Source organism: Streptomyces sp. NPDC004838 (assembly GCF_053600955.1).
In genome coordinates this window covers 1-115,343 of record NZ_JBSGAW010000004.1, presented here as the reverse complement: position 1 = coordinate 115,343, position 115,343 = coordinate 1, and the positions used below count along the sequence as shown (strand labels likewise).

At 71.3% G+C, this 115,343-nt stretch carries 90 protein-coding genes, 3 tRNA genes and 2 pseudogenes (1 of these 95 running past the window's edge); 61 read left to right on the top strand and 34 right to left on the bottom strand.

Going from position 1 to position 115,343, the window contains the following annotated elements; translation table 11 throughout:
* The 16 genes from dnaJ to era form a co-directional block, all read left to right on the top strand.
* Positions 1–789 carry the 3' portion of a molecular chaperone DnaJ gene (gene dnaJ / locus ACWEFL_RS06615; RefSeq protein WP_451708348.1) on the top strand. 348 nt of this gene lie to the left of the window's left edge, so 789 of the gene's 1,137 nt are visible here — the last part of the coding sequence; the start codon falls outside the window, past its left edge; its stop codon occupies positions 787–789.
* A 503-nt stretch (positions 790–1,292) separates the two neighbouring features.
* The gene (locus ACWEFL_RS06610; RefSeq protein ID WP_451708346.1) at positions 1,293–2,519 is read left to right on the top strand and encodes a nitronate monooxygenase; all 1,227 of its coding nucleotides are present in this window, start codon (positions 1,293–1,295) and stop codon (positions 2,517–2,519) included.
* Entirely contained in the window at positions 2,516–3,259 is a 744-nt protein-coding gene (locus ACWEFL_RS06605; RefSeq protein WP_451708343.1) for a 16S rRNA (uracil(1498)-N(3))-methyltransferase, read from the top strand. The genes ACWEFL_RS06610 and ACWEFL_RS06605 overlap by 4 nt, the downstream gene beginning before the upstream one ends.
* Positions 3,260–3,678: 419 nt before the next feature.
* On the top strand, positions 3,679–4,131 hold the full coding sequence (locus ACWEFL_RS06600; protein WP_451708341.1) for a hypothetical protein: 453 nt from the start codon (positions 3,679–3,681) through the stop codon (positions 4,129–4,131).
* Positions 4,132–4,265: 134 nt separating this feature from the next.
* The gene (locus ACWEFL_RS06595; RefSeq protein ID WP_451708338.1) at positions 4,266–7,562 is read left to right on the top strand and encodes a S41 family peptidase; all 3,297 of its coding nucleotides are present in this window, start codon (positions 4,266–4,268) and stop codon (positions 7,560–7,562) included.
* Between the two features lie 235 nt (positions 7,563–7,797).
* On the top strand, positions 7,798–8,157 hold the full coding sequence (locus ACWEFL_RS06590; RefSeq protein WP_451708336.1) for a histidine triad nucleotide-binding protein: 360 nt from the start codon (positions 7,798–7,800) through the stop codon (positions 8,155–8,157).
* A 12-nt stretch (positions 8,158–8,169) separates the two neighbouring features.
* Complete coding sequence (locus ACWEFL_RS06585; protein WP_451708334.1) at positions 8,170–9,078, top strand: ribonuclease Z; 909 nt, start codon at positions 8,170–8,172, stop codon at positions 9,076–9,078.
* A 17-nt stretch (positions 9,079–9,095) separates the two neighbouring features.
* Entirely contained in the window at positions 9,096–10,103 is a 1,008-nt protein-coding gene (locus tag ACWEFL_RS06580) for an adenosine deaminase (protein ID WP_451708332.1), read from the top strand.
* A 347-nt stretch (positions 10,104–10,450) separates the two neighbouring features.
* Positions 10,451–11,563 (top strand): carbohydrate kinase family protein, encoded by a 1,113-nt coding sequence (locus ACWEFL_RS06575; RefSeq protein WP_451708827.1) that lies wholly within the window; start codon positions 10,451–10,453, stop codon positions 11,561–11,563.
* Between the two features lie 291 nt (positions 11,564–11,854).
* Positions 11,855–12,916, top strand: a complete 1,062-nt coding sequence (locus ACWEFL_RS06570; protein WP_451708329.1) for a PhoH family protein — start codon at positions 11,855–11,857, stop codon at positions 12,914–12,916.
* Positions 12,917–12,929: 13 nt separating this feature from the next.
* Complete coding sequence (gene ybeY / locus ACWEFL_RS06565; protein ID WP_451708326.1) at positions 12,930–13,427, top strand: rRNA maturation RNase YbeY; 498 nt, start codon at positions 12,930–12,932, stop codon at positions 13,425–13,427.
* Positions 13,424–14,722 (top strand): hemolysin family protein, encoded by a 1,299-nt coding sequence (locus ACWEFL_RS06560; protein ID WP_451708323.1) that lies wholly within the window; start codon positions 13,424–13,426, stop codon positions 14,720–14,722. Before ybeY ends, ACWEFL_RS06560 begins: the two co-directional genes overlap by 4 nt.
* Positions 14,719–15,072: an MmcQ/YjbR family DNA-binding protein gene (locus ACWEFL_RS06555; protein ID WP_451708320.1), complete on the top strand. Its 354-nt coding sequence runs from the start codon at positions 14,719–14,721 to the stop codon at positions 15,070–15,072. The genes ACWEFL_RS06560 and ACWEFL_RS06555 overlap by 4 nt, the downstream gene beginning before the upstream one ends.
* A gap of 105 nt (positions 15,073–15,177) precedes the next feature.
* Complete coding sequence (locus ACWEFL_RS06550; protein ID WP_451708317.1) at positions 15,178–15,945, top strand: hypothetical protein; 768 nt, start codon at positions 15,178–15,180, stop codon at positions 15,943–15,945.
* Between the two features lie 85 nt (positions 15,946–16,030).
* Complete coding sequence (locus ACWEFL_RS06545) at positions 16,031–16,420, top strand: cytidine deaminase (RefSeq protein ID WP_451708314.1); 390 nt, start codon at positions 16,031–16,033, stop codon at positions 16,418–16,420.
* 184 nt (positions 16,421–16,604) lie between these two features.
* Complete coding sequence (era, locus tag ACWEFL_RS06540; protein ID WP_451708312.1) at positions 16,605–17,558, top strand: GTPase Era; 954 nt, start codon at positions 16,605–16,607, stop codon at positions 17,556–17,558.
* A 76-nt stretch (positions 17,559–17,634) separates the two neighbouring features.
* Here the strand turns inward: era and ACWEFL_RS06535 are convergent, their stop codons facing one another.
* A complete protein-coding gene (locus tag ACWEFL_RS06535; RefSeq protein WP_451708309.1) occupies positions 17,635–17,901 on the bottom strand; it encodes a protealysin inhibitor emfourin in 267 nt (88 codons plus the stop codon).
* An 87-nt stretch (positions 17,902–17,988) separates the two neighbouring features.
* Complete coding sequence (locus ACWEFL_RS06530; protein WP_451708306.1) at positions 17,989–19,041, bottom strand: M4 family metallopeptidase; 1,053 nt, start codon at positions 19,039–19,041, stop codon at positions 17,989–17,991.
* A 291-nt stretch (positions 19,042–19,332) separates the two neighbouring features.
* Between ACWEFL_RS06530 and leuA the strand changes: the two genes are divergently transcribed.
* Together leuA and ACWEFL_RS06520 are read left to right on the top strand one after the other, a co-directional pair.
* Positions 19,333–21,099, top strand: a complete 1,767-nt coding sequence (leuA, locus tag ACWEFL_RS06525) for a 2-isopropylmalate synthase (RefSeq protein ID WP_451708304.1) — start codon at positions 19,333–19,335, stop codon at positions 21,097–21,099.
* Positions 21,100–21,450: 351 nt separating this feature from the next.
* Positions 21,451–22,110, top strand: coding sequence for a tellurite resistance TerB family protein (locus ACWEFL_RS06520; RefSeq protein WP_451708825.1), 660 nt, complete (start codon positions 21,451–21,453; stop codon positions 22,108–22,110).
* Between the two features lie 116 nt (positions 22,111–22,226).
* Here ACWEFL_RS06520 and ACWEFL_RS06515 read toward each other — a convergent pair whose 3' ends face one another.
* Complete coding sequence (locus ACWEFL_RS06515) at positions 22,227–23,714, bottom strand: MFS transporter (RefSeq protein WP_451708302.1); 1,488 nt, start codon at positions 23,712–23,714, stop codon at positions 22,227–22,229.
* A 225-nt stretch (positions 23,715–23,939) separates the two neighbouring features.
* Between ACWEFL_RS06515 and ACWEFL_RS06510 the strand changes: the two genes are divergently transcribed.
* From ACWEFL_RS06510 to ACWEFL_RS06480, 7 genes are all read left to right on the top strand, one after another.
* Positions 23,940–24,719, top strand: coding sequence for an AraC family transcriptional regulator (locus tag ACWEFL_RS06510; RefSeq protein ID WP_451708298.1), 780 nt, complete (start codon positions 23,940–23,942; stop codon positions 24,717–24,719).
* Positions 24,720–25,193: 474 nt separating this feature from the next.
* The gene (locus ACWEFL_RS06505) at positions 25,194–27,293 is read left to right on the top strand and encodes an MMPL family transporter (RefSeq protein ID WP_451708822.1); all 2,100 of its coding nucleotides are present in this window, start codon (positions 25,194–25,196) and stop codon (positions 27,291–27,293) included.
* Positions 27,294–27,484: 191 nt separating this feature from the next.
* The gene (locus ACWEFL_RS06500) at positions 27,485–28,726 is read left to right on the top strand and encodes a sensor histidine kinase (protein WP_451708295.1); all 1,242 of its coding nucleotides are present in this window, start codon (positions 27,485–27,487) and stop codon (positions 28,724–28,726) included.
* Positions 28,723–29,433 (top strand): response regulator, encoded by a 711-nt coding sequence (locus ACWEFL_RS06495; RefSeq protein ID WP_451708292.1) that lies wholly within the window; start codon positions 28,723–28,725, stop codon positions 29,431–29,433. Before ACWEFL_RS06500 ends, ACWEFL_RS06495 begins: the two co-directional genes overlap by 4 nt.
* A gap of 157 nt (positions 29,434–29,590) precedes the next feature.
* Positions 29,591–30,337 (top strand): DNA repair protein RecO, encoded by a 747-nt coding sequence (gene recO / locus ACWEFL_RS06490; protein ID WP_451708289.1) that lies wholly within the window; start codon positions 29,591–29,593, stop codon positions 30,335–30,337.
* Between the two features lie 41 nt (positions 30,338–30,378).
* Positions 30,379–31,203: an isoprenyl transferase gene (locus ACWEFL_RS06485; protein WP_451708287.1), complete on the top strand. Its 825-nt coding sequence runs from the start codon at positions 30,379–30,381 to the stop codon at positions 31,201–31,203.
* A 22-nt stretch (positions 31,204–31,225) separates the two neighbouring features.
* The gene (locus ACWEFL_RS06480; protein ID WP_451708284.1) at positions 31,226–31,765 is read left to right on the top strand and encodes a YcxB family protein; all 540 of its coding nucleotides are present in this window, start codon (positions 31,226–31,228) and stop codon (positions 31,763–31,765) included.
* 86 nt (positions 31,766–31,851) lie between these two features.
* Here the strand turns inward: ACWEFL_RS06480 and ACWEFL_RS06475 are convergent, their stop codons facing one another.
* The 4 genes from ACWEFL_RS06475 to ACWEFL_RS06460 all read right to left on the bottom strand — a co-directional run bounded on the left by ACWEFL_RS06475 (position 31,852) and on the right by ACWEFL_RS06460 (position 35,269).
* Complete coding sequence (locus ACWEFL_RS06475; RefSeq protein WP_451708282.1) at positions 31,852–32,304, bottom strand: Fur family transcriptional regulator; 453 nt, start codon at positions 32,302–32,304, stop codon at positions 31,852–31,854.
* 252 nt (positions 32,305–32,556) lie between these two features.
* Positions 32,557–33,453 (bottom strand): metal ABC transporter permease, encoded by an 897-nt coding sequence (locus ACWEFL_RS06470; RefSeq protein WP_451708279.1) that lies wholly within the window; start codon positions 33,451–33,453, stop codon positions 32,557–32,559.
* Between the two features lie 2 nt (positions 33,454–33,455).
* A complete protein-coding gene (locus ACWEFL_RS06465) occupies positions 33,456–34,196 on the bottom strand; it encodes a metal ABC transporter ATP-binding protein (RefSeq protein ID WP_451708819.1) in 741 nt (246 codons plus the stop codon).
* Between the two features lie 98 nt (positions 34,197–34,294).
* Positions 34,295–35,269, bottom strand: coding sequence for a metal ABC transporter substrate-binding protein (locus ACWEFL_RS06460; protein ID WP_451708277.1), 975 nt, complete (start codon positions 35,267–35,269; stop codon positions 34,295–34,297).
* Positions 35,270–35,436: 167 nt separating this feature from the next.
* Here ACWEFL_RS06460 and ACWEFL_RS06455 point away from each other — a divergent pair, with 167 nt between their 5' ends.
* On the top strand, positions 35,437–36,822 hold the full coding sequence (locus tag ACWEFL_RS06455; protein WP_451708274.1) for a glycine--tRNA ligase: 1,386 nt from the start codon (positions 35,437–35,439) through the stop codon (positions 36,820–36,822).
* A gap of 414 nt (positions 36,823–37,236) precedes the next feature.
* Positions 37,237–37,431, top strand: a complete 195-nt coding sequence (locus ACWEFL_RS06450; RefSeq protein WP_451708271.1) for a DUF6243 family protein — start codon at positions 37,237–37,239, stop codon at positions 37,429–37,431.
* A 180-nt stretch (positions 37,432–37,611) separates the two neighbouring features.
* Here the strand turns inward: ACWEFL_RS06450 and ACWEFL_RS06445 are convergent, their stop codons facing one another.
* A complete protein-coding gene (locus ACWEFL_RS06445) occupies positions 37,612–39,048 on the bottom strand; it encodes an MFS transporter (protein ID WP_451708268.1) in 1,437 nt (478 codons plus the stop codon).
* A gap of 76 nt (positions 39,049–39,124) precedes the next feature.
* Between ACWEFL_RS06445 and dusB the strand changes: the two genes are divergently transcribed.
* On the top strand, positions 39,125–40,378 hold the full coding sequence (gene dusB / locus ACWEFL_RS06440) for a tRNA dihydrouridine synthase DusB (RefSeq protein ID WP_451708265.1): 1,254 nt from the start codon (positions 39,125–39,127) through the stop codon (positions 40,376–40,378).
* Between the two features lie 92 nt (positions 40,379–40,470).
* On the opposite strand, the gene ACWEFL_RS06435 is transcribed toward dusB, so the two are convergent.
* Both ACWEFL_RS06435 and ACWEFL_RS06430 read right to left on the bottom strand, forming a co-directional pair.
* Positions 40,471–41,310 (bottom strand): DUF2637 domain-containing protein, encoded by an 840-nt coding sequence (locus tag ACWEFL_RS06435; protein ID WP_451708263.1) that lies wholly within the window; start codon positions 41,308–41,310, stop codon positions 40,471–40,473.
* Positions 41,303–41,611, bottom strand: coding sequence for a hypothetical protein (locus tag ACWEFL_RS06430; protein WP_451708260.1), 309 nt, complete (start codon positions 41,609–41,611; stop codon positions 41,303–41,305). The genes ACWEFL_RS06435 and ACWEFL_RS06430 overlap by 8 nt, the downstream gene beginning before the upstream one ends.
* Before the next feature lie 709 nt (positions 41,612–42,320).
* On the opposite strand from ACWEFL_RS06430, the gene ACWEFL_RS06425 reads away from it, so the two are divergent.
* The 7 genes from ACWEFL_RS06425 to ACWEFL_RS06395 all read left to right on the top strand — a co-directional run bounded on the left by ACWEFL_RS06425 (position 42,321) and on the right by ACWEFL_RS06395 (position 51,887).
* Complete coding sequence (locus ACWEFL_RS06425) at positions 42,321–43,469, top strand: ABC transporter substrate-binding protein (protein WP_451708257.1); 1,149 nt, start codon at positions 42,321–42,323, stop codon at positions 43,467–43,469.
* Positions 43,469–44,329, top strand: coding sequence for an ABC transporter permease (locus ACWEFL_RS06420; protein WP_451708255.1), 861 nt, complete (start codon positions 43,469–43,471; stop codon positions 44,327–44,329). Before ACWEFL_RS06425 ends, ACWEFL_RS06420 begins: the two co-directional genes overlap by 1 nt.
* A complete protein-coding gene (locus ACWEFL_RS06415; RefSeq protein WP_451708252.1) occupies positions 44,317–45,246 on the top strand; it encodes an ABC transporter permease in 930 nt (309 codons plus the stop codon). Before ACWEFL_RS06420 ends, ACWEFL_RS06415 begins: the two co-directional genes overlap by 13 nt.
* A complete protein-coding gene (locus ACWEFL_RS06410; RefSeq protein WP_451708249.1) occupies positions 45,246–46,373 on the top strand; it encodes an ABC transporter ATP-binding protein in 1,128 nt (375 codons plus the stop codon). Before ACWEFL_RS06415 ends, ACWEFL_RS06410 begins: the two co-directional genes overlap by 1 nt.
* A 23-nt stretch (positions 46,374–46,396) precedes the next feature.
* Entirely contained in the window at positions 46,397–47,080 is a 684-nt protein-coding gene (locus ACWEFL_RS06405) for an HAD family hydrolase (RefSeq protein WP_451708816.1), read from the top strand.
* Positions 47,081–47,419: 339 nt separating this feature from the next.
* Positions 47,420–50,137 (top strand): pyruvate, phosphate dikinase, encoded by a 2,718-nt coding sequence (gene ppdK / locus ACWEFL_RS06400; RefSeq protein WP_451708247.1) that lies wholly within the window; start codon positions 47,420–47,422, stop codon positions 50,135–50,137.
* A gap of 706 nt (positions 50,138–50,843) precedes the next feature.
* Positions 50,844–51,887 (top strand): ArsR/SmtB family transcription factor, encoded by a 1,044-nt coding sequence (locus ACWEFL_RS06395; protein ID WP_451708245.1) that lies wholly within the window; start codon positions 50,844–50,846, stop codon positions 51,885–51,887.
* Between the two features lie 171 nt (positions 51,888–52,058).
* On the opposite strand, the gene ACWEFL_RS06390 is transcribed toward ACWEFL_RS06395, so the two are convergent.
* Positions 52,059–53,990, bottom strand: a complete 1,932-nt coding sequence (locus tag ACWEFL_RS06390) for an APC family permease (protein ID WP_451708242.1) — start codon at positions 53,988–53,990, stop codon at positions 52,059–52,061.
* A gap of 473 nt (positions 53,991–54,463) precedes the next feature.
* Here ACWEFL_RS06390 and ACWEFL_RS06385 point away from each other — a divergent pair, with 473 nt between their 5' ends.
* Both ACWEFL_RS06385 and ACWEFL_RS06380 read left to right on the top strand, forming a co-directional pair.
* The gene (locus ACWEFL_RS06385; RefSeq protein ID WP_451708239.1) at positions 54,464–55,114 is read left to right on the top strand and encodes a hypothetical protein; all 651 of its coding nucleotides are present in this window, start codon (positions 54,464–54,466) and stop codon (positions 55,112–55,114) included.
* Positions 55,115–55,634: 520 nt separating this feature from the next.
* Positions 55,635–56,483 (top strand): putative protein N(5)-glutamine methyltransferase, encoded by an 849-nt coding sequence (locus ACWEFL_RS06380; RefSeq protein WP_451708236.1) that lies wholly within the window; start codon positions 55,635–55,637, stop codon positions 56,481–56,483.
* Positions 56,484–56,523: 40 nt separating this feature from the next.
* On the opposite strand, the gene ACWEFL_RS06375 is transcribed toward ACWEFL_RS06380, so the two are convergent.
* Together ACWEFL_RS06375 and ACWEFL_RS06370 are read right to left on the bottom strand one after the other, a co-directional pair.
* Positions 56,524–57,213 (bottom strand): class F sortase, encoded by a 690-nt coding sequence (locus ACWEFL_RS06375; protein WP_451708233.1) that lies wholly within the window; start codon positions 57,211–57,213, stop codon positions 56,524–56,526.
* A gap of 176 nt (positions 57,214–57,389) precedes the next feature.
* Complete coding sequence (locus ACWEFL_RS06370) at positions 57,390–58,145, bottom strand: hypothetical protein (protein ID WP_451708231.1); 756 nt, start codon at positions 58,143–58,145, stop codon at positions 57,390–57,392.
* A 613-nt stretch (positions 58,146–58,758) separates the two neighbouring features.
* Between ACWEFL_RS06370 and ACWEFL_RS06365 the strand changes: the two genes are divergently transcribed.
* Complete coding sequence (locus ACWEFL_RS06365) at positions 58,759–59,484, top strand: Crp/Fnr family transcriptional regulator (protein WP_451708229.1); 726 nt, start codon at positions 58,759–58,761, stop codon at positions 59,482–59,484.
* Between the two features lie 223 nt (positions 59,485–59,707).
* Here the strand turns inward: ACWEFL_RS06365 and ACWEFL_RS06360 are convergent, their stop codons facing one another.
* Positions 59,708–60,316, bottom strand: a complete 609-nt coding sequence (locus ACWEFL_RS06360; RefSeq protein WP_451708226.1) for a flavin reductase family protein — start codon at positions 60,314–60,316, stop codon at positions 59,708–59,710.
* A 194-nt stretch (positions 60,317–60,510) separates the two neighbouring features.
* Here ACWEFL_RS06360 and ACWEFL_RS06355 point away from each other — a divergent pair, with 194 nt between their 5' ends.
* From ACWEFL_RS06355 to ACWEFL_RS06335, 5 genes are all read left to right on the top strand, one after another.
* A complete protein-coding gene (locus ACWEFL_RS06355) occupies positions 60,511–61,593 on the top strand; it encodes an LLM class flavin-dependent oxidoreductase (RefSeq protein ID WP_451708224.1) in 1,083 nt (360 codons plus the stop codon).
* 97 nt (positions 61,594–61,690) lie between these two features.
* The gene (locus ACWEFL_RS06350) at positions 61,691–62,287 is read left to right on the top strand and encodes a YceI family protein (RefSeq protein ID WP_451708222.1); all 597 of its coding nucleotides are present in this window, start codon (positions 61,691–61,693) and stop codon (positions 62,285–62,287) included.
* A complete protein-coding gene (locus ACWEFL_RS06345) occupies positions 62,284–62,805 on the top strand; it encodes an ester cyclase (RefSeq protein WP_451708219.1) in 522 nt (173 codons plus the stop codon). The genes ACWEFL_RS06350 and ACWEFL_RS06345 overlap by 4 nt, the downstream gene beginning before the upstream one ends.
* A gap of 1 nt (position 62,806) precedes the next feature.
* Entirely contained in the window at positions 62,807–64,054 is a 1,248-nt protein-coding gene (locus ACWEFL_RS06340) for an amino acid ABC transporter substrate-binding protein (RefSeq protein WP_451708216.1), read from the top strand.
* Between the two features lie 170 nt (positions 64,055–64,224).
* Complete coding sequence (locus ACWEFL_RS06335; protein WP_451708214.1) at positions 64,225–64,848, top strand: NADPH-dependent FMN reductase; 624 nt, start codon at positions 64,225–64,227, stop codon at positions 64,846–64,848.
* Positions 64,849–64,932: 84 nt separating this feature from the next.
* Here ACWEFL_RS06335 and ACWEFL_RS06330 read toward each other — a convergent pair whose 3' ends face one another.
* The 7 genes from ACWEFL_RS06330 to ACWEFL_RS06300 form a co-directional block, all read right to left on the bottom strand.
* Positions 64,933–65,514, bottom strand: a complete 582-nt coding sequence (locus ACWEFL_RS06330; protein ID WP_451708814.1) for a TIGR03086 family metal-binding protein — start codon at positions 65,512–65,514, stop codon at positions 64,933–64,935.
* 346 nt (positions 65,515–65,860) lie between these two features.
* Positions 65,861–66,592: a SanA/YdcF family protein gene (locus tag ACWEFL_RS06325; RefSeq protein ID WP_451708212.1), complete on the bottom strand. Its 732-nt coding sequence runs from the start codon at positions 66,590–66,592 to the stop codon at positions 65,861–65,863.
* Between the two features lie 32 nt (positions 66,593–66,624).
* Positions 66,625–68,553 carry a hypothetical protein gene (locus tag ACWEFL_RS06320; protein ID WP_451708210.1) on the bottom strand — a complete coding sequence of 643 codons (1,929 nt, stop codon included), beginning with the start codon at positions 68,551–68,553 and terminating at the stop codon, positions 66,625–66,627.
* Positions 68,550–72,932, bottom strand: a complete 4,383-nt coding sequence (locus ACWEFL_RS06315; RefSeq protein WP_451708207.1) for a DUF5682 family protein — start codon at positions 72,930–72,932, stop codon at positions 68,550–68,552. Before ACWEFL_RS06315 ends, ACWEFL_RS06320 begins: the two co-directional genes overlap by 4 nt.
* Complete coding sequence (locus ACWEFL_RS06310) at positions 72,919–74,079, bottom strand: AAA family ATPase (RefSeq protein WP_451708205.1); 1,161 nt, start codon at positions 74,077–74,079, stop codon at positions 72,919–72,921. Before ACWEFL_RS06310 ends, ACWEFL_RS06315 begins: the two co-directional genes overlap by 14 nt.
* Complete coding sequence (locus tag ACWEFL_RS06305) at positions 74,076–79,157, bottom strand: hypothetical protein (protein ID WP_451708202.1); 5,082 nt, start codon at positions 79,155–79,157, stop codon at positions 74,076–74,078. Before ACWEFL_RS06305 ends, ACWEFL_RS06310 begins: the two co-directional genes overlap by 4 nt.
* The gene (locus tag ACWEFL_RS06300) at positions 79,154–80,029 is read right to left on the bottom strand and encodes a DUF4132 domain-containing protein (RefSeq protein ID WP_451708200.1); all 876 of its coding nucleotides are present in this window, start codon (positions 80,027–80,029) and stop codon (positions 79,154–79,156) included. Before ACWEFL_RS06300 ends, ACWEFL_RS06305 begins: the two co-directional genes overlap by 4 nt.
* Positions 80,030–80,179: 150 nt before the next feature.
* On the opposite strand from ACWEFL_RS06300, the gene ACWEFL_RS06295 reads away from it, so the two are divergent.
* The 5 genes from ACWEFL_RS06295 (at position 80,180) to ACWEFL_RS06275 (ending at position 87,250) form a co-directional block, all read left to right on the top strand.
* Complete coding sequence (locus ACWEFL_RS06295; RefSeq protein ID WP_451708198.1) at positions 80,180–80,362, top strand: hypothetical protein; 183 nt, start codon at positions 80,180–80,182, stop codon at positions 80,360–80,362.
* Between the two features lie 307 nt (positions 80,363–80,669).
* Entirely contained in the window at positions 80,670–82,055 is a 1,386-nt protein-coding gene (locus ACWEFL_RS06290) for a deoxyguanosinetriphosphate triphosphohydrolase (RefSeq protein WP_451708196.1), read from the top strand.
* Positions 82,056–82,165: 110 nt separating this feature from the next.
* The gene (locus ACWEFL_RS06285; RefSeq protein WP_451708195.1) at positions 82,166–83,428 is read left to right on the top strand and encodes an NAD(P)/FAD-dependent oxidoreductase; all 1,263 of its coding nucleotides are present in this window, start codon (positions 82,166–82,168) and stop codon (positions 83,426–83,428) included.
* Between the two features lie 269 nt (positions 83,429–83,697).
* A complete protein-coding gene (gene dnaG, locus ACWEFL_RS06280) occupies positions 83,698–85,611 on the top strand; it encodes a DNA primase (RefSeq protein WP_451708192.1) in 1,914 nt (637 codons plus the stop codon).
* A 277-nt stretch (positions 85,612–85,888) separates the two neighbouring features.
* Positions 85,889–87,250 (top strand): sigma-70 family RNA polymerase sigma factor, encoded by a 1,362-nt coding sequence (locus ACWEFL_RS06275; RefSeq protein WP_451708190.1) that lies wholly within the window; start codon positions 85,889–85,891, stop codon positions 87,248–87,250.
* 273 nt (positions 87,251–87,523) lie between these two features.
* Here ACWEFL_RS06275 and ACWEFL_RS06270 read toward each other — a convergent pair whose 3' ends face one another.
* The 4 genes from ACWEFL_RS06270 to ACWEFL_RS06255 all read right to left on the bottom strand — a co-directional run bounded on the left by ACWEFL_RS06270 (position 87,524) and on the right by ACWEFL_RS06255 (position 93,448).
* Positions 87,524–89,455 carry an ABC transporter ATP-binding protein gene (locus tag ACWEFL_RS06270; protein WP_451708187.1) on the bottom strand — a complete coding sequence of 644 codons (1,932 nt, stop codon included), beginning with the start codon at positions 89,453–89,455 and terminating at the stop codon, positions 87,524–87,526.
* The gene (locus tag ACWEFL_RS06265; RefSeq protein WP_451708184.1) at positions 89,452–91,185 is read right to left on the bottom strand and encodes an ABC transporter ATP-binding protein; all 1,734 of its coding nucleotides are present in this window, start codon (positions 91,183–91,185) and stop codon (positions 89,452–89,454) included. The genes ACWEFL_RS06270 and ACWEFL_RS06265 overlap by 4 nt, the downstream gene beginning before the upstream one ends.
* Before the next feature lie 463 nt (positions 91,186–91,648).
* Positions 91,649–93,112: an FGGY family carbohydrate kinase gene (locus tag ACWEFL_RS06260; RefSeq protein ID WP_451708181.1), complete on the bottom strand. Its 1,464-nt coding sequence runs from the start codon at positions 93,110–93,112 to the stop codon at positions 91,649–91,651.
* A gap of 36 nt (positions 93,113–93,148) precedes the next feature.
* Positions 93,149–93,448 (bottom strand): YtxH domain-containing protein, encoded by a 300-nt coding sequence (locus ACWEFL_RS06255; RefSeq protein ID WP_451708180.1) that lies wholly within the window; start codon positions 93,446–93,448, stop codon positions 93,149–93,151.
* Positions 93,449–93,629: 181 nt separating this feature from the next.
* Here ACWEFL_RS06255 and ACWEFL_RS06250 point away from each other — a divergent pair.
* The 3 genes from ACWEFL_RS06250 to ACWEFL_RS06240 all read left to right on the top strand — a co-directional run bounded on the left by ACWEFL_RS06250 (position 93,630) and on the right by ACWEFL_RS06240 (position 94,035).
* Positions 93,630–93,702: transfer RNA gene (locus tag ACWEFL_RS06250), tRNA-Asn, on the top strand.
* A 5-nt stretch (positions 93,703–93,707) separates the two neighbouring features.
* Positions 93,708–93,780, top strand: a tRNA-Asn gene (locus tag ACWEFL_RS06245).
* 181 nt (positions 93,781–93,961) lie between these two features.
* Positions 93,962–94,035, top strand: a tRNA-Ile gene (locus tag ACWEFL_RS06240).
* Between the two features lie 277 nt (positions 94,036–94,312).
* Here ACWEFL_RS06240 and ACWEFL_RS06235 read toward each other — a convergent pair.
* Complete coding sequence (locus tag ACWEFL_RS06235; protein WP_451708177.1) at positions 94,313–94,888, bottom strand: DUF4352 domain-containing protein; 576 nt, start codon at positions 94,886–94,888, stop codon at positions 94,313–94,315.
* A 363-nt stretch (positions 94,889–95,251) separates the two neighbouring features.
* Between ACWEFL_RS06235 and ACWEFL_RS06230 the strand changes: the two genes are divergently transcribed.
* The 5 genes from ACWEFL_RS06230 (at position 95,252) to ACWEFL_RS06210 (ending at position 101,672) form a co-directional block, all read left to right on the top strand.
* Positions 95,252–95,473, top strand: a complete 222-nt coding sequence (locus ACWEFL_RS06230; protein ID WP_451708174.1) for a hypothetical protein — start codon at positions 95,252–95,254, stop codon at positions 95,471–95,473.
* A gap of 316 nt (positions 95,474–95,789) precedes the next feature.
* Positions 95,790–96,185 (top strand): TOBE domain-containing protein, encoded by a 396-nt coding sequence (locus tag ACWEFL_RS06225; RefSeq protein WP_451708172.1) that lies wholly within the window; start codon positions 95,790–95,792, stop codon positions 96,183–96,185.
* Between the two features lie 225 nt (positions 96,186–96,410).
* The gene (gene modA, locus ACWEFL_RS06220; RefSeq protein ID WP_451708169.1) at positions 96,411–97,226 is read left to right on the top strand and encodes a molybdate ABC transporter substrate-binding protein; all 816 of its coding nucleotides are present in this window, start codon (positions 96,411–96,413) and stop codon (positions 97,224–97,226) included.
* On the top strand, positions 97,223–99,373 hold the full coding sequence (locus tag ACWEFL_RS06215; RefSeq protein ID WP_451708166.1) for an ABC transporter permease: 2,151 nt from the start codon (positions 97,223–97,225) through the stop codon (positions 99,371–99,373). The genes modA and ACWEFL_RS06215 overlap by 4 nt, the downstream gene beginning before the upstream one ends.
* A gap of 511 nt (positions 99,374–99,884) precedes the next feature.
* Positions 99,885–101,672 (top strand): RICIN domain-containing protein, encoded by a 1,788-nt coding sequence (locus tag ACWEFL_RS06210; protein ID WP_451708164.1) that lies wholly within the window; start codon positions 99,885–99,887, stop codon positions 101,670–101,672.
* Positions 101,673–101,838: 166 nt separating this feature from the next.
* Here ACWEFL_RS06210 and ACWEFL_RS06205 read toward each other — a convergent pair whose 3' ends face one another.
* Positions 101,839–102,633 (bottom strand): VOC family protein, encoded by a 795-nt coding sequence (locus ACWEFL_RS06205; RefSeq protein ID WP_451708161.1) that lies wholly within the window; start codon positions 102,631–102,633, stop codon positions 101,839–101,841.
* 257 nt (positions 102,634–102,890) lie between these two features.
* Here ACWEFL_RS06205 and ACWEFL_RS06200 point away from each other — a divergent pair, with 257 nt between their 5' ends.
* Positions 102,891–104,147, top strand: coding sequence for an MFS transporter (locus ACWEFL_RS06200; protein ID WP_451708158.1), 1,257 nt, complete (start codon positions 102,891–102,893; stop codon positions 104,145–104,147).
* A gap of 312 nt (positions 104,148–104,459) precedes the next feature.
* Here ACWEFL_RS06200 and ACWEFL_RS06195 read toward each other — a convergent pair whose 3' ends face one another.
* The 5 genes and pseudogenes from ACWEFL_RS06195 to ACWEFL_RS06175 all read right to left on the bottom strand — a co-directional run.
* Entirely contained in the window at positions 104,460–105,899 is a 1,440-nt protein-coding gene (locus ACWEFL_RS06195; RefSeq protein ID WP_451708156.1) for an acyl-CoA synthetase, read from the bottom strand.
* 352 nt (positions 105,900–106,251) lie between these two features.
* Entirely contained in the window at positions 106,252–107,808 is a 1,557-nt protein-coding gene (locus tag ACWEFL_RS06190) for a GAF domain-containing sensor histidine kinase (RefSeq protein WP_451708153.1), read from the bottom strand.
* A 222-nt stretch (positions 107,809–108,030) separates the two neighbouring features.
* Positions 108,031–109,074 (bottom strand): rod shape-determining protein MreB, encoded by a 1,044-nt coding sequence (gene mreB, locus ACWEFL_RS06185; protein WP_451708150.1) that lies wholly within the window; start codon positions 109,072–109,074, stop codon positions 108,031–108,033.
* A 376-nt stretch (positions 109,075–109,450) separates the two neighbouring features.
* Positions 109,451–110,011 carry a hypothetical protein gene (locus ACWEFL_RS06180; protein ID WP_451708147.1) on the bottom strand — a complete coding sequence of 187 codons (561 nt, stop codon included), beginning with the start codon at positions 110,009–110,011 and terminating at the stop codon, positions 109,451–109,453.
* Between the two features lie 70 nt (positions 110,012–110,081).
* Positions 110,082–110,432: pseudogene (locus ACWEFL_RS06175) on the bottom strand (VOC family protein); the annotation flags it as partial.
* A 31-nt stretch (positions 110,433–110,463) separates the two neighbouring features.
* Here ACWEFL_RS06175 and ACWEFL_RS06170 point away from each other — a divergent pair.
* The gene (locus ACWEFL_RS06170) at positions 110,464–110,844 is read left to right on the top strand and encodes a recombinase family protein (protein WP_451708144.1); all 381 of its coding nucleotides are present in this window, start codon (positions 110,464–110,466) and stop codon (positions 110,842–110,844) included.
* A gap of 109 nt (positions 110,845–110,953) precedes the next feature.
* Here the strand turns inward: ACWEFL_RS06170 and ACWEFL_RS06165 are convergent, their stop codons facing one another.
* Positions 110,954–112,174 (bottom strand): helix-turn-helix transcriptional regulator, encoded by a 1,221-nt coding sequence (locus ACWEFL_RS06165; RefSeq protein ID WP_451708141.1) that lies wholly within the window; start codon positions 112,172–112,174, stop codon positions 110,954–110,956.
* Positions 112,175–112,929: 755 nt separating this feature from the next.
* Here ACWEFL_RS06165 and ACWEFL_RS06160 point away from each other — a divergent pair.
* From ACWEFL_RS06160 to ACWEFL_RS06150, 3 genes are all read left to right on the top strand, one after another.
* Positions 112,930–113,829, top strand: a complete 900-nt coding sequence (locus ACWEFL_RS06160) for a radical SAM protein (protein ID WP_451708139.1) — start codon at positions 112,930–112,932, stop codon at positions 113,827–113,829.
* Between the two features lie 26 nt (positions 113,830–113,855).
* Positions 113,856–114,194, top strand: coding sequence for a hypothetical protein (locus ACWEFL_RS06155; RefSeq protein WP_451708136.1), 339 nt, complete (start codon positions 113,856–113,858; stop codon positions 114,192–114,194).
* A gap of 278 nt (positions 114,195–114,472) precedes the next feature.
* Positions 114,473–115,243: an SCO2400 family protein gene (locus ACWEFL_RS06150; RefSeq protein ID WP_451708133.1), complete on the top strand. Its 771-nt coding sequence runs from the start codon at positions 114,473–114,475 to the stop codon at positions 115,241–115,243.
* Positions 115,244–115,261: 18 nt separating this feature from the next.
* Here the strand turns inward: ACWEFL_RS06150 and ACWEFL_RS06145 are convergent.
* Positions 115,262–115,343, bottom strand: a pseudogene (locus tag ACWEFL_RS06145) (DUF5955 family protein); the annotation flags it as partial.

The following is a 115,343-nucleotide window of genomic DNA, read 5'->3' as shown; positions in this document are numbered from 1 at the left end:
ATGATCCGGCTGGAGATCGAGCTCAACGAGGCCGCCTTCGGCACGACGAAGGACATCCAGGTCGACACGGCCGTCGTCTGTACGACGTGCAGCGGCGAGGGCGCGGCTCCCGGAACCTCGGCGCAGACGTGTGACATGTGCCGTGGCCGTGGCGAGGTCTCGCAGGTGACGCGGTCCTTCCTGGGCCAGGTCATGACCTCCCGCCCCTGCCCGCAGTGCCAGGGCTTCGGAACCGTCGTCCCCACGCCGTGTCCGGAGTGCGCCGGTGACGGCCGGGTCCGCTCGCGCCGGACGCTGACCGTGAAGATCCCGGCCGGTGTCGACAACGGGACGCGGATCCAGCTCGGTGGCGAGGGCGAGGTCGGCCCCGGCGGCGGGCCCGCCGGTGATCTGTACGTGGAGATCCACGAGCTGCCGCACCCGACGTTCCAGCGCCGTGGCGACGATCTGCACTGCACGGTGACGATCCCGATGACGGCCGCCGCACTCGGCACCAAGGTGCCGCTGGAGACGCTCGACGGCGTGGAGGAGATCGACATCCGGCCGGGCACCCAGTCCGGCCAGTCGATCCCGCTGCACGGGCTCGGCATCACCCACCTTCGGGGCGGCGGACGCGGTGACCTGATCGTCCACGTCGAGGTGGTGACGCCCGCGAAGCTGGACGCGGAGCAGGAGCGGCTGCTGCGGGAGCTGGCGAAGCTGAGGGGCGAGGAACGGCCCATGGGTCAGTTCCAGCCGGGACAGCAGGGGTTGTTCTCCCGGCTGAAGGACGCGTTCAACGGCCGCTAGCCCGGACGCGGGCGCTGTCGGGCAGGCGAGGCCCTGCCGCACGGTGGCCCTGCCGGGCACGGCAGTGGGTCTCTCCCGGAGGCGGCCGTCCCGGCCGTCGGCGCGTCTTGCTGACTGCCGTGTCCCGTACGTGGGCCCTGCCGGGCAGGCGAGCCCTGTTGGCACGGTGGTCGCCGCGCCCGGCAGTGGGTCCGCCCCGGAGGCGGCCGCGCCCGGCAGTGGATCAGTCCCGGAGGTTGCCGCGTCCCGGAGGTGGCCGCGTCTGGCAGTGGACCAGTCCCGGAGGCTGCCGCGTCCCGGTGACCGCCGTATCGCGGCGGTCGGCGCGTCCGCCGTCTGGCCCCGACAGTCGTCGCGTCCGGCGATCCACGCGTTCCGGCAGGCCCCCGATTCCGGGGAGCCGACGACCCCGCGGGCCCGCCGCGCCGAGCGGGTCGACGTGCCGCCGTACACCCGCTCCGCCCGATTCGGCGGTAGCGGGTGGACGGTGGGACGATGCCTGCATGTCCTCCGCGCCCCCCGCGTCCTCTGCACTGTCCGACCTCTGCCGGTATCCGATCGTGCAGGCCCCCATGGCGGGCGGCACCTCGTGTCCGCAGCTCGCCGCGGCCGTCTCCGAGGCCGGTGGGCTCGGTTTCCTCGCTGCCGGGTACAAGACGGCGGACGGGATGTACCAGGAGATCAAACAGATTCGCGGGCTCACGGGACGGCCCTTCGGCGTGAATCTCTTCATGCCCCAGCTCCAGCCCGCCGACCCCGCGGCCGTGGAGGTCTACCGGCAGCAGCTCGGAGGCGAGGTGTCCTGGTACGGGACCCCCCTCGGCGACCCGGAGTGCGGGCGCGACGACGGGTACGAGGCCAAACTGGCCATCCTGCGGGACGATCCCGTTCCGGTCGTCTCGTTCACCTTCGGCTGCCCGAGCCGCGACGTACTCGAATCGTTCACCAAGGCGGGCACCCTGACCGTCGTCACCGTCACCACGCCCGAGGAGGCGCAGACCGCGGAGTGGTCCGGCGCGGACCTGGTGTGCGTGCAGGGCATCGAGGCCGGGGGACACCAGGGCACCCATCGGGACGACCCCGCCGCCGACGGCACGGGCATCGGCCTGCTCACCCTCATCGCCCTGGTGCGCGAGACCGTCCGGCTGCCGGTCATCGCGACCGGCGGGCTGATGCGCGGCGCTCAGATCGCCGCCGTGCTCGCCGCCGGAGCGGCGGCGGCGCAACTCGGCACCGCGTTCCTGGTCTGCCCCGAGTCCGGTGCCAACGCGCTGCACAAGCAGGCGATGACCAACCCTCTCTTCGTACGGACGGAACTCACCCGCGCCTTCTCCGGCCGGCCCGCCCGCGGGCTCGTCAACCGTTTCATGCGCGAGCACGGCCCGTACGCACCCCCCGCCTACCCCCAGGTGCACCATCTGACGAGCGGTCTGCGCAAGGCCGCGGCGAAGGCCGGTGATGCCCAGGGCATGTCCCTCTGGGCGGGGCAGGGGCACCGGCTGGCACGAGCGCTGCCCGCGGGGCGGCTGGTCGAGACACTGGCCGAGGAACTGGACGCCGCATGGCACGCGTCAGCGGATGCCGCATGGGACACGGGTCCGGAGGCCGGGTCCGGCCCCTCGTCCGGCTCCGGGACGGACGCCGCTTCGAACGCGGCCCCGGCAGAAGCCGGAACCGAGCGGTGCGTGGGCGTCGCCGACGACGATCCGTCCGAGGAGGACGCCCGGTGACCGCGCCCGTGTTCGTCATCGACTCCCTGGAGGGCGTGGGGCCCGGCTCCACCGTGGTCCTGGACGGGCCCGAGGGCCGGCACGCCGTCTCCGTACGGCGGCTCCAGCCCGGTGAGGACATCGTTCTGACCGACGGTCTCGGCCGGGGGGCGGCCGGAGTCGTACGGAGTACGGAGGGCAAGGACCGGCTGCTCGTGGAGCTGCTGGGCCTTCCGGCCGAGCCCGCGCCCGACCCCCGTATCACCGTCGTCCAGGCCCTTCCCAAGGGCGATCGCGGTGAAGTCGCCGTCGAGACCATGACCGAGACCGGAGTCGACGGGATCGTGCCCTGGTCCGCCGCCCGCTGCATCACCCAGTGGAAGGGCGAGAGGGGCGCCAAGTCCCTCGCCAAGTGGCGTTCCACCGCCCGCGAGGCGGGCAAGCAGTCGCGCAGGCTCCGCTTCCCCGAGGTCGCCGACCCGGCAACGACCAAGCAGGTCGCGGCACTTCTGGCCGGAGCCGACTTCGCCGCCGTACTCCACGAGGAGGGCGCGGAGCCGCTGGCGGCGGCGGAGCTTCCCGCCACCGGGTCGATCGTGCTGGTCGTGGGGCCGGAGGGGGGCGTCTCACCGGAGGAATTGGCGGTGTTCGCGGACGCGGGGGCGAAACCGTACCGGCTGGGCCGGAGCGTGCTGCGGACCTCCACGGCGGGGACGGCGGCGGTCGCGCTGCTGCTGGCCCGTACCGGCCGCTGGTCGTGACCGGCCCGCGCCGGGGCGGATCCGTGTTCCCCGCGCTTCTGCACGGCCGGGTCCGGGCACTCCTGTACGGCCGGGCCCGGTCCGGACGGGAGCCGAGTGCGTGACGGTGACGCTCGTTCGTGTACGGCCGGGTCCGCTCCCGCACCGGTACATGTCCGCGACGCCCGAGCACGGCCGACCCGTTCCACGGCGGCCGCGTCCATGACCAGCCCGCGCGACCGGGGCGGTTCTCCGCTCATCTCCTCAGCCGTACGGCGGATTTGTGTCCGCAACCACACTTTTGCTCCCCGCCGCGCGGTGTCACGCTTCCTCCCATGCGTGGCTTGAGGCGGTGCGTGAGACGGCGAACGGCAACTCCTGTGGCGTACGGGCGCCTTCGGCGGTTACGGACCGCTGTCGCCTTGGCAGGGGCGGCGGTTGTGGGGCTGACGGCCTGTGAGCCGGCGGCCGACGGGCTCAGCACCGTCAGCGTCGCGTTCACCACCGACCGGACGGCGACCCACACCATGGAACGGCTCGGCTTCTCCGTCAGCTGGTTCAGCTGTACGGCGACCCTGGGCGACGGCGACGGGAGCGCTTCGCCGTCCGCCACCCCCGCCACCGCCGAGGTCGACTGCCGGGGAGAGACCGCGTCCGGCCAGAAACTCACCCTCAACGGCACGGTGACAGACGAACGTTCGGGCAGCTGCGTGCGCGGCCGGATGACCGCCCGGGTCGACGGCGAGTTCGCCTTCGAGGCGAGCGTCCTCGGAACATGCGCCACGAAGACGCCCTCCGCGACGGTGAAGACACCCCGGCCCGGCGGCGCGCGCCCCACCGTCACGGTCACCGTGACCGAGACGGAGACCGTGAGGGTCACGCCCCGGAAGTGATCACCCGCCCGGCGACAGCTCCCCCCTCCTGGAACCCGGAGCGGCGCTCTGGACCCCGAAAGGAGGCGGGCGACCGCCGGGCAAGTGATTCCAAAACCGTGACCGCGTGGCCCTGACCTCCATAAGGTGACGGTGTGACGCACTCCGCCTACCTTCGGTATCCGCATGTCCATGGCGATTTGGTCGCCTTCGCCGCCGAGGACGACGTCTGGATCGCCCCGCTCGACGGAGGCCGCGCATGGCGCGTCAGCGCCGACGGTGTGCCGCCCGACCATCCCCGCTTCTCACCCGACGGCACCCGCATAGCCTGGTCCTCGCGCCGGGGCGGCGCGCCCGAGGTGCATGTCGCGCCCGTCGACGGAGGACCCGCCGAGCGGCTCACCCACTGGGGCAGCGTCAAGACCTCCGTACGTGGCTGGACCCCGGACGGCGAGGTCCTCGCCCTCAGCACCCAGGGCCAGGCGTCGCTCCGCCGCACCTGGGCGCGGGCCGTCCCGCTCGACGGCGGACCGGCGGCCGTCCTGCCGTACGGGCCGGTGGGAGGCGTCGCGTACGGGAGTGAGAGCGGGGTCCTGCTGCTCTCCGCCACCATGGGGCGGGAGGCCGCCGCCTGGAAGCGCTACCGAGGCGGCACGGCCGGGAAGCTGTGGATCGACCGGACGGGCGGGGGCGAGTTCGAACGCCTTCACGCGGATCTCGACGGAAACATCGAGTACCCGCTCTGGGTGGGGGACAGGGTCGCCTTCCTCAGCGACCACGAGGGCGTGGGAGCCCTGTACTCCTCACTGCCCGACGGCTCGGATCTGCGGCGGCACACGGCGGTCGACGGTTTCTACGCCCGCCACGCGGCCACCGACGGCACCCGGATCGTCTACGCCGCCGCCGGTGAACTCCGGGTGCTGGACAGCCTCGCCGACGGGTCCGGACCCCGTCCGCTGGACATCCGGCTCGGCGGCCAGCGCGCCGGACTGCGGCCCCGGCCCGTCGACGCCGACCGAAATCTGGGCGCCGCCGCCCCCGACCACACCGGACGCGGCAGCGCCGTCGAGATCCGCGGCGGAATCCACTGGATCACCCACCGCGAAGGGCCCGCGCGCGCTCTCGCGGCGGAGCCCGGTGTACGCGCCAGACTGCCGCGCGTCTTCCGGGCCGACGGCGAGGAGCAGGTCGTCTGGGTCACGGACGCCGAGGGCGAGGACGCTCTCGAATTCGCACCCGCGACCGGCTCGGCCGGCTCCGGCGGGACGCCTCACCGGATCGGCGCGGGCCGGCTCGGCCGCGTACTGAGTCTGGCCGTCGCGCCCAACGGCCGCCTGGCGGCCGTCGCCTCGCACGACGGACGCGTGCTGCTCGTCGAACGCGAGTCGGGAGAGGTGCGGGAGATCGACCGGAGCGAGGACGGCGAGGCAAGCGGGCTGGTCTTCTCACCGGACTCGGGCTGGCTCGCCTGGTCGCACCCCGGTCCGCGGCCGCTGCGGCAGCTCAGAATCGCCGACACCGCGGATCTGTCGGTCAGCGAGGCGACCCCGCTGCGGTTCCGCGACTATCAGCCCGCCTTCACCTTGGACGGGAAGCATCTGGCGTTCCTGTCCGAGCGGGCCTTCGACCCGGTCTACGACACACATGTCTTCGACCTCGCCTTCGTCGGCGGCTGCCGCCCGCATCTGATCACGCTGGCCGAGACCACGCCTTCGCCGTTCGGCCCACAGCGCCACGGCCGTCCCTTCACAGCGGAGAACGGCCGGCCGTCCAACGGCAAGGACGGCAACGGCAACGGCAACGGCAAGGACGGCAAGGACAAGAGCGGCAAGGGCAAGAGCGGGAAGAACGGCGGCGGCAACGGCGACGACACCGCCGGATCGACGCCCGTCACCGTGATCGATCTGCACGGACTCGCCGACCGCATCGTCCCGTTCCCCGTCGAAGCGGCGAACTACTCCACCCTCCGCGCCGCCAAGGACGGCCTCCTCTGGCTGCGCCACCCGGTGCAGGGCACACTCGGCGCGACCCGCGCCACACCCGACGACCCCGGACCGACGAGCGCGCTGGAGCGGTACGACCTCGTCCAGCCGCGCTGCGAGGAACTCGCTCCGGACGCGGACGGGTTCGCCGTCAGCGGCGACGGCAAGCGCGTGCTGCTCTCCACCGACGGCAAGCTGAAGGTCGTCCCCAGCGACCGCCGGGCCTCGCGCGACGAGGACAGCGACACGAACATCACGGTCGATCTGACGCGGGTACGCCGGGTCCTCGACCCGGCCGCCGAGTGGCGGCAGATGTACGACGAGGCCGGACGGCTGATGCGCGACAACTTCTGGCGCGCTGACCTCGGGGGCGTCGACTGGGACGGCGTACTGGACCGATACCGCCCGCTCCTCTCCCGTATCGCCACGCACAACGACCTGATGGACGTGCTGTGGGAGGTACAGGGCGAACTGGGCACCTCGCACGCCTATGTCACCCCGCGCGGCGGCTACGGGGTCCGGTCCGCGCGGCAGGGGCTGCTCGGCGCGGACATCTCCCGCGCGGCGGACGGAGTCTGGCGCGTCGACCGGGTGCTGCCCTCCGAGACCTCCGACCCCCAGGCCCACTCGCCGCTCGCCGCGCCCGGCGTCGCCGTCCGGCCCGGCGACGCGATCCTCGCCGTGGACGGCACTCCGGTGGACCCGGTCACGGGTCCCGCGCCCCTCCTCGTCGGCGCGGCGGGCAAACCCGTCGAACTGACCCTCCGGTCCGCCGGAGGCGGCGACCTCCGTCACGCGGTCGTCGTCCCGCTCGCCGACGAGGAGCCCCTCCGCTACCACGCCTGGGTGGCGGACCGCCGCGCCTACGTCCACGAGCACTCCGGCGGACGGCTCGGCTACCTCCACGTCCCCGACATGCAGGCCCCCGGCTGGGCGCAGATCCACCGCGATCTGCGGATCGAGGTGGCGCGGGAGGGCCTCGTCGTCGACATTCGGGAGAACCGCGGTGGCCACACCTCGCAGCTCGTGGTCGAGAAACTCGCCCGCCGTATCGCCGGCTGGGTCCTGCCGCGCGGCAATCGCCCCTACAGCTACCCCCGTGACGCGCCTCGCGGCCCGGTGGTGGCCGTCGCGAACGAGTTCTCCGGCTCCGACGGCGACATCGTCAACGCGGCGATCAAGTCCCTGGGCATCGGCCCGGTCATCGGCACCCGTACGTGGGGAGGTGTGATCGGCATCGACAGCCAGTACACCCTGGTCGACGGCACCCTGGTCACCCAGCCGAAGTACGCGGTGTGGCTGGACGGCCCCGGCTGGGGCGTCGAGAACCACGGAGTCGACCCGGACGTGGAGGTGGTGACGACCCCCCAGGATCACGCGGCGGCCCGCGACCCCCAACTCGACGCGGCGATCCGGTCCGCCCTCGCCTCCCTGACCCACACCCACCCCAAGTCCCCACCGTCCCACTGACCCTGTCCTTCCGGGGCTGGGGGGACCCGTGCCCACCGGTGCACGGGTCCCCCCAGCCCCGGAAATCACCGTGGCCGACGTGGCGAGTGAGACGAGGGGCCGAGCACGGTCGATCGTCGACAGACGCTGGAGCGCCCCGGTGGGGGTCCCCCCGGACGGAGTCCGGGGGAGAACCGAGCCCTGAAAACACATAGCATGCAGGCATATCCGGACGTACCCGAGGAGGATCCCCGGCATGGCGGGAGAACCGCAGGCTGACTGCCTGTTCTGCAAGATCGCCGCAGGTGATGTGCCCGCGACCATCGTGCGGGAGACCGAGACCGTCGTCGCCTTCCGCGACATAAACCCCCAGGCCCCCACGCACATCCTCGTCATCCCCAAGGCCCACTACCCGGACGCCGCCTCGCTCGCCGCCGCGGCTCCCGCCCTCGCCGCCGATGTGCTGCGGGAGGCCGGGAACGTCGCCGAGGACGAGAAGGCCCACGGGACGGGATACCGGATCGTGTTCAACACCGGATCCGGCGCGGGACAGACCGTGTTCCACGCCCACGCCCATCTCCTCGGCGGCCGCGGCTTCGCCTGGCCTCCGGGATAACGGGCGCCCGACTTGTCCGTACGAGAACTCGTGGTCCTCGGCACCGCCAGCCAGGTGCCCACCCGGCACCGCAACCACAACGGCTATCTGCTGCGCTGGGACGCCGACGGCATCCTCTTCGACCCCGGCGAGGGCACCCAGCGCCAGATGCTGCGCGCCGGGGTCGCCGCACACGACATCAACCGGATCTGCGTCACCCACTTCCACGGCGACCACTCCCTCGGACTCGCGGGAGTCATCCAGCGGATCAATCTGGACCGGGTCCCGCACGAGATCACCGCGCACTATCCGGCCGGCGGTCAGCGCTTCTTCGAGCGGCTGCGGTACGCGACGGCCTACCGCGAGACCGTGTCGCTGACCGAGGCGTCCGTCTCCGCGGACGGGGTCCTCGCCCGGACCCCGTCGTACGCCGTCGAAGCGCGCAGACTGTCCCATCCGGTCGAGTCGTACGGCTACCGGATCGTCGAACCCGACGGCCGCCGGATGCTGCCGGACCGCCTCGCCGCGCGCGGCATCAGGGGCCCGGAGGTGGGCCGGCTCCAGCGCGAGGGAGAGATCGGCGGCGTCACCCTCGAAGAGGTCAGCGAGTTCCGGCGCGGTCAGCGGTTCGCGTTCGTCATGGACACCCGGCTCTGTGACGGCGTACACGCCCTCGCGGAGGGCTGCGACATGCTCGTCATCGAGTCCACCTTCCTCGACGAGGACGAACGGCTCGCGTCCGACCACGGCCATCTGACCGCCGGGCAGGCCGCCCGCGTGGCGCGCGACGCGGGCGTGCGGCACCTCGTGCTCACCCACTTCTCCCAGCGTTACCCCGACGCCGGGGAGTTCGAGCGGCAGGCCCGCGCGGCGGGATTCGACGCGGAGTTGACCGTCGCGACGGACCTGCTCCGCGTCCCGCTCCCCCCACGCCATCCATGAACGACGAGGTCAGACCCGTGTCCCTGCCCAAAGCCGAACTCCATGTGCATATCGAGGGAACCCTGGAGCCCGAACTCGCCTTCGCGCTCGCCGCGCGCAATCTCGTGACGCTGCCGTACAAGGACGCCGACGAACTGCGCCGCGCCTATCTCTTCGAGGACCTTCAGTCGTTCCTGGATCTGTACTACGGGCTGATGGCGGTCCTCAACACCGAGGACGACTTCGCCGAACTGACCGACGCGTATCTCGCGCGCGCCGCCGCCCAGGGCGTACGCCATGCCGAGATCTTCTTCGACCCGCAGGCGCACACGGCGCGGGGCGTCCCGATCGGCACGGTCATCGAGGGCATCTGGCGGGCACTGGCCGCGAGCGAGGAACGGCACGGCGTCTCCACCCGGCTGATCATGTGCTTCCTGCGGGACGAGTCCGCCGAGTCGGCGATGGAGACGCTGGAGGCGGCGAAGCCCTATCTGCACCGGATCACGGCGGTCGGTCTGGACTCGGCCGAGGCCGGGAACCCGCCGTCGAAGTTCCGCGAGGTGTACGCGGCGGCGGAGGCCCTCGGACTCCGCAAGGTCGCGCACGCGGGCGAGGAGGGCCCGCCGGCGTACATCCGCGAGGCCCTGGACGATCTCGGCGTGGAGCGCGTCGACCACGGTCTGCGCTGCATGGAGGACCGGGACCTGGTCGAACGGCTGGCGCGGGAGCGGATTCCGCTGACGCTCTGCCCGCTGTCGAACGTACGCCTGCGTGCCGTCGACGTACTGGAGGAGCACCCGCTGCGGGAGATGATGGACGCGGGCCTGCTGTGCACGGTCAACTCCGACGACCCCGCGTACTTCGGGGGCTATGTCGGCGACGCTTTCCACGCCGTGCGCGAAGCGCTGGGGCTCGGCGACGAGCGGCTGCGGGAACTGGCACGCAACTCGTTCCTGGCGTCGTTCTTGGAGGACGACGAGGAGCGGAGGGCGCGGCTGATCGCGGAGGTGGAGGCGTACGACTTCGAGGTCCGCAGGCCGGAGTAGGCGGTCCGCGCGCTGAGCCGGAGCCGGAGCGGCTCCGGAGGCGGCACCCGGCCGGGAGCGGCGGTCGGCGCGCGGGCGAACGGTCCCCCACCCCGCCCCTCTCCATGGACGCCTGCCGTTCTCCCCACAGGGCCCGCACAGGGCGGCCCGCACGGGGGACCGCGCCGGGCACAGCGCCCGGCTGTCCCACGGCCGGGCCGGACGCCCCGCCGGAACCGCCCCCCGCGCCACCCCCACGCTCCGGCGCGTCCCGCCTCTGACATCCCTCCGCGCGGATTTGGCAGACTGGCTTGATCTGCACCACGTACAGGAGTGGCACAGTGATCATTCGACACGGAGCGCAACCCATCCCGCACAGTCCGCATGTCACGGGATCCTGCCACCACCACCAGTGGCTCGACCCGCTCGCCGCCCTCCGCACCCCCGCCGACCCCGACTGGGACGTCTATCTGACCGGGACCGTGTTCCTGGACATCATCTTCACCGGGCTCGACTCCGCGCCCGTACGCGGCACCGAGTCCTGGGCCAGGGGCATGGGCTCCAGCCCCGGCGGCGTCGCGAACATGGCCACGGCCCTCGCCCGCCTGGGGCTGCGGACGTCGCTCGCGGCGGCGTTCGGGGACGACCACTACGGCGAGTACTGCTGGGACGCCCTCGAACAGGGCGAGGGCATCGATCTCTCCCTGTCGCGCACCGTGCCCGGCTGGCACTCGCCCGTCACCGTGTCGATGGCGTACGAGGGCGAACGCACGATGGTGTCCCACGGCCACGAGGCGCCGCCGCCCGAGCCCGCCCCCGACCGTCCCCCGCCCGCCCGCGCGGCCGTCGCCTCGCTCATGCCGGGCGGTGCGGAGTGGATCGCCCAGGCCCGCCGGGAAGGCGCGAGGATCTTCGCCGACGTCGGCTGGGACGAGTCGGGCCGCTGGAACCCCGCCGACCTCGCCGATCTGGAGCACTGCGAGGCGTTCCTGCCCAACGCCGAGGAGGCGATGCGGTACACCCGGACCGACTGCCCGCGCGCGGCGGCGCACGCGCTGACCCGGCATGTGCCGGTGGCCGTCGTCACGCTCGGTGCGGAGGGGGCGTACGCGGTGGACGGCGCGACCGGTGAGAGCGCCCAGGTTCCGGCGATCGCGGTGGAGGCCCTCGACCCGACAGGGGCCGGCGATGTGTTCGTGGCCGGATACGTCACGGGGACCCTCGCGGGCTGGCCGCTCGCCGACCGGCTCGCCTTCGCCGGGCTGACCGCCGCGCTGTCCGTGCAGGAGTTCGGCGGATCGCTCTCCGCGCCCGGCTGGTGGGAGATCGCGGCCTGGTGGCAGTACGTCCAGGGCGTGCCGGACCAGGATCCGGCCGCCCTGCGCCGGTACGCCTTCCTGGACGAACTGCTGCCCGAGCCGGTGCGGCCCTGGCCGCTGCGCCGCGCGGTCCCGACGATCGGCTTCCGCAGCGTGATCTGAGGCCGCCGGAAGACGGCGGGCAGCCCCCACCCAGCCCACCGGACGGACGCCGTCCGGGAACCTCGCCGGGAGGCCGCCGGCAACCCCGCCAGAAGCCCGCCGAGAGGCCACTGCGAGGCCACTGTGAGTCTGTCGGCGGGTAACCGCCCGGCCGCCCGGCCGGGAAGCGTGTGAAAAGCCCTCGGCCGTTGTCAGTGCGGCGTCGTACGCTGGTGTTCCAGAGGTTGTCGAACAGCGACGATCTCTGGAACAGCAGCGACAGGAGGTATGTGCAGGCCACAGTGCCGGCCCATGACTCAGACACCTACAGTTCAGAGCCCCGAGGGGCAGGCCCGAGCCTTTTTCACCGTTCCCGCCAAGCATCCGATGGTGACGGTCCTCGGTTCGGGTGACGCCCTTCTCCGTGTGATCGAGGCGGCCTTCCCGGCTGCCGACATCCATGTCCGGGGCAATCGGATCAGCGCGGTCGGAGACGCGGCGGAAGTAGCCCTGATCCAGCGACTGTTCGACGAGATGATGCTCGTGCTCCGCACGGGACAGCCGATGACGGAGGACGCGGTGGAACGCTCGATCGCCATGCTCAGAGCGGAGGCGACCGGCAACGGGGACGGCACGGCGGAGACGCCCGCCGAGGTTCTCACCCAGAACATCCTCTCCAGCCGGGGCCGCACCATCCGACCCAAGACCCTCAACCAGAAGCGCTATGTCGACTCCATCGACAAGCACACGGTCGTCTTCGGCATCGGCCCCGCGGGCACGGGCAAGACCTATCTCGCCATGGCCAAGGCGGTCCAGGCCCTGCAGTCCAAGCAGGTCACCCGGATCATCCTGACCCGGCCCGCCGTCGAGGCGGGCGAGCGGCTCGGCTTCCTGCCCGGCACGCTCTACGAGAAGATCGACCCGTATCTGCGCCCGCTGTACGACGCACTGCACGACATGCTCGACCCGGACTCGATCCCCCGTCTGATGGCCGCGGGGACGATCGAGGTCGCGCCGCTCGCGTATATGCGTGGCCGCACCCTGAACGACGCGTTCATCATCCTGGACGAGGCGCAGAACACGAGCCCCGAGCAGATGAAGATGTTCCTGACGAGGCTCGGCTTCGACTCGAAGATCGTCATCACCGGCGATGTCACCCAGGTCGACCTTCCGAACGGCACGCAGAGCGGTCTGCGGCAGGTCCAGGACATCCTGGAAGGCGTCGAGGACGTCCACTTCTCACGTCTCACATCGAACGACGTCGTACGGCACAAGCTCGTCGGCCGTATCGTCGACGCGTACGAGAAGTACGACGGCCGTAACGGCGCGCAGCACGAACACGGGCGCGGCGGCCGAGGCGCGAACGGGAAGTAGCTCGAACCACACCATGTCGATCGACGTCAACAACGAGTCCGGAACCGAGGTCGACGAGCAGGCGGTCCTCGATGTGGCCCGTTACGCGCTCGCCAGGATGCGCATCCACCCGCTCTCCGAACTGTCGGTGATCGTCGTGGACGCGGAGGCCATGGAGCAGCTGCACATGCAGTGGATGGACCTCCCCGGCCCCACGGACGTCATGTCCTTCCCGATGGACGAGCTGCGTCCGCCGGCCAAGGACGACGAGGAGCCCCCGCAGGGGCTCCTCGGTGACATCGTGCTCTGTCCCGAAGTGGCCAGAGCGCAGGGCGAGCAGGCCCCGACGCAGCACTCCATGGACGAGGAGCTCCAGCTTCTGACCGTCCACGGGGTGCTGCATCTGCTGGGGTACGACCACGAGGAGCCGGACGAGAAGGCGGAGATGTTCGGCCTTCAGGCGGCGATCGTCGACGGCTGGCGGGCTGAGAAGGGCCTCACGGGCCCCTCCCCGGCGCCGACCGTCTCATGAGCGGCCCCCTGATCGCGGGCGCTGTCCTGCTGGTGGTCGTGGCCTGGCTGGCCGCGTGCGCGGAGGCCGGCATCGCGCGGGTCTCCAGCTTCCGGGCCGCCGAGGCGGTCCGCTCGGGCCGGCGCGGAGCCGCCAGGCTGGAGCAGGTCGCGGCCGATCCCACCCGGTACCTCAACGTCGCCCTGCTGGTGCGGGTGGCGTGCGAGATGGCGGCGGGAGTGCTCGTCACCTACGTCTGTCTCCAGGAGTTCTCCGAGACCTGGGAGGCACTGGCCGTCGCCATCGGCGTGATGGTCCTCGTCTCGTACGTCGCCGTCGGCGTCTCCCCGCGCACCATCGGCCGCCAGCACCCGCTGAACACGGCGACGGCCTCCGCGTACGTCCTGCTGCCGCTCGCCCGGATCATGGGCCCGATTCCCCAGCTGCTGATCCTGATCGGCAACGCGCTCACCCCCGGAAAGGGATTCCGCAAGGGCCCCTTCGCGAGCGAGGCCGAACTGCGGGCGATGGTGGACCTCGCCGAGCAGGAGTCCCTGATCGAGGACGACGAACGCCGGATGGTGCATTCCGTCTTCGAGCTGGGCGACACCCTCGTCCGCGAGGTGATGGTGCCGCGCACCGACCTGATCTGCATCGAGCGGTACAAGACCGTCCGCCAGGCACTCACCCTCGCCCTGCGCTCCGGGTTCTCCCGGATTCCGGTCACCGGGGAGAACGAGGACGACATCGTGGGCGTCGTCTACCTCAAGGACCTGGTCCGCAAGACGCACGTCAACCGCGAGGCCGAGACCGATCTGGTCTCCACGGCGATGCGGCCCGCGGTCTTCGTGCCCGACACCAAGAACGCCGGCGATCTGCTCCGCGAGATGCAGCAGAAGCGCAACCACGTCGCCGTCGTCATCGACGAGTACGGCGGCACGGCGGGCATCGTCACCATCGAGGACATCCTGGAGGAGATCGTCGGCGAGATCACGGACGAGTACGACCGTGAGCTGCCGCCGGTCCAGGAACTGGGCGACGGCCGCTTCCGCGTCACCGCCCGCCTCGACATCGGCGATCTGGGCGAGCTGTACGGCCTGGACGAATTGGACGACGAGGACGTGGAGACCGTCGGCGGACTGCTGGCGAAAGCCCTCGGGCGGGTCCCGATCGCGGGCGCGACCGCGACGGTCGACCTCCCGGACGGACGGTTCCTGCGGCTGACCGCCGAGTCCCCGGCGGGCCGCCGGAACAAGATCGTGACGGTGCTCGCCGAGCCCGTCGAGGACACTCCGGAAGGCGAGAGCGCGGCATGAGACCACAGGAACTGAAGGCGTTCTGTCTGGGATTCAACGACGCGTCCGAGGAGTTCCCGTTCGGGGAGGACATCTCGGTCTTCAAGGTGTCCGGGAAGATGTTCGCCCTCAGCTGGCTCGACAGCGAGCCGCTGGCGGTCAATCTGAAGTGCGACCCGGACATCGCGACCCGGCTCCGCGCCGACCATCCGGCGATCACCCCCGGCTATCACATGAACAAACGCCACTGGAACACGGTGGCGGTCGCCGAACTCCCGGAGAAGCTGGTCAAGGAGCTGATCGAGGACTCCTACGACTTGGTGGTGGCGGGTCTCCCCAGAGCCGTACGGCTGCGGCTGGACCGCGCCTGAGACGGTAGTCACTGGTGTAGCGACCACCCGGGGGGATACTCTCTGCCGCGTCGAACCGGGGAGGGGGTAACTTCCCGCTAATTCTCTCCACGGGGGGATCACCTCATGCGTGCCCGTACGCGCCACTCCGCTGCCGCCGTCATCGCCGCCGCCGCGCTCTGCTTCACCGCGGTGGCCTGCTCCGGCTCCGACGACGACAAGAAGTCCAGCCCGTCCGGTGAGCCGACCGGGACGGTGCGGGCCGCCACCGCCGACGATTCCGACAACGCCGGCGGATCCCAGAAGCCGGCCGACGCCCGGGCCGAGCCGCTGACCGCCGCCCAGATGAAGGCCGCGACCCTTCAGGTGAAGGACCTGCCGCCCGGATACACGGCCGGCCAGTCCGTGCCGGACAGGACGAAGTACACGGCGGACCAGCCGCAGTGCCAGCCGATCGCGGAGTTCCTGGACGGCGAGGTCACCGGTGCGACCACGGGCGGGAGCGTGGACTTCGAGGGACCCGGCGGCAAGTCCATGCTCACCCAGCAGGTCTTCACCTTCCCCGGCAAGGGCGCAGAGGACCTGGTGAAGGGGGTGGGGACGGCGCTGGAGAGCTGCACGAAGTTCACGTACAAGGACGCCGACGGCGAGAAGAGCGAGATCGGGGTCCGGAAGATCGACGGTCCCGAGGCCGGCGAGGAGTCCCACGCCTTCCGGATGACGATGGCGACCGCCGGATCACCCATCAAGATCGAGGTGGACATGCTGGTGGCCCGGCAGGGCACCGGAGGCACCCGTATCGGCTTCCTGGCCCCCGACGCCGAGGGCAGAAAGGCGTTCCCCGACCTCGCCAAGCGCGCGGGCGACAAGCTGGTCAAGGCGGTCCGGGGCTGAGGCGCTGAGCGCGACGGATCCGCGCGGACGGGAGCCCGGCAGGGGCCCTCCCGCCGGGCCGGGGTGCGCGATCTATGCTCGGGGCATGACGCAGAGCACCGAACCCCAGGGCTCCGGCACCGGCTCCGTTCCCGGCGCTCTCGGACCCGAGGACCGTAAGATCATCACGCTGGCGCGCAGTGCCCGTGCCCGAAACCAGGTGGCCGAGGGCGCCGCCGTCCGGGACGAGACCGGGCGTACGTACGTGGCGGGGACCGTGGCCCTGGAGTCGCTCAGGCTCAGCGCGCTGCAGACCGCCGTCGCGATGGCCGTCGCCAGCGGGGCGCGGTCCCTGGAGGCCGCAGCCGTCGTCTCCGAGGCGAGTGCCGCGTCCGACGCGGACCGTGCGGCGGTACGGGACCTGGGCGGGCCCGGAACGCCGGTGCTCCTGGCCGGGCCGGACGGACAGCTCAAGGCGTCGGTGACGGCGGGCTGACGGACCGCACCGAGGCCCCCGACCGACGGCCCGCAACCCCCGACCCGCCTCCAGGCGGCCTGACAACGCTCCCTCGGCACGCTCTCTCGGCACGCGCCCGACAGGCCCGCCCGACCGGCTCGCGCGGCCGGGGTTCATGGGGCTCCGGGCCTCGCGGCCATATGGGCGTTCCGCATCAGCGACAATGAACGGCATGAGCGTTCGCACCCAGCCCACCGAGCCCGCCCCCCACCGGGCGGGTTTCGCCTGTTTCGTCGGCCGCCCCAACGCGGGCAAGTCCACCCTCACGAACGCTCTCGTCGGCCAGAAGGTGGCCATCACCTCAAGCCGGCCGCAGACGACCCGGCACACCGTGCGCGGCATCGTGCACCGCCCCGACGCCCAGCTGATCCTGGTCGACACTCCGGGCCTGCACAAACCCCGCACCCTGCTCGGGGAGCGCCTCAACGACGTCGTACGCACCACCTGGGCCGAGGTCGACGTCATCGGCTTCTGCCTGCCCGCGGACCAGAAGCTGGGCCCCGGCGACCGCTACATCGCCAAGGAGCTGGCCGGGATCAAGAAGACCCCGAAGGTCGCGATCGTCACCAAGACCGATCTCGTCGACTCCCGGACCCTCGCCCAGCAGCTCATCGCGGTGGACCAGCTCGGCAAGGAACTCGGCATCGAATGGGCGGAGATCGTCCCGGTCTCGGCCGTCGGGGGCGACCAGGTCCAGCTCGTCGCCGATCTGCTGATCCCGCTGCTGCCGAAGAGCCCGGCGCTCTACCCGGAAGGCGACCTCACCGACGAGCCCGAGCAGGTCATGGTCGCCGAACTGATCCGCGAGGCCGCGCTCGAAGGCGTACGGGACGAACTGCCGCACTCCATCGCGGTCGTCGTCGAGGAGATGATCCCCCGCGAGGGCCGGCCGGCGGAGAAGCCGCTCCTCGACATCCACGCCAACCTCTACATCGAGCGCCCCAGCCAGAAGGGCATCATCATCGGCCCCAAGGGCAAGCGCCTGAAGGATGTCGGCACGAAGTCCCGCAGGCACATCGAGGCGCTCCTCGGCACCCCGGTCTTCCTGGATTTGCACGTCAAGGTGGCGAAGGACTGGCAGCGGGATCCGAGGCAGTTGCGGAAGCTCGGTTTCTGACCGGTTCGCGACGGGTGGCCGGCGGGCGGGGTGTGGTCCCGACCGCCGTCGCGGGTGAGGGTGAGGCGTCACACGGTCACGCGCCCTCCTTCAGGACCCGTGAGACGAGCCGCAGCTGGGCGTCCGTGAGCCTGGGGTCCGCGCAGTACACCGTCCGGCCGTCCACCGTGATCTCGTAGCCGAAGCCGTCCGGCACCCCGATCGGCGGTGTGTCCCGGCCGTCCGCCACGGCCTCTTCGGCCAAAGCGTGCCATGTGTCGGCGTCGGGGCGGCCCGCCGTGTCCACCGAGGCGAACCGCTCGATGCCCGCGAAGCCGCCCGTGCGCCGTACCTGGATCTCCATGGGTTCCGTTCTATTACGGATCGGTCCGGGGCGGCACCGGGACCCGCCTACGGCCCCGGACCGAGGTTCCCGGCCGGCCCAGCCGGCTCAGCCGGTCGGGACCCCCACCTGCGACCATGCCCGCAGCACCGCCTCCCGCTCCTCGTCCGCGCCGTACCGAGACTCCGCCGCCGCCACCGTGAGCCGGGCGAACTCCGCGAAGTCGGCGTCCGACGACAGCTCGCCGCCCGTGAGGGTGTCGAACCAGATCTGCCCGGCCCGCTCCCACGCCTTGCCGCCCAGCCGGGTCGCCACCAGACAGAAGGCGCGGTTGGGGATGCCGGAGTTGATGTGCACCCCGCCGTTGTCCCGGTTCGTACGGACGTAGTCGTCCATCGAACCGGGCTGCGGGTCCTTGCCCAGTACATCGTCGTCGTACGCGGTCCCCGGCTCCCGCATGCTCCGCAGGGCCACACCGGTCACGCCGGGGGCCAGCAGCCCCGCGCCGATCAGCCAGTCGGCCTCGTCGGCGGACTGTTCGAGGGTGTACTGCTTCACCAGCGATCCGATGACGTCCGAGACGGACTCGTTCAGCGCCCCGGACTGCCCGTAGTACTCCAGATTCGCCGTGTACTGGGTGAGGCCGTGCGCCAGTTCGTGCGCGATGACGTCGACCGGGATGGAGAAGTCCAGGAAGATCTCCCCGTCACCGTCGCCGAACACCATCTGCTCGCCGTTCCAGAACGCGTTCCCGTACTCCTCGCCGTAGTGGACGCTCGCGCTCAGCGGCAGTCCGGCGCCGTCGAGGGAACTGCGCCCGTAGGACGTCAGCAGCAGCTCGAAGGTCGCGCCGAGGCCCGCGTGCACCCGGTTGACGGTCGCGTCCCGGACCGGTTCGTCGTTCTCCCCGCGGACCTTCGCCCCCGGCAGCAGGGTGCTGTTCCCGCAGTCGTAGACGGTCCGTCGGGGCCGGTCCGACGCGGCTCCGCTCACCGCCGCCGGACCACGGACGGTGGTCACCCGGCGGCGGGTGCGCTGGGCGGCGTCCAGTTCAAGGGTGCGCAGGGCGCGCTCGGCGCGCGCGGGGTCCTCGGCCTGGGCCAGCTTGTCGAGGACATAGGGCGGCACGATGGTGCAGAAAATCGGATGGAGGTCAGCCATGCCCGACAATGTGGCACCGGGTCACGACGCTGTCACTACCCGCCACCATGATGAGTGAATTGGGGCCGACCGTCCGGTTTGGCTGAAAATGATGGGTGTCCCGCATACTGATACGAGGACGACGGTCCATCGAGTCTCGGCTAAGCTTCCCCGCATCATGCGTTTCGGGCTGCTTCTTCTTAGCTGCCGCGGCGAGGGCCTGTAGTCGTAGGCCGACCCCCTCCCCGCGGGATCTGCTGCTGCTTCGAACCCGTCGGCCGTCCTGAATGGACCCCGAGGAGCCCTACGCAAATGTCTGACGCAACCATCGGTCGCCGCACGCCCATCACCACCGCGACCCACGCCCAGAAGCCGTCCGGGATGCCGATCCACAAGTACGGCCGGTACGAGGCCGTGGACATCCCCGACCGGACCTGGCCGGACAACCGGATCACCAAGGCCCCCCGCTGGCTGTCGACCGATCTGCGCGACGGCAACCAGGCCCTGATCGACCCGATGTCCCCCGCCCGCAAGCGCGAGATGTTCGATCTGCTGGTACGCATGGGCTACAAGGAGATCGAGGTCGGTTTCCCGTCGTCCGGCGAGACCGACTTCGCCTTCGTGCGCTCCATCATCGAAGAGGGCGCGATCCCCGAGGACGTGACGATCTCCGTCCTGACCCAGGCCCGCGACGAACTGATCGAGCGCACGGTCGAGTCCCTGCGCGGCGCGCACCGGGCCACCGTGCACCTCTACAACGCCACCGCGCCCACCTTCCGCCGGGTCGTCTTCCGCGGCTCGAAGGAGCAGGTCAAGCAGATCGCCGTGGACGGCACCCGGATGGTGATGGAGTACGCGGAGAAGCTGCTGGGCCCCGAGACGGTCTTCGGCTACCAGTACAGCCCCGAGATCTTCACCGACACCGAGCTGGACTTCGCGCTGGACGTCTGCGAGGGCGTCATGGACGTATGGCAGCCGGAGGCCGGGCGCGAGATCATCCTCAATCTGCCCGCGACGGTCGAGCGTTCCACGCCGTCCACGCACGCGGACCGCTTCGAGTGGATGTCGCGGAACCTCTCCCGCCGTGAGTTCGTGTGTCTGTCGGTCCATCCGCACAACGACCGCGGCACCGCCGTCGCCGCGGCCGAACTGGCCCTCATGGCGGGCGCCGACCGTATCGAGGGCTGTCTGTTCGGCCAGGGCGAGCGCACCGGCAACGTCGACCTGGTGACCCTGGGCATGAACCTGTTCTCCCAGGGCGTCGACCCGCAGATCGACTTCTCGCAGATCGACGAGATCCGTCGCACCAGCGAGTACTGCAACCAGATGGAGATCCACCCGCGCCACCCCTACGCGGGCGATCTGGTCTACACGGCCTTCTCCGGCTCCCACCAGGACGCCATCAAGAAGGGCTTCGACGCGATGGAGGCCGACGCGGCGGCGGCCGGGAAGACGGTCGACGAGATCGAGTGGGCCGTGCCGTATCTGCCCATCGACCCCAAGGACGTGGGCCGTTCGTACGAGGCCGTCATCCGGGTCAACTCGCAGTCCGGCAAAGGCGGTATCGCGTACGTCCTGAAGAACGACCACAAGCTGGACCTGCCGCGCCGGATGCAGATCGAGTTCTCCCGGATCATCCAGGCGAAGACGGACAGCGAGGGTGGCGAGGTCACGCCGGACGACATCTGGAAGGCGTTCCAGGACGAGTACCTGCCCAACCCGGACGACGCGGCCCGGTGGGGACGTATCCAGCTGCGTTCCGGTCAGTCCACCACCGACACCGACGGGGTGGACACGCTGAAGGTCGAGGCGGTCGTGGACGGCTCGGAGACCGTGCTGACGGGCTCCGGCAACGGTCCGATCTCCGCCTTCTTCGACGCGCTGAACACGGTGGGCGTGGACGCCCGGCTGCTGGACTACACCGAGCACACGATGAGCGAGGGCGCTTCCGCGCAGGCCGCTTCGTACATCGAGTGCGCGATCGACGGTCAGGTGCTGTGGGGCATCGGCATCGACGCCAACACCACGCGCGCGTCGCTGAAGGCGGTCGTCTCGGCCGTCAACCGCGCCGCCCGCTGACCGGGTCACCTCCACACGGACGCGCCCTCGGAACGTTCCCTCCCGGGAACGGCTCCGGGGGCGCGTCCGCCGTTCTGTCCCGCCCGGCTTCCCCCATGGCCTCCGGCATGGCTTCGCGGCGCCTTCGCAGAGCCTTTGCAGGGGGATGAATCGGCCATGTCCCGTCGTACTGCCGTCAGGGTGCTGACGGCGGAACATCCCTGTGGCTAACATCACGTCACGCGGCAATCTTGCCGTGGTGGTACTCCTCCCGGCTGCGCCGGGGGGATCCCGCACGCGGCCCGAAGGGCCGCGGGGGAGTCACGGAGGTGCGGAGTGCGGACAGACCGAGGCGTAATCGGCCGGAAGTTGATGGTCTGCGGCATTCACACCTCATGGAGCACGGTGGGGGACGGCGAGTTCTTCTGCGCCGCGTGCGGAGGCGACCGCAACTACCGCCGCCGGACGGGCCGCCGCCGGTTCACCCTGCTCGGCGTTCCGCTCCTGCCGAGGGGCTCCGCGGGCCCGGTCGTCGAATGCGCGGCCTGCCATGGTCACTTCGGGACGGACGCGCTCGACCACCCCACCACCGCCCGCTTCTCCGCGATGCTCCGCGACGCCGTGCACACGGTCGCGCTCGCCGTCCTCGCCTCGGGGGGCACCTCGTCGCGCCCGGTCCGTGAGACCGCCGTCGCCACGGTCCGCGCGGCGGGCCTCCACGACTGTACGGAGGAGCAGCTCACGGGACTGATCGAGGCGCTCGCGGCCGACACCGGCCGCTTCGTCGCCGACGCGGCGCCCTTCGGCGCCGCCCTCGCCATCGAACTCCACGAGGCGCTGGAGCCGTTGGCTCCGCATCTGGCGGCGGCGGGGCGGGAGTCGATCGTGCTCCAAGGCGCGCGGATCGCCCTGGCGGACGGGCCGTACACCCCGGCGGAGCGGGAGGTGCTGACGACCGTGGGCACGGCGCTCCAGCTCCCGCTGACGGACACGACCCGGCTGCTGACGACGGCCCGCACCCTGTCCTCGTAGCCCTTCGTAGCCCTTCGTAGCCCTTCGTAGCCCTTCGTCGCCCTCGTAACGCGGCCCCGGCGGCGCGAGCGCGCGCGGTGCGGCCGTGGCTCAGGGGCTGCCCCGGGGCTCGGTGCTCATCCCGGTTCCGTACGCCCTGTCGGCGTGCCGGGCGCTTCCCGGTGACCGTCTTCCGTAAGGCGACCGTCGGCACGGCCTGACGTGCGACCGTCGGCCCCGTCGCCGCCGAGCAGGGCCGCCACCAGTGCCGCGCCCAGCACCAGCAGGGCCGCCGCCGCCCTCAGAGCCACGGCGAAGCCGTCCCCCGCCGGGCCCGCGGACTCGCTCGCCCCGCCATGGCGGGCGGCCAGGGGGACCAGGACCGCGAGGCCCACCGCGCCGCCCACCTGCTGTACGGAACCGAGCACGGCCGAGCCGAGGCCCGCGTCCCGCTCGGTGGTCCCGGTGACCGCCGCCACCGCCAGCGCCGGGAACCCCAGCCCCGAGCCCAGGCTCGCCACCAGCATGCCGGGAAGCACCCCGAAGACATAGCCGTCGCCCGCCGACAGTCCGGAGAGCAGCAGCAGCCCGGCCGCGCTGAGCAGGAAGGCCGTCACCAGCGTCCAGCGAACCCCGAGCCAGGCCACGGCCCGCGCGGAGAGCCAGACCCCGGCCAGCACCCCGACGCCGTGCGGCACATAGGCCAGACCCGCGGTGAGCGGGCCGTACCCGAGCACGGTCTGCAGATACAGCATCAGCAGGAACGACAGCGAGAAGAACGCGGCCGTGAACAGCAGCCCCGTGCCGTTCGCCACGGCCCGGATCCGTACCGCCAGAAACGACAGCGGCACCAGCGGCTCGGCCGTACGGGCCTCGACGGCCAGGAACGCGGTCCCGAGGACGGCGGCCAGCACCAGCGGTACGGAGGCCGCCGGATCAACCCACCCCGACTCGGCGGCCCGGAGCAGACCGTGCACCAGCGCCAGCAGCGCACCGGTCCCCAGGACCGCGCCCGGCACATCCACCCGCGACGGCCGCTCTCCCCGGCTCTCGGCCACCAGACGCGGCATCGACAGCAGCGCCGCGAGAGCGATCGGCAGATTGACCAGGAAGATCCAGCGCCAGGACACCAGCCCGGTCAGCGCCCCGGAGAGCACCAGTCCCGTCGTGCCGCCCAGGGCCGCGAGCCCGCCCCAGACGCCGAGCGCCTTCGCCCGCTCCTTCCCGCCGGGGAACAGCAGCGTGATCAGAGCCATCGCGGCCGGGCTCGCCAGCGCCGCCCCCACCCCCTGCGTGAACCGTCCGGCGACGAGCTGCCACGGCTCCCGCGCCAGCCCGCAGAGCAGGCTCGCCATGCCGAAGAGCGCCACCCCGGCCAGAAAGACCCGGCGGCGGCCCAGCAGATCGGCTGCCCGGCCGGCGGGCAGGAGCAGCGCCCCGAAGGCGAGGAAGTACGCGTTGACGACCCACACCAGACCGGCCGTGCCGAAGCCGAGTTCGTCCCGGATCGTCGGCAGGGCGACATTCACCACCGTGTCGTCGAGGACGAGCATGAACTGGACGAAGCAGAGCACGACCAGAGCCGGCCCGCGCCGGTCGGCGGTGGTGACCAGGGATGAGGGCATACGGCGACGCTAGGCGGCCGACCACACCGGCCGCGATACGCTAGCGGGCCAGCCCATAGCGCGTTGGGGACACCCGGCCCGAGGACCGTCGGAGACGCCCGGTCCAAACGCCGTCGGAGATGATCGGTCCGGAAGTCGCAGGACGCCCGGTCCGGAGAATCCGCGAGACACGGTCCGGAGTCTCCGGAGACTCCGGGGCCGCCGAGCCGTCGAGGACACCGACCCATGGACGAAGCCGTTCACTGCTCCGCACCCGCCGGCGTCGGCGCCATCGTCGTGGGGAGCTTCCCGATCGAGTCGGGGCAGTGGTTCGCCCCGCACAGCCACCCGCAGCACCAACTGGCCTGGACCCGGCGTGGAGTCATCGCGGTCGCCGTCGACGACACCCACTGGATCCTGCCGCCCTCCCGCGCCCTGTGGCTGCCCGCGGGCGTCGTCCACCGGACCGGCGCGACCCGCGAAGCCGTCCTGCGAGGGCTCTACTTCGAACCGGACCGCTGCTCCGTGCAGTGGACCGAGCCCACCCCGGTCGCCGTCGACGGCTTCCTCGCCCAGCTGATCGGATACCTCGGCCGCGAGGACCTATCCGACGACGCCCGGCTGCGCGCCGAGGCCGTCGTGCCGGATCTGCTCCGTCCGCTCCCCGCGTCGCCCATCGATGTGCCGGACCCCGTCGACGCCCGCGTACGGGCCGTGGCCGACACCCTGCTCGCCGATCCGGCCGACCCGCGCGGCCTGGAGGCGCACGCGCGGGCCGTCGGCGTCAGCCGACGCACCCTGACCCGGCTGTTCGTCCACGACACCGGTATGAACTTCGACCGCTGGCGCACCCACGCCCGGCTGCGGGCCGCGCTTCCGCTGCTCGCGGAGGGGCAACCGGTCTCGCGGGTCGCGCGCGCGGTCGGATACGCGACGGCGAGCGCGTTCCTCGCCGCGTTCCGCCGCACCGTGGGAACCTCCCCGAGCCGCTATCTGCACGGCGCCGCGCCGCCAGGCCGCTTCTGATGGACCTTGCTGGGCTCGCGTGCCCTGGCACCGCTCCCCCTCGGCCCTGCGGCCGGGGAGGTGCCCCCACCCTGGGCCTGGCGGCCCGGGAGGTGCCCCCACGCTGCGTTGTCGTCGGTCGCTGATCTCCCCCTGGGCCTTGCGGCCCGGGAGGTGCCCCCACCGCAGGGACTCCCTCCTCCGCCTTGCGATCCACGGCACCAGACCCCGCTCACTGATCCAGCCCGATCCATCAGAAACGACCTACTCCCCAGGGAGTAGCGACCGCCCCATGTCACCCCCGGCAGTACGCGCCATCTCGCCCCCGAGCCCGACGAATCCGCTCTCTCCCGGCGAGAGCCTGGTGCCCTGACACCCGTGACGAAGGGGAAACAACCCATGGGTCCCGTAACGCCGCCCCCTCGGACCAGCACGCCGGGCACGACAGGATCGACGGCGGTGCGGGGAGCGCCCGGATCCACCCGGCGGCGCGCCCTGCCCTGGGCGGTGCTCCTGTTCTGGATCGCCGTCATCGCCGTCGCCGCGCCCTTCGCGGGCCGACTCGGCGACGTACAGCGCGACAACATCGTGGACTATCTGCCCGCCGACGCGGACTCCACCCAGGTCGCGAAGATCGAACAGCGGCTCCCCGGCGGCGAGACGACCGAGGTGGTCCTCGTCTACCACCGCGACGGAGGGCTCACCGACGCCGACCGGACCTCCGTGGACCGGCAGGCCGCCGACATCGCCGCCGCGCACGAACTCCTCGCCCCGCCGACGGCCGTGCCGTCGAAGGACGGCACGACCCTGATGGTCCCGCTCGTCACCACGGAGCCCGGCAACGACGAGAAGGCGCGCGACGCCTTCGTCGCGGAGATCCGGGACTCCGTGAGCGGCCGGAACGGGCTGACCGTCGACGTCGGCGGGCCCAGCGCCCTCCAGACCGATATGGAGGAGGTCTTCTCCTCCATCGACGGCACGCTGATGATCGCGACCGTGCTGGTGGTCACGGTCCTGCTGATCCTCACCTACCGCAGCCCGTTCCTCTGGCTGGTGCCGCTGTTCTGCGTCGGGGTCGCGGCCCTCACCAGCCGGGCCGTGATGTACGGGCTGGTCCAGGCGTTCGACCTCACCGTCACCAGCCAGAGCGCGGGGATCATGACCGTCCTCGTCTTCGGCGCCGGCACCGACTACGCCCTGCTGCTGGTCGCCCGCTACCGCGAGGAGCTGCGCCGCCATCCGTCGGCGTACGACGCGATGTCCGCCGCCCTGCGGGGCTGCGGACCGGCCGTCCTCGCCTCCTCGGGGACCGTCGCGGCCGGGATGCTCTGTCTGCTGGCCGCGGACCTCAACAGCGCCAGCGGACTCGGCCCGGTCGGCGCGGTCGGCGTCGTGTGCGCGCTCGCCGCGATGACGACGCTGCTGCCCGCCGTCCTCGTCCTGCTCGGGCGGCGGGTCTTCTGGCCGCTGGTCCCCGCGTACGGCAGCGGGCCCCGGCAGCGCCGCTCCCTGTTCACCTCCATGGGCTCATCCGCCGGAAAGAGGCCGGTCGCCGTCCTCGTCACCGGCGGCCTCCTGCTGGGGGCGCTGGCGCTCGGCGCGTTCAATCTGCCGGGGGCGCTCAAGCAGGAGGACAGCTTCACCCAGCGGCCCGATTCGGTAGCGGCGATGCGGACGCTGGCCGACGCCTACCCCGAGCGGAGCAGCCAGCCGATCAGCGTCGTCGCGCCCGCCGACCGGGCCGGCGAACTGCTGGAGAAGGCCCGTGCGGCGGACGGCGTCGCGGCCGTCGAACGCGGCCGGAGCGCCGACGGCTGGACCGAACTCTCCGTCTTCGCGAAGGACGCGGCGGAGTCGCCCGGCGAGACCGCCACGATCAAGGAGCTGCGGGCGGAACTCGACGGCGCGTATGTCGGCGGCCCCAGTGCCCAGCAGCTCGACCTCGAAGACACCAACACCCGTGACCGCATGATCGTCATCCCGCTGGTGCTCGTGGCGGTCCTGCTGATCCTGCTCGTGCTGCTGCGCTCTCTCGTCGCCTCGCTGATGCTCGTGGTCGCGGTGGTCGCCGTGTGGGGTGCCGTGTGGGGCCTGGCAGGGCTGGTCTTCGAACCGCTCCTCGGATTCAAGGGGACCGACCCGAGCCTGCCGCTCTTCTCGTTCGTCTTCCTCGTCGCGCTCGGCGTCGACTACGGCATCTTCCTGATGCACCGGATGCGCGAGGAGGCGCTGTCGGGGAAGGACCCGTCGACCGCGGCCCTGACCGCGCTGCGGACCACGGGCGGGGTGATCGCCTCCGCGGGCATCGTCCTGGCGGCGACCTTCGCCGTCCTGATGAGCCTGCCGCTGGTGGTGACGGTCGAGTTGGGCTTCCTGGTGGCGGTCGGCGTGCTGCTGGACACGTTCCTGGTGCGTACGTACCTGGTGACGTCGGCGAGTGTGCTGCTGGGCCGCGCGGTGTGGTGGCCGGGGAAGCTGTCCCGGCCGGGAACCACCAAGGCGGCCCCGGCGCGCGAAGGGAAACCCGCGCCCGCCGCCGAACGTGCCACCGAACCCGCCGCCGACCCGGCACCGACCCCTGATGCGACCCCTTGATGCGACCCCTGAACCGGCCTCCGAGACCCGCCCGTGAGGCGAGGTGAGGTGAGTTGACACGAGGCATGCCGAGGTGGGACGACGCGCGGGCCTGAGAGCCTGAGCCCGCCCCCACCTCACAACCCCCGCCGCCCCCTGGCCCCTTCGGACCCCAGGGGGCTTCCGGGAGGCGTCCGGACCCGTACCGGAGGATGGAGACCGTGCACACACCAGGAGCGCGCCCGCACCCGCGTGAACCCCGGCTCGGGGACCGTGTCCTCACGGCGGTCAGCCGTGCCCCCCTCACCGCCCCGCACCGCACACGCAACGACGCGATCATCACGGCGGGCCTCGCCGTGGTTTCCGCGCTCCTCGCCCTGTTCGCCGACGACGGGCGGCGGCCGGACGCCCTCGGCTGGCTGCTCCTGGCCGGCGCGGTCGTGCCCCTGGTCTGGCGGCGGTCCCACCCCTATCTGGTGCTGCTGGCCGTCCTCGCGTTCGCCGGCCCCTACCACGAACTCGACAACAGCCATGCCGCGCCGGTGCCCGCGTCGATGGTCGCGCTCTACACCGTCGCCGCGATCGCCCGCCCGCTGCACACGCTCCTCATCGGCGCCGTCGTCATCGGCGTCGCCCTGGGCGTGATGTTCAGCGTCAGCGCCCACCAGGGGCTGGAGGTCCTGCGCACCTCCGGCTGGATCATCGCGGTCCTGATCTTCGGCGTGGACGTGCGGATCTACCGCCGCTACATCGCCTCGGTCACGGCCCGCGCCGAACACGCCGAACGCACCCGCGAGGAGGAGGCCGCCCGCCGCGTCGCCGAGGAGCGCCTCCGGATCGCCCGCGATCTGCACGATCTCCTCGCCCACTCCATCACCCTCATCGGAGTGCGGACCTCCGTCGCCTCCCATGTGCTGACCGTCGACCCCGACCGCCTCGACCGGGCCGCGATCGCCAAGGCGCTCGACGACATCGCCGACACCTGCCGCACGGCCCGCGGCGAACTGCGCACCACCCTCACCGTCCTGCGGACCGACGCCCCCGACGGCTGTGACGGCCCGCTGCCCGATCTGTCGGCCCTGCCCGAGCTGGTACGGGCCGCTCACGGCGAACTGACCCTGCGCACGGGCGAGCGCCGGTTCCCCTCGGCCGTCGAAGTCGCCGCGTACCGCATCGTCCAGGAGTCCCTGACCAACGCCGTACGCCACGCCGGCCCCGGCGTACGTATTGCCGTGACCGTCGAAGACCACGGCGGTGACCTCCGCGTCACGGTCACCGACGACGGCGACGGCGACGGCCCCGCGCCCGAAGGGAGCACCGCCGGCTACGGCATCGTCGGCATGCGCGAACGCGCCCGCAGCGTCGGCGGCATCCTCATCACCGGCCCGCGTCCCGGCGGAGGATTCCGGGTGGCCGCCTTCCTGCCGCTGACCCAACCGGAGACCCTCCCATGACCCCCAGCCCCAGCCCCGGCCCTGACCGCTGCCCCGACCCCGTACGCGTACTGCTCGCCGACGATCAGCTCCTCGTACGGGCCTCCTTCGCGATGCTCATCGAATCGGCCCCCGACATGGAGGTCGTCGGCCAGGCGGGCAACGGAGCGGAGGCCGCCGAACTCGCCCGCACCCGGCGGGCGGACGTGGTCGTCATGGACATCCGCATGCCCCACCTCGACGGCATCGAGGCGACCCGCCTGATCGCCGCCGACGAGGACCTCGCGGGCGTCAAGGTCCTCGTCCTCACCACGTACGACACCGACGACCACGTCCTCGACGCGCTGCGCGCGGGCGCGTCCGGCTTCCTGGTGAAGGACACCCGCCCCGCGGACCTCCTCACCGCGATCCGCACGGTCGCCGCGGGCGACGCCCTGCTCTCGCCGGGGCCCACCGCCCGGCTGATCGCCCGCGTCCTCACCGCCCCCAGCGCCCCCGGCCCCGGCCTCCGCGCCGGTCCCGAGGACCTCACCGACCGTGAACGCCAGGTACTCGCCCTCGTCGCCCGCGGCCTGAACAACAGGGAGATCGCCACATCGCTCGGCCTGTCCCCGCTGACGGCGAAAACCCACGTCAGCCGCATCATGGGCAAACTCGGCGCCCGCGACCGGGCCCAACTGGTGATCCTGGCGTACGAGTCGGGCCTGGTGGTGCCGGGGGAGTCCTGACGACGGCCGCCGGCCCGGCCCGGCGAGCCGGCCGTACCGGACGACAGCGGTCCATCGCCCCGTTGCCTTTTTCATGGCCCCGCGACGGAGCGGGCCGAACGCCCACGACGGGACGGACCGTGGCACGACGGCGCTCTTCGTACGGGACAATGAACGCATGAGTTTGTTCCGTGACGATGGGATCGTCCTCCGCACCCAGAAACTGGGCGAAGCCGATCGCATCATCACGCTGCTCACCCGCGGGCACGGGCGGGTGCGGGCCGTCGCGCGGGGAGTGCGGCGGACCAAGTCGAAGTTCGGAGCGCGTCTGGAGCCGTTCTCCCATGTGGACGTGCAGTTCTTCGCGCGGGGGAGCGAGCTGATCGGCCGCGGGCTGCCGCTCTGCACACAGAGCGAGATCATCGCTCCGTACGGTGCCGCGATCGTCGGCGAGTACGCCCGGTACACCGCCGGCACCGCCATGCTGGAGACCGCCGAGCGGTTCACCGACCACGAGGGCGAGCCCGCCGTACAGCAGTACCTCCTCCTCGTGGGCGGACTGCGGGCCCTCGCCCGCGGGGAGCACGCCCCGCATCTCATCCTCGACGCGTTCCTGCTGCGCTCCCTCGCCGTCAACGGATACGCCCCCAGCTTCGGGGACTGCGCCCGATGCGGGCTCGACGGCCCGAACCGCTTCTTCTCCGTCGCGGCGGGGGGCGTCATCTGCGGTGACTGCCGGGTGCCGGGGAGCGTCGTACCCTCTGCTGAGGCCATCGGACTGCTCAGCGCGCTGCTGACCGGCGACTGGCCGGCGGCGGAGAAATGCGAGGCGCGGCACGTCAGGGAGGGCAGCGGGCTGGTCTCCGCCTATCTGCACTGGCATCTGGAGCGCGGGCTGCGCTCCCTCCGGTACGTCGAGAAGTAGCAGCAGTACAGCAGAAGCCGAACATAGGAGATGTGAACCGCATGGCACGACGCGGAATCCTGGGCCGGTCCCGCCGCGAGTACAAGGTCCCCGAGCCGCACCCCTCCGGCGCGCGGCCGCCGAGGATCCCCGGCGAACTGGTCCCCAACCATGTGGCGTGCGTGATGGACGGCAACGGCCGCTGGGCCAAGGAGCGCGGTCTGCCCCGCACCGAGGGCCACAAGGTCGGCGAGGGCGTCGTGCTCGATGTGCTCAAGGGCTGTCTGGAACTGGGAGTCAAGAACCTCTCGCTGTACGCGTTCTCCACCGAGAACTGGAAGCGCTCGCCCGAGGAAGTCCGCTTCCTGATGAACTTCAACCGGGACGTCATCCGCCGCCGCCGTGACGAGATGGACGAACTCGGCATCCGTATCCGCTGGGTCGGCCGTATGCCGAAGATGTGGAAGTCGGTCGTACAGGAGCTTCAGGTCGCCCAGGAGCAGACCAAGGCGAACGACGCCATGACGCTCTACTTCTGCGTCAACTACGGCGGGCGGGCCGAAGTCGCCGACGCCGCGCAGAAGATCGCGCAGGAAGTCGCGGCGGGCAGGCTCGACCCGGCCAAGGTGAACGAGAAGACGATAAGGAAGTACCTGTACTACCCGGATATGCCGGATGTGGACCTCTTCCTGCGCCCCAGCGGTGAGCAGCGCACCTCCAACTATCTGATCTGGCAGAGCGCTTACGCCGAGATGGTCTTCCAGGACGTGCTGTGGCCGGACTTCGACCGCCGCGATCTGTGGCGGGCCTGTCTGGAGTACGCCCGGCGCGACCGCCGCTTCGGCGGCGCCCAGCCGAACGAGGTGCCGGGGCAGGGCACTGTCTGACCCTGCGGATACGCTGCGCTGCATGGGTGGGGAGAGAACGACCGACACGGCTGTCGCGCTGGTGTACCGGCCGGCGGCCAGGGACATCATGACCGCGGTCAAGCTGCAGCGGTGGAGGACGAGCGCCGGGCGCGGACAGTTCGCGGCGACCGCCGCCGCGCTGATCGTCTGCGCCGGCGTGGCCGTCGTGAGGCTGCTCGACACCGGCTCCGTGAACGACGGCGTCTTCGCCTCGCTGGCGATTTTCGGGGTGTACCTCGGCGTGCTGCTGGTGTTCACGCCTCGGATGCTGGCCGGACAGGGCATGAAGCTGTGGGGGCCGCTCGGCGCGTTCCACACCGTGGTGGACGGATCGGGGATCCGTATGACGTCCCAGGTGTACGCGCAGGCCGTGGCCTGGCCCGCCGTCGAGCGCTACGCCGAGACCGCCGAACTGTTCGTCCTGCTCAGCCGGAAGCCCTCCGCGGCCGGGCTCGTCATCCTGCCCAAGCGGGGCATACAGGAGCCCGCGGAGAGGGACCGTCTGCGGGGCGTCCTGGACGAGCGTCTGGAGCGGATCTGACCGCTCCGGGGCGGCTCCGGAACGCTCCAGGGCGCATATCGTCGCCGTACCCCGGGCGGCTCCCGGCCCCCGGCCTGCGTCTCGGTCTACGCCTTGGTCGCCTTGGCCGTCTTGGTCGCCGCCGCGCACTCCGCGCAGGTGCCGAAGATCTCCACGGTGTGGGCCACGTTCACATAGCCGTGCTGCGCGGCGATCGTCTCCGCCCAGGTCTCCACCGCCGGGCCCTCGACCTCGACCGCCTTGCCGCAGACGCGGCAGACCAGATGGTGGTGGTGGTCGTCGGTCGAGCAACGGCGGTAGACGGACTCGCCGTCGCTCGTGCGCAGCACGTCCACCTCGCCCGCGTCCGCGAGCGACTGGAGGGTGCGGTAGACGGTGGTGAGCCCCACCGAGTCCCCGCGGTGCTTGAGCATGTCGTGCAGCTCCTGCGCGCTCCGGAACTCGTCGACCTCGTTCAGCGCCGCCGCCACCGCGGCCCGCTGCCGGGTCGACCGGCCCCGCACCGGGGCAGTGTTACCGCTGCTTGGCGCCGTCGCCACCATGGCCTCCTCGCTTCGCCGCACTCGCCTGTCGCTGTAATTCTGCCAGGCTCGGTGTGAGGTGCGGGTCAGTCGGAACGGGTGGGGCCGGTCCTTGTGCGCGACAGCCCTGGTCCGGGGCCGGTCCTTGTGCCGCAGCGCCGTTGACCGGGACGGAGTGCGCCGCCCGGATCGTCGGTAGACGTACACGTACGTCCTGACCGGGGCCGTGCGGGGCCGTGCGCGCCGGGGGCTCCAGTCCGGCCAGTCCGGTCAGACCTTGACGTCGTCGCCCTGCCCGCGGCCCTGCGGCGTCCCGGAGGCGCAGTCGGCGGCCCCGCCCGTGTCGGCCTCCCTCGCCCGCCGCCTGGCCAGGGGAGTGGCCAGCGCGGTCAGGGCGACGAAGACCGCGATCGCGAGCAGGACGATCGTCGCGCCCGGCGGCACGTCCTGGTAGTACGAGGTGGTCGTGCCCGCCAGCGCCACCGCGACGCCGATCGACACGGCCAGCGCGAACGTCGCCCGGAAGGAGCGGGTGAGCTGCTGGGCCGCCGCCACGGGGACCACCATCAGCGCGCTCACCAGCAGCAGCCCCACCACCCGCATCGCGACGGAGACGGTCACCGCCGCGGTGACCGCGATCAGCAGATTCAGGGCCCGCACGGGAAGGCCGGTCACCCGCGCGAACTCCTCGTCCTGGCTGACCGCGAACAACTGCCGCCGCAGCCCGAGCGAGACCAGCATCACGAACGCGGCGAGCAGGGTGATCGCGATCAGATCCGAGTCCGAGACCGTGGAGAGCGAGCCGAAGAGGAAGGAGCTGAGATCGGCCGTCGACCCGGTGTCCGAGACATTGATCAGCAGCACACCGCCCGCCATGCCGCCGTAGAAGAGCATCGCCAGCGCGATGTCGCCGCGGGTCTTCCCGTACGCCCTGATCAGCTCCATCGTGACCGCGCCGGCGACCGAGACGATGGTCGCCATCCAGATCGGGTTGGTGGAGAGCAGAAAGCCGAGGCCGACACCCGTCATGGCGACATGGCCGATGCCGTCGCCCATCAGCGCCTGCCGCCGCTGGACGAGATACACGCCGACGGCGGGTGCGGTGAGGCCGACCAGGACGGCCGCGAGCAGCGCCCGCTGCATGAAGGCGGTCTCCAGAATTTCCATGATCAGGTCAGCAGTCCCGTGCGGAGCGGCTGGTCGGCCGCGTGTGGATGTACGTGGTCGTGGCCGGGGAGCGCGTGCTGGCCCATGGCCTTCGGCGGCGGGCCGTCGTGGACCACGCAGCCGTCGCGGAGAACCACCGCCCTGTCGATCAGCGGCTCGATCGCGCCCAGCTCATGGAGGACCAGCAGCACGGTCGTACCGGCCGCCACCTGCTCGCGCAGGGTCTCCGCGAGGACTCCCTGGGCGGCGAGGTCGACGCCGGCCATGGGCTCGTCCATGATCAGCAGCTCGGGCCCGGAGGCGAGGGCGCGGGCGATCAGCACCCTCTGGTGCTGGCCGCCGGAGAGCGCGCTCACGGAGTCCTTGGCGCGGTCGGAGAGCCCGACGAGTCCGATGGCGTGGTCCACGGCCGCCCGGTCGGCCCGCGAGAACCTGCCCAGCCGGGCACGGGAGAGCCGACCCGAGGAGACCACCTCCCGCACGGTCGCCGGCACTCCGCTCGCGGCGGTGGTGCGCTGCGGCACATAGCCGACCCGCGACCAGTGGCGGAAGCGGCGCAGCTCGGTGCCGAACAGCTCGACCCGGCCCCCCGTGAGGGGCACCTGGCCGATCACGGACCGTACGGCCGTCGACTTGCCCGACCCGTTCGCGCCCAGCAGCGCGACGACCTCGCCGCGCTCCACGGTCAGGTCGATGCCCCGCAGCACGGGCCGGGAGCCCAGCGTGGCGCGGGCGCCTCGCACGGATACGACGGCTTCGCTCCCGGCGGAGCCGCCGGCCCCGGATCCGGCCGCCGTGGAACCGGTGGCGGCGGTGGCGGAGCCGTCCTTGGCCGGACCGTTCACTTCGCCCCCAGCGCGCTCTGGAGTGCCGCGAGGTTGGACTCCATGACCTCGAGGTAGTCGCGGCCCTTGGACTTGTCCGTGATGCCTTCGAGCGGGTCCAGGACCGCCGTCTTCAGCCCGGTGTCCTTCGCGAGGGTCCTGGCGGTCCGGTCGCTGGCGAGCGTCTCGAAGAAGACGGTGGTCACCTTCTCCTTGGCGGCGATGGACTGGAGTTCCTTGATACGGGCGGGGCTGGGCTCGGCCTCGGGGCTGACGCCCGCGATCGACTCCTGGTCCAGGCCGTACCGCTCGGCGAGATGGCCGAAGGCGGCGTGGGTGGTGATGAAGGTCTTCGTGGCCGTGTTCTTCAGGCCCTGCTCGTACGCGGTGTTCAGTTTGCCCAGCTCGGCGACCAGTGCGTCGCCGTTCTTCCGGTACGCGTCGGCGTTCTCCGGGTCGGCCTTGCCGAGGGCCTTGGAGACGCCCTTGGCGACCTCCGCGTACTTCACGGGGTCGAGCCACAGATGCGGATCGCCGGCCTCGTCGCCGTGGTCGTGGCCGTCGTGGTCACCGTGGTCGTCCTGTCGGGCCCCGCCCTCGCCGCCGTCGGCGGGATGGGGCAGCGCCTCGGCGAGGGTCGCCGCGTCGGTGCGGTGCTTCACCCCGGACTGCTCGACGGCCTTGTCCACGGCGGGCTGGATGCCCTTGAGATAGAGGATGTACCCCGCCTCGCCCAGCTCGGCGGTCTGGCGCGGCTTCAGATCGAGATCGTGCGGCTCGACACCCGGCTTGGTCAGAGTGGAGACAGCGACATGCTCGCCGCCTATTCGCTCGGCGAGGAACTGCATGGGATAGAACGACGCCACCACCTTCAGCTTGCCGTCCTCCTTGCCGTCCGCCGCCGAGGAGCTGGAGCAGGCGGAGGCGGCGACCAGGCTGAGAGCCATGGCTCCTGCGGCGGTGGCGGGACGTATGAGGCGGCGTACGTTCATGACAGTCATTTTCAACAAAAGTGGAAACGATTGTCAACAAGAGGGGATGGGCGGCTCTCCTCGGCGCTCGCGCCCACCGGGACGGCCACCGATTTGATCCAGGGGGTGCGCCCGCCGGTAATCTGAAGCATTCGCCTTAAGCCGTCGTCGTCAATGAAGAGAGCACCGTGGCCGCCGACAAGATCGATACGATCGTCAACCTGAGCAAGCGCCGTGGCTTCGTCTACCCCTGCAGCGAGATCTACGGTGGTCAGCGCGCCGCCTGGGACTACGGACCGCTGGGCGTCGAGCTGAAGGAGAACCTGAAGCGTCAGTGGTGGCGGTACATGGTCACCTCGCGTGAGGACGTCGTCGGCATCGACTCGTCGGTCATCCTGGCCACCGAGGTCTGGGAGGCGTCCGGCCACGTCGCCACCTTCTCCGACCCGCTGACCGAGTGCACCTCCTGTCACAAGCGCTACCGCGCCGACCACCTCATCGAGGCGTACGAGGACAAGCACGGCGGCCGGTCCCCCGAGAACGGCCTGGCGGACATCAACTGCCCCAACTGCGGCAACAAGGGCGCCTTCACCGACCCCAAGCAGTTCTCCGGGCTGCTCGCCACCCACCTCGGCCCCACCCAGGACTCCGGCTCCGTCGCGTATCTGCGGCCCGAGACCGCACAGGGCATCTTCACCAACTTCGCCCAGGTGCAGCAGACCTCGCGCAAGAAGCCGCCGTTCGGCATCGCGCAGATGGGCAAGTCGTTCCGCAACGAGATCACGCCCGGCAACTTCATCTTCCGGACCCGCGAGTTCGAGCAGATGGAGATGGAGTTCTTCGTCAAGCCCGGCGAGGACGAGCAGTGGCAGCAGTACTGGATGGACCAGCGCTGGGAGTGGTACACCGGCCTCGGCCTGCGCGAGGAGAACATGCGCTGGTACGACCACCCGAAGGAGAAGCTCTCCCACTACTCCAAGCGCACCGCCGACATCGAGTACCGCTTCCAGTTCGGCGGCAGCGAGTGGGGTGAGCTGGAGGGCGTCGCCAACCGCACCGACTTCGACCTCTCGGCGCACTCCAAGGCGTCCGGCCACGACCTGTCGTACTTCGACCAGGAGGCCGGCGAGCGCTGGACCCCGTACGTCATCGAGCCCGCGGCCGGTGTCGGCCGCGCGATGCTGGCCTTCCTCCTCGACGCGTACAACGAGGACGAGGCCCCCAACGCCAAGGGCGTCATGGAGAAGCGCACGGTGATGCGGCTCGACCCGCGCCTCGCGCCGGTCAAGGTCGCCGTGCTGCCGCTCTCCCGCAACCCGCAGCTCTCGCCGAAGGCCAAGGGGCTCGCCGCGGACCTGCGCCAGAACTGGAACATCGAGTTCGACGACGCGGGCGCGATCGGCCGCCGCTACCGCCGCCAGGACGAGATCGGCACCCCGTTCTGCGTCACCGTCGACTTCGACACCCTCGACGACAACGCGGTGACCGTGCGCGAGCGCGACACCATGAAGCAGGAGCGCGTCTCGCTGGACCAGATCCAGGCGTACCTCGGCGGCCGTCTCCTCGGCTGCTGACACCGGTCCGTCGTTCGCAACGGGCGGTGCGGTGGCCCGCGGGCGTACGCACATCGCGGTGCGCACGGATCACCGGCTGTACGGATCATCGGCTGTACGGATGTGTGGAGGCCGGCCGGGCATGGGAGCCCGGCCGGCCTCCGGCCGTCTTGACGGGTCTCGCACCCGTCCCGCCCTCGGCGACAGGCGCATCCGGCCACGGTGGACCCGAACCCCGGCGTCTGAAGCGAGGACGGGCGATCAGCCCACGTCACACGGGTCGGGGCGGAAAAATCGTGTGTCACGGGCACGCGTTCGGGGTAACGTCCACCCCATGTACTCGTTCTTCCAGATTTACGAGTGAGAGCGCGGCGGATGACATCCGCCCCCATCTGACGATTCCGCAGTCACTTCTCACCACGATGGGAGAACCCCGTGGCCAAGAGCCGTAACAACCTCCTCGGCGTGGGCGGACAGCGCAAGAAGCTGTCCCGCGCCGACCAGCAGGGCAACGGACCGGCGCGCAACGCCGACCGGAAGGCCGCCGCCGACCAGAAGGCGGAGCTGCTGCGCAAGATGCGCGAGCGCGCGCAGGGCGGCGCCCAGGCGCCGTCGTCCCAGAGCGACTGACCCGCTGACCGGCTGACGCGCGCCCCGGTCGGGCGAGCACCGGCCGGCGAGCGACCAGCCGGACGCCGAGCCCCGGACCGCCTGTAGCAGGGCGGTCCGGGGCTCGCGCGATGAACGGGCCGAGCGGTGCACCAGTACACCAGTTCTCCGGGTTGCCGCTCCTCGGCCCCGTGCCCCCCGTCAGGGGCGGCTGCCACAGTCCGGGACCGGCTCTCGCCCGTCCGGCTCCTCCAGCCGCTTTGCGCACCGCAGGGCCGTCGACTGGGCCCAGGGGCCGCTCGTCAGCGCCCCGACCACCAGGATGGACAGTCCGCAGCCCGCGATGATCCACCACGCCGGGCGGCTCGCCTCGACGAAGTCGGGGGCGGACGCGGCCCCCAGCGTGACGCCGGCCGCGAGGACCGCGCCGATGACCGCGACGCCGAGGGTCTGTCCGACCTGCCGGCTCGTGGAGGCGACGGCCGCCGCGACCCCCGCCTGGGCGCGGGGCATGCCGGAGACCGCCGTATTGGTGATGGGCGTGTTCACCATGCCGAAGCCGATGCCGAACAGGACGTAGCCGGTGAAGAGCGCCACGTTCGACGACTCCGCCTCGAACGCCGCGAACATCACCCCGCACGCCGCCATCGTCGTCCCGGCGATGAGCAGCGGCAGCCGCGGGCCCCGGCTGCCGACCAGTCGCCCCGACAGGGGCGCGCTGATGAACGTCATCCCCGCCATCGGCAGCATGTAGAGCCCGGCGTGCAGGGCCGACAGGCCGCGGGCGTCCTGGAGATAGAGCGTATTGAGGAAGAGGAATCCGCCGAGCGCGGCGAACGCCGACACCGCGATCACCGTCGCCCCGCTGAAGGGCACGCTCCGGAAGAACCGGAGATCGATCAGGGGCTCGCGCCGCCTCGGCTCGTACAGCACCACTCCCACCAGGGCGAACACCGCGATCAGGGTGAAGACCAGCTCCGTCTCGATGATCGCGTAGGTGAGCGAGCCGAGCAGCGCCATGATCAGGAGCTGGCCCACGGGGTCGGCCCGCCGGGGTCTCGGGGCGCGCGACTCCGGAACGTACCGCCAGGTCAGCGCCAGCGCGGCGAGTCCCACCGGCAGATTGACCCAGAAGATGGACCGCCAGCCGACCGAGTCCACGAGCAGTCCGCCGACGAGCGGTCCCGCGGCCATGGAGATCCCCACGACACCGCCCCACACCCCGATCGCGCGGGCACGCTCGGCGGGGTCGGTGAAGGTGTTGGCGATGATCGACATCGCGACGGGATTGAGCATGGAGCCGCCGACGGCCTGGACCATCCGGAAGACGACCAGCAGCTCCAGCGTGGGCGCGAGGGAGCAGAGCAGGGAGCCGAGGGTGAACACCGCCAGCCCGGCCAGGAACACCTTGCGTCTGCCGATCCGGTCCGCCGTGGAACCGGCGAGCATCAGGAGGGAGGCGAGGACGAGGGTGTACGCGTCGATCGTCCACTGCAGTCCGGTGACGGAGGCGTTCAGCTCCCGGCCCATGGAGGGCAGCGCCACATTGAGAATGGTGTTGTCGAGGCTGACGATCAGCAGGCTCATACAGCAGATCGCCAGCACGAGCATCCGCCGTCGGGGAGAGAGCTCGGCCATGCGTGGACAGTACGGCCAACCAGTCAAACTGCCCGCGCGACGCAGGGGTCATGCCGCCATACGTGACAATGGGTCCATGACCACGCTCGCCCCGTCCGCCGCCTCGACGCTCTCCATCGGCCCGCACGCCGTGCGCCCGCCGGTGGTGCTCGCGCCGATGGCAGGCATCACGAACGCGCCGTTCCGCACGCTCTGCCGCGAATTCGCGGAGGGCACCGGGAGCTTCGGGGGCGCCGGGGCCGCCGGGGGCATCGGGAGCTTCGGCGGTGCCGGGAGTGACGGGAGCCGCCCCGCGGAGGGGTCGGCCGCCGCCGGCAAGGGGCTCTTCGTGAGCGAGATGATCACGACGCGGGCGCTGGTCGAGCGCAATGAGAAGACGATGCAGCTCATCCACTTCGACGCGGCCGAGACGCCCCGCTCGATCCAGCTGTACGGAGTCGACCCGGTGACCGTCGGCAAGGCGGTCCGCATGATCGTGGACGAGGACCTCGCCGATCACATCGACCTGAACTTCGGCTGCCCGGTCCCGAAGGTGACCCGGAAGGGCGGTGGCTCCGCCCTCCCGTACAAGCGGCCGCTGCTGCGGGCGATCCTCCACGAGGCGGTGACCAACGCGGGCGCGCTGCCGGTCACCATGAAGATGCGCAAGGGCATCGACGACGATCACATCACCTATCTCGACGCGGGCCGGATCGCGGCCGAGGAGGGTGTGACGGCGATCGCCCTCCACGGCCGGACGGCGGCGCAGCACTACGGCGGCACGGCCGACTGGGACGCGATCGCCCGGCTGAAGGAGCACGTCCCCGAGATCCCCGTCCTCGGCAACGGCGACATCTGGTCCGCTGACGACGCCCTTCGGATGATCCGGGAGACCGGCTGCGACGGAGTGGTCGTGGGGCGCGGCTGTCTGGGGCGGCCCTGGCTCTTCGGTGATCTGGTCGCGGCGTTCGAGGGGACGGGGGACGCCTTCGCGCCGACCCTGCGGCAGGTCGCGGCGGTCATGCGGCGGCACGCGGAACTGCTCGGTGAGTGGATCGGCGACGAGTCGCGCGGTGTCATCGACTTCCGCAAGCACGTCGCCTGGTACCTCAAGGGCTTCTCCGTCGGCTCCGAGATGCGCAAGCGGCTGGCGGTCACCTCGTCCCTGGCGGAGCTGGACGAACAACTCGGTCTGCTGGAGCTGGACCAGCCCTGGCCGGTGGGCGCGGACGGGCCCCGTGGCCGTACGTCGGGCAACAACAGGGTCGTCCTTCCGGACGGCTGGCTCAAGGACCCGTACGACTGCGCCGGGGTCGGCGCGGACGCGGAGCTGGACACGTCCGGGGGCTGAGGTCGCTTCTGATGGATCTCGTCGGTCGTCCGCGCGCCCTTCGTGCGGGGGCGGGTGGCCCGGCCGGGTTCCGTGCCGCCCGCCCCCGCGGATCACTTCGGCTGCGTTCTGCTCTGTTTCTTCCGGCCGGACGCGGCCGTGGGGGACGCGGAGGTGCGGTGGCGGGGGGTGGGCTGGCGCGGGGGCCGGGTCAGGGTGATCTGGCGGATGAGTTGCTGGAAACAGGCCAGCGCGGCGATGGAGGGCAGCGCGGCGATGGCCGCGTCGAGGTGCGTGCCGGGGGCCTGGGCGACGCACAGGAGTACCGAGACGGCCGAGAAGAGCAGGACGACGGACCAGGAGTGCACCGCGCGGCGCTGGTGGAGCGCCGCGCGCAGGACGGAGAGGGAGGCGACCAGCCAGGGGCCGTAGACCAGCAGGGGCCACCAGGCGACGGCGTCGGCGGCGGTGCGCGGTGCGGCGATGTGGCGGAGGGGGTCGTAGGTGACCATGCCGCCGAAGACGCTGACCATGGAGACGATGACGGCGGCGACCGCGGCGATGAGGAAGCTGATCGTCTGCAGTGGCTTCATCGCGGGTTTTCGCGAGGGTGTGCGGCGGTGTCCGGACCGTCTCGGGCGGTGCAGCGCCGGCAGTTCGACGGTGGTACGCGACGGGTCCTCGAGCGAGTCGTCGACGGTGGGCGCCGTGTCCGGCGGATCAGGGGGAGCGGGGGGAGCGGCGGGCCGCTCCGGCGCCCTCATCAGGGAGTCCTGCAGGAGGTAGGCCAGTTCCTCCGCCGGATCCCAGTACGGGTCCAGAGGGCTGAGCGGGGGTAACGGCTGCCGGGGGATCGAGCCCTGTGGGAATACGGGCTCCGGGTCCGCCCAGAGGGCGGAGGTGCTCGGGTCCGTCGGCCCGGGGCCGCTCTGCCAGCCGTGCGGGTCATACATGGAGGCTCGGCCTGATCTGCTCGCCCCGGAATCCCGGGTGCCGTTCCGCCGTGTCCGCGAGACGCGAGAACTCGGTCTGGATGCGGGCCATCGCCGTCACGAACTCCTCCAGGGCGCAGGACGAGTACCGTAGGTCGACGCGCATGCCATCCTGCTGGAGGAGGGCTCCCGGCCTTGGGCCGAAGGAGGCCGAGGCCGGTGTGAAGGTCCACTCGCCCAGCCGGGTCACGGGGGTGCCGCCGCGACGGTCGGCGGAGATCGTGCCGCTCGCGGACACCGTCCGCGCATGTGCATTAGTCATATTCCATCCAACGCCGGGAGCATTGCTCCGGATGCGCGGCATCCGGATGACCGTGTGTGGCAGATGGATGATTTCTCCGGGCGTTTTATCGGTTCCCCATACGCATGCGGCGGTGCGGGAGTGCCCGGCCGAGCCTGTGGCTCCCCGTGGGGCGGCGGCGAGGAGCGCCTTCCGGGACCGTGGGCCGTCCGGGCGGGGCGGGCCGCCGAGCCGTGGGCCGGAGCTCGGACACATCCCGTGCGGGCCCGACCGCGCGGCCGGGCGAGGGGGCCGTCGCCGTGGAGTCGTTCATGCCGGGCGTCACGCGACGCGCCGTGCGCCGGTCGTCCGTTCACTCGATCGGGGGTCCGCCGCGGTGCCCGACGGGTGCCGCCGAGGCGGCGGACTCCCGTGCCGGACTCCCGCGCCGGACGTCCGGCCGGTCGGCGCGCCGGAGCCTGCCCGCCGATCCGGCCCGATCCCTCCGGCAAGGCTTCCACGGGGCGATCCGGCAGGACCCCGAGGATCCGTCCGACAGGCCCCGAAGGGCCACGGCCAAGCGCCGACGTAAGCGGAGTCAATCGGGAGAAAGGGGCATTCAGCTCTTCCGGCGAAGGATCCGCTCCGGCCATGCGGTGTTCACGGTCAGGAAAGTTCGAACGGGCGAACTGAACTCGGCTTGTCCAGACAAGTGCTCCGACCGCTCGCACCCTCGTCTCCGGGAGAGACCGTGTCCATACCTTCCCGCTTCGGCGCGACCGCCCTGCTCGGCGCCGTCGCGCTCACCTCCCTCACGGCCTGTGGCGCCGCCCCCGAGGCCGAGACCACGAGCGACGCCAAGGTGGCGGCGGTCTCCAGCACCTCCGCCGCCGACTTCGGCGGGATGGAAGGACTCGTCGAGGCCGCCGAGAAGGAGGGGGAGCTGAACATCATCGCCGTGCCGACCGACTGGGCGAACTACGGCGAGATCATCGAGGCGTTCCAGGCCAAGTACAAGATCAAGATCAACAACGAGAACCCCGACGCCTCCAGCGCCGACGAGATCGCCGCCGTGAAGGCCCGCAAGGGCCAGAAGCGCGCCCCCGACACCCTCGACCTCGGTATCGCCTTCGCCCGCAGCGGCGCGGCCGAAGGGCTCTTCGCCCCGTACAAGGTCGAGGCGTTCGACAAGATCCCCGCGGATCAGAAGGACCCGAAGGGCACCTGGTTCAACGACTACGGCGGCTATGTCTCCATCGGCTGCGACGCCAAGCGGATCAAGACCTGCCCCCAGACCTTCGCCGATCTGCTCAAGCCCGAGTACAAGGGCAAGGTCGCCCTCAACGGCAACCCCACCAAGTCCGGTTCCGCCTTCGGCGGCGTGTACGCGGCGGCGCTCGCCAACGGCGGCTCGTTCGGCGACGTCCAGCCGGGCATCGACTACTTCGCCAAGCTGCGCAAGTCCGGCAACTTCATCCCGGTCGAGTCCACCCCGGCCACGGTCGAGAAGGGCGAGACGCCCATCTCCATCGACTGGGACTACCTCAACGCCGGTTACGCGGACGAGTTCCGCGGGAAGGGCGTCGACTGGAAGGTCGCCATCCCCAGCGACGGCGTCTACGCCCAGTACTACTCGCAGGCCATCAACAAGGACGCGCCGCACCCGGCCGCCGCCCGGCTGTGGATGGAGTTCCTCTACAGCCCCGAGGGCCAGAACCTCTGGCTCAAGGGCTACGCCCGGCCCGTGCTGCTGCCCGTCATGACCGAGGAGGGCACGGTCGACAAGGAGTTCGTCACCAAGCTCCCCAAGGTCGAGGGAACCCCGGCGTTCCCGTCCGACGCCGAGATGGACCAGGCCAAGGAGACCCTCGCGCAGAACTGGGACAAGGCACTCTCCTGATGGCACTGTCCGTTCGGGCGGCCGGAGCGCGCCGCGGGTCGCGGTCACGGACCTGGCTCGCGGCCCTCCCGCTCCTCCTCTTCGCGGGACTGTGCTTCGGCCTCCCGCTCGGAGCCCTGGTCCACGGCGCGGTGACCGACTCCGGCGGCCTGACCGGCGCGCACGTCCAGCGCTCGCTCCAGGGCCCCTATCTGGGCTCCCTCGTCGGCAGTGTCCGGCTCGCCGCCCTCACCGCGCTCATCGGCTCCCTCGCCGGGCTGCTCATCGCGCAGGCCGTCGTCACCTCGCGGGTGCGGTGGCTGCGCGACGCCACGCTCACCGCGTCCGGGGTGCTCGCCAACTTCGGCGGAGTGCCGCTGGCGTTCGCGTTCATCGCGACCGCGGGCATCTCCGGCGTACTGACCCGGCTCGCCGATCTGGAGAGCCTCGGCTGGAATCTGTACTCCTTCACCGGGCTCACCGTCGTCTATCTGTACTTCCTCACCCCGCTGATGGTGATCACGATCGTCCCGGCGCTCGACGGACTGCGGCCCCAGTGGCGGGAGGCCGCGCAGAACACCGGGGCCGGCGTCCGGCAGTACTGGCGCTTCGTCGGGCTGCCCGTCCTCGCGCCCTCGCTCCTCGGCGGGTTCGTGCTTCTCTTCGGCAGCGCCTTCGCCGCCCACGCCACCGCCGCCGCCCTGGTCGGCGGCTCCGTACCGCTGGTCACCCTGAAGATCGCCGACGCGCTCGCGGGCAATGTGTTGGTCGGCCAGGAGAACGTCGCCCTCGCCCTCGGCCTCGACATGATCATGATCGCCGGACTGGTCATGGCCGTCTATCTGCCCCTTCAGCGACGGAGTGCCCGATGGCTGCGCTGACCGATGCCCCGACGGACTCCCCGACGGACTCCCCGACGGACTCCCTGAGAGGGGCCCCGGCGGGATCACCGGCCGTCGGGTCCGCCCCACCGGCCGGGGCACGCTCACGAGTACGCGTCTGGCGCGGGCTCGTGCTCACTCTCGCCGGGCTGTACTTCCTCGTCCCGCTCCTCGCGTCGTTCGTCTTCACCGTGCACACACCCGGCCAGGGCCTCTCCTTCGAGGCGTACACCGAAATCCTCGGCGCCGAGGGCTTCCTCGACAGCCTGCTGCTCTCCCTCGGCCTCGCCGCCGCCACCATCGGGCTCGTCCTGCTCCTCGCGGTCCCCGCGCTGGTCGCCGTGCGCCTCGGCGCGCCCCGGCTGCGGTCCGTGGTCGAGGTGGTGTGCATGCTGCCGCTCGTCGTACCGCCCATCGCCCTGGTCACCGGCATCAGCACGGTACTGCGCTGGGGACCGGAGCACCTGTCCCGCACCCCGCTGTACCGGACGTTCCTGGCGATCCAGAACGAGAGCTTTCCGCTCGTCCTCGTCTTCGCCTACACCGTGCTGGCGCTCCCGTTCGTCTACCGCTCACTGGACGCGGGCCTGCGCGCCATCGACGTGCCGACGCTGTCCGAGGCCGCCCGCAACTGCGGTGCGAGCTGGCCGTACGTCATCGGACGGGTCCTGCTGCCCAATCTGCGGACCTCGATCGCCGGGGCCGCGTTCCTCACCCTGGCCCTGGTGCTCGGCGAGTTCACCATCGCCGCGCTCTCCGGGTTCCAGCCCTTCGCGGTGTGGATCGTCAGCGTCTCCGGATCGCAGGCCCGGATGTCGGTCGCCGTCTCCATCCTCAGCCTGCTGATCACCTGGGCGCTGCTCCTCCTGCTGTCCCGCGCGGGCAGAGCCCCCTCCGTCTCCGGCAAGGAGTCCTGATGTCCACGGCCATGGCCCCCAAGACCCGCAAGGCACGGCGGACGGCGGACCGTCCCGCCGCTCCGGCGATTCCGGGCGAGGAGGGCGCGCGCGTCGAGTTCCGCGGGCTGCGCCGCGCCTTCGGCGACACCGTCGCCCTCGACGGGCTGGACCTCACCGCGGAGCCGGGCGAACTGCTCGCTCTGCTGGGCCCGTCGGGCTGCGGCAAGACCACCGCCCTGCGCGTGGTCGCCGGATTCGAGCACCCCGACGCGGGCGAAGTCCTGGTCGACGGGGAGGACATCACCCGCGTGCCGGCCAACCGCCGTGACGCGGGCATGGTCTTCCAGTCGTACAGCCTCTTCCCCAATCTCACCGCCCGCGACAACGTCGCTTTCGGGATGCGGGTACGGAAGGTTCCGGCCGCGCGGCGCGTGGCGCGGGCCGCCGAACTGCTCGCCCTGGTCGGCCTGCCCGAGCACGGCTCCCGCTACCCCCATCAGATGTCGGGCGGCCAGCAGCAGCGCGTGGCGCTCGCCCGCGCGCTGGCGCTGGAGCCGCGGGTGCTGCTCCTGGACGAGCCGCTCTCCGCGCTGGACGCCAAGGTGCGGCTCAGCCTCCGGGAGGAGATCCGCCGCCTTCAGCTCACCCTCGGCATCACCACCATCTTCGTCACCCACGACCAGGAGGAGGCCCTGTCCATGGCGGACCGCGTCGCCGTCCTGAACGCGGGGCGGCTCGAACAGTGCGCGGCCCCCGCCGAGCTGTACGAACGGCCCGCGACGGCGTTCGTCGCCGAGTTCGTCGGCACGATGAACCGGCTGCCCGGCCGGATGACCGGCTCCTCGCTGGTGGAGGTCGCGGGCGTCTCCCTCCCGGTCGACGGGGAGATCCCGGCCGGCACGGGCGAGGTCGAGGTCCTCGTACGGCCCGAGAACGTCACCGTCGCACCGGACGCCGAGGGCGACGCTACGGTCGTCTCCGCGTCGTTCCTCGGCTCGGTCACCCGGGTGCTGCTCGACCGGGACGGCGGCGGCACGGTCAAGGCGGACCTCGCCTCGCGGGACGCGGGCGCGCTGGCCCCCGGCGTACGGGCGAGGGTCTCACTGGCGCGGCGTCCGGTCCTGGTCGTCCCGGTGACGAGGTGAGGCCGGCGGCCGTCCTGTTCGACATGGACGGGACCCTCGTCGACACCGAGGTGCTGTGGTGGGAGGCGGCCGAGGAGGTCGCCGCGGCGGCCGGCCACCGGCTGACGGAGGCGGACGCGCCCGAGGTCGTCGGCCGGGCCGTGCCCGATACGGCCGCTCATCTGAGCAGGGTCTCCGGCGCGGAGACGGCCCCCGGCGCGATCGCGACCGCGCTCACCGACGCCTTCCACCGGAGGATCCTGGCCGGGGCCCCGCTGCGGCCCGGCGCGGAGCGGCTGCTGACCGCGCTGGATCGGCACGGAGTGCCGTTCGCCCTGGTCAGCGCCTCGCCGCGGGTCATCGTGGACTCGGTGGTCCGCGGCGCGCTGGCGGAGGTTCCGTTTGCCTTCACGCTGTCGGCGGACGACACCGTACGGACCAAACCGCACCCCGATCCCTACCGGGCGGCGGCCGAGCGGTTCGGGGTCGGGCCCGGAGTCTGCGTCGCGGTGGAGGATTCGCCGGACGGCGCCGCATCGGCGCAGGCCGCGGGGGCTCCGGTGCTGGTGGTGCCGTCGTTGCTGCCGGTGCCCGAGGCGGAGGGCCGCTTCTTCGCCCGGAGCCTGGTGGAGGTGGACCTCGATGTGCTGGCCGGCTGTGTAACGCCTGGGTCTCAGCCGTGTTCCGGTGGTCCGGATGATGGAACGGGCCGCTCTCCGACCGCGTGATTCTCACCACCCCTGATAAGGGTTGCGCTCAGATGAGCGTTTTGGAGCCGACTGCACTTTTCGGACGAGTGGCACGCAGTGCCACTCGTCACGTGTTCATTGGATCAGGTGAATCGATACGCTCTGTGGAGTATTTTGGTGGAATCGACTGCGTTGAGTGGTGATGGCTTCAGGTAGTGAAGGAACCCCAAACTGCTGACTACTCACCAGTTAACTTTCGATCCGGTGGCGGACGAGTGGTTACGTCCCCATGACGTCCAAGTGGGCGTACCCAGGGGCCTTTGATCTGGGTATGTTCCTCGCCGTCAGGGCAGTACCGAGCCTCGGGAGTCGAGAGCCGTGTCGGAAAACAAAGATCACCAGGATCAGAAGTTCGTTTACGACTTCACCGAGGGCAATAGGGATCTCAAGGATCTGCTCGGCGGCAAGGGCGCCAACCTCGCCGAGATGACCAATCTCGGTCTGCCCGTCCCTCCGGGCTTCACGATCACCACCGAGGCGTGCAAGGTCTACCTCGACAGCGGTTTCGAACCTCCCGCCCTCCGGGCCGAGGTGAGTGCGCACCTCGACGCCCTTGAGCAGACGATGGGCAAGAAGCTCGGCCAGCCCGGCGACCCTCTGCTCGTATCCGTACGCTCGGGCGCCAAGTTCTCCATGCCCGGCATGATGGACACCGTCCTCAACATCGGCCTCTCCGACGAGTCCGTGGCCGGGCTCGCCCAGCAGTCCGGTGACGAGCGCTTCGCCTGGGACTCCTACCGCCGGCTGATCCAGATGTTCGGCAGGACCGTCCTCGGCGTCGACGGCGATCTCTTCGAGGAGGCGCTGGAGGAGGCGAAGGCCGCCAAGAAGGTCACCGTCGACACCGACCTCGACGCCGGCGATCTGAAGAAGCTGGTCAAGCACTTCAAGAAGATCGTCAAGTCCGCGGCCGGACGCGACTTCCCGCAGGACCCGCGCGAGCAGATGGACCTGGCCATCAAGGCGGTCTTCGACTCGTGGAACGGCGACCGCGCCAAGCTCTACCGCCGCCAGGAGCGCATCCCCAACGACCTCGGCACGGCGGTCAACGTCTGCTCCATGGTCTTCGGCAACCTCGGCCCCGACTCCGGCACCGGCGTCGCCTTCACCCGCGACCCGGCCAGCGGCCAGCAGGGCGTCTACGGCGACTACCTCCAGAACGCGCAGGGCGAGGACGTCGTCGCGGGCATCCGCAACACCGTGCCGCTCGCCGATCTGGAGAAGATCGACAAGACGTCGTACGACCAGCTCATGGCGATCATGGAGAAGCTGGAGCGCCACTACCTCGACCTCTGCGACATCGAGTTCACCATCGAGCGCGGCCAGCTGTGGATGCTCCAGACCCGCGTCGGCAAGCGGACCGCCGGAGCCGCCTTCCGCATCGCCACCCAGCTCGTCGACCAGGGGCTGATCGACGAGGCCGAGGCGCTCCAGCGCGTCACCGGCGCCCAGCTCGCGCAGCTGATGTTCCCGCGCTTCGACGAGGACGCCAAGGTCGAACTCCTCGGCCGGGGCATCGCCGCCTCGCCCGGCGCGGCCGTCGGCAAGGCCGTGTTCGACTCGTACACGGCGATCAAGTGGTCGCGCTCCGGTGAGAAGGTCATTCTCATCCGCCGCGAGACCAACCCCGACGACCTCGACGGAATGATCGCCGCCGAGGGCATCCTGACCTCCCGCGGCGGCAAGACCTCGCACGCCGCCGTCGTCGCCCGCGGCATGGGCAAGACCTGTGTCTGCGGCGCCGAGGACCTCGAAGTCGACACCAAGCGCCGGCGGATGACCGTCAACGGCACCGTCGTCGAGGAGGGCGACGTCGTCTCCATCGACGGCTCCACCGGCAAGGTCTACCGGGGCGAGGTCCCGGTCGTGCCGTCGCCGGTCGTCGAGTACTTCGAGGGCCGGATGCACGCCGGAGCCGACGACGCCGACGAACTGGTCGCCGCCGTGCACCGGATCATGGCGTACGCGGACCGGGTGCGGAGGCTGCGCGTGCGGGCCAACGCCGACAACGCCGAGGACGCCCTGCGCGCCCGCCGGTTCGGCGCCCAGGGCATCGGCCTCTGCCGCACCGAGCACATGTTCCTCGGCGAGCGCCGCGAGATGGTCGAGAAGCTGATCCTCGCCGACACCGACGACGAGCGCGCGACCGCTCTCGACGAGCTCCTGCCGCTCCAGAAGAAGGACTTCATCGAGCTGTTCGAGGCGATGGACGGCCTCCCGGTGACGGTCCGGCTGCTCGACCCGCCGCTGCACGAGTTCCTGCCCGACATCACCGAGCTGTCCGTACGCGTCGCGCTCGCCGAGTCCCGCAAGGACCACAACGAGAACGATCTGCGCCTCCTCCAGGCCGTCCACCGGCTGCACGAGCAGAACCCGATGCTGGGTCTGCGCGGGGTACGGCTCGGACTGGTCATCCCCGGTCTGTTCACCATGCAGGTACGGGCGATCGCCGAGGCCGCCGCCGCCCGCAAGGACGCCAAGGGCGACCCGCGCGCCGAGATCATGATCCCCCTGGTCGGTACCGTCCAGGAGCTGGAGATCGTCCGGGACGAGGCCGAGCAGGTCATCGCCGAGGTCGAGGCGGCCACCGGCGTGGAACTGAAGCTCGCGCTCGGCACGATGATCGAGCTGCCGCGCGCCGCGCTGACGGCCGGGCAGATCGCCGAGGCCGCCGAGTTCTTCAGCTTCGGCACCAACGACCTCACCCAGACCGTGTGGGGCTTCTCCCGCGACGACGTGGAAGCCTCGTTCTTCACGGCCTACCTCGAGAAGGGCATCTTCGGGGTCTCGCCGTTCGAGACCATCGACAAGGACGGGGTCGGCGCACTCGTCCGGAGCGCGGCCGAGGCCGGCCGGGCCACCCGCCCGGATCTGAAGCTCGGCGTCTGCGGTGAGCACGGCGGCGATCCGGAGTCGGTCCACTTCTTCCATGAGGCGGGTCTCGACTACGTCTCCTGCTCGCCGTTCCGGATCCCGGTGGCGCGGCTGGAGGCCGGTCGGGCGGCGGCGGAGTCGAAGGGCAGCGACTCCCGCTGACGGCGTCTTCGGGGGAGGGCCGTCCGGCTGACGGTCCTCCCGCCGGATTCTCCCCGACGGTCCTCCCGTCGGGTTCTCCCCGTGCCGACGGGCTCCCCGTACTCACGGAGGGACGCGCTGAAGCCACGGAGGGGCGTGGGAGAGCACTGATGAACACCGGAGCGCCGGGTGGTCCGTACCGGACCCTCAACGGCCCGCAGCGGCTCCGGAGCGGGGAAAGCGGAGGGGCGGGCGCCTGTGCGGGGCACCCGCCCCTTCCGCTTGTTTACGCGGCTTCTCCGAACGTCAGTGCTTCACATCACATCTTCGATTTTCGTCGTTGGCGCCTTCAGCGGTCTTCCCTTACTCCCTGTCGCCTCTGTCGCCCCTGTGATTCCTGTGGTTCCTGTGGGTTTTCTGCCGACCGCTCGGTAAACAGCGGACGGGGCGCGGCCGGTGGATCCCCATCCACGGGCCGCGCCCCATTACCCCGGCCGGACAGGGAGCCGCACCCTCTGTCACCCGCCGCCGAACGTGCAAAGCCCCCCACGGTCTTCGTCACGTCCATCGGAGACAGAAGGAACCTGCCCGACGCCGTACAGCCTTTCGGTTCGCCCCCGGCTTCTGCGAGACATTTCAACTCTGGCTGAAACTCCGTGGTAACCGGTTGTGATGATGTGCATACTCAGTGGTAGGGGCGATTGCGAGTGCAACAAGTGGGGGTTCGGTGCTGCGTATCCATTTCACCGGTGACGACTTGGCCAGAGTGAGAATGGCCACAAAGCCGGATGTGCTGTGGGAGACGATTCTCAGTTTTCACCGATTGAGGGAGCGTCGACGTGCGGTGATGTTCGGTGAATGGCGCTCGGAAACGCGGGCCAGGTTGAATGGTGAAACAAACCTGCTGGCCGCTTTGGTGCCGCCCCGAGGCTATTTCCCGGACTTTCTCACGCCGCCCCAAAGCAGCGGCGGCCTTGAACCCGGACTCGAGGCGATACGGGCCACAGCGCCCGAACGGTTACATTCCGAACTGACTCTCGCTTCAGCAGGTCGTGCAGGTGGGCGTGCAGCGGGCCGTGCAGGCGGCGCGGGACGCATGGGCCGCCCCGGCGGCCGTTCGGCTCTCGCGGGGCTCGCGGAGGGCACTCAGGAGGCGCTGTCCCGGCTCGTCTCGGTGCTCCGCGGCTACCACCAGGCCGCCATCGTGCCGTACTGGGCGCACATCCAGGCGAGGGTCGAGGCGGACCGCGCCGTCCGGGGCCGGGCCCTGCTGGACGGCGGAGCCGCCGAACTCCTCCGTTCGCTCCCTCCCGTACTGCGCTGGCGCGCTCCCGTACTGGAGGCGGACTATCCCGTCGATCGCGAACTCCGACTGGACGGGCGGGGACTGCTGCTCCAGCCGTCGTTCTTCTGCCAGGGCACCCCGGTGATGCTCAGGGACGCGTCGCTCCCGCCGGTCCTCGTCTATCCCGCGGCCCACGCCCCCGACCCCGCGTTCGGCGAGACGTCCGCCACGCTCGGCGCCTCCCTCGGCAAGCTCGTCGGCCACACCCGCTCCGCCGTCCTCCAGGCCATCCGTCACGGCTGCACCACCAGCGAACTCGCCCGGAGAGCGGGGGTGTCGCTGGCGTCCGCCAGCCAGCACGCGGCGGTCCTCAGAGAAGCCGGTCTGGTGCTGACCCTGCGCCATGGCAACGCCGTACTGCACACGCTGACGCCGCTGGGCGCGGCCCTGCTGAGGGGCGGCGCGCCCGCGGAGGCGGCGGGGTAGCCCGATCCGCCGACCGCGGACGCGGTGTGACGCGGTGATGGGCCCGGCGCGGCGAGGTGACGGGCCGGGCCGGGGCCCGGTCGTCTGGCCCGGTGCGTCAAATCCCGGCCCCGGCTCCGGCCATGGCGGTGGCCCCGGCTGGAGCCCGGACGACGGCCACCGTGACTACGGTTACCGCCAGGACCTCGGGGACTTCCGTTCCGGGGATTTCCGTTCGGAGGACTTCCGCTCCGGGTCCGTCAGACGGAAGCGCAGCCGGCAGATCACCGCCTCCGTGTCCCGGCGGACGGCGTGCGCCAGCACCGCCCCACGCTGGTTCTGCAGGATCCGCTGCCACAGTCGTTCCGGCTCGACCTCGGGGATCAGCACGGTGACCCGCGTCGACGGGTGGTACCGGTACACCTTCCGTACGTACTCCGACACCGGCCGCCCTATCGTCCGGTGCTCCGAGTGCAGTTCCACCAGTTCCACGCCCGGATTCCACTGATCCCAGTCCCGGCGGAGGGCCCTCGCCTCGTCGCGGTCCTCCTCATCGGGGTGGGTCACCGTCACGGCCCGTACCTCGTCGCCCAGGGACACGGCCGCGTTCACCGCCTCGCAGGTCAGCCGGGACAGATGCGATACGGGCACGATCACGAGCGAGCGTTCGCGGCGCGGGGCGTCGGGGAGCCGGCCCAGGGCGATCCGCTCGTCGATCCTTCCGTACGCCCGGTGGACCCACTCGAAGAGCAGCACCAGCGCGGGCAGCGCGATCACGATCAGCCACGCCCCCTCGGTGAACTTGGTGGCGGTCACGACGACGGCGCTGACACCCGTCAGTAAGGCCCCGAGCCCGTTCAGCGCGGCCCTGCGCCGCCCGCCGGGGGCGCGCGCCCCACGCCAGTGGATCACCATCCCGGCCTGGCAGATGGTGAAGCCGACGAAGACGCCGATCGCGAAGAGCGGCACCAGAGTGTTGGTGTCGCCGCCGGAGAAGACGAGCAGCAGGGCGGCGACGGCGGCGAGCGCCAGCACCCCGTGGCGGTGCACCTGGCGGTCGGCCTTGAGCCGGAACAGATGCGGGAGATAGTTGTCGCGGGCCAGCAGCGACATCAGCACCGGCAGTCCGCCGAACGAGGTGTTCGCCGCCAGTGCCAGCAGAACGACGGTCGCGAACTGAACGACGTAGAAACCCCAGTTGTGGCCGAGCGAGGCGTCCGCGAGCTGCGCGAGCACGGTCACGCCCTCCACGGGCTGGAGATGAAAGCGTCCGATGAGGATCGACAGCCCGATCAGCATCACCCCCAGCAGACAGCCGAGCGCTACCTCTGTGCGCTGGGCCCGCTTCGCGGCCGGGGCACGGAACGAGGGGACGGCGTTGGCGACCGCCTCCACACCGGTCAGCGCCGAACAGCCGGAGGCGAACGCCTTCAGCAGCAGCAGCGCGCCGACCGTGGTGGCGCTATCGCCCAGCGCGGACGCGTGACCGGCGGCGGTCTCCGTGGAGGCGGGGGAGCTCCGGAACAGACCGACGACGATCAGGGTGAGGATCGAGCCGACGAAGACCGCGGTCGGGAGGATGAACGCCTTCGCCGAATCGACGATCCCCCGCAGATTCACCCCCGTCACCAGCACCAGGACGCCCAGGCAGAGCATCAGCCGGTCGTCGTACAGAGAAGGGAAAGCGGAGGTCAGGGCCGCGACGCCCGCGGTGACGGAGACCGCGACATTCAGCACGTAGTCGAGGATCAGCGAGGCCGCCGCGGTCAGCGCCGTCCGGCGGCCCAGGTGCGCCTTGGCGACCGCGTACGAGCCGCCGCCGTTCGGGAACGCGGCGATGACCTGGCGGTACGAGGCGACGAGCACGACGAGCAGCGCGGCGATGGCGAGCGTGACGGGCAGGGTGAAGCCCAGCCCGACCGCCCCCGCGGTGGCCAGTACGAGAACGATGGCCTCGGGTCCGTACGCCACCGAGGCCATCGCGTCCAGGGAGAGCGCGGCCAGTCCCTGGAGTGAGGTGAGCCGGTGCCGGTCGCCGGAGGCCCTCCCCGGCGGGCGCGGGGGTGGCACGACCCCCTCCCCGGACGGCCCGGAGGACCCAGAGCGTGCGGAGAGAATGGTCATCGTGCTGGGTACCTCCCGGAGGGTGCCCTCGGGATGAGGGCAGCAACCCAGCGTGGGGGCGTGTTTTTCCCTGTACGGGCCTTCTTGTCGCATCCCTTGCGCCGGAGCGTCCGGTCTTCACACGACATTGACGCCGGGCGTACGGAAACCGTCAGCGGGTGGCGGAGGAGGCGGCCGGGAGCGCCGGGTGGGCCTACCGTCCGGGCATGGAATCCGAGAGCCGGGACGGTGGGTCCCCAGGGTGCGGTGGTACGGACGGTTCCTCCGGGGCCGAGGGCGGGGCCGTGGGCCCTGTGGCCCGAGGCGACGGCGGAGGCGCGAGTGGTGCGGTGGGCGGTGCCGGGGGACGGGCAGGAGGCGGGGGCGCAAGTGGTGCGGCGGGCGATGCCGTGGGATGGGCAGGAGACGGCGGCGCGGACTGTTCCACGAGTGGTGCAGCGGATCGCGCCGGGGATCGTGCAGCGGGGCGAGCCGTGGATCGGGTGGCAGGCGGCCCCGCGGGGCGGGCGGAGCGTGGGCCTGCGGAACGTCGGACTGCGGGGCGTGCCGCGGAAGGCCGGGACCAGGGGATCCGCTGGAGCGCCCCCTACCGCCCGGACTCCGCCGCCGACACGGGCGACGGCCGGGTGCTGGCGGAGGACCGGCGCTGGCTGCACGATCTGCGGGCCGCCGTCTTCTGCGCCGCCTCACTGCTCGCACTCCTCCATATCGTGGACTTCGCGGGCAGCGCCCTGAGCGCGCCTCGCTCCTTCCTCTGGTGCGTCCTCTCCGTGACCCTCTTCGCCGTCCTCTATCCGCCCCGCGTCTCCGTCGGCCACGACTGGCTGTCGGTACGCGGCCTGCTGGGGGAGCGCCGGGTCAGCATTCAGCTGCTCACCCATGTCGCCCGCCGCGAGGGAATCGCCCAGCGGATCGTGCTCAGGGACATACGCGGACGGCGCGTCGAGGTGGACCCGATCACCCTCGCCGGGAACCCGCTGATCTGGCACGAACTCGACAGGGGAGCGCGCAGATCACGCGAACGCGGACTGCTGCGCACCGGGTCCGGGGTGCTCCAGGCGCTCTCCGACCGGATCGAGTCGGACACGGTCCGCGCGGTCTTCGACGCGTCCGGCCTCCGCTGACTCCGGCCTCCGCTGACTCCGGACGCCGGGGAGTCTGGACGCCGGGGAGTTTCGGGCCAGTCGCGCACCCGCCGTGCCGCGACCGGTCACCACGGCGTCCGGTGCCGTCCGCGCAGCGTCCCGCACCGGTGCCGCGCAGGGGACCCCGGCTGTTTCCCGCCGTGGAAGCCGCCCTCGACGAGGCCCGCGCCGGGCCGGTGAAGGCCCCGGAGTGTAGGGTGGACCGTCCCCGCACAGGTGGTTCCGCAGACCCGTGCCGGGCCCATGCCGAGATCGCTCCGAGGAGGTGAGACCGATTACCGCTGTGGCAGATCGGGTGCTCTCACCTCATGGCCTTTCGGCCGTTCCGGGTCACCGGCTCGGGTGACCCGGAGAGCGCCCTTCGGTATCCCGGAAGGCTCTCATGTCGGTTTCCTCCTCGTCTCCTTCTCAGGCTCCCTCTCTCCCCGCGCTTGCTCCGGCTCCCGTGCTTCCCGCGATTGCTCCGGGTCCCGCGCCATCTGAGCCTGCTCCGGCTCCCGTGCTTCCCGCGTCGGAGCTTGCCGTCCAGGCGCTTCCCGCGCCGACTCCGGGTTCCGCGCCCCCGCCGACGTCTCGCGCGGTTGCCGGGATCGCCGCCCGGCTCCGGGCCGCCGGCTGTGTCTTCGCCGAGGAGGAGGCCGCGCTGCTGCTCTCCGCCGCCCGCTCCCGCGCCGAACTCGCCGCCATGGTGGACCGGCGGATCTACGGGCTGCCGCTGGAACACGTCCTCGGCTGGGCCGAGTTCTGCGGCCTTCGCATGGCCGTCGACCCCGGAGTCTTCGTACCCCGCCGCCGTACCGAGTTCCTCGTCCGGCAGGCCGCCGCCCTCGCACCGGCCGGGGCCGTCGTCGTCGATCTGTGCTGCGGCTCCGGCGCGCTCGGCGCGGCCCTGGCCGCGGACGCGGACGCGGACCGGGTCGAGCTGCACGCCGCCGACATCGACCCGGCCGCCGTGCGCTGTGCCCGCCGCAATGTGGAAGCGGCCGGAGGGCGGGTGTACGAAGGCGACCTCTACGAACCGCTGCCCGCCCGCCTCCGGGGCCGGGTCGATGTGCTGCTGGCCAATGTGCCGTACGTACCGACCGAGGAGATCGGCCTGCTGCCCGCCGAGGCACGTGTTCACGAGGCACGCGTCGCGCTCGACGGCGGCGCGGACGGACTCGACGTCCTGCGGCGGGTCGCGGCCGGAGCGTACGCATGGCTGGCACCGGGCGGCTCCCTGCTGTTCGAGACGGGCGAAGGGCAGGCGGACCAGGCCATGGGGATCGTCTCGCGGAGCGGCCTGGACCCCTCGGTGGCGACCTCGGAGGAGCTGTACGCGACGGTCGTGATCGGCACCCGCTCCTGAGTGAACGAGGCCACCGGGCGGACGCGGCCTCGGCACAGCGCTATGCGGAGTCCTTGGACTCCTTGTCCTTGGCGTCCTTGGTGTTGTCCTTGGAGTCCTTGGAGTCCTTGGCGTTCCGTACGCCGATGAGATGCGCGTAGGCCACCACATTCCCCCGGTAGCCGGACTTCGCGTCGAACACGCCGCCGCAGGTGATCACCCGTAGCTCGGCGCGGTCCTTTGCCCCGTACACCTTCTTGTCCGGGAAGTCGTTGTACTCGTACACCTCGACGGCGTCGATCGTGAAGACGGCGGTACGCCCGTCGGTCCGCGACACCTCGATGCGATGGCCCTTGTGGAGCGCGCCGAGGTGGTAGAAGACCGCAGGGCCTTCGGCGTTGTCGACATGGCCGGCGACGATGGCGGTGCCCTTGCTGCCGGGCACACCGCCGTCCCGGTACCAGCCCGCGAGATTCCGGTCCTCGGCGGGCGGGACCTCCAGACTGCCCGCACTGTCGAGGCCGAGTTCCATCAAAGGCGTGTCGACCCGGAGATCGGGGATCCGGAGCCGTAGCGGCTGGGACGGCGGCAGCGGGTCGGCGGCGGCGTCCGTATGCGTGTGCGGCCCGGCCGCGAACGCCTGGGCGGCGGAGGGCATGGGCGGGGTGATGGGGTGCGAGCCGTTCTGCACCAGCCACACACCGACGCAGGCCGCGGCTGTCAGACACCACCCTTGGGTCTTGGAGTTCAACGGTCCTCCGTTCGGGGCTGCGGTGTGCGTGTGCGTGTACGGGCGCCCGCGTGCGGGGAGGCGTGCTGTGGCGCTGTCATGCCGAGGCGTCGTCGTACCCCGTTCCCCGCGGGTCGGGGCCTGCCGGGAACGGGGTACGAGGCGGGTACGCCGTCCGGTCGTGGCCGGCCGGTCCGTCAGCCGCCCTGCGCGTCTCTCGCCCGACGGCGCAGGAGCAGCGCCCCGCCGACGGCGGTGGCGGCCAGTACGGCCGCACCCGCCGTGATCTGTGTGGTGTCGGGGCCCACGCTGCCGCCGAGACCGGTCCGCACATGGCCGCGCGGCTCCCTGCGGCCCTCGTCTTCTCGTCCGCCTTTGTCGCGGCCTTCGTCGTGGCCGCCCTTGTCGCGTTCGTCGCCGCCGTATCCGCCCTTGTCTCGGCCCTCGTCGTGGTTTCCGCCCCTGTCACGCTCGTCTTCTCGTCCGCCTTTGTCGCGGCCTTCGTCGTGGCCGCCCTTGTCACGTTCGTCGCCGCCGTATCCGCCCCTGTCACGGCCCTCGTCGTCACGGGACCTGTCCTCGGTGGACTGATTACCCAGCGCGATCACGTTGGCCGACGCGGACTGGCCACCGGTCTTGCAGCGCACCACGAGGGGGTAGCTCCCGGACTCCGTGCCGCGGGGGATCCTGAACTTGCCGACCGCCGCCTCCTCGTACGTCACGGAAGACAGCCGGAGCCCACCTCCGCTCAGCGGGCGGGCATCGCCTATCGCCTGGCCGTCGCCGCCGCATACGGCGGTGTTCATGGTCATGGTCGAGCCCGGTCCGGCGGTCGTGGGGAAGGCGTCGAGCGAGTTGAGGTCGGCGGCGTGCGCTGCGGAGGCACCGAGTCCGAGACCCAGGGTGGCGGCTGCCAGTGCGGCACTGGTCGTCAGGCGGGCGGTGGTGCGCATGGGGTTCCTCCGGGAGCGCGGTAGGTAGGGGTGTCTCCTTTGAGGTAATGCGGCCGCTGCCGCTCATGCCTGCTGATGCCTCATCAGACTCATGGCCCCGACTCGGTGCGGGACACTGGCGGATCGGTGTTTTAGCAGGTCAGTCGCGTGATGGGAGTTTCCGCGAGAGGGCGCGCCGATCGGGTGACGAGGCGCTCGGGTGCGGTGTGCCGTCTCTCCGGGGTTCGGATCCGGCCCCACGTCCCGCCCCGCTTCCGGCCCTGCTCCTGTTCGGATCCGGTCCCATTGCAGGCGTCGTACTCGGCCGAGACCCCCTCCATGAGCACGTGGTCGATCGCGTACTCCACCGAGTGCGCGCCCGCCTCGATCCGGGCCACGGGGGCGAACCCCTGCGAATCGGTGATGAGAGCCGCCCGATGGGCCCCTGGCCGACGAGCGTCACCGGGCGGCGTGCCGACGGCAGACGCGGTTCCAGCGCCGTGCCCCCGGTGGAACGGCGTCGTCCGGAACGGGTGCGATTCGGGCGCAGCGGGATACAGTGACGCCTGCCGGACGGTCACTTCCGGACACGGTGGCCGCCGGGGCAGCAGCAGGGTGGGCGGAGAGGGGCGCTGTGGAACCGCGGACGCTGATCGACCAGTTGGCGGACAATGTGCTGTTCGCCGATGTGCCCGGGAGCGTCGCCGCCGACCTGACCGGCCGCGGAACGGTACGGCACTGCGCGCGCAGCCAGGTGATCTTCGAAGAAGGGCAGGCCGGGGGCAGCGTGTTCTGTCTCGCCGCGGGCAAGGTCAAACTCATGCGCGAGGGCGTCACCGGCCGGCAGGAGATCTATATGGTCGTGGGCCCCGGCGATGTGTTCGGCAACCTCGACCCGTTCGGCCCGCCGATGAGGCTCGGCTCCGCCGTCGCCATGACACCGTCGCTCGCCGTGGAGTTCGACCGCGATGCGCTGCGGTGGTGGATCACCACCCATCACGCGGCGGCCATCCGCGTCTTCCAGATCGCCGTGGACCGGGCGAACACGCTGCTGGAGGTCATGGAGGATCTGCTCGCTCCCGAGATCAGCACCCGGGTCGCCCGGGTGCTCCTGCGCCACGCCGAACGCTTCGGCCGGGTCACCAGCGAGGGAGTCCGCGTCACGCTCGACATGAGCCAGCACGAACTGGCCCACCACGTCGGCGCGTCCCGTGAGCGGGTGAACCGCACGCTCAGCGGCTTCGCGCGCCGGGGCTGGGTCACCCGGGACGGCTCCGACTATGTGCTGAGCGACATGGACAGCCTGAACCGCCACACCCGGGTGACGGACGCCCGCCGGGTCCGCCACGAGATCCGGTGAGCCGCTGACGGGCACCGGCCCGCCGCGCCCCGCCGCGCCCCATCCGGCACGGACCGGCCCTCACCGGTCGCCCTCCGCCCCCACGCCCCGCGACCCCGCCGTCCGGCAGGACCGCGACGCTGGTGAACCGTACGGCCCGGCCGGGCATCTCAAGACGCCGGACCGGCATCCCACGGCGCCGGACCGGCCGCCCGGGGCCGGGGCGAGCCGCGACCGGCCGGGGTCACCGGGTGGCCCGCGGATCCGGCCAGCCCGCGTAGTCCCGCCGGAAATACAGCAGCGGACGGGCGGCCTCCGTGCTGACGGCGCCGTCGAGGACGAGCCCCACCACGATCGTGTGGTCGCCCGCCTCCATGAGGTCGTACAGCGCGCACTCGGCATGGGCGACGGTGTCCCGGTGCAGGAGCGGCAGTCCCCGGGAGGACGTCGTCCATTCCACCCCGGTGAACCGGTCGGCGCCGGGACGCGCGAACAGGTCGGATACGGCGGCGGACTCGGCGCGCAGGATGTTGACCGCGAACGCCCCCCGCTCCTGGATGGCCGGCAGCGTGGACGAATCGCGTTTGATGCAGCTGAGCAGCAGCGGCGGCTCCGCCGACACGCTGCACACGGCGCCCGACGTCAGCCCCCGGGGTCCGCCGTCCTCCCCGGTGGTGGTCACCACGGTGACCCCGGTGGGCAGCGAACCCGCGATCTGCTTCAGCAGGGGGGCGGCGACTCCGTACCCCGCCAGCGCGAGATCGCCCAGCCGGTGCCCCTTCGGCGTCGCACGGACGGGATCACGGGTGAACGCCGCCGAACGGGCGGGATCACGGGTGAACGATGCGCTCATGACGCCTCCTGGTCTCGGTCCTCGGAATCAGACCATGACCCCGGTGCCGTGCCCGCGTACACCGGATGTGCCATATGGCACCCCGCGCGGTCAGCGGTTATGCCGTATGGCACAGATCGTTGAGCGGGGACGCCCCGCACTGCCACCGTCGAGCGACCCGCTGCTCCTTCTCGCAATGAACCGGGAGTCCGCCCATGCGCTTCTCGATCTACCTCAACGCCCAGTCGCCGAGCCCGGAACACGACCGGGACATCATCGCGGCGGTCACCGAGCAGGCCGTCATCGCCGACCGGGCGGGCTTCGCGGGTATCTGCCTCACCGACCACCACTTCACCGGTTACAACACCTACGGCAACCCCTTCACCTTCGGCGCCTATCTGTACCCGCGGCTGACCAACTCCACCATCGTGCTCTCGGTCGCCGTTCCCGCCCTCTCCAACCCGCTGAACTTCGCCGAGCAGTGCAATCTGCTCGACATGCTCACGCAGGGCAACTGTGTGATCGGGATCGGGTCCGGCGGATCTCCGCTGGAGTACCTGGGTCTGGGCCGCGATCCCCAGCGGCGCGGCGCGCTGACCGAGGAGACGATGGCGGTGGTCGAGGCCGCCCTGGACAAGACGCTCGACGATCCCGATCTGGAGTACCGCACCGAGCACGCCCAGGGGACCCTGCGGCTGCGCATCATGCCGACCTCCTGGAACCGGCGTCCGAGGTTCGCGCGAGCGGCGCTCACCGAGGACGGAGCCCTCGCGGCGGCGCGCCGGGGATGGCCGCTGATGACCGGCCGGATGCTGCCCGACGAGATCGGGTCGAGGTACGCGCTGTACCACTCGGCCCTGGACGAGGCCGGCCATGACGCCGCGACCCTCGCCTATGCGCGGGAATGGTCCTTCACCCAGAAAATGATCTTCGTCGCGGAGACCGACGAAGCCGCCGCCGCGGCGGTCGAGGGCCCGCTGGACTATCTGACCACGATGACGCGCAATCTGTTCAGCACCTCCACGGGCACACCCGGCTTCAAGAACAGCGTGGTCGGCGTCTCGCCGGAGGACCGGACCGGCTTCGTGGAGAAGTCGATGATCATCGGCAGCCCGGACACCGTCGCGAAGAAGATCGGCGAGTACGAGGGCGTCGGGCTCGACCATATGAGCCTGGTCTTCCTGTACGGGCAGATGGACCCGGCCGTGGCGCGGCGGTCGCTGCACCTGTTCATCGACGAGGTGATGCCCCGCTACGCGTCGCCCGCCGCCGCGGGCCGGACGGCCGTACGCCGGTGAACCCCCGCAGCTCCTCCCTCCGACGTCAGCAGCACACAGAAACAGCACACAGAAACGCGGAAACAGCGCACGGAAACACGGAAATGAGGCATCACCCATGACCGCAGACGACCGCCGGACCGCGGTGACACGAACCATGGACCCGCTGCCCGTACCGCCCGGTGTGTGGGAGATCGACGCGGCGCACAGCCGCGTCGCCTTCTCCGTACGGCATATGACCATCGCCACCGTCTACGGCCGGTTCGGCGAGGTGACCGGCCGGGTGACCGTCCCGGACGACCCGGCGGCCCGGGCCACCGTGGAGGCGGCCATCGGGGTGGCCAGTGTGGCCTCGGGCCATCCGAAGCGGGACGAGCTGATCCGCTCACCCGAATTCCTCGATGTACTGAACTTTCCCCATATGACCTTCCACGGCGCCTCGGCCTCGTCCGCCACCACACCGGACGACCGGTACCCGGTGGACGGTGAACTGACGATCAAGGGCACGACCCAGCCGGTGCGCCTCGACGTCGGCCTCGGCGGATTCGTCACCCACCGCGGCGCCACGCGCGCGGGCTTCCACGCCACGACCTCGATCAACCGGAGGGCGTTCGGGCTCACCTTCGGCGCCCTGCTGGACACCGGCGGCGCCGTCGTGTCCGACCGCGTGGACATCCGGCTCGACATCGAACTCGTTCTCGCGGACGCCCCGTGAACGCGCCGTCCCCCTCCGGCCGGTCCGGCCGGAGTCTGGTCACCACGCTCTCGCCCGGACACCAGGAGCCGCGCTACACACCGCAGGAGCGCGCCAACCTCGACCTCATCCGCCGCTACCGGTCCGCCGCCTTCGCCGACCGGGCCGCCTTCGTCGGACCCGGCGCCCGGGTGACGAGAATCGGGATGAAGGCCCTGGGCGAGCTGTCCGGACTCGGCGCACACGGCTACCGCGCCGACTCCCTGTCCGACCGCCAGGACGAGATCACCGACATCATCGCCAAGGACGACATGGTCTGGGCGGTGTGGACCCTACGGGCCCGCCACACCGGCGTCCTGTTCGGCATCCCGCCGACGGGCCGCGCCTTGGAGATCGTGGAGACGGCCATCTGGCGCATCGAGGACCAGCGCATCGCCGAACACTGGTACTTCGCCGACGAACTGGAACTCCTCCGGCAATTGGGAGTCCTGCCCGACCCCGCCACTCTGCTCTCGTCCCCGACGCCCAAGGAGAGTTGACATGTCGACAAGATTCCTCCGTCGCCGGAGACTCGTTCCCGCCGTCCTCACCGTCCTGATGCTCACGGTCGCGGCCTGCGGAGCGGACGCCTCGGACGGCGGATCCAAGGGAGCGATACGGGTGGGCGCCTCGCTCCCGCTCACCGGCACGCTCTCCCAGCCGGGCAAGGCCGCCAAGGAGGGGTACGAGGTCTGGCGGAAGATGGTCAACGACGACGGCGGCCTCCTCGGCCGGAAAGTCGAACTCGTGATCAAGGACGACGCGTCCAACCAGAACACCATCGTCGCCGACTACAACGCTCTGATCAGCAAGGACAAGGTGGATCTGCTGGTCGGGAGCTACTCCTCCCTGCTGAACCTGCCGGCGTCGGCCGTGGCGGAACGCAACAAGAAGCTCTTCGTCGAACCGGCCGGCGGATCCCCCGAGATGTTCGAACGGGGCTTCGAGTATCTGTTCTTCACCCAGCAGGCCACGGCGGACAAGAGCGGTCTGACGTTCGCGAAGTGGATGGCGGGCCTGCCCGAGGCGGAGCGCCCCAAGACCGCCGCGTACCCCACGGTCGACGACCCGTTCGCCGCGCCCGCGGTGAAGACCATGAAGGACGTGCTGGAGAAGGCGGGGGTCAAGACCGTCTACGAGACCTCCTACCCGAGTGACACCAAGAACTTCGACACGATCGTCGCCGGGGTGAAGGCCGCCCGGCCCGAACTGGTCGTCAACGGCTCGGGGTTCGAGGACGGCGTCGGCGTCGTCCGCTCGCTGCTCAAGGCCGGTTTCACCCCCGACTGGCTCTATCAGATCGTGGCCCCCTCGCTCGGGAAGCAGTACGCGGACGCCGTCGGGGCGGAGAACACCGAAGGCGTCATGTTCAGCATCAGCCACGCCCCCCAGGCCAAGACTCCCGGCAACGAGGAGTTCGTCGCGGCCTACCGGAAGATGTTCGGCGGCCTGCCGCCCGAGGACGCCGCCGACGCGTTCGCCTCCGGCCAGGTGCTCCAGGCAGCCGTGGAGGGCGTCGGCGGTGTCGAGGACCAGACCGCCCTGGCCGACTGGCTGCGCGCCAACTCCGTCCAGACGGTCCTGGGCGAGCTGAGCTGGAACAAGGACGGCAGCCCCAGGGGCGAGTACCTGATCGGGCAGTGGCAGAACGGCCGGATCGAGTACGTCCTGCCGAACGGGATCGCCACCACCGACCGCATCGTCAAGGGGTGGAAGCCGGGTACCAAGAACTCGGGCACCGGGAACTGAGGCCCTCACGGGGCGGCGGGCCGGGTGCGCCGCCGCCCCGGACGGGCGACAGCGGAGACGGGCCCCGGCGGCGGTGTCCGTACGGCCCCTGCTGCCAGGCGGCGGGCCTTGACCTCAATCAGAGTTCCGGACTTGACCTCAAGTAAAGTCGAGGTAGGAGTCTCTCTCCCATGGACCTCGCCACGCGGGAGAACCCGCACTCCACTACCGCCATTCCCGCCCCACTGAAACTGGTCGTCATCTCCGCCAGCAACCGCGAAGGCCGGTTCGGGCCGGTCGTCGCCGACTGGACTCTCGGGCAGACGGCCCAACGCGACGACTTCGACGTCGCGTTCGTCGATCTGGGCACGGTCGACCTGCCCACGGCCCTGGTCTCCAAGCCCGCGTCCACCGTGCGTGACAGCCTGTCCGAGGTCTCACCCCTGCTGGCCGGGGCCGACGCCTTCGTCGTCGTCACACCCGAGTACAACCACTCCTTCCCCGCCTCCATCAAGAGCCTGATCGACTGGCACTTCGGCGAGTGGCGCGCCAAACCGGTCGGATTCGTCTCCTACGGCGGAATGTCCGGCGGTCTGCGGGCGGTGGAGCATCTGCGGCAGGTCTTCGCCGAACTGCACGCCGTCACGGTGCGCGACACGGTCTCCTTCCACCAGGCCCAGAAGCACTTCGACCACGAGGGCCGGCACAGGAACCCCACGGCCTGCGGCGCGGCGGCCACGTCGATGCTCGATCAGCTCAGCTGGTGGGGGCAGGCGCTGCGGGACGCCAAGTCCGTACGGCCGTACGCGGGGTGAGGGCGGGGCGGGGCGGGGTCTCGGGGCGGAGTCCCGGGTCGGGTGCGGGAATCACCCCTGAGAGGCCCCCGCCGGGTCGACCGGTCAGGCGCGGCGGCCCAAGAGGGCGAGCAGCCTGGTCTGCTGGCTGTCGCCCGGCGGCGGTTCGATCGGCGGAGCGAACAGGCCCGACTTCGACAGTTCCGACGCGTACGGGGTGACCTCCTGAAGCGCGAACGCCACCAGCGCCTCCGGCAGCCGTTCGGACGCGCCGATCGCCCGCGAGAGATCCCAGGCGTGCACCACCGCGTCCGTGGTCATCTGCGCGCAGTACGCGACCGCCGGGGTCTCCCCGTAGGAGAGCCACACGGTCCGCTCCAGCGCGCCCGGCTTTCCGAACGCCCGGCGGGCACCGCGCGCGGCCGTGTCCCAGGCCGCCCGCGGGTGCGCGGCGAGCACATCGCCTTCGTACGCGTCACCCACCTGGGCGACCGTGGAGCCGTTGGTCACCAGATCGGGCACCCAGAGCTGTTCCGCGGTGAGATGGTTGACGAGATCGCGTACGGACCAGTCGGTGCAGGGCGTCGCGTTGTCCCACTGATCCGGCCGCACGGCATGGACCCGGTCGGTGAAGAGTTCGAGGGCCTCGGAGTGACGGCTGAGCAGGGCCGTCACGTCGTTCTCCATGTTTGCCATGGGCTCACTGTCGCGCGTCGACCGGGGCGACGCGAGCGGACGCCCGCGTGTCACCGGCCGCTTGTCACCTGACCGCGCGCGATCCGCCGTGTGCCGGTGCGACTGCCGCCGCCGTCTGTCGCCTGCCGCCTGCCGTCTGTCGCCGCCGTCCGCCGTTCGCCGGTGCGATCCGCCCCGCGTCTGGTGTAGCCCGCAGGCGGTCCGCAGCCTGCCGTGCGCCGCCGGCCGCCGTCCTTCTGCGGATCCGGAGTGCCTGGCCGGTCGGGGCGGACACCCCGACGTCAGCGGTCCGGTGTCAGCAATCCGACGTCAGCGGACCGGTGCCAGCGGTCCGGTCTCAGCGGTCGGCCGACGCCAGCGCCTCCTGTATGCCCTTCTCCTGGGCCCCCAGGAACCGCGGATCCGGTTTCACCGCCGCGTCCAGCGCGGCCTTGCCCGCCGCGAGCATCTCCCGCGCGCCCCCGTAGTACCAGGTCACGTCATGGCGCTCGGCGACCCCGACTCCGTACGACTGGATCCCGGCCGATCCGCAGAGCGCGATGGCGCGCCGGATGTGGAATCCCTGGGTCACCAGCACCGCGCGGTCGACGCCGAAGATCTTCTTGGCGCGTACACAGGAATCCCAGGTGTCGAACCCGGCGTAGTCGCTGACTATCCGCCCGTCCGGCACACCGCGCTCGGTGAGATACGTCCGCATGGCGTCCGGCTCGTCGTACTCCACCCGGCTGTTGTCCCCGGTGACGAGGACGACCTTGACCTTCCCCATCCGGTACAACTCGGCCGCCGCGTCCAGCCGGTGCGCCAGATACGGCGTGGGCCTGCCATCCCGCAGTCCTGCCCCGAAGACCATGGCGACGTCCTGGCCCGGCACCTCGGCGACGGTACGGACCCTGCTGTCGGCGACCACATGCATCCAGGTCGCGGGCGCGAGAGCGATCACAGAGCCGACCATCACCGCCTGCACCAGCAGCCGCTGCCCACGCCGGGTGCGGAGCAGCGGTCCCAGCCTGCCCGGCCCGCCGGGTCGGCGTGGCCGGGGCAGGCGCAGCCTGAGCTGTGGTCGCTTCATAGCTGGTCAGACGATTGGGGAGGCGGATTGGTTCACTCAGGCGTCCCATCCCGCGGGGTGTCCGTGCTCGCCCAGGCGGCCGGTATCAGCGAACGTGTCGCCGCCGAGGCATAGACGGCGGCGGCCAGCCACGCCGTGGCGAACGCGTCCGGGTCGGCGGGCAGCAGCCTGCCGAGGCCGTCCTGACGGCGGTCGGACGCCGTCTCGGCCAGCGAGCGCATGCACGCGGCCCCTGTGGTCAGCCCCGCTGCCCGCAGTCTGCTGGGGAGTTCCGCGTCGGCCGAAGCGGCGGTGACCGCCTGCCCGCCCGCGACCGCGCGGTCCACCGCGCGCCGCAGCAGATCCAGTTCCGCGGGAAGCGCGGGCGGCGCCGCCGGCGTCGAGGTCAGGGCGACCGTCTCGGGCGCGGGCAGGTGCGAACGGTCCAGCCTGCGCAGCCCGAGATCCACCCGCAGCACCTCTCCGTCACGCCCCGTCCATGCCGCCGCGAGCGCCCGAACCGCGCCCGCCCGATCGGCCACCGCCCGCCCGATCAGCCGCAGTTGAAGCCCCGGCCGCGAGGCGATCAGCCGCAGATTCTCCGCGTACGGAAGCTCCGGCCGCTCGTCCGGCGCCAGCAGTCGCACCGGTGGACCGCCGTCGACGAGGAACCCCCGGTCGGTGACCGTCCCGGTCAGAAAGAGCAGATCTCCGCCCGCGGCACGGGTCTCGGGAGGCCGCGTCAGCCAGTCGAGTGCCCCCGAGAGCTGCTCGGCGGGCGGTCGCCGCCAGAGCGCGTCGAGCGGTGCCTCATGCCACCGCGCGCCCGCCGTCCTGACCGAACGGACACGAGACCCGCCGCCGACTCGGCCGTCCGGAGAGAGCGTCGGGTTCGTCAGGATCACCGCGCCGCCGTCGCCCCACTCGCGCAGCGTCAGCGCGCAGCCGCCCGGCACGGGGGTGCCCGCCGCCTGGAGCGCCCGATCGGGTGTGCCCGGCGCGATGTCCGAGACCGTGTGGAGCGTCCCGTCGGCCGCGGCGCCGTACGCCGTCGCGCCCGCGTAACCGGACGCGGTGACAACCGGTTCGGTGAACAGCCCGTACAGCCGGAGAGGCTTCGCGCTCTGGTAGGCGCGGCGGGCCGGTGTGACCGCGTCGGCGGGCCTGCGCAGGAGATCCAGCAGTTCGGCCAGCTCGGCGGAGAGCTCCGGCAGCCGGAACCCCGGATCCTGTGAACGCGCCTCACCCAGCCGCCGCGCGATCCGCACCGCGGCGGCCGCCGGAAGATGCAGCCCGGCCAACCGCCCCGAGTGCGCCGCGTGCAGCAACTCGGCCCGCTGGACCGCCCCCGCCCCCGTAACCCCCGCGACCAGCACATCGGTCGCGGCGGTACGGAGCGAGGCGAGAGCGGCGGCTTGGGCGGGGGTGAGATCGGCTGAGGTGAGGACGGCGGGGGCAGCGGTGGCGTGGTCGGAGGGGGCGTCCCGGCGAGCGGGTCGGTCCTCTTCCTCCGACGCCGAGCGCCTGGCCGCGCCGTCCGCTCCCTCGGATCCCGGTTCTCCGCCCCCTGCGCCACCGCTCTCCACCTCCGCCTCCGGCTGGGACTGTTGCTGTGGCTGAGCCGATTCGGCTGTTCGCGCCGCCTCCGTGGTCTCTGACGCCTGGGTGGATTCCGTGGTCTCCGCCGTCTCTTCGGCGAGGGGAGCGCTCGACAGGACGGCCGCGCGGTGCAGACAGGCCGGGGCGAGCAGGCAGCCGCAGACCGCGTCGTCCGCACGGGCCACGATCCCGCCGGTCGTCGTCAGGGTCACCGATGTGTCCTCGTCCACCCTGATCTGTACGCCGTCGGGCGTGGCCTCCACCGGCCAGCCGGCCGCCTTGGCGAGTGCGCCGTCGACGCGCTTGCGCAAGCGGGCCGGCAGCAGATCGAGGGCCCCGGCGGCGACGTCGGCGGCCACCGGGGGCAGGGGTGTCGTCGTCATCGCTGCGTACCTCCTACGCGTTCGCCGACCCAACGGGTCAGCTCCAGAGGGCTGAGTGCGGCGATCGGCATTCCCGCGGCGACCAGCCGGCCGGCCACCGCGGTGGAGTACCTCGGCAGGCCCTGGTCGTCGAGCGAGGCGCAGCCGAGGACATGGCAGCCCGAGTCGACCAGCGTCCGCACCTCCGAGAGCAGCGGCCCGACCGGTCCGCCCTCCTCGAAGTCGCTGATCAGAACGGTGAGCGTACGGGAGGGCACGGTCACCAGCTCGCGCGCGTGCCGCAGCGCGCGGGCGATGTCGGTGCCTCCGCCGACCCGGACCTCCAGCAGCAGGCTCAGCGGATCGTCGACATGGTCGGTGAGATCGAGGACCTCGGTGGAGAAGGCGATGAAATGCGTGCTCAGGGCGGGGACTCCGGCGAGGACGGACGCGGTGAGCGCCGACCAGATCGTCGACGCCTCCATCGAGCCGGACACATCCACGACGAGCACCAGTCGCCAGTCCGTCGACTTGCGGGCCCGCGTACGGAACACAGGCCGCTCCGGGAGGACCGTCACGGTGCCGGTGTCCGGGTCCCTGCGGGCGGTCGCCAGATTCGCCCGCAGGGTACGGGAGAGATCCAGCGGGCCGCCAGGCCGCCGTGTGGGCCTCGGATGGGCGAGCCCGGTGAGCGCGGGCCGCAGCCGGTTGGCGAGCGCGTCCGTCAGCTCCCGCACCAGCCTGGCCACCAGCGGCCTGAGCTGTGCGAGCTGCTGTTCGGGGAGGCCACCCGCGTACGACAGCACGGTCCGCAGCAGTTCGACCGAGGGCCGCGCGGCCGTGGGATCCAGCTCGAAGGCGGCGTCGATCCGCCCCGCGTCCGCCGCCGCCGCGAGCACTTCTTCGCGCACGGCGGGCCCGAAGAGCGCCGCCAGCTCCTCGGACCAGGAGCGCACACCGGGATACGCGGGCTCGGTTCCTCCACCGGCTCCGCCGCCGTACCCCTCCTCGCAGTGGGATCCCTCGCCGCGCCCGCGCCCGTACAACTCGTCGAGCGCGGTCGCGTACCGCAACGCCCGGCCGCTCAGCTCCCGTCCCCGGCCGAGCAGAAGCCGCCAGCGCTCGCCGGGGGTGAGGGCGACGGGCCCGTCCGCCGTGCCAGGGGAACCGTCTGTTCCGGGGGAACCGCCGGGCCCGCCCGAGCCCGAGTCCTTGTCGCCTTCTACTTCTACAGGGCGGCCGGACGTGTCCGTGTACGAACCGGGACTGCCTTCCGGGACCGGCCCGGAGCCCGTATCGCCGATCGCCGTGGACGCGGGTGGTCCACCGGGCCGGTCGCCCGAGTCGCCGTCCGACGACCGGGCCGACGACCGGGCCACTTCGAACGCCGCGACGGCCGGAACCCCGCCGCCGGTACCACCCCCGGTCGTGGCGCCCGTGCCGAGCGCCCCAGCGCCCTGCCCGTCCGCCACGCGGCCCTGGGCCGGGCGCCCCGGCGCGAGCCGGGAGCCTCCGGCGGGCGCATCCGAGCCTGCTTCCGCACCCGGGTTGGCTGCCGCGTCCGGGTCCGAAGGGGGTGCCGAGCCGGCAGCGGGCCCCGACGCCGGGCCTCGTGCCGGGCCGGAGCCGGGGCCTTGTGCCGGGCCGGGTTCAGGGGCCGGTTCTCCGTCGGCGGTCAGGCCCCTCGCCGACAACGCCTCCCGGCCCGCCAGGTCCGCCAGCGCGAGCAGGGCCAGCGCGGCCGGGTCCGTCACCGGGCCGGTCAGGGTGCCCGCGGCGGTGCCGGTGCGGTCCTCGACGGCCGACAGCAGGCGCGAACGGGCCGCGGGCGACAGTGTGTCGAAACCCGCCCGCAGCGCGGGCAGCCGGTCCAGGAACCGCCGGTCCGGCAGGGACTCCACCCGTTCCAGGAGGGGGTCCAGCGCACGGCCCGTCTCCAGCAGCGGCCCCGCCGCGAGCAGGGCGCCGCGCAGGAAGTCGGCCAGCTCGCCGCGTAGTTCGGGCGTGTCGGCGGAATCCGCGCGCGAGGCCAGCCGGATGCCGAACTCGCCCGGATCCCGCTGTCCCAGCAGCACCCGCGCCGCGCCCGCCGCGCCGCGCATCAGCGCGGTCGCGTCCGTCTCGAGACGGGCCAGCGCGTCGGCGAGGCGCAGCCCGCCGCCCACTTTGGACGCGCGTCCCGCGAGCGAGACGAGGGCTTGTGCGTCGGACGGTTCGGTGGAGCCCGCGAGTCCGTCGAGCGCGCGGACCCCCGCCGAGGTCAGCTCGTCGTACACCGCCGCCACCGCGGACCGCTCCCAGTCCGCGTCCAGACCCGGCACATGACCGGACCCGATGCGGTCCAACAGGGTGAGCGCGGCGAGCAGTTCGGGCAGGGTGCCGGTGGCCGGAAGCAACTCCGCGGCCTCGGTCAGCCGCTCGGCGGCGAGCGACGGCAGGACGCATCGCGTCGCCTCCGCCAGTCCGTCGACGACGTCCGCGGCCGTGGGCCCGCCCCGGCGGTGCTCGTCCGAGCGCCGCCGCCGCAGGACTCCCTCCGCGGCCTGCTCCAGGGTCACCCCGTGGAGCCCCGCCACATCGAGCATCGCGGCCGTCGACGGCGACCAGCTCACCGCCCAGCGGGTGGTCAGGGCGGCGGCATCGCCGACTCCCGCGACCGCGGACTCCTCGCCGTACGGAACGCCGCACACCGTGAGCCGCCGCAGACAGATCTCCCGGCGGCGGTCGAGATCGGTGCGGAGCATGTCCAGCCGCAGCTCCCGTCGCTCGGGCTCATCGGGCCCCGGCAGCTTCAACTCCGCGAGCAGCGCCTCGACCGACGGTCCGAGCCCCGAACGGGGCGTCCCCGGCGCGAGCCGTCCCTGCCGGCTGCCGACGAGCACCCGCTCCATGGCGGCGGCCACGACCCGGCCCCGGCCCAGCAGCCTGCCCTGGGTGAGCACGGTCTGCGCCGCCTCCGCCAGCTCACCGCGGCTCGCGGCGGGCAGCCCGCGCAGGGCCGCCAGATCGCGGGCCATCCGTACGACCTCCCGGGCGTCGGCGGGCCCGCTCGGGTGCCCCGCCTCCCGTACGGCCGCGCAGATCCGTACCGCCGTGGCGGTCAGCAGTTCGTCCAGCAGCCGGGGGTCGCCCGCCGCGTGGAACACGCCGTGCTGCCACTCCGGGTCCCTGATCCCGGCCGGGTAGCCGGAGCGTTCGTCGAGGAGCGGATACGAGTACGGCACCAGCGAGGTGACGATCTCGGCAGCGCGCCCGGCGCGGTCGGCATCGCGTCCGGCGCGCGTCGGCCCATCAGGTTCCTTCCCGCCCGATGGCACGGCCGACGCCATACGACCGAACCCGGTGCCTTCGGACATCTGCCCCGCCGGGGCGCCTGCTCCGGGCGCTCGGGACACGGCGGCCTCCACGCCCGGTGCCGACGGGAGCGGCGAGCTTGCCGTCGCCTGCGTCTCCGGCACGCCCCCGGGCCCGGTCGCTCCCGGCGACGGCACGTCATGGCCGTCCGTCGGCAGTCCCCTCAGCGCCGGTGCGTGGAACGCCCCGATCACCGCCGCGGCCCGCCGCCCCCGGTGCTCGGCCAGGCGACGCCTCATGTTCGCCTCACGCCGCAGGTCGTACCCGTCGACCTGGCCCGCGTCCGACCGCAGCGCCCAGCCGACCAGCAGCGCGGCCCGGCGCAGGGCCTCGGGCTCACAGCCGGGAGCGGTCGCCTCGACGAGCCGGTCCCACAGATCGTCACCGGGGCGGCCTCCGGCCCGGTCCCGCAGGGCCGCCGCGAGCGACCCCGGCGGCGGATCCTCGGACGGCCGGGGCCCAGGACGCTGGAGACGAGACTCCCGGGCCCCGGACTGTCCCGGTACACCGGCCTCCGGATCCGCCTCCGACCGCGCGGCCAGCGGCAGATCGAAGGGGACCACCTCGACGCCCGCCTCCCGCGCCCACCGGATCGCCGCCAGCTCCGGCGAGAACTCCGCGAACGGCAGAAAGACCAGCCCGTTCCCGCTGCCCGCCAGCGCGACCGGCGGCACGGTCGCGGGGTCGCCCAGATGCCCGAGCCACGGCGCGAACTCCTCCGGCAACTCGATGAACAACACCTCCGGAGCCGCCTCGTCCAGCAGCGCGGGAACGGCCGCGGCCAGTGCGGGGGAGTGGTGCCGTACCCCGATCAGATACGGATCACGGCACCCCGCGAGGGAAGCGAGCGCCTCCGCCGGCGACCCGAGCGCCCCGCCCGGCTCTACCGGCACTCCCGGTTCCATCGGCTCGACCGACGGTTCCATCAGCTCGACCAGCGGTTCCATCGGCTCGACCGGCTCGGTGTCCACCGCGAACCCGCCGGACCCCGCCGCCCGGCACGACGCACCCGTTTCCCGGACGACCGGCGATTCACGCGAGTTCATCACGCAGCTCCCACAGCGTCCGCCACAGCGGCGCGCCACGTTCCGCCCGGCGGCGGACCGGGCCGTCCCAGTACCCGAGGAGCCGGGCGTGGTCGGCCGGGTCGTCCTTGCGGACGGTACCCAGCAGATGCCCCGGCAGGGTACGGACCACATCGCGCCCGTCGCCCAGATACGCCGCCCCCAGCCCCATGGACGTGGCGACCTGCACCGCCTCCGCCGTGGACATCACCGTCGACGGCCGCTCGACCTCCCAGCCCTCGGCGCTGCGTCCCGACCGGAGATCCCGGAACGCCGTGACCAGCGCCTCCAGTACCGCGTCGTCCACCCCGAACGCCGCGCCGGACCTGGCCAGCGCGGCCGTCGCCTGACCGCGCACCAGCGCGGTCTCGGCGTCGAGGTCGGCGATCGGTCCGACCTCCTCGAAGTTGAACCGCCGCTTGAGCGCGGCGGACATCTCGGACACACCCTTGTCACGGAGGTTGGCCGTGGCGATCAGGGTGAAGCCCGGCACGGCGTGCACGGTCCCCTCCTCGCCGTCGCCGCTCGCCAGTTCGGGCACGGACATCCGGCGTTCCGAGAGCAGCGAGACCAGCGCGTCCTGCACCTCGGGCAGACAGCGGGTGACCTCCTCGACGCGGGCGACCGCGCCACGCGTCATCGCGGTCAGTACCGGAGACGGCACCAGGGCGTCCCGGCTCGGCCCCTTGGCGAGGAGCATCGCGTAGTTCCAGCCGTAGCGCAGCTGGTCCTCGGTGGTGCCCGCGGTGCCCTGCACGGTCAGCGTGCTGGTGCCGCACACCGCGGCGGACAACAGCTCCGACAGCATCGACTTGGCGGTACCCGGTTCGCCGGTCAGCAGCAGCCCCCGCTCACCGGCCAGCGTCACCACGCAGCGCTCCACGAGCGCCCGGTCGCCCACGAACTTCCGGGTCACCGCCAGCTGCCGGCCGTCCGCCGCCTTCAGCCGCTCACCACCGGAGCCGCAGACGAACAGCACGACCGCACGCGGCGTCATCCGCCAGCCGGGGGGCCTCGGCCCGTCGTCGTACGCGGCGAGGAACTCGAGCTCCTCACCGAACCGGTCCTCCGGCAGTTCCACCTGCCGCCCGCCGCGCGTCCCGGCCGACTCCAGCGTGTTCCCGCTCATCGCGAACCTCCCCTGGTGTTACGCCCCTTGAACTCCTCGAACCCCGGCGCGTCGCCGTTCACGACCCGTTCCCAGGCCGCCTCGAACAGCTCGGCCACCGGCCGGTCCGGCGTCACGAATCCCTGCGTGTCCCAGGGCAGCAGCGGAACCTTCCAGCTCTCCACGGGCAGCCTCGGGGCCTTCGTCTCCAGCCAGCCGCCGGGCAGGAAGAGCGAACGCCCGGCCCGCGCCCGCTTCGCCTCCACCACCAGGTCCGTGGCCGCCAGTTCGGCGCGCGCCTTCTTCAGCCGGGCGGGCTTCCAGCCGGTCCACTCCGCTTGGTTCCTGTCGGACGGATCGGGCAGCGCGAGCAGCGTCAGATACAGCGCCGCCGCGTCCTCGCCGAGCCCGAACCGCTCCATCGCGGCCTTGACCAGCTCCGGCACACTGTGCGTCGGGCACTGCGGCGACCCCGGAGGCCCGTCGGCCGTCACCAGCGCCTCGAACTCCTCGCTCAGCAGCGTCCGGAGCGCCATCAGATTCCTCTGCTCACCGGCCACACCGAGGAGCAGCGTCAGCGCCGGATGGTCCGGCCCCGCGCCCTCTCCCGCCGCCACCGCCGAGGCCCTGACCCACACCGAGTCGAAACCGGCGTAGTACTTCATCGGGCAGAGGACCAGGGCGTCCGACAGCTCGATCAGGCCCTCCTCCGTGTGCGTCGGGCTCGCCGGGTCGTTCGTGCCCTTGTCCCTCGGCTTCAGCCCGAACGCCTCCCGCACCCGCGCCGACGTCGCCTTGCCGGAGGTGTCCCAGTCCACCCCGAGGTCGAGGAGCAGACCGGGGTCGGTGAGCCGTTCCCGCAGCATCCGCAGGGTGACCGGCAGGACCTGACGGAGCGGATCACCGAACGGCAGCCGGTACGCGAGCCAGCGCAGCGTGTCGACGTACGAGGTGAGCCGCGGCCCGGTCAGCAGCTTCTCCTGGTCCTCGGAGCGCAGGGCGTCGTCCTGGAACCGCTGCACGGTACGGCCGGTCAGCTCGGGCTGCGCCTGCGGGTTGAGCACGGTGTCCAGCAGCGTGCCCCCGCCGGTCTCGGTCACTCCCCGGCCGGTCAGCCAGGAGGGCGCGACCCGACGCCTGCCACGCGTCTCGACCCATGCGCCGGTGAGCGGTCCGAGGTCGAAGCCGTCCGTCCACAGGTCGTCCACCCGCCCCGGCGACGACGGCAGCAGCAGACCGAGGTAGCGCTGCCGCTCGGCGGGGGTGAACACGCTCAGGGTCGCGCGAGCGGCCTTGGCGTCGGCGGACTTGAGCCCCAGCGGCGTGAGGTACTCCGCCGTGAGCAGGCCGTCGCGGCCGTAGTCGTTCACGCCCGGAAGCCCGAGCTGGAGCAGTGCGGCGACCGCCGCGCCGACACCGACCTCCCCGGCGAACTCCTCCGCCTGCTCCGGCCGGTACGGCAGCGGGCCCCGCTCCCGTACGGCTTCCACCATCCGGCGCACGACATCCGCCCGCAGCGGGTCGTCGGCGGAGCCCAGCACCTCGGCCTCGGCCTCGATGTACCCGTCCCAGCCGCCGAAGGCTCCGGCGGGGTCGAACTCGACGCAGTCCCAGTGCGTGTGCTCGTCGCCCGCGTACCGGTACGCCACGAACAGCAGCCGCCGGGCGCCCGAGTGCCGGACCTCGCCGAGCATGCTGTCGGACTCCCCGGCCCGCTCGTCCTTCAGATGGACGGTCCTCAGCCGCCCTCGCGGGTCCGCGAGGATCGCCTCGCCGTCCGCCCGGACGTCCAGTGCCGCGTCCAGGAACTCCAGCAGGGCCTCCCGGTCGGCCTCCTCCACCGCCGGGGACGCGGCGCGCACGGCGGCGGCGGCCAGGCCCGCGCCGGACAGGGACAGCCAGGGGATCCCGGTGCCGGACAGGTCCACCTTGGCGTCGCCCGCTCCGGGTGCCAGTACCTCCCGCAGGGCGTGAACCTGGCCTATGGCGGTGGTGGCGTGCCGCTGCGACGAGTAGCCGTGGCGCCGGAAGTCGGGGAGGCCGGAGAGGGCCTGCCCCAGCCGGTCGTCGTCCGCGTGCAGGATCACGGGTGCGGGGGCTTCCGAGCCCGTCCCGCGCCGCGCCCGCTCGGTGAGGTCGCCGACGCGCTCGGCCTGCCGCGCCGCCACCTTGACCAGCCCGGCGACACCGGCCAGCAGCCCCGGATGGGTGATCTCCGGCAGCCGGCTTCTGACGGCGTCCTCCGGTTCCGCCCCCTCTGCGACGGCGGTCAGCAGCGCCTGGGCGTCCGTGTCGGTCACCCCGCGCAGCGCGGCCGAACCCCGCTCGTCGCGGGGGCGCAGTGCGTGCCAGTACGCCAGCGGCGGTACGAGCCGGGTGCCCGCCGCGTACAGATCGCCATGGGCGCCCTCGGTGACCGAAGTGAGGTGGACGCCGTCGGCGTCGTAGAACTCGATCGCCGCGTCATAGTGGCGGGACACGCGTGGATGGAGTACGGCACCGCCGGGCAGCCGCAGCGGCGGCAGCGGAATCCCGGTCGACACCTGGTGGGGTGCGATCCCCGGCTTGACCGCGACCGCCGGGCTGCGGCTGCCGTCGACCGAGCAGGCGGTGACGGTGTGCGACGCCGGATCGAACCGCACCCACCAGCCGACCAGCCCGTCCTTGCCGCCGAACGGTGAACTCTCCATCCCCGGTGGCACGGGCAGCAGTCGGCAGTACCCCTCCAGCAGGGTGCCGCGCCCGTCCGCCAGGCCCGGCCCGTCCGCCAGGCCCGAATCGAAGAAGGCGGGAACCGAGATCCGGCCCCTGCGGGCCGACTCCGGGTCGTAGTCCCACCACCGGCCTTCGTGGAGAACCCAGAGCGAGACGCCGTCCGACGCGACCGCACGCGCCTCCTCCGCGAACGAGGTGTCGCCCGCGTGCACCGGCCGCCCGCCGAAGGTGCGGCTGCCGTCCGGCAGTTGCAGCGACGGCGTCTGGAGCGAGACCCAGCGGTCGGGCAGCATTCCGTTCGGCTTGAAGACCTCGGCCGCCCGGCCCGACCAGCGGGCCCGGCGGTGGTCGCCGTACCCGTTCGCCACGAGCCACTGGCCGCCGATGTAGCGGACGGTCGGCCCGGACCAGGAGTGGTCCTTGTCGGCCGGAAGGGAGATCGTGTGCCGGTCCACCACGCCCTCGGGGCCGACGGCGACGGCGAGCTTGCGGAGCCGTACGATCAGCGCCGGCCAGGCGTCCGAGACGCTGTACCAGGCGTCGTCGCCACTGTGGTGCCGACGGGACGAGCCCTTGGGGTCGATATCGCCCAGCTCCGCCAGACCCTCCTCCAGGGCGGGCCAGCCCAACTCGTCGAAGACGCCCGCCCGCAGGGTGCGCGCGAGCGCCCCGGCAGGGGAGAACGAGGTGATCCGGGTCAGCGTCCGCGGCGACATGGCCAGCACCGAGGGGGCGGCGACCGTCACGAGCCTCTTGAGGAGGGCACCGGTCTCCGGGAGCCCGAGCGGCCGGTCGAGATCGTCGGCGCGGTCGGCGAGCCAGCCCGCGAGCGCCTCGCGCAGCGCGGGATAGCGGTCGATCCACTTCAGCCGATCCGGCGACTCCGTCTCGCCCGCGGCACGCTCCGCTCCCGCGCGCAGCACCCGCGCGAACCGGGTATCACCGGCCAGCGCGGCCAGATCCCTGCGCCCCTCCGACTCGTCCGTGAGCCAGGAGTCGAGGTCCAGGCCCGACGCCCCTTCCTCGGGAGCCTCGACCGGAATCCCCAGGGACAGACAGAGATCGAGCAGATCGAGATCGGTGGCGGGACGGTAGCCCCGGCCCAGCAGCCTCACCGGTGTGCCGTCCGCGATGAGCCGCTCCGCCAACCGCTCCACCAGGGCCAGTTCGGCCGCCAGCCGCTTGGTGTCGCGCCAGCCGCGCTGCCGGTGCCTGCTCCACCCCGACACCCACTCGGCGGCCGGAACCGTCCCGTCCAGCAGCAGCTCGATCGCCCCGCACGCGTCCAGCAGCGCCAGCCAGGACCCGTCGAACGCCTCCGGACTGTCGCCGCCGACGTCCGGCCGCAGCGCCAGCAGCTTCTCCTGTACGGCCCGGTCCTCGGACGCGACCCGCGTGAGCGAGGACAGCGCCGACTTCCAGAAACCGCCGGACGCGTGGCGCATCGCACCCGTGTGGACGATCTCCCTGATCAGCCCGCGCTCCTCGGCGGCGGCGTCGAGCCCCGCGTTCCTCGCGAGCCGGCGGAGATCCTCCAGCATTCCCGCGTACGGGGTGAGCCCGGCCGAGCACCGCTGGAAGGTGACCGCCCGGAACTCCTCGTACGCCCGCGGCGGCGGCAGCCGGTCGCTCAGCCCCTTCGCGTGCTCCCGCAGGGCCTTCCCGCTGAGCGCGCCCGCCCCCGCGAACTCCAGGAACACCTCCCGCAGCCGCTCCTCGTCCACCTTCAGCGCGTGCCGCTGCTCGGCCGCCCGAGCCTTGCCGAAGAACACGGACGCCTGCTGCTGCGCCTCGACGGCGAGGAACAGCCGCGCCACCTGCTCGAAGTACGTCGGCAGGAAGTGAGGGACGGAACGGTCGAGCCGCTCCCCGATCTCATCGAATCCCTCCTTCGCCAGTCCCGGCTTGGTGGACACCAGACGCGTCAGGCGCTCCATCTCCTTGACGACGGCCAGCGCGTGATGACCGTTCCGCGGGTCGTTGACCAGGGCCCAGGCCGGGAAACCGAGCGACTGCCGCTTCACCCGGCCCACGGCCTCCGACCCGCCGCTCTCGAAGCCCAGGTACTCCAGCGCAAGATCCTCGGCGGGACCGATCGCCTCCGGCACCAGCCGTACCACCGTGCGGCCTTCGAGAGCCGGATGCCCGTACGCCCGCGCCGTCAGGCGGTCGCCCCGGCCCTCCTCGCTCCCGCCCCTGGCCCGGCCCTTCGCCCTGCCCGTGTCACCGTCCGCGCTTCCGTCGAGCGGAAGCACCGCCCCGGCCTCCATCAGCCCGTCCATCGATCCCCCGATCCCTCCCGTAGTTGTTGCACCGCGTCCCGCGTCCGCGTCCGTGCCCTGCCCGTCGGTGCTCCGCGCACCCGTGCCCGCCGTGCCGCTCACCGCAGCACCTCTTCTTCCGTCACGACGACCCGGCTCGCGTAGACCAGCGCGGCCATCCGCTCGCCCTCCGACCAGGCGACCGGCCCCACCTCGGTCAGCGGCAGCCTGCCTCCGGCCCTGTCCCGCCACTCCAGCGACCCGGTCAGCGCCTCGGCGTCGGGATAGTCGGACCCCAGCCAGTAGGCCGCCTCCAGCGCGCGCCCGTTCTCCACCAGCGGGCAGAGCGCCTGCCCGCCGCGCACCCGGTAGCCCAGCGACACCGCACGCGCGGTGGCATGCCGGAGCTGCTTGAACTTCCCCTCGGCGTACGCCTTCCACTCATGGCCGCCGACCTCGTCGGGCCGCCGCCACACCTCGCGGAACAACTGCTCCACACGCTGCTCGACACCCAGCTCGACGGCGAACTCCCGGAGATCCTCAAGGTCTTCGAGCAGCACCGGATGCGGGATCAGCACGCTCTCGCACTCCAGCCGGACCGAATCGCCGTCCAGATCGACGATCCCCGCACCCTTCTCCGCGTCCACATCGCGCAGGAAACCGGCCCGCTCCATGTCGGCCCCGCCGTCCGCACCCACCGGCGCGACCACCAGATCGCGCAGCGCCGACTGCCAGGCCGCGTCCGGCCAGACCCGCACCAGCAGCGCCACCGGGACCGGCAGAGAGCGCACGAGCCAGGTGTCCACCTGCTCCCGGCACTCGCGCTCATGGCGCTCCAGCCACTGGGACAACTGCCGCAGCCGCACCACCACGGCGTCGTCCTTCAGCTTTGACGGCACCTGCTTCAGCAGGCGTCCCGACGCATTCCGGCACAGCACGTCAGCGCCGTCCAGCGACACGGTGTATCCGCCGCCCTCTGTCTCGATCCAGCCCATGGCAAGACCGCCCTCCCCGACGTTTCGGTTTCGATGTCGATCACAGTAAGCGGGGGCAGTGACAGCCCGCCCGGAAGCCTTCACCCCTGTGGAAAACTCTCGTCATGGCCATGTAATGACCCTGCAATCCCGGTCGGTCAGGATTCGCTCATGACTCAGTCGGCACACCCTCGTGAGTCCCTGCCCCTCGACACCACCGCTCAGCTGCTCTCGCGGATCACCGCCGAGCTGAGCGCGCAGCTCGGCCGCGTCCGGCTGAACGGAACCCGCAGGCAGAAGCCCCTGCCGACCTCCCGGCCGGCAGTCCCGCCCTCGTCGCCGCCCATGCCCTGACCACCTCACCCACCGTGCGCTTCGCGACCTCCGCGAGCACGCCTCCCGCCAGCACACCGCACGCCACCGCGCCGCCGTTCCCTCCCGCCGTGCCCTACCGGCCTGCCCGCCACCCGCGAAGCCGAGACGGCCCCGGCCCGGCCCCGGACCGGCCGGGCCCGCTCAGCGCTCGTCCCACCTCGCCCGGCCGCCGCTCCAGCGCCACCACGACGCCCTGAGCACCACACAGGTCACACCAGTGGCGAGAACTCGCCCCCGCGTCGTGCACCGGTCCCCGTCCGTCACCGCGGCCGGTTACCGTCGGTGCATGGAAGGCACCACCGGCACCACACCGACCGGGCCAGAACCGCGCGGCCCCCACCCCTACCTCCACCCCCACGCCTACGTCGACCTGTACGACGAACGGGCCACCGCGCGCTGGGCTCCCGAGCCCGACAAACGCCCCGGCCGTACCGCCTTCCAGCGCGACCGCGCACGTGTACTGCACTCCTCCGCCCTGCGCCGGCTCGCCGGCAAGACCCAGGTCGTCACACCGGGAACCCGCAACCAGGCATGGGACGCCAGCCCGCGCACCCGGCTCACACACTCCCTGGAGTGCGCCCAGGTCGGCCGCGAGCTGGGCGCGGCCCTGGGCTGCGACCCCGATCTCGTCGAGGCCGCCTGCCTCGCCCACGACCTGGGCCACCCGCCCTTCGGACACAACGGCGAGGTGGCGCTGAACGACTTCGCCGAGGACTGCGGGGGCTTCGAGGGCAACGCCCAGTCGCTGCGCCTGCTGACCCGTATCGAACCCAAACGGTTCATCCGCACCGCCGAGGGCTCCCTCACCAGCGTCGGTCTGAACCTCACCCGCGCCGCCCTGGACGCCGCCACCAAATACCCCTGGGCGCGCGGCGGACACCCCACCGACCCCGGCTCCCCGAAATTCGGGGTGTACGAGGACGATCTCCCGGTCTTCGAGTGGGTGCGCGAAGGCGCCCCCGCCCACCGCAAGTGCTTCGAAGCCCAGGTCATGGACTGGTCCGACGACGTCGCCTACTCCGTGCACGACTTCGAGGACGGACTGCACGCGGGGCACATCGACCCCAACCTGCTGCTCGCCGAACCGGAGCGCGACGAGATATGGCGGGTCGCGATCGGCCGTTACGTACCCGCCGACACCGCCCCCGAGGAACTGGCCGAGGCCCTCGACCGCCTGATCAACCAGGAGTGGTGGCCGCACCACTACGACGGTTCGTCCGTCGCCCAGGCCCGTCTCAAGGACGCCACCAGCCAGCTCATCGGCCGGTTCTGCCTCGCCGCCGAGGGCGCGACCCGCCAGGCGTACGGCACCGGACGGCTCACCCGGTACGGGGCCGAGCTGGTCGTCCCCCGCGAGACGAGGAACGAATGCGCGGTCCTCAAGGCCGTCGCCGACCGGTACGTCATGCAGCGCGCCGAGCAGGAGGCCCTACGCGCGGACCAGCGCATCGTGCTGGCCGAACTGGCCCAGGCGCTGACGGTCCGCGCGCCCGACAGCCTCGACCCCCAGTTCCGCGCCCTGTTCGACGCGGCGGACGACGACCGGGCGCGCGGTCGGGTGATTGTGGATCAGCTCGCCTCGCTCACCGACGCCTCCGCCCGCACCCTGCACGCCCAGCTCACGGCCCGTCACCGACCCGCGTCGGCCACCGCCGGGAGCACCCACGGATGACACGCCCGGACGCACTCCCTCTTCCGCCATCACGCTCCGTGCGGGACGCTCCCTGAAGGCTGCGCGGCGTAGTACTGAAGAGCGACGCAGAAGCGAAGAGGAGGCATCAAGTGGTCGACGGACATCGGACATTCGTCATCGTCGGCGGTGGTCTCGCCGGGGCCAAGGCCGCCGAGACCCTCCGTGCCGAGGGGTTCAGCGGGCGAGTGATCCTCATCGGCGACGAACGCGACCACCCCTATGAACGCCCGCCCCTCTCCAAGGGTTACCTCGCCGGCAAGGAGACGCGCGACAGCGTCTTCGTCCATGAGCCCGCCTGGTACGCACAGGCCGACGTCGAACTGCACCTCGGCCAGACCGTCGTCGCCGTCGACCGGGACGGAAGATCGGTGCGGCTGGGTGACGGCGCGGTCCTCCACTACGACAAGCTCCTCCTCGCCACCGGTGCGGAACCGCGGCGGCTGGACATCCCCGGCACCGGGCTGGCCGGTGTCCACCATCTGCGCCGCCTCGCCCACGCGGACCGGCTCCGCCAGGTCCTCGCGACCCTCGGCCGGGAGAACGGCCAGCTCGTCATCGCGGGCGCGGGCTGGATCGGCCTGGAGGTCGCCGCCGCCGCCCGCGGGTACGGCGCCGAGGTCACGATCGTCGAACCGGAGGCCACCCCCCTCCGCCAGGTCATCGGCCCCGAGCTGGGGCAGATCTTCGCCGAACTCCACCGGGACCGCGGTGTCCGCTTCCACTTCGGGGCCCGCCTCACCGAGATCACCGGCCAGGACGGCATGGTGCTCGCGGTCCGCACCGACGACGGCGAGGAACACCCCGCCCACGACGTTCTCGCCGCGATCGGCGCGGCCCCGCGGACCGCGCTCGCCGAGGCCGCGGGACTCGCGCTCGCCGACCGGGCGCACGGCGGCGGGATCGCCGTCGACGCCTCCCTGCGCACCTCCGACCCCGACATCTACGCGGCGGGTGACGTGGCCGCCGCCCACCACCCGCTGCTGGACTCCCGGCTCCGCGTCGAGCACTGGGCGAACGCGCTCAACGGCGGCCCGGCCGCCGCACGCTCCATGCTCGGCCAGGACATCTCGTACGACCGCGTCCCGTACTTCTTCTCCGACCAGTACGACCTGGGCATGGAGTACTCGGGCTGGGCGCCGGCCGGTTCCTACGACCAGGTGGTGCTGCGCGGGGACGTCGGCAAGAGGGAGTTCATCGCCTTCTGGCTCAAGGACCGCCGTGTGCTCGCGGGCATGAACGTCAATGTGTGGGACGTGACCGAGCCCATCCAGGCGCTGATCCGGTCGGGCACCCCCGTGGCGCCCGACGACCTCGGCGACCCGACCGTGCCGCTCGCCTCCCTGACCGGGTGACCGGCCCGACCGGGGGACTGCGATCAGCCCGGCCGGGAGACTGAGAGTCGGGGCGACCGCGGGTCCGGAGGGCCGGAGGGACGACGTGCACCGGGGGCCCGGAGGGCCGGAGGGACGACGTGGACCGGGGGCCGGAGGGGCGAGGGACGGCGTGGACCGGGGGACCGGCCCGACCGGTTTCCCGGCCCGCCGGCCCGGTGGCGCGTTCTCCGGGCGACGGTTGTCCACAGGCCGACCGGACCGTCCCCGCACCACCGTAGACTTCACGCGTGGCAGGCAGGATCAACGATGACGACGTCAAGGCGGTTCGGGACGCGGTCCCGATCGACGCCGTCGTGTCCGAGTACCTCCAGCTGCGCAACGCGGGCGGCGGCAATCTGAAGGGGCTCTGCCCCTTCCACGACGAGAAGTCGCCCTCCTTCCAGGTCAGCCCGAGCAAGGGACTCTTCCACTGCTTCGGCTGCCAGGAGGGTGGTGACACGATCGCCTTCGTCATGAAGATCGACCATCTCACCTTCTCCGAGACGGTCGAGCGCCTCGCCGCCACCGCGGGCATCACCCTGAGATACGAGGAGGGCGGGTACAACCCCAGCCACCAGCGGGGCGAGCGCATCCGCCTGGTGGAGGCGCACAAGATCGCGGCGCAGTTCTACATCGAACAGCTGGAGACCGCCGCCGAGGCCGAGACGGGCCGCGCGTTCCTCGCCGAGCGCGGCTTCGACCACGCCGCCGCCCAGCACTTCAGCGTCGGCTACAGCCCCCAGGGCTGGGACCACCTCACCCGCTATCTGCGGGGCAAGGGCTTCAGCGACAAGGAGCTGATCCTCTCCGGCCTCTCCCAGGACGGCCGCCGCGGTCCCATCGACCGCTTCCGCGGCCGGCTGATGTGGCCCATTCGGGACATCTCCGGCGATGTCGTCGGCTTCGGCGCCCGCAAGCTGTACGAGAGCGACAACGGACCGAAGTACCTCAACACCCCCGAGACCGGCATCTACAAGAAGTCCCAGGTGCTGTACGGGATCGACCTGGCCAAGAAGGAGATCGCCAAGACCAGCCGGGCCGTGGTCGTCGAGGGCTACACCGATGTGATGGCCTGCCACCTCGCGGGCGTCACCACCGCGATCGCCACCTGCGGCACGGCCTTCGGCGGCGACCACATCAAGATCCTCCGCCGGCTGCTGATGGACAACGCCACGGCCGAGGTGATCTTCACCTTCGACGGAGACGCGGCCGGGCAGAAGGCGGCGCTGCGTGCCTTCGAGGACGACCAGAAGTTCGCCGCCGAGACGTCCATCGCGATCACGCCCGGCGGGATGGACCCCTGTGAGCTGCGGCTCGCGGAGGGCGACGACGCTGTGTGGAAGCTGGTCGACACGCGGACGCCTCTGTTCGAGTTCGCCATCCGCCAGGTCGTCCTGCGTCACAACCTGGAGACGCCCGCCGGTCGTGCCGCCGCGTTGGACGAGGCCGCGCCCATCGTCGCCGGCATCAAGAACATCGCGATCCAGCACGAGTCCGCCGTGCAGCTCGCCGGCATCGTCGGCATCCTCGACACCCAGTTCGTGGTCAAGCGGGTCGCCCAGCTCGCCCGCTGGGCCCGCGACCGGGGCGGGCGCGGCCCGGCCCCGTCCCGCGCGGGCGCCCCGAGCCGGCAGCAGGATCCGGGCCCCGCCGTGCCGTCGGGAGTTTCCGGGCCGGCGCTCAACCTCCGCAGCCCCGCCCACCGCACCGAGCGCGAGCTGCTGAAGCTCGCGCTCCAGCATCCCGAGCTGGTCTCCCCGGCCTTCGACGCGTACGGCACGGACGAGTTCACCGCTCCTCCGTACGCGGCCGTCCGCCAGACCATCGCCGAAGCGGGCGGGGCCGAGCAGGGCACGGCCGACGCACCCGGATACCTCGCCCGCGTGCGGGACTCCGCGCCCAATGACACCGTGCGGGCCCTGGTCACCGAGCTGGCCGTGGAGGCGGTTCACTCCAGGACGGTGGACGAGGGCTATGCCGGAGTGCAGCTCGTCCAGGTCAGGCTCCGTGCCGTCGACCGGCGGATCGCGGATGTGCAGGGCTCCCTCGCCCGGCTCGGCCAGCACGCCGACCCCGAGCACCACACCGCCGTACAGAACGAGCTGTGGGTGCTCCAGCAGTACGCCCAGTCCCTGCGGAACCACGGCGCGAACGCGCTCTGACCCGAGCCGCGTTCCGTGCGCCGCGCTCTGACCCGAGCCGCGTTCCGTGCGCCGCGCTCCGATCCGAGCCGTGCTGCCCTCGCCGGGACCCAGCCGGGTTCTCTCCGCCCCGCTCGACTGCCCCGCTCATTCACCCGCCCCGGACGATCGCCGCAGTTGGCGGGAGGGACGGACACTCCGGCTTCCGCGAAGGTAACCGCACGGTCACGGGCCGGACTCAGAAAATCACCGCACGCCCCTCGTGGTGGGGTTGTGTCGTACCCCACACTGGGGGGCGGTGCCTGAGTCCTCGGAGCGCGGCCGGCCCACCCGAAGTGGGCCTCTCACCCCCGCGGATCCGCTCATCGTGTACGGGACGGACAGCGGCCCGGCCGCCCCCGTCCCGCTGCCGCACGCCCTCGAACCGGCAGCGATCACCCTGGAGGTCGCCCCCGTGCAGACCCAGACCCTGGCCGAGACACTCACCCAGACCCTCACCGAAGCCCAGACCGCCACCGAGGCCCAGCCCCTCACCGGGGCCGTCGACGGCCCCGACGCGCCGGACGAGCTGGACGAGCCGGAGACCGTCGCGGGCGTTCCCGCGCAGAGCATGCCTCGCAACCATCCGGAAGCCATCCCCGAAACCGTGCTCGGGACCGCCGTGGCCGAAGCGTTCCCCGAACCCCTGGTCGAGGACGCGGTGGAGGAAGCGGAACCCGCGCGCGCCACCCGTACCGATAGAGGCGGGCCGTCCTCCGACCTCTTCCGCCAGTATCTGCGGGAGATCGGCAGAATCCCCCTGCTCACAGCGGTCGAAGAAGTGGAACTCGCGCGCCGGGTCGAAGCCGGGCTCTTCGCCGAGGAGAAGCTCGGCAACACCCCCGACATCAACAACTCCCCGCTCGCCGTCGACCTCGACCGGCTCGTCGTCCTGGGCCGGATGGCCAAGCGCCGGCTCATCGAGGCCAACCTCCGGCTCGTGGTCTCCGTCGCCAAGCGCTATGTCGGCCGCGGACTGACGATGCTCGACCTGGTGCAGGAGGGCAACCTCGGTCTGATCAGGGCGGTCGAGAAGTTCGACTACGCGCGCGGCTACAAGTTCTCGACCTACGCCACCTGGTGGATCCGCCAGGCCATGTCCCGCGCGCTCGCGGACCAGGCGCGCACCATCCGGGTACCGGTCCATGTCGTCGAGCTGATCAACCGAGTCGTACGGGTGCAGCGCCGGATGCTCCAGGAACGGGGCTATGAACCCACCCCCGACGAGGTCGCGGCCCACCTCGATCTGGCGCCCGAGCGGGTGAGCGAGATACTGCGGCTCGCCCAGGAACCGGTGTCGCTCCACGCCCCGGTGGGCGAGGAGGAGGACGTCGCGCTGGGCGACCTCATCGAGGACGGTGACGCGACGTCCCCCGTCGAGTCGGCGGCCTTCCTGCTGCTGCGCGAGCATCTGGAAGCCGTCCTCTCCACCCTCGGCGAGCGGGAACGGAAGGTCGTCCAGCTGCGGTACGGGCTGGTCGACGGCAGGCCGCGCACCCTGGAGGAGATAGGCAGGATCTTCGGCGTGACACGCGAACGCATCCGCCAGATCGAGTCCAAAACCCTCAACAAGCTGCGCGACCACGCCTTCGCGGACCAACTGCGCGGCTATCTGGACTGATCGCGTACGAGCCGCACGGACCGTACGAGCCGCACGGACCGTACGAGCCGCACGGACCGTACGAGCCGCACGGACCGTACGAGCCGCACGGACCGTACGCGACCGCCTTCACCCGCCCGACCGCCCCACACCGTCCCCCGGCCCCGGACCCGACCGGGACCCGACCGGGACCCGGACCCGCCGCGAACCCACCCCGGACCGGCCCACGACCACCCGCCCCGCCCCGGCCCACGACCACCCGCCCCGGATCCTGACCCGTCCCGCACCGCCGTCTCAGTCCACCTCCGCGACCGCCTGCGCGAACTGCGCCGAGTACAGCCGCGCATACGCTCCCCCCACCGCCAGCAGCTCGTCATGCGTGCCCTGTTCGACGATCGCCCCGTTCTCCATCACCAGGATCACATCCGCGTCCCGGATGGTGGAGAGCCGGTGCGCGATGACGAAGCTCGTACGGCCATGGGCCAGCCGCGCCATCGCCTTCTGGATCAGCACCTCGGTACGGGTGTCGACCGAGCTGGTCGCCTCGTCGAGCACCAGGATCACCGGATCGGAGAGGAACGCCCGCGCGATGGTGATCAGCTGCTTCTCGCCCGCGCTGACACCCGAGCCCTCGGACCCGTCGTCGCTGATCACGGTGGAGTAGCCGTCGGGCAGCGTCCGGATGAACCGGTCCGCGTGCGCGGCCCGCGCCGCCTCCTCGATCTCCTCGCGCGTCACCTCACGGGAGGCCCCGTACGCGATGTTCTCCGCGATCGTGCCGCCGAACAGCCACGTGTCCTGGAGCACCATGCCGATCCGGGAACGCAGCTCCTGCCTCGGCATCTTCGCGATGTCGACGCCGTCGAGACTGATCCGGCCGCCCGTGACCTCGTAGAACCGCATCAGCAGATTGACCAGCGTGGTCTTGCCCGCGCCCGTCGGACCGACGATCGCCACCGTCTGGCCCGGCTCCACGGTCAGCGACAGGTCCTCGATGAGCGGCGTCTGCGGGTCGTACCGGAACGCCACCTTCTCCAGTGAGACCTTCCCCATCGGCCGCCCCACGGTCCCGGTCGACTCGGCGTCAGCCTCCTGCTCCTCGGCGTCCAGCAGCTCGAAGACCCGCTCCGCGGACGCGATGCCCGACTGCACCAGGTTCGCCATCGACGCCACCTGCGTCAGCGGCATCGAGAACTGCCGGGAGTACTGGATGAACGCCTGCACATCACCGATCGACAGATTGCCGGACGCGACCCGCAGCCCGCCGACCACCGCCACCAGCACATAGTTCAGGTTCGAGACGAAGAACATCAGCGGCTGCATGATCCCGCTGTTGAACTGCGCCTTGAAGCCGGCCTCGTACAGCGCCTCGTTCTGCTCGGCGAAGTCCTTCGCCGACTCCTCCTGCCGCCCGAAGACCTTCACCAGCGTATGACCGGTGTACATCTCCTCGATATGGGCGTTGAGCTTCCCGGTCGACTGCCACTGCTGGACGAAATGGGGCTGCGACCGCTTGCCGACCTTGGCCGCCACGTAGACCGACACCGGGACCGTCACCAGCGCGACCAGCGCCAGCAGCGGCGAGATCCAGAACATCATCGCGAGCACGCCCACGATCGTCAGCAGCGAGTTGATCAGCTGGCCCAACGTCTGCTGCAGGGTCTGCGAGATGTTGTCGATGTCGTTGGTGACCCGGCTGAGCACCTCGCCGCGCTTGGCCCGGTCGAAGTACGAGAGCGGCAGCCGGGAGAGCTTGGCCTGCACATCCTCGCGCATCCGGTACACGACCCGGTTGATCACCTTGATCGACAGACGGCTCGCGACCAGCGCCAGCAGCCCGGAGACCACGAACAACGCGAGCGCCAGCAGCAGGATCTCGCCGACGGCGGGGAAGTCGATGCCACGGCCGGGGGTGAAGCCGACCCCGGAGAGCATGTCGGCGAGCCCGTTCTCCCCGTCCGACCTCAGCCCGTCGATCGCCTCGCCCTTACTGGTCCCCTCCGGCATGCTCCGGCCGACGACACCGGCGAAGACCAGGTCGGTCGCCCAGCCCAGCACCATCGGCCCGACCGCCGAGAAGCCCACGCTCAGCACGGCCGCCACGAGCATCAGCCACAGCAGCGCACGGTCCGGCGCCAGCTGCTTCAGCAGCCGCTTGCCCGTGCCCTTGAAGTCCAGGGACCGTTCGACCGGGCCCATCATGATGCGTCCGCCCGGCCCGCTCATGCGGCCTCAGCCTCCGTCAGCTGCGAGAGAACGATCTCTCGGTAGGTCTCATTGCTCTCCATCAGCTCGTGATGCGTTCCCGCTCCCACGACCCGCCCTTCGTCCAGAACCACGATCCGGTCCGCCTCCCGGATGGTGGAGACCCGCTGTGCCACGATCACCACCGTCGACTCGGCGGTCTCCTCGGCCAGCGCTCTGCGCAGCGCCGCGTCCGTGGCGTAGTCGAGTGCCGAGAACGAGTCGTCGAAAAGATAGATCTCCGGCCGCTGCACCAGCGTCCGCGCGATCGCCAGACGCTGCCGCTGTCCACCGGAGACATTCGTTCCGCCCTGGGCGATGGGCGCGTCGAGCCCGCCCTCCAGCTGTCGTACGAAGTCGGCGGCCTGCGCCACCTCCAGCGCCCGCCACAGTGCCTCGTCGCTCGCGTCGGGCTGCCCGTACCGCAGATTGGTGGCCACCGTGCCGGAGAAGAGATACGGCCTCTGGGGCACGAGCCCGACCGTCCGCGCCATCAGCGCCGGGTCGAGATCGCGTACGTCCACCCCGTCGACGAACACCTCGCCGGAGGTGGCGTCGAAGAGCCTCGGCACCAGCCCCAGCAGCGTGGACTTGCCGCTTCCGGTCGACCCGATGATCGCGGTCGTCTCACCGGGCCGCGCCACCAGGGAGATGTCGCGCAGTACGGACTCCTCGGCGCCGGGGTAGCAGAACTCGATGTTCCGCACCTCCAGGTGCCCGTGCCGATCCAGCTCCCGTACGGGCCGGATCGGCGGCAGCACGCTCGACTCCGTCGCCAGAACCTCCTCGATCCGCTCGGCGCAGACCTCGGCGCGCGGCACCATCATGAACATGAAGGTGGCCATCATCACAGCCATCACGATCTGCATCAGATAGGCGAGGAACGCGGTGAGCGCGCCGATCTGGATCGCGCCGCTGTCGACCCGGTGGGCGCCGAACCAGATGACGGCCACGGACGAGACGTTCACGACCGTCAGCACGGTCGGGAACATCAGGGCCATCAGCCGTCCGGTGGCCAGCGAGACATCGGTCAGTCCGGTGTTGGCCTCACGGAACCGGCCCTGCTCGTACTCGTCGCGTACGAAAGCGCGGATGACGCGGTTGCCGGTGATCTGCTCCCGCAGCACCCGGTTCACGTTGTCCAGCCGCTCCTGCATGCTGCGGAACAGCGGCCGCATCCTGCTGACGATCAGGACGACCGAGACCCCGAGCACGGGCACGACGGCCAGCAGCACGGCGGAGAGCGTCACATCCTGGCCGAGCGCCATGACGATCCCGCCGATGCACATGATCGGGGCGGAGACCATCAGGGTGAACGCCATCAGGACCAGCATCTGCACCTGTTGGACGTCATTGGTCGTACGGGTGATCAGGGAGGCGGCTCCGAAGTGCCCGACCTCGCGCGCGGAGAAGCTCTGAGCCCGGTCGAAGACGGCGGCCCGCACATCACGCCCGAGGGCGGAGGCGGTGCGCGCGCCGAAGTAGACGGCTCCGATGTTGCAGAGCACCTGCACCACACTGACGCCGATCATGAAAGCGCCGAGCCGGAGGATGGTTCCCGTATCGCCCTTCACGACGCCGTCGTCGATGATGTCGGCGTTGAGAGTGGGCAGATAGAGGTTCGCACTGGTCTGGAGCAGTTGCAGCGCCACCAGCAGGGCGATCGTTCTCTTGTACGGACGCAGATACGTCCGCAGCAGTTTTATCAGCACGCGCTGTCTCTCGGGGTCGGCGAGTCGGGGTCCGGGGGCTTGTGAGCAGCATGGACCCTCAACCTCGCTCGAGGTCAAGCCCGGTCCGGAACTGGGACGCCCCGAACCATCTTCCGTCACCGAGGCCGCGAACCCCAGGAGAATATTTTCAAGGCCGGGTCAAGAAGAGCCGGGTCAAGAAGGACCGGGCCGGGACAGGCGCGACCGGGGCCGCCACGCGGCGCTCCGGCGGAAAGACGGCTGCTCCACAGAACCGTTTCCGCGTCGCGTCGCGCCGCCGAAAGTGGGCGCTTCTCCCCTTCTTCTGCTTCTTCTGCTTCTTCTGGAGTTCTTCCGAATTCCGAAGTTCTTCCGAAGCGGCCGATTCCCCCGACGGGGACGGTTCCTTCGCCGTACGGGGACGGCCTCTCCGGCAGGCGGCGGTTCCCGGCGGGCGGGCGGCGTCTCCCGGAAGCCGGCCGTGCTACGGGGCGGCCTGGATCTCCGGCGGCGGCGCGAACGCTCCGGGGTGGAGCTGGTCCCGGGTCGCGCTGTACTGCTGGCGTACGGCCTGCCCCACCGCCGCCTCGTCACCGGGCTCCAGTACCTGCACCGTCGCGGCCTGCCAGGTCGGCGGGGCCGCGGGCGACAGCGAACCCTGCGAGACGCCCAGCGCCCACGCGGCCTGCCGGGCCGCGCCCAGCGCCGCGTAGTCGGCGGGCTGCGGTACGACGATCTGCGCACCGAAAATGCCGGGCGCGGCGGCCTGAACGGCGGGCAGTCCGGCGCTCGCACCCAGCAGAAAGACCCGGCGCACCTCCACGCCTCGCCCGCGCAGCACGTCCATCGCGTCGGCGAGCGAGCAGAGCATCCCCTCGAAACTGGCCCGCGCCAGATGCTCGGGCTTCATCGACTCGCGGCGCAGCCCGCTCAGGGTCCCGGCGGTGTGGGGGAGCCGAGGAGTGCGCTCGCCTTCCAGATACGGCAGCAGCACCAGCCCCGACGAGCCCGGTGTGGACTTCATCGCCAGGTCGGAGAGGGCGTCGAGATCATCGAGGCCGAGCAGCTCGGCGGTGCCGCGCAGGGCGCGTACGGCGTTCAGGGTGTGGACCACCGGAAGGTGCATTCCGGTGGCGTCGGCGTACGACGTGATCATTCCGCTCGGGTCGGCCAGCGCCTCATGGTGCACGGCCATCACGGAGCCGGACGCCCCGAGGGACACCACCGCGTCACCGACGCCCACGCCCAGGCCGAACGCCGCCGCCATCGTCTCGCCGGTCCCGGCGGAGATCAGCAGCCCCTCGGGCGTGGTCCCGGCCGCGTCGGCGGGACCGAGGACCTCGGGCAGCGCGCACTCGTGCCCGAGCGCCAGCTCCACCAGATCGGACCGGTAGGAACCGGTGCCCGCCGACCAGTAACCGGTGCTGGAAGCGCCGCCGCGATCGGTGGTCCTGCGGGCGGGCCGCCCCAGCAGCTGCCACACCAGCCAGTCGTGCGGCTGCAGCACGGACGCCACCCGCTGCGCGGCCTGCGGCTCGGACCGGGCCATCCAGCGGAGCTTCGCCACGGGATGCGACGCCTGCGGTACGGACCCGACGGCCTCCGCCCACGCCTGCCGTCCGCCCAGCGCGTCGATCAGATCCGCCGCGGCGACCTGCGCGCGCTTGTCGTTGCCGAGCAGAGCAGGCCGTACGAGAGCGTCCTGCTGGTCGAGCGGTACGAGTCCGTGCTGCTGCGCCGAGACCCCGATGGCCTGCACGCCCTCCAGCAGCCCGCCCGCGGCGGCCTCCCCGAGCGAGAGCAGCCACGCCTGCGGGTCGATCTCGGTGGCCTTCGGGTCCACCGCGTGCGGCGCGTAGCCCTGCCGCAGCACGGCACCCGAGTCCGTGTCACAGACAACGATCCGTGTGAAGGCAGACGAACTGTCCAAGCCGGCGACTATCCCCATGGACAAGGATTCTGCCGCACCCGAGGAGCGTCGGCGTCATGTGTTGCTGGTTCCCCAGTCGTCCTCGCCGTTCGACGAGCGCTCCCGCAGGGACCGGACCCGCTCCGCGACGGACTCCGGCATCCGGTCGCCGACCTTGTCGGTGACGGCGTGGAACGCCTTGCCCGCCGCCTGCCTGCTGTTCTGCGCAGCGCTCTCGGCGGCGTTGCGGACCGCCGGGTTCTGGGAGAACTGCCGTACGGACTTCTTCAACTGCTCGTAGCGTTCGCGGCCGGCCCGGGTTCCGATCACATAGCCGAGGGCCAGTCCGACGACGAACGTGAGCTTGTACCGCATGGCTCTGCCACCCTTCCGAGACGTACGTCGGTGCATGCCCGCCTACCCGGCGCGAACCGTGATCACCCAGGGACCATACCGATTGGCGGAGCACCCCCCTGCTTGCGCTAATGTATGTGTCGCAGCGGACACACGCCCCTCGGGAGGACCCAGGGCAGGTACGTTCGATGCAACGCAGCAATCCCCTGTAGCTCAATTGGCAGAGCAGCCGGCTGTTAACCGGCAGGTTACTGGTTCGAGTCCAGTCGGGGGAGCGCGGTCCCCTGTAGCTCAATTGGCAGAGCATTCGGCTGTTAACCGGAGGGTTGCTGGTTCGAGTCCAGCCGGGGGAGCAGATGTCGGAACAGGACCCCCAAGCGGGTCCTTTTTCGTGTGGTCCGGGTGACTTTGGGAACCAGGCAGGGTTCAGCGCGGTCTTCATGGTCGAGTGTTGCCGACCATTCGAGGCAGGAGATCGTATGAGCGGCTATGCTGCGGCAGACGGCGCGCACATTTGTGCGCGACGCGCCGTTAGGGGCGGTAGCTCAGCCGGTTAGAGCAGCGGACTCATAATCCGTCGGCCGTGGGTTCGAGTCCCACCCGCCCCACCGAGCACTATGCGTGAAGAATCGTTCAGGCCGGTCAGAGCGGGAGAGCGGGCAATTCCGAACGCGGCGCGCACGGAACGTTGAAGATCATTCGTCGGCCCCTGTCGGCCCGAGCGGAAGCGATCAGGACCGGGAAGAGCCCCGGCCTGTCTGCGACGGGGCGCGATCGGACCAGGGCTGGCCTGTGCCAGGAGCACCCGTTGCACGGACCAGGGTCGGCCTGTGCCGGGAGCACCTGTTGCAGGGGTTACCGGCCACAGGCGCACACCTCCTGCGCCTACTTGGCGGGAATGGCCCATTCGGTCGGCCTGGACTCCTCCGGTTCATAGACGAGGTACTCGGGGCGTGTGTCGCCGGGTACCGGGAAGGCGATCAGGCCGCGCGCACATCGTCCTGGTTTGAGGGTCTTGTCCATGGGAAACTCGGGCTTCGGCATGTCGCCGCCCGAGGATCCGGTGATCTCGACGCTGGTGCCGTCGCTGTAGGCGAGTGACCAGGGGAACTGACTGACGGAGACGTCGGCGCCCTTGATGTTGCAGACCTTGATGTCTGCCGTTGCCCAGGTGTCGCCGCCTTGGAAGTCCTGCGGTGGCTGGGGCTGGGGTCCCTTGTACGGCTGTTGGTAGGCGAGTGCCTGGACGGTGATGTGAAGTTTGTTCTCGGGCTCGGCAATGTCCTTCTTGGTGCCCATTTCGAGGACCGTGTCGGGTTCGGCGGCCGCGGGTCGCACGTCAGGTGTGACGGTCTGTGTGACGGTGACCGTCGCCGCGGGCTTCGCGGTCCCGTCGCCTCCACAGGCGGTGAGCGTGATGAGGAGCGCGACGGTGGTGGTGGCCGTGGTGGTGGTGCGCATGGTCCCCCCAGGACTGTGCGTGATGAGAGGGGCACATCATGCGCCGGGGTTCGTAGCGCGGGTGGGGAGGTGTCCCGATCGTGACCGGCGGGCGGCTCGCGTACGACCGGGTCCGGATCTGTCCACGTAGGTGGTGCGGCGGCCGCTTGGACTGGCCCTGTCCGTCCCGCATGACCCCTGCGCGTGGTGGAGGCCGGACCAGCGCTGTCGGGTCCGGCCTCCGGGTCCGTGTCGCGCGCAGCCAGAGCGTGGATAGGGACGTGTTTCAGCGTAGGGGGAGGCACTGACAGCGCGTGCTGCCGTCGGTCGGCCGGGATATGGGGATAGCGGGATATGGGGATATGAAGGCATAGGATTTCGGCCATGGCTGAAATCGATCTGAATGAAGAGCTGGTGGCGCTGGAGACCCGGGCGTGGTCGGAGATCCAGGCGGGAGAGCTGACGATCGGGACAGCGCAGGCCGTACAGGAAGCGATCACCGCGCATGCCGCGGCCACCGGGCAGAACCGCTACGACGTGGAGAAGGCGCTCAAGGCGAAGGTGCGGTATCCGCAGCCGGAGCGTCAGGAGCAGGCCGAGGGCTGAATCGGCGGGATGCCGAGCGGTCGGCGGGCTTCGCGCCGGTGGTTCGCGCGCCCGGCGGCGCGCCCGGTGCAGTGCCGAGCCGGTCGGGCGGGCTCCGCGACGCCGGAGCGCTCGCGGTCAAGGGCTCCGGATCCTCGTCCGTGATCTCGGCGAAGGGCGCCCAGGCGATCGCGGACGCCGTGCCGGGGTGGGGTCGAGGCAAGGGATTCGGCTCCTTCCGGAGGCTCGCGCCCTCTTTCCCTTTGGGGCCGCATTCGCCATGAAAACAGAGGTCAAGCCTTGTAAATGCGATCCAATGATGCCTACCGTGTCGCATATGCAGTCCTACACGATCGGTCAGGCCGCGCGTCTGCTGGGCGTCAGTCCCGACACCGCGCGCCGCTGGGCGGACGCGGGAAAGGTCGCGACGCACCGCGACGAGAGCGGGCGACGGCTCATCGACGGCCGGGATCTGGCCGCCTTCTCCGTCGAGGTCGCCCAGAGCGGCATGGGGGACGAGGACGGCTCCTACACCTCCGCCCGTAACGCGTTTCCGGGCATCGTCACCGCGGTCAAACTCGGCGACATCGCCGCACAGGTGGAGATCCAGGCCGGACCGCACCGGCTGGTGTCCCTGCTGACCCGGGAGGCCGTCGAGGAGCTGGGGCTGGAGGTCGGCATCCAGGCGACGGCTCGTGTGAAGTCGACCAGCGTGCACATCGACCGTCCCTGAGCCGACCGCGACTGATCCAGACCGATCCAGGCCGATTCCGCCCGATTCCGAACCGACCGTGCGCCGGTACCTCCACGGCAGGGCCCGCAGAGCCGGATCCGAGAGCCGCCCGGACCCGCGGATCCGGACCGCGTTTCCGGACCCGTACACGGATACGCCCGACGACCGCCCCCGCGTGGACCGATTCCCCGCATCACCGAGGCTTCACCAAGGAGTGCCCACCTCATGTCCGCCGGCTCCCTCACCCTCACCCGTCGCCGCGCCGCCGCGGCCGTGCTGACGGCCGCCCTCCTCATACCGCTCGCCGCCTGCGGCAGCGACGACCCGAAGGACGACGCGGGCGGCGAAGCCACCGGCACGGCGAGCGGTCCGCCCAAGGCCGAACTGACCGTGCTGGCCGCCGCCTCCCTCACCAATGTGTTCAAGACGGCGGGTGCGGCGTACGAGAAGGCCAACCCCGGTACCAAGGTCACGTTCTCCTTCGCCGGGTCCCAGGAACTGGCGGCGCAGGTCAGACAGGGCGCCCCCGCCGACGCGCTGGTCACCGCCGACACCAAGACCATGGACGGGCTGAAGGCCGACACCACGACGCCCGACGTCATCGCCAAGAACCGGCTCGTCATCGCCACCGCCGAGGGCAACCCCAAGAAGGTGGACGGACTGGCGGATCTGGCCGATCCGCAGCTGAAGGTCGTGCTCGCCGCGCCCCAGGTCCCGGCGGGCCGCTACAGCCAGCAGATTCTGGACGCCCAGAAGATCGTGGTGAAGCCGGTCTCACAGGAGCCCAATGTGCGCGCCGTGCTGAGCAAGGTCGAGCTGGGCGAGGCCGACGCCGGTCTCGTCTACAAGACGGACGCGTCCAGCGCTCCCGACAAGGTCGACGCGGTCGAGATCCCGGACGCGCAGAACGCCATCGCCGAGTACCCGGCCGCGGCACTCAAGGCGTCCAAGAACCCGTCCGCGGCCGAGGCGTTCGTCACCTGGCTGAGCGGCCCCGCGGCGCAGAAGATCCTCCAGGACGCCGGGTTCCAGCAGCCGTGACCGCCGGATGGCGTGCCGGTGCCGGCGGTGTCGGCGGTGCCAGTCGTAGGGGTAACCGCGTTCCCGTCGCGCTGGCCGTGCCCGCGCTGCTCGCCATCGCGTTTCTGCTGCTGCCCCTGCTCGGCATCCTGGTCCGCACCGAATGGGGCGAACTGGGCACCCATCTGAGCAGTCCGGGCGTCACCGAGGCGCTCGAACTGTCGCTCGTCGTCTCCTTCGCCGCGCTCGGGCTCTCCCTGGTGCTGGGGGTGCCGCTGGCCTGGCTGCTGGCCCGTGTCAGCTTTCCGGGGAAGGCGCTCGTACGCTCCCTGGTGATGCTCCCGATGGTCCTGCCGCCCACCGTCGGCGGTGTGGCGCTGCTCCTCGGCTTCGGACGGCGGGGGCTCATCGGCCCCTGGCTGGAGGACACCTTCGGGGTCACCCTGCCGTTCCACACGTCGGGTGCGGTGGTCGCGGCGACCTTCGTCGCGATGCCGTTCCTCGTCATCAGCCTCGAAGGCGCGCTGGGCGGACTGCGCCCGAGTTACGAGGAGACCGCCGCCTCCCTCGGGGCCTCTCCCGTACGGGTGTTCTTCACCGTCACCCTGCCCATGGTGGCCCCCGGGCTGATCGCCGGCGCCGCGCTCACCTGGGCGCGGGCGCTGGGGGAGTTCGGGGCGACGATCACCTTCGCCGGGAATCTGCCCGGTGCGACCCAGACGCTGCCCCTCCAGGTGTATCTGCTCCTCCAGGAGGAACCCGAGGCGGCGACCTCGGTGTCCCTGTTGCTGCTCGCCATCGCGATGGCGGTGCTGATCGCCCTGCGGGGCCGGTGGACGGGCGGCGCGACGGCGGACCGTGACACGGCGGACCGCGCGGCGGCGAACGACGCGGAAGCGGACTCCGACAAGCCGGACCGCGGTGAGTCGTACCGCGGTGAGTCGTACCGCGGTGAGTCGTACCGCGGTGAGTCGTACCGCGGTGAGTCGTACCGCGGTGAGTCGTACCGCGGTGAATCGCACCTCAACGAGTCGGCCCGTACGGAGCACGACCGTACCCAACGCGACCGCACGGAGCGCGACCGCACGGCACCGGCGGCCTCCCCTCGGCCCGCCGTGGATTCCCTCCGGACCTGGTCCCTCCGCGCCGAGGTCACCGGCTTCACCCGTCTCACCCTCGACGCCGACCCCGGCACCACCATCGCCGTCGTCGGCCCCAACGGCGCGGGCAAGACGACCCTGCTCCGCGCCCTGCTCGGCCTGACCCCACGGGCCCGTGCCGAGGTACTCCGCCTCGGCGACGACGATGTGACGGGGCTGCCGCCGCACCGCCGTGGCGTCGCGTGGGTCCCGCAGAACGGCGCGCTCTTCCCGCATCTGAGCGCCCTCGGCAACACGGCGTACGGCCTCCGCGCGCACGGCGTGCCGCGTGCCGAGGCCCGCCGCAGCGCGCAGGAGTGGCTCGACCGGCTCGGGGTGGGCCACCTCGGGCACCGCAGACCCGCCCAGCTCTCCGGCGGTCAGGCCCAGCGCGTCGCCCTGGCCCGTGCGCTGGCCGCCCGCCCCCGGCTGCTGCTGCTCGACGAACCGCTCGCCGCGCTCGACCAGACCACCCGTGCCCGGGTAAGGCACACCCTCCGCGGCCATCTCGCCGGTTTCGGCGGAGTGTGTCTGATCGTCACGCACGATCCGGTGGAGGCGGTCTCCCTCGCGGACCGGGTACTCGTCCTGGAGGAGGGCCGCGCGGTCCAGGACGCGCCGCCCGTCGAGGTCACCCGCCATCCGCGCTCCCCGTGGGTGGCCAGGATGCTCGGCCGCAACGCCTGGCCCGGCACCGCCACGGAGAACGGGCTTCGTCTGCCCGGCGGCGGAGTTCTCGTGGTGGCCGAGCCCCTGCCCGCCGGCACGGAGGCCCTGGCGATCATCGCGCCCGAGGCCGTCTCCGTGCATACGCGGAAGCCGGGCGGCAGTCCGCGCAACGTCTGGCCTGGGACGGTACGGGAGATCACCGCGAGCGGCAGCAGGCTGCGCGTTCTGGTGAGTTCGCCCGAGGCGCCCGACGTGGTGGCGGAGATCACTCCAGAGGCCGCGGCGGAGCTGGAGCTCGCCGACGGGACCGAGGTGTGGACGAGCGTCAAGGCGACGGAGGCCGTGATCGTCACACTCTGATCGCTCCGGCATCAGTGAACGGCCGGTGATGTCAGGGGAGTTGGCCGGATGCGTACACGCGGATCGGTGTACGACCGGTGTTCGGCGACTCCGTGCTCAAACGAGGGTGGTCACGCCCGGATGCCATACGGAAAATCAGTCAATTCCGTTCAAGACCGGGGCAGTTCTTTTCAATGTCGATGTGACTCCTATTGGTAGGCGGTTCGGGAACTCTTGTTCCATGCCTGCGGGTTGTGCGAGGGTGAGTTTCCTCGCGCCCGAACAGGGGCGGTTTTGTTCAACCGTTCGAATGAGGGAGCGGTATAGACCACTACGCGCTCCCTTTCGGCGGCCTTTAGCACCCGCCCGTATCCGGGCCGGGGCGGCACTACACTGCACTGCTCAACCCCCCACCGCAATGCCCTGGATGGAAAGACATCTGATGCAGAAGCCACACACTCAGGGTCCACTCCCACCCACCCGTACGGATTCCGGTACAGGTTCCGGGATCTCCGATGAGGCTGTTGCGGCCGTGCTGCGGACCGGAGACGCGGACGACGACGCCCGTCCGACGGCCGTACTGCTGGCGAGGCACTGGCAGTCCCTCTTCGACTACGCGTCGATCGGGACGCCTTCGCCCAAGGCCGCGTCCATGCTGGCCACGGCCGCGTTCAGCAAGGTCCTGGAGAATCTCCGGCAGACCCGTACGACGGCCGCACTCCGTCCACTTCTCCTGGTCACCGCGCGGCATATCGCCAAGGCGTGGGCCTCCGACGGCCGGGTCACCGCGCTGCCCGATCTGCAGAATCCCGAGACCGGTCGCACGGTCCCTGTCGACATGTTCACTCTGGCCGAGAATCGAAGTCTGGTCTCCCGGTCATTCCTCTCCATGCCCGGCCCGGCCCAATGTCTGCTCTGGCATGCCGAGGTGGAGGGGGAGGGCATATCCATACCCGCGGGATTGCTGGCGATAGATCCGCGTTCCGCTTCGGCCCAGCTCGAACAGGCCAGGGAATTGTTCCGGGCGGGCGTCCTGCGCTTCCATCTCGAACTGGCGCCGGACCCGGAATGCCGTCACTACAACCGACTCCTCGACGTGTCCATGCGGCGCGGCGGCACTCTGATGCCTGACATTCAGGTGCATCTGGTCGGCTGCCGCCACTGCCGCCTCGCCGTCGAGCAACTCGACCACAGTGGCGGCCGGTTGACCATGCTGCTCGCCGAGGGGCTGCTCGGCTGGGCCGCCCAGCCCTATGTCGACTCACGGCCCGCCCGCAACCGTCAGCGCTTCGAGGCCGACGGCGGGGGCGTACGCGGCGCGGTGCGCAGGACCGGACGGCACTCGCGCGGCGGGCGTCAGCGCGCACTGCCGGCCGTCTCCCCCCGTGGCCGCGGACTGTCGGGGCGCGGGCTCTCGGGCCGCGGCCGGGCTGCCGTCGTCACCGGCCTCGGCGTCGTCACCGGTCTCCTCGTCGTCGCGACGGTCGTCACCGAACTGTGGGCGGACGACGGCACCGGCAGCGCGAGCCCCGTGCCGAGCGCCTCCTCGGCGCCCGAGGCCGGCGGAACCCCGAGTGCCGGCGCGCCGGCTCCCCGCCCGTCGACGACCTCCGCGGGGCATCCGGGCGGTGCTCTCAACACCCATCTGCGCAACGCCGAGGCCGGTCTCTGTCTCGACGTCGGCGACAGCCGGGCGGAGGCCGGGGCGGAGACGGCGATGGCCGCCTGCGCGGAGTCCCCGACCCAGGAGTGGACGTACGAGAACGACGGTCTCCTGCGCAGTGCCGCGGCGCCGGAGCTGTGCCTGAACTCCCGTGGGCTGGACGGTGCCATCGTCCTGCGGCCCTGCGACGAGCCCTCGGCGGATCCGGCCGCCGTGCGGTACGACCTCACGATCCAGGGCACGCTGATCCCTCGCTGGAACGATCAGCTGGCGGTCGTCCCCGTCTCCGCCGAGGCGGGGGCGGCGGCCGTGGTGAAGGTCCGTGACGGCTCGCGGGAACAGCTGTGGGATACGGACAACGTTGCCGCCGCTCCCCGGATCCTGCCGAGTGCCCGCACGCCCAACACCGAAGAGGTGAACGCCTCGCCGGCCCCCGGCGCGGGCCGGGCGTCGGCACCGTCCCAGCCCGGGCGCGCGGCCGCGTCGCAGCCGCCCGGAGAAGGGGGCCCTCCGGAGCCGGCGTCACAGCCGTCCGGAGTCCAGGACGTCAGCGACCAGCGGCTGACCAGGGGAGTGCCCCATCAGGACGAACGGCCCCGGCGCGCGGCGGGGCCCGGCTCCGGGGCGCTGCCGTTCCCGGAGTCGCCGCAAGGCTGAACGCGGGCCGGGGGCTTACGGGTCTACCCCGTAGGCCCCCGGCCGTGCGGCGACCGTTCGCCCACCGCTCGCTCTGGGCGGGGGCGGTCCGGCCACCGGGCGGCGCGCGGATCGGCTCTGGCGCGCGGATCGACTCGGGCGCGGGGCGGCCCGGATCGCGTACCGCTCAGCTGAAGGGGGGCCACTCACCCACACGGGTCTCCGGGTCGATGAGGGAGAACACCGCGCCCTGCTGGTCCAGAACCGTCGCGAACCGCCCGAAGGGGCTGTCCGTCGGGCCGAACACCGTCCGCCCGCCGAGCCTCCCGACCGTGGCGAGCGCGTCGTCCACCTGCGACACGGCGAAGTACACATTGACGAACGGCGGCACCTGATCCGGGAAGTCGCCCGGCGTCATCTTCATCCGCCCCACAACCGGCCGTTCGCCGACGGTCCACACCTGGAAGTCGATGTCCTCGTCGTCCATCTTCCTCGTGGTGAAGGGGAAGACGGCGGGGAAGAAGGCGTCGGCCTTCTCCACATCCCGGGTGAGGAGGTCGGCCCAGGCGTACGAGCCGGGCTCTTCGGTCTTCTCGAAGCCCTCGTGGCTCGCCGCCTGCCAGGCGCTGAAGTACAGCCCGCTGGGGTCCTGCGCGGTCACCATGGTGCCGAAGTCGCCGACGGCCATCGGTTCCGCCATCAGCGTGCCGCCGTGCTCACGGATCTTCGCCGCCGTGGCGGCGGCGTCCGGGGTGGCGAAGTAGAGGTTCCAGGACGCGGGGACGCTCTCCATGCCCGGCATCTGAGGGGAGAGCGCGGCGACGGTCTTACCGTCGACGTACGCCTGCGTGTAGTCGCCGTACTCCTCCGCGCGCTCACCGAACGTCCAGCCGAACAGCTCACCGTAGAAGCTCTTGGCGGCTTCCAGATCGGGGAACATCGCATCCGCCCAGCACGGTGTGCCTTCCGGTCGCGCAGCCATATGAGCACCCCATCTGTGTCGAGATCGACCCATCGAGCCACTGGACGATCGAGCCGTCGAGCCGTCGAGCCGTCGAGCCGCTGGGCTATCGGGTCATCGAGTCGGATTCATGCGCTTCCTCACGCTATGCGAGGGTGGGCGGCGGCGCGCGCCGACGGCCACCGCCGGGCTCGGGGGAGCGCCGGGGGCCGGGGGTGATTCGCTTCACGTCGGCCCGTGTAAGGGGCGCATTCCGGGCCACCCATATACTGCGCGCCATGCCGCCGTCCAGTTCCACCCGCTCCCGGATACTCGCCGACCTCACTCCGCTTCGGGACTCCGCCGACTACCGGCGGCTCTGGTTCGGCAACACCGTCTCCTGGGTCGGGCATGGCATGACGGCCCTGGCGATCTCGCTCCAGGTGTACGACATCACCGGTTCCACTTTCGCGGTGGGCCTCGTCGGACTCTTCTCGCTCGTTCCGCTGGTCGTGTTCGGGCTGTACGGAGGCGCCATCGCCGACACGATGGACCGGCGCAAACTCGGGCTGATGAGCGCGAGCGGATCGGCAGTGCTCTCCGTCGTACTGGCGGTGGCCGCCTTCTCGGACTTCCACCGGGTCTGGTTCCTGTACGCCGTGGTCGCGCTCCAGGCGGTGTGCGCGGCGATCAACGCCCCGGCGCGGGCCGCGATGATCCCCAGGCTCCTGCCCCCCGAACAGCTCCCCGCCGCGAACGCGCTCAACTCGATGACCATGACCTCCGGTGTGCTCGTCGGCCCGATGCTCGGCGGTCTGATCGTGGGGTACGCGGGGTATCAGGCGGCCTACTCGATCGACGCGGTCGCGTTCTCCGCGTCCCTGTACGCGATGTGGCGGCTGCCGTCGATGCTGCCGGAACGGGCGGCGGGGGCGAACGGCGAGAAGGCGTCCGTACGGGACGGGCTGCGGTTCCTCGCCACGCGGCCCAATCTGCGGATGACCTTCCTCAGCGACTTCTGCGCGATGATCCTCGCGCATCCTCGGTCGCTCTTCCCGGCGGTCGCCGTCCTCTGGTACGACGGCGACGCCCGTACCACCGGCCTGCTCGTCGCCGCTCCCGCTTTCGGGGCGCTCCTCGGCGGGGTGTTCTCCGGCTGGCAGGGCCGCATCCGCCGTCATGGTCTCGCGGTCCTGGTCGCGGTCGGCTGCTGGGGCACGGCGATCGCGGTCTTCGGCCTCACCCGCGATCTCTGGCTCGGGCTGCTCTTCCTCACCCTCGCCGGCTTCTCCGACACCGTCTCGATGGTCTTCCGCAGCACGATGCTCCAGGCCGCCGTTCCCGACGAGATGCGCGGTCGTCTCCAGGGCGTGTTCGTGGTGGTGGTCGCCGGCGGTCCGCGACTGGGGGAGTTCCTGGCGGGAAGCGTGGCGGATCTGACGTCACCGACGGTGGCGGTGACGGGCGGAGGCGTCGCGTGCGTGCTCGCCGTGACGCTGCTGGGGCTGCGGTGGAAGGCGTTCGCGCGCTATGACGCGCGCGATCCCCAGCCGTAGCGAGCCGACCACCGGCCGTCGGCTCGATCAGGCACCCTCGATCAGGCACCCTCGATCGGGCTCCTTCGATCAGGCTCCCTCGTTCGACGCGACCGGACACCAGGGCGCGGCCGCGCTGGACCGGCTCCCGTGGCGCGACCCGGCTGGACCGGCCCGGCTGGACCGGCCCGCCGGGTGCGGGGCCGGCGGACGCTCGGGCCCTGCCGGGTGGGGCGAGCCGGGGCACCACGGTCCGGTGTGCCGCAGGCCGAGTGCGCTGCGGGCCCGGTGTGCGACGGGGGCGGGGGGCGGCCGTTCGTACCGCGCCCGCCGTCACGCCCCGCCGAGCGCCCGCTTCATGATCTTGCCCATGTCATTGCGGGGGAGCGCGTCCAGGAAGTGGACCGTGCGCGGGCGTTTGTGCGGCGCCAGCAGGGTGGCGACATGCGTGGCCAGCGCCTGTGCGGACGGCGGGGCGTCCGGGTCGGCGGGGACGACCCACGCCACCACCCGCTCGCCCAGGTCCGGGTCCGGCTCGCCCGTCACCGCCGCCTCGCGGACCCCCGCATGGTCGAGGAGAGCGTTCTCGATCTCGCCCGCGCCGATCTTGTAGCCGCCGCTCTTGATGAGGTCGGTCGCCTTGCGGCCGACGAGGCGGACCGAGCCGTCCGCCTCGCGTACCGCCATGTCACCCGTACGGAACCAGTCGCCGTCGAACGCCGCCGCCGTCGCGTCGGGCCGGTTCAGATACCCGGAGAAGAGGTGGTCGCCACGGACCTGGATCTCGCCGATCGTCTCTCCGTCGTACGAGGCGACCTCGGAGCCGTCCTCCTCGACGAGCCGCAGTCCGACCCCCCGCAGCGGGACGCCCACCGAACCGGGCCGGGCCCCGCCGTCGGCGCGGACGCTGGTGTTCATCAGGGTCTCGGTCATGCCGTACCGCTCGACGACCCGGCGGCCGGTCGCCGCCGTGATGCGCTCGTGGTCGTGGACGGGAAGCGCGGCCGAGCCGGAGACCAGCAGCCGCGCCCCGGCGAGGGCCTTCGTCAGCGCGTCGTCGCCGGGGAGCGCCTCGGCCAGCCGGTGGTACATCGTCGGCACACCGAAGAGCATCGTCCCGCCGTCCGCCAGTTCGCGGCTCACGCCCTCGACGGAGAACCGTCCGAGATGCCGGACCTGCCCGCCTCGGCGGAGCGGCCCGAGAATCCCCAGGATCAGCCCGTGCACATGGAACAGGGGCAGCCCGTGGACGAGGACGTCGTCGGCGGTCCACTGCCAGGCGTCCTCCAGGGCGTCGAGCGAGGTCGCGACGGCCCGTCGTGGCAGCACCGCGCCCTTCGGCGGTCCGGTCGTGCCCGAGGTGTAGACGATCAGCGCGGGGGCGAGCGGACCCGCGTCCACCGGCGGCGGACCGGCGGTCCCGGTCACCGGCGCCTCGATCCGCTCCAAGGCGTCGAGTGCCTGCGGCAGTTCGTCCCCGGGCCCGGCCAGCACCGCCGTCGGCGCGCAGTCCGCGACGATGTGCGCCAGCTCCCGCTCACCCGTCTTCGGGTTCAGCGGCACCACCGGTACCCCCGCGAGGAGCGCGGCCACCGCGCCCACCGCGGTCTCCAGCGTGGGGGTCGCCCACAGCGCGACCCGCGAAGCCCCGCCGATCCGTACGGCCAGGGAGCCCGCCGCGTCCGCCAGTTCCCCGTACGTCAGCGCACGCTCGCCGAAGCGCAGGGCGGGCCGGTCAGAGCCGGTGCGCAGCGCAGGGAAGAGGTCAGTCATTCTCGTCGTCCTCCATGTGGTGGGAGTGCGGGGTCCCGGCGGCTCCGGGGGCTTGAGGGGAACCGGCGGGGTTCCGGTCGGCCGGGTCCCGGCGGTGGTCCCATTCTCCCGTGCGCCCCGGAGCAGGGATCCCGCGACGGCCGTACGTCCCGTATCCCGCTGTGAGCAGACCTGCCCGGCTCCTTCCGACCCGCCTCTTTCCGGCCCGGCTCCTTCCGGCCCGCCTCCTTCCGGGCGCTTCGGATCACAGCGTCGGCAGAGGGACGGCCACCTTCACCGCGTACGCCGCGACCAGCCCGTAGGGAGCGCGGTGCCAGGGCACGCGAGCGCAGCAAGATCCGAACGAGAGGCCCTAGCGCGGAGCCTCCCAGGTCACCTCGGTCCCGCGCTGCTCGCTCTCCTCCCGGACACCGTCGTCCGTGACCGTGAGCCGGACCCCCGCCCGGTCGTTCTCCAGCCGGGCCGCCGCGTCCACGACCACCTCGATCGATGAGACGCCCGGCCGCCGGTGGGCCGCCGCCAGCGCACCGCGCAAGGCCGCCAGCAGCTCCTGATCGGCGGGCGGGCTCACGAGAGTGTCGACCGCGCCCCTGAAGTGCACCGACGGCTGGAAGCCGAGCAGCGTCGCGGCGCCCGCGGTCTCCCGCAGCACCCTGCCCCGGAAACTCGTCTGCGCTTCGGCCGGTGGCTGCTGGAGGGCGAATATCGTGGTCCGCACCTCCTGGATCGTGGAGTCCAGTTCGTCCACGGCGCGGCTCAGCAATTCGCCCGCCTCGCTCGCCGCCGCCCGTCTGCGGGTGGACTCCAGCATCATCTCCGTGGCGAACAGCCGCTGGACGACGAGATCGTGCAGATCGCGGGCGATACGGTCGCGGTCCTCGTACACCGCCAGCCGCTCGCGGTTGTGCTGAGAGTCCGCCAGCACCAGGGCGAGCGCGGCCTGGGAGGCGAACTGCGAGGCCAGGAGCCGGTCGACGGCGGTGTACGGGCGGCCGTTGGGCCGCCGCGGGAGCGCCAGCGTGCCGATCAGCCGCCCGCCGCTCTGCAACGGCAGCATCATCGAGGGGCCGAAGCGGGTGCGTACATGCGTCGTCATCCGGGGATCGGTCGCCGAGTCCTCGATGAACACCGGCTCTCCGCCGAGGAGTTGGACCAGCACGGGTGAGCCGGGCGCGATCGTGGTGCCGACGATGTCGCCCGGATCGTCCACCGTGGACGCGGCGACGATCTCCATACCGCCCTCCTCGGTGGGCTGGAGCACCACTCCGGCGGACGCGTCGGCGAGAACGCGGGCCCGTTCGGCCACCGTCGTCAGCGCGTCCTGCGCGCTGCTGCCGGTCAGCAGCGCGGTCGTCACGGCCGCGGCGCCCTCGATCCAGCGCTCCCGCTGGCGGGCGGCCTCGTACAGCCGGGCGTTGCCGATGGCGATTCCCGCCTGGGAGGCGAGCACGCGCAGCACCGCGAGATCCTCCTCGGTGAAGGGGCCGCCGCGTTTCTCGGTGAGATAGAGATTGCCGAAGACCTCGGTGTGCACCCGGATCGGCACGCCGAGGAAGGAACGCATCTCCGGGTGGCCCTCGGGCACTCCGGACGAGCGGGGGTCCTTGCCGAGGTCGTCGATCAGCAGCGGCTGCGGGTCGCGGATGAGCAGACCGACGATTCCGCTGTCCCCGCTGGGCAGAGGGCCTATCCGCTCCCGTTCCTCGTCGCTCAGTCCACAGGTGAACAGATCGCTGAGGACCTCGCGCTCCGGGTCGATGACCCCGAGTGCTCCGTAACGCGCCCCGGCCAGCTCCGTCGCCGTGTCGACGAGGTGCTGGAGCGTGGCGCGCAGTTCGAGTTCCGTGCCGACGCCGAGGACGGCTTCGAGGAGCTTGGGCAGCCGGGGCCCGGCGGTGTCCGCGTCCACCCCGGCCCCTGCCCTGGTCTCTGTCTGTGCCTCAGTCCCTGCTTGTGCCTCAGTCCCTGCTTGTGCCTCGGTCTCTGCCTGAGCCTCGGCTCCCGTCCGCGCCCCTGCCCCGGTCTCCGCCTGCGCCCCGGCCCCCGTCCGCGCCCCCGCCCCGGTCTCCGCCTGAGCCTCGGCTCCTGCCAGTGAACCGGCCTCGCTCACGCTCTCACCCCTGACCGTTCCCTACTCGACCTCGGCCAGCGGATTCAGGATCATCGGCTGGATCTTGCCTTCCAGCATCGCACCGAGGCCCAGAATGGCGCAGATGTCGGGCCTTTCGGCGATCTCCACCGGCATGCCCGTCGCGTCGCGGAGCATCTGGTCGAGTCCGGGGAGCAGAGCGCTGCCGCCCACCATCATGATGCCCCGGTCGGCGAGATCGGCGACGAGGTCGGGCGGGCAGTCCCGCAGTACCTTGCCGATACCGTCGAGTACGGAGGTCAGGGGCGTGTGGATCGCGTTCCGTACGGCGGCGGTGTCCACCTGCACGGAACGCGCGAGCCCGGTGGCCACGTCGCGGCCGTGGATCTCCGTCGACGCCGGGGCCTGGGGGGTGAGGCCGTTGCCGTGCAGGGCGATCTGAAGATTGCGTACCGACTGGCTGGGCAGCATCAGCTCGTGCTGGGTGCGCAGATACTGGATCACGGCATGGTCGATGGCGTTGCCGCCGACGGGGACGCGTTCAGCGGTCACGATCGAACCGAGTGACAGTACGGCCACCTGGGTCGCAGCCGCGCCGCACACCATGATCATGGTCGCGGTCGGCTGCTCCACGGGGAGCCCGCAGCCCACGGCCGCGGCGATCAGCGTGTCGACCAGCTCCACCCTGCGGGCCCCGAGCCCGACCAGCGTCTCCACGGCGGCGCGCTGGGCGAGCGGGTCCGCGTCGTGCGGGGTGCAGGCGGCGGCCCGCAGCCGGGGCTTGCGGCGCAGTTGCCGGCGCAGCTTCTCCCCGAGGAGGTGGCGGAGCATGCGCTGGGCCATCTCGATGTCCACGACCGTACCGCCGGACACGGGGCGCACGACCCGGATGTACTCGGGCGTGCGCCCCGTCATCTGCTCGGCGAGCGCGCCGACCGCGATGAGCGCGCCGGTCCTGGTGTTCATCGCGGCCACGCTCGGCTCGTCGACGACCAGCCCGGCTCCCTTGACGAAGACCCTGGTCCGCGCGGCGCCCAGATCGACGGCGACGTGGCAACGGCGCAACTGCTCAAGACTCACGGTCACGGCGGATCCTTCCGAGTGCGGTACGTGATCGCATCCTCGGTCGATTCGCGCGTCCGCGCGCGTTGAGGTGGTCCGCTTGGGTCGGTCCAGTGACCCGAGTTCCCCCATTGGCAGCAGGATCGGCCACTCCATCGCCGAGGGCGATCGCCGGGGGCGGGCGAGGCGACTGGCGAGCGGCCGCCTCGGAGCCCGAGGGCGAAGCCGGGCCCGTTCCGGGCCCGTCCGGTGTTCGCGGCCGGACCTGGGGCGGGGGTGGGGCCGGGGGTGGGCCGCTTGGCGTGCGCGGATCACCGGATCGAGCGCGTCCCGCCCTGCGTCGGCGACCGCGTCGACCGCCACGGGTGACACCCGGCCGGAGGCCACCGCCGCCCCGGAGTCACAGGAGCCGCTGGTACAGGCCCCAGGTGAACTCGGCCACGCGCCGGCTCTTGTCCGGGAGCGTCAAGGAGAGGTGCCAGCGGGTGGGGGCGGAGCCCTCCATGGGGGTCGCGGGGGCGAAGGCCGCGGCCGCCTCGTCGACGGTGCAGGACCAGGGAGCCAGATCCTCCACGGTCCGCAGGACGGGACCCGCCGACCCCGGCGCTCGTACGAGCCATTCGTTCCAGACCGCGCCGCCCTTTCTCAGGGCGAGCACCTCGAAGCGGAGGTCCGGCCAGAGAGGTACGGGCCACAGGTGCGCCTCGCAGTCGAGGTCGCCGATGCGGCGGGGAACCGTGTTTTCCGGCGGGCCGAGGACCGAACGGTAGCGGGAGAGCGTGCCCCGCGCGCCCCGGCCGTGGACCATCGCCTGCCAACGGCGGTTCGCCTCACGCATCTCGGCAACCGAGACGCCCAACGCGTGGCGGGCGTCCTCGACGAGCTCCGGCTGGTGGTCGGCCATCCGGCGCAGCAGCACCAGCTGGAAGTCGAGAGGTCCGAGAGGCGCGGCGGCGGTCATGCCCGACATTGTGACTCAGCGCCTCAGCCGGCGCGTTGAGAGCTGTGGTCGGCGAGCGAGCCGATCTCGCCCCCGATCCGAAGTCGAGGTCGGTGGCCCCCAGGGCACGCGGCTGGGCCACCTCCGCTGCTCGGACGTGACTGGGGTACGGCAGCAGGTCGAGATGGACACGGTCCGGCACGGTCTTCACGCCGGGCGTGCGGAGGAACTCGAGATACGGGCTGACACCCTTGGCGGAGCGCAGCGCCGGATGGTCGTCGGTCACCTCGTGCAGAGTCAAGGCCGTCGTCTCGCCCCAGAACCGGGCCATGGTCCGCGGATCCTCGCAGCCGACCACCACCGCGGCGATCGGCCCGGTGCCCTGGTAGATCTCCCGAGGCTCCAGCACGCAGAACTCGTTGCCCTCGGGGTCTTCCGACACGCGTGTCTGGCAGTTCTAGGGGACGCGCCCGATGGCGACGTTTACGCAGGTCAGCGGTAGCGACTTCACCAAGAAGCTCGTGGAAGGGGTGAACCCTTCCTATGACCAGCCCCGCGCACCGTCCGCGATCCGCCTGTCGTTCGAGACCGACGAAACCACCTTTATCAGCCGTCAGCGGGAGGCGAACGACAAGGCCGCCGTATCTATCGGCGCGCACATCACCGGGGAGGCCGTAGACCTCGGGGTGAGTGCGAGCAAGACGACCCCGATCGAGCGTCCTGAACTGGGCGGGTGGCTGACCCGCCCCGACGACTTCGATGTGATCCTGTTTTGGTGTCTTGACCGCGTTGTCCGGTCCGTGGCGACATGTCCGCGCTCGTGGGGTGGGCGCGCAAGCACGGCAAGCGGCTGATCTTCGCGGAGGGTCCGGGCGGGGACCGGCTCGAGCTCGCCATGTCCAACGTCGTGGGTGAGCTGATCGCAATCCTTCTGGCACTCGCGGCGCAGATGGAAGCGCAGAGCTAGACGCCGCGGGTGAGTGTCTTCAGTACCTGATATGCCTCTCGCAAGTCCGAGGCTTCCGGAAGCCTTCGCCGCTCAACCGCCTTGACCACCTCCAGCGCGCGCCAGTGATTCGACGGGACGATACGGCCGGACAATATGGCTCGCTGCGCTGCGTGGCACGCCTCGTCCAACCGGTCACCGCCGAGCAATGCCAGCGCCAAATCAATGTTCGCGGAAGCCACCCGGCGCGGCCATTTCTTTGCATCGTCAGCGGGAGCGAGCCGCGTGATGACCTGCCGCGCGTAGTCCTCGGCTGCGGGATCTCCGACCCATGCGAGCGTCGTTGCTGTGTAGGCCAGCGCCTTACCAGGGTCGTACTGGTAGTGATGCTCGGTGCCCTTGCGCGGAACCATCGCAGCTGACATGCGCTGAACTCGGTCAATGGCCGCGTACGTTTCCGGCCCTTCCCCGAGTCGCGCTCTGGCCCTTCCCTCTTGCGCTGTCGCCTGGATCGCGGCCGAGGTTCCGGCCGGTGCCAACTCCTGTGCAATCTGGGAGAGTTCCAGTGCGCGGGCGTAGTCGCCATCCGTGAGCACTCGCCAAGCGTCAGTCTCGTAACACCATGCCTCAATTTCACGGTGGTCCGCGTGCTGCGCGAGGGTGGCCGCCGTCTGCAATCGGGCCGTCGCGGAGTGTTCCTGGTTGAGGTCAATATGCAGCGTGGCCCCCAATAGCTGGAACCACCCCCCGACCACGTAGAGGCGGCGCTGTTCCGCAAGGGTCATTCGCGCATCCATGAGATGAGCGACATAAGCGGAATGCCGCCTTACTCTTTCGATCAAGTCTTGCGGCGGAGACACAGGGTACTTCATTGCCAATTCATCGAATACGTGTTCGAGGTGATTTAGCGTCTCTTTGCCCACGTCGCTAGCCGATACCCGCCGGGCCAATTCGAGCGCGTCGAACTCATCGTCACTATCCGGGGGTGTGACAGCGAGCCAACCGGTACGAGACTGCGGCGGGGCGTAGGCGTCGGGCACGAGCAGCGCGTCGAGTTCACTCGCCGTGATCGACAGGGTCTTTGCGATCTTCGGCCGCTGCCAAGGTTGGGGGTCGGTCTTTCCGCTCTCCCAGCGCTGGACTGTTGACCGATCAGCGCCGACCGATTCCGCGAATCCCTCTTGACTGAATCCGCGCGCTTTCCGGAGATCCGCGAACCTCCGCCGCCTGCTGGTCATTGTGGCCGGTCTCCTCTCGGGAATGCGTCTGCCCTGGTCAGCGTATCCAGTGCGGCCAGGGTGCGGCAGGACTGCGGCCTTTCTGCTGTGGTTCCCGCCTCCTCGTCACGCTTTTCTAGGCCAACGCCCTGCACCAGCAGCGGACTTGACGGGATGGCAACCATGGCGATCGTGACCACGGCAGACACCGACGCACGACAGTGGGAGGACACGACGTTCGCCCCCTCGGGTGGGACGTGCTCGGCTTGCATGAAGCCGATCAAGGCCCTTGAGCGAAGCCGACGTGGGGAGATCGAGCGGCAGTCTGGAACCCCCGTCACGATCTACCGACACATTGACTGCGCCGACCCGGAGGGGGGCAAGCGACGGGGGAGCGGTGACGACCCCCGTAATGCCGCAACGGCGCCGTACGCGGGCTCTCCAGCCGGTTGGTGGGATCAGTACGGCGGAGCGCTGGACCGTGCCTCGAGTGTGGTCTACCTGCCCGGCCCGACGCATCCCCCGTCCCCGCTCCACTCGGACGAGTGCCCGAACTGCGTTCCGCTCCTGGGCAACTCGTGAGACATGTACATCGGTTCGGGTGGTCGGTTTTCGTCTTCACGGTCGCCGCGCTGTCAACGGCGATTCCCACACTGGCCGCAACCGGCCGCCTCCAATCTCCTGCCCCTGCCGAACGTAACCGAACCCGTTCCCTACGCAATTCGGAGTCTCGGCAGGGGCGGGGCAGCAAACCCCAACAGTCGCAAGGAGATGCAATGAGCGCTGCCGGAAACCGTCTCTTATTCGCGTGGCTTGAGGTCACGGGGCTCTGCAACGAGTTCTGTGACCACTGCTACGCAGACAGCGGGCCCAAGGGCACGCACGGCACCATGACTGTGCGGCACTGGTTGAACGTGATTGACCAGCTTGCCGACATGGGAACCCTGGACGTTCAGTTCATCGGGGGAGAGCCGACGCTCTACCCGAGCCTGCCCGCGTTGATCAAGCATGCTCACGGGCGGGGCCTCGGTATCGAGGTGTTCTCGAACATGACCCACGTCCGCCCGGAGTTGTGGGACGCGTTCAGGGAGTACGGCGTCAAGCTCGCCACCTCGTACTACTCGGACATCGCCGAGGAACACGACCAGGTGACGCAACTCCGAGGGTCACACAAGAAGACGCGCGCCAACGTCCAAAAGGCACTGGCACTCGGTATTCCGCTGCGGGGTGGAGTCGTCGCCGTGCGGGACGGACAGCGAGTACAGGAAGCGACGCAGGACCTTACGGGCCTCGGTGTCGGAACGGTCGGCGGAGACCGGACCCGCGCATTCGGGCGAGCGAGTCAGGGGGCCGCGCCGACCATCGCTGATCTGTGCGGGCACTGCGCCCGCGAGAAATGCGCCATCGGTCCGACCGGCGATGTGTGGCCGTGCGTCCTCGGTCGGTTTCTGGCCATGGGCAACGTGCTGGAAAAACCGATCTCCGATATCTGGGGCGGCGCGCAGATGACCGACGTCGCGGCCGGTATCGCGGCGGTGCACGGGGATGGCGTCCAGTCGTGCACTCCTCCGCAATTCCTGCCCATGTGCGGCCCCTGTGGTCCCTGCGTTCCCTCGGTGGGGCACTGCGACCCCAGGGAGGCGGACAGCGCCGATACCATCGCCGCACCGGCCTAATCCGCTGATCACGAGGGAGTGCACAGATGGACGATCACGGGGACGACTTCGGCCCGTGGGGGTGGGAGGACCAAGGCAACGCCATTCGGCGGACCGAGGACGAATGGCTCACCATCGCTCGGTACGTCCGGCACGCAGCCAACAAGCTGGGGCCGGAACTCCCGCTGTGCCTCCCCGGTGAACCGCAGGAATGCGGGCGGACGGCTCAACAGCACGTGATTGCTTGGGCCGCTCATCTCAGGGCGGTTTCCCATCACCTGATCGAACAGGCCACCCCGAGCGAGGCCAGGGGTGCACATGCTGTCGGCCCGCTGTACCAACGCCGTCTCGCTGAGCTGCGCGCATCCACCTCCGCGCCGCACTGAACGACAGCGGCCCCTGACCGGCCCCGTCGTGCACTGCCCTCGTGGTGTGCGGCGGGGCTTCTCTATCCGCCGACCAGCGAACTCACCCCCGCCAGGTGAACTGCTCACCCACCGGAAGAAGCGTCACGTCACGGACATCCCGCCCGCTGCGCCCGCCCGATAAGCGGGCACATCGTCAACTAAATAACTCTCCGTTCACACGGAAGTGGAGACTCCACACAGGATCCTCACAGTGCCCGTCACCTCTCGTCCCTCCTGCCCCATAGCCTGCGGACGCCATGGATTTCTGCCATCAGTGCCGACGACATCTCAACGGAGCCCTGGCCTGCGCGGGCTGCGGCACCCCGGCCGAGGAGCTTCGGCAGCGAAGTCCCGGCCCGCCCGAGGGGGACCGCGTATTCGAGCTGGACGTGGTGTCCGCTCCGGTCACCGGGCCCACGGGGTCCGCTCGCGGCGTTCAGGCGGCCCCTCGCAGGGCCGGCCGCAAGGCCCCTCCCCACGCGCGGGACAACCGCCGCCGCGCCGCCGGGAGAGGCGGGCGCATCGTGGTGATCGGCTCCCTCGGTCTGGCGCTCGCGGCCGGTGCGCTCGGCATCGCCGAAGTCGTCCTCGACGGCGGCGACGGCGCCGCCACCTCCGTCAAGGAGGACACGGACACCGAGAGCGCACCCGCTCCCGCCCCCACGGATCAGCCCCGGACCCCCGACAGCCCGGCCGGCGTGACGGAACGGCCGACCGGGTCACCGGGCTCACGCGATTCCGTACGACCCGTCAACCCCTCGTCCCGCAACGGCCCGCCCGGTACGGCCCCCGCCGCCCGGCCCGGCACCCCCCGCCCGACCACCACGAGCGCCGTGACACCGCCGGTCGCCAAGCCCTCCGCCTCCACCTCGCCGACCGCGTCCTCCCCGCCCGCCGAAACAGAGGACCCGGAGGAACCGGACGAGCCGTGGGACCCCCGCGACCCCCGCAAGCCTCGGGCGTTGCCCCGGAACCCGGCACCCACGCCCGTCGAGACCTGTGAACGCTTCCTCTGGTGGTGTGTCTGACGGCCGATCGGCCGTCACCTCGCCGAAGAGATCCACGGCCTTGCGTACCTCCATCAACCCGGGCACGAGGGCGCTCACCGAGCCGATCGCGCCCGCGATC

What these genes read in the sequence shown, in the direction of transcription:
- ACWEFL_RS06610 (WP_451708346.1), top strand. Translation starts at nt 1,293, where the DNA reads ATGTCCTCCGCGCCCCCCGCGTCCTCTGCACTGTCCGACCTCTGCCGG.
- ACWEFL_RS06590 (WP_451708336.1), top strand. Translation starts at nt 7,798, where the DNA reads ATGGCGGGAGAACCGCAGGCTGACTGCCTGTTCTGCAAGATCGCCGCA.
- ACWEFL_RS06570 (WP_451708329.1), top strand. Translation starts at nt 11,855, where the DNA reads ATGACTCAGACACCTACAGTTCAGAGCCCCGAGGGGCAGGCCCGAGCC.
- ybeY (WP_451708326.1), top strand. Translation starts at nt 12,930, where the DNA reads ATGTCGATCGACGTCAACAACGAGTCCGGAACCGAGGTCGACGAGCAG.
- ACWEFL_RS06560 (WP_451708323.1), top strand. Translation starts at nt 13,424, where the DNA reads ATGAGCGGCCCCCTGATCGCGGGCGCTGTCCTGCTGGTGGTCGTGGCC.
- ACWEFL_RS06555 (WP_451708320.1), top strand. Translation starts at nt 14,719, where the DNA reads ATGAGACCACAGGAACTGAAGGCGTTCTGTCTGGGATTCAACGACGCG.
- ACWEFL_RS06550 (WP_451708317.1), top strand. Translation starts at nt 15,178, where the DNA reads ATGCGTGCCCGTACGCGCCACTCCGCTGCCGCCGTCATCGCCGCCGCC.
- ACWEFL_RS06545 (WP_451708314.1), top strand. Translation starts at nt 16,031, where the DNA reads ATGACGCAGAGCACCGAACCCCAGGGCTCCGGCACCGGCTCCGTTCCC.
- era (WP_451708312.1), top strand. Translation starts at nt 16,605, where the DNA reads ATGAACGGCATGAGCGTTCGCACCCAGCCCACCGAGCCCGCCCCCCAC.
- ACWEFL_RS06535 (WP_451708309.1), bottom strand. Translation starts at nt 17,901, where the DNA reads ATGGAGATCCAGGTACGGCGCACGGGCGGCTTCGCGGGCATCGAGCGG.
- ACWEFL_RS06530 (WP_451708306.1), bottom strand. Translation starts at nt 19,041, where the DNA reads ATGGCTGACCTCCATCCGATTTTCTGCACCATCGTGCCGCCCTATGTC.
- leuA (WP_451708304.1), top strand. Translation starts at nt 19,333, where the DNA reads ATGTCTGACGCAACCATCGGTCGCCGCACGCCCATCACCACCGCGACC.
- ACWEFL_RS06520 (WP_451708825.1), top strand. Translation starts at nt 21,451, where the DNA reads ATGGTCTGCGGCATTCACACCTCATGGAGCACGGTGGGGGACGGCGAG.
- ACWEFL_RS06515 (WP_451708302.1), bottom strand. Translation starts at nt 23,714, where the DNA reads ATGCCCTCATCCCTGGTCACCACCGCCGACCGGCGCGGGCCGGCTCTG.
- ACWEFL_RS06510 (WP_451708298.1), top strand. Translation starts at nt 23,940, where the DNA reads ATGGACGAAGCCGTTCACTGCTCCGCACCCGCCGGCGTCGGCGCCATC.
- ACWEFL_RS06500 (WP_451708295.1), top strand. Translation starts at nt 27,485, where the DNA reads ATGGAGACCGTGCACACACCAGGAGCGCGCCCGCACCCGCGTGAACCC.
- ACWEFL_RS06495 (WP_451708292.1), top strand. Translation starts at nt 28,723, where the DNA reads ATGACCCCCAGCCCCAGCCCCGGCCCTGACCGCTGCCCCGACCCCGTA.
- recO (WP_451708289.1), top strand. Translation starts at nt 29,591, where the DNA reads ATGAGTTTGTTCCGTGACGATGGGATCGTCCTCCGCACCCAGAAACTG.
- ACWEFL_RS06485 (WP_451708287.1), top strand. Translation starts at nt 30,379, where the DNA reads ATGGCACGACGCGGAATCCTGGGCCGGTCCCGCCGCGAGTACAAGGTC.
- ACWEFL_RS06480 (WP_451708284.1), top strand. Translation starts at nt 31,226, where the DNA reads ATGGGTGGGGAGAGAACGACCGACACGGCTGTCGCGCTGGTGTACCGG.
- ACWEFL_RS06470 (WP_451708279.1), bottom strand. Translation starts at nt 33,453, where the DNA reads ATGGAAATTCTGGAGACCGCCTTCATGCAGCGGGCGCTGCTCGCGGCC.
- ACWEFL_RS06460 (WP_451708277.1), bottom strand. Translation starts at nt 35,269, where the DNA reads ATGAACGTACGCCGCCTCATACGTCCCGCCACCGCCGCAGGAGCCATG.
- ACWEFL_RS06445 (WP_451708268.1), bottom strand. Translation starts at nt 39,048, where the DNA reads ATGGCCGAGCTCTCTCCCCGACGGCGGATGCTCGTGCTGGCGATCTGC.
- dusB (WP_451708265.1), top strand. Translation starts at nt 39,125, where the DNA reads ATGACCACGCTCGCCCCGTCCGCCGCCTCGACGCTCTCCATCGGCCCG.
- ACWEFL_RS06435 (WP_451708263.1), bottom strand. Translation starts at nt 41,310, where the DNA reads ATGTATGACCCGCACGGCTGGCAGAGCGGCCCCGGGCCGACGGACCCG.
- ACWEFL_RS06430 (WP_451708260.1), bottom strand. Translation starts at nt 41,611, where the DNA reads ATGACTAATGCACATGCGCGGACGGTGTCCGCGAGCGGCACGATCTCC.
- ACWEFL_RS06420 (WP_451708255.1), top strand. Translation starts at nt 43,469, where the DNA reads ATGGCACTGTCCGTTCGGGCGGCCGGAGCGCGCCGCGGGTCGCGGTCA.
- ACWEFL_RS06415 (WP_451708252.1), top strand. Translation starts at nt 44,317, where the DNA reads ATGGCTGCGCTGACCGATGCCCCGACGGACTCCCCGACGGACTCCCCG.
- ACWEFL_RS06410 (WP_451708249.1), top strand. Translation starts at nt 45,246, where the DNA reads ATGTCCACGGCCATGGCCCCCAAGACCCGCAAGGCACGGCGGACGGCG.
- ACWEFL_RS06405 (WP_451708816.1), top strand. Translation starts at nt 46,397, where the DNA reads ATGGACGGGACCCTCGTCGACACCGAGGTGCTGTGGTGGGAGGCGGCC.
- ACWEFL_RS06390 (WP_451708242.1), bottom strand. Translation starts at nt 53,990, where the DNA reads ATGACCATTCTCTCCGCACGCTCTGGGTCCTCCGGGCCGTCCGGGGAG.
- ACWEFL_RS06370 (WP_451708231.1), bottom strand. Translation starts at nt 58,145, where the DNA reads ATGCGCACCACCGCCCGCCTGACGACCAGTGCCGCACTGGCAGCCGCC.
- ACWEFL_RS06360 (WP_451708226.1), bottom strand. Translation starts at nt 60,316, where the DNA reads ATGAGCGCATCGTTCACCCGTGATCCCGCCCGTTCGGCGGCGTTCACC.
- ACWEFL_RS06355 (WP_451708224.1), top strand. Translation starts at nt 60,511, where the DNA reads ATGCGCTTCTCGATCTACCTCAACGCCCAGTCGCCGAGCCCGGAACAC.
- ACWEFL_RS06350 (WP_451708222.1), top strand. Translation starts at nt 61,691, where the DNA reads ATGACCGCAGACGACCGCCGGACCGCGGTGACACGAACCATGGACCCG.
- ACWEFL_RS06340 (WP_451708216.1), top strand. Translation starts at nt 62,807, where the DNA reads ATGTCGACAAGATTCCTCCGTCGCCGGAGACTCGTTCCCGCCGTCCTC.
- ACWEFL_RS06335 (WP_451708214.1), top strand. Translation starts at nt 64,225, where the DNA reads ATGGACCTCGCCACGCGGGAGAACCCGCACTCCACTACCGCCATTCCC.
- ACWEFL_RS06330 (WP_451708814.1), bottom strand. Translation starts at nt 65,514, where the DNA reads ATGGAGAACGACGTGACGGCCCTGCTCAGCCGTCACTCCGAGGCCCTC.
- ACWEFL_RS06325 (WP_451708212.1), bottom strand. Translation starts at nt 66,592, where the DNA reads ATGAAGCGACCACAGCTCAGGCTGCGCCTGCCCCGGCCACGCCGACCC.
- ACWEFL_RS06320 (WP_451708210.1), bottom strand. Translation starts at nt 68,553, where the DNA reads ATGACGACGACACCCCTGCCCCCGGTGGCCGCCGACGTCGCCGCCGGG.
- ACWEFL_RS06315 (WP_451708207.1), bottom strand. Translation starts at nt 72,932, where the DNA reads ATGAACTCGCGTGAATCGCCGGTCGTCCGGGAAACGGGTGCGTCGTGC.
- ACWEFL_RS06310 (WP_451708205.1), bottom strand. Translation starts at nt 74,079, where the DNA reads ATGAGCGGGAACACGCTGGAGTCGGCCGGGACGCGCGGCGGGCGGCAG.
- ACWEFL_RS06300 (WP_451708200.1), bottom strand. Translation starts at nt 80,029, where the DNA reads ATGGGCTGGATCGAGACAGAGGGCGGCGGATACACCGTGTCGCTGGAC.
- ACWEFL_RS06295 (WP_451708198.1), top strand. Translation starts at nt 80,180, where the DNA reads ATGACTCAGTCGGCACACCCTCGTGAGTCCCTGCCCCTCGACACCACC.
- ACWEFL_RS06290 (WP_451708196.1), top strand. Translation starts at nt 80,670, where the DNA reads ATGGAAGGCACCACCGGCACCACACCGACCGGGCCAGAACCGCGCGGC.
- ACWEFL_RS06270 (WP_451708187.1), bottom strand. Translation starts at nt 89,455, where the DNA reads ATGAGCGGGCCGGGCGGACGCATCATGATGGGCCCGGTCGAACGGTCC.
- ACWEFL_RS06260 (WP_451708181.1), bottom strand. Translation starts at nt 93,112, where the DNA reads ATGGGGATAGTCGCCGGCTTGGACAGTTCGTCTGCCTTCACACGGATC.
- ACWEFL_RS06255 (WP_451708180.1), bottom strand. Translation starts at nt 93,448, where the DNA reads ATGCGGTACAAGCTCACGTTCGTCGTCGGACTGGCCCTCGGCTATGTG.
- ACWEFL_RS06235 (WP_451708177.1), bottom strand. Translation starts at nt 94,888, where the DNA reads ATGCGCACCACCACCACGGCCACCACCACCGTCGCGCTCCTCATCACG.
- ACWEFL_RS06230 (WP_451708174.1), top strand. Translation starts at nt 95,252, where the DNA reads ATGGCTGAAATCGATCTGAATGAAGAGCTGGTGGCGCTGGAGACCCGG.
- ACWEFL_RS06225 (WP_451708172.1), top strand. Translation starts at nt 95,790, where the DNA reads ATGCAGTCCTACACGATCGGTCAGGCCGCGCGTCTGCTGGGCGTCAGT.
- modA (WP_451708169.1), top strand. Translation starts at nt 96,411, where the DNA reads ATGTCCGCCGGCTCCCTCACCCTCACCCGTCGCCGCGCCGCCGCGGCC.
- ACWEFL_RS06205 (WP_451708161.1), bottom strand. Translation starts at nt 102,633, where the DNA reads ATGGCTGCGCGACCGGAAGGCACACCGTGCTGGGCGGATGCGATGTTC.
- ACWEFL_RS06200 (WP_451708158.1), top strand. Translation starts at nt 102,891, where the DNA reads ATGCCGCCGTCCAGTTCCACCCGCTCCCGGATACTCGCCGACCTCACT.
- ACWEFL_RS06195 (WP_451708156.1), bottom strand. Translation starts at nt 105,899, where the DNA reads ATGACTGACCTCTTCCCTGCGCTGCGCACCGGCTCTGACCGGCCCGCC.
- ACWEFL_RS06180 (WP_451708147.1), bottom strand. Translation starts at nt 110,011, where the DNA reads ATGACCGCCGCCGCGCCTCTCGGACCTCTCGACTTCCAGCTGGTGCTG.
- ACWEFL_RS06170 (WP_451708144.1), top strand. Translation starts at nt 110,464, where the DNA reads ATGGCGACGTTTACGCAGGTCAGCGGTAGCGACTTCACCAAGAAGCTC.
- ACWEFL_RS06165 (WP_451708141.1), bottom strand. Translation starts at nt 112,174, where the DNA reads ATGACCAGCAGGCGGCGGAGGTTCGCGGATCTCCGGAAAGCGCGCGGA.
- ACWEFL_RS06160 (WP_451708139.1), top strand. Translation starts at nt 112,930, where the DNA reads ATGAGCGCTGCCGGAAACCGTCTCTTATTCGCGTGGCTTGAGGTCACG.
- ACWEFL_RS06155 (WP_451708136.1), top strand. Translation starts at nt 113,856, where the DNA reads ATGGACGATCACGGGGACGACTTCGGCCCGTGGGGGTGGGAGGACCAA.
- ACWEFL_RS06150 (WP_451708133.1), top strand. Translation starts at nt 114,473, where the DNA reads ATGGATTTCTGCCATCAGTGCCGACGACATCTCAACGGAGCCCTGGCC.